Source organism: Neolewinella litorea (assembly GCF_004803465.1).
GTDB classification, from domain to species: Bacteria; Bacteroidota; Bacteroidia; order Chitinophagales; family Saprospiraceae; genus Neolewinella; species Neolewinella litorea.
Genome location: NZ_SRSF01000005.1, coordinates 115343 through 224164, shown reverse-complemented (window position 1 = coordinate 224164; position 108822 = coordinate 115343). Strand labels below are relative to the sequence as shown.

Here is a 108822-nt window from a genome sequence, read left to right as displayed (position 1 = left end):
CGATGTCTATCTCGCCCAGCGAGGTGCGTACCCGCTTCTTGCCGCGACCGTTTTTCCGATTTGGCGCATCTTCTTCGGCTAGGTGGGCGTCCAGCTCACCCTCCAGGGCCTGCTCCAGAAAAGACTTTAGCAGGGGCGTGAACGCTCCGTTCTCGCCCAGCAGCCCTTCACCGTCCTGCAGTTTCTTGATCGCTTCCTTGCGGAAGGCTTCCACATCAAACTCGTGGTTTTCCATTTGCTTGTAGTTGTGTTACGAAAAGTATTGGTTCTTATCGTGACACACTTTTTGCAACGGTCTCATAGGTTTGGACCCCGCCCAGTTCGGTCTTTTCGCCACACCGTTGGAGGCGATGATTCCGGCCGACGCCGAGGTGCGCGTCGTTGCCGCATTTGTGGATCAGCTCGACTTGCCTGCCCTCGGCTTTAAGCCCGTCCAGGCCGATGGCGCCAGTGCATATGGTCCGGATCTGTTGCTTAAGCTCTATCTCTATGGTTACCTGAACCGGATCCGCAGCAGCCGCCAACTGCAGCGGGCCTGCGAGGTCAACATCGAGGTAATGTGGCTCACGGGAAACCTGCGGCCGAAGTACCATACGATCGCCGACTTCCGTAAAAACCACCCCAAGGCACTCAAGGCCGTCTTTAAGGAATACGTGCTGCTACTCAAGGATTGGGACTTGATCGCCGGCCAGCGGCTGGCGGTGGACGGCACGAAGATCCACGCGCAGAACGCGCCGCGTCATCTGGGGTAGGGGCCCTAGATGTAAGCACTTTAACCGGGCCAAGCTGCAGCGCAACCTGGAGCGCATCGAATATGGCATCGCCGAGGCGCTGCAAGAGTTCGAAGACCGTGACGTCCAGGAAACCAGCGACAACCAGCAAGACCTGCAGCAGCAAGCGCTGGATAAGCTGACTGCCCTGCGCGAACGCAAAGAGCGCTACGAAGAAATGCAGGAGGAGCTTCATAAAAGTGGAGAAAATCAGCTCAGCGAGACGGATCCCGATGCCCGCAGTATGATGGTGAAGGGTACGGAGTCGCTGGTGGGCTACAACATCCAGTCGGTAGTGGACGACGAGCACAACCTCATCGTGCATACGGAGGCTACGAACGTTAATGACATCCAGGCCCTCGCGGGACTGGCTAAGTCAGCGAAGGAGATCCTGGACTTGCCCGATAATCCCGGGGAACCGATCGATATCCTGGCCGACAAGGGATACTATGACGCCACTAACCTGGCGGAGGTAGAGGCCCTGGGCATGGAGCCCTTCGTGGCCGAGCGCAAGTCGAAGCCCCGGCAGGCCGGGGGCTACGGCCCGCGGGAGTTCGAGTACGACGAAGAGGCGGACGTGTACGTGTGTCCCGAGGGGCAGGAGTTGACCAGCAACGGGCGGTGGTACCACCAGCGGGAGAGCCGTGGAGGACGGGCCCAGACCGACCGCCGCTTCCAGCGCTACCGGCTGTCGAACTCAATCTGCTCGCAGTGCCCCATCCGCGAGCAGTGCCTGAGCGAGGCGGCCCGCAGGAACCGCCACGGTAAGGTGATTTACCACCACGAGCACGCGGCGGCGCTGGCGCGCAACCACCAGCGACTGCAGGAGTGGCCGGAAGTCTACCCCAGCAGGCAAGCGATCGTCGAGCATCCGTTCGGCACGATTAAGCGAAGTTGGGGCGCTTACTTCACCCTAGTCCGGGGCCTGGATCAAGTCGACGGGGAGTTCAGTTTGCTGGCTTGCTGCTATAACCTGCGGCGGAGTGTGTCGATACTGGGCGTTCCAGAGCTAATCAGACGGTTGAAGGGGCGTACTTCACCCGCAAATGGCCCGCTTCCCGGTCTTGGAGGTTCGCTTGAGGACTTCGTAGCGACTTTTGGGGCTTATTTACTGCTGGTATCACAGATCAAGCCACCGCGGCCGATTTTTGCCTAGATTGGGCGTGAGCTTTTGCACGGCCTCCCGTTGAGCGACAGCCTGCCATCAAAGGCAGGCCGAAAAAACACTTGCCAGTTTATTGATCGATCCTCGAACCGGATCATAAGCGAATATTTACGAATCAAATCGTATCATTTATGCTTCTGGCTGTTTACCTTGTAGCCATGAAAAATACGATGAAGCTTTACAACTTTAAAGGGAAGCTTGACTGGAATCTGGTAAACCTAATCAGCGAGATAGATCGATTTGACGCTTCATGGGCCATCATAAGGCGACGGGAAGGAGCTAGTCTGACTCAGCTAAGAACAATGGCTACCATTCAAAGTGTAGGGGCCTCTACAAGGATCGAAGGCTCAAAAATGAGTGATTCTGAAGTCAAACGATTCCTATCAGCATTGGATATCAATAAACTTGAAAATAGAGATAAACAAGAAGTAGCGGGATACTACGCAGCTCTCGAAATCATCATAGAAAACAGCGATTCAATTCAAATAGAGAGAAAAGATATATTAGGTCTACATAAAATTCTAATGCAGTACAGCAGAAAAGATGAGTGGCACAGAGGCAATTACAAACAACACAGTAATGCAGTAGAGGCAAAATTACCCGATGGAAGCCGGCAAATAATCTTCGAAACCACACCGCCTGGTCACCCCACAGAAGATAAAATGAATGAAATCATAAAGTGGTACAATACGCCTACTGAAGTGCACCCCTTGGTGAAAACCGCAGTATTAGTATATGAATTTTTGACGATACATCCTTTCCAAGATGGTAATGGAAGAATGAGTCGATTATTGACCACTTTAAGTTTATTACAACAAGGATATGACTGGGTACAATACGTCAGTTTTGAACATCAGATTGAATCAACCAAAAAAGATTACTATCAAGTCCTTAGGCATTGCCAGGCTCAACGACCAAATGAGGACATAACTCAATGGATTCAATATTTTATGAATTCGCTGTTGACAATCAAAAGAAAGATTCAAAGTAAAATCGAGAGAACAAATATTCAATCAAAAATGTCGCCGAGAGAGAAAACGGTTTATGAATTTATTAGTAGCAATGCTGGGGCTCAATCAGGACAGATTGCAGAAGAGCTAGAAATACCAAGTCCAACAATTAAAAGGATACTTTCTACTATGGTTGATCGATCGATCATAGAGAAGCATGGGCAGGGACGGGCCACAAATTACACCATCAAATTATGAGATCGCCCAACACCGCCTACCACGTACAGCCGCCGGTTGAGCTTGTTGGTTGCGTATTCCGGAGTGTCTGACCCCCCTATTCCGGAGTATTGACCCCCCTGGATAACTCACGCTTATGAGGGATTACGAAGATAGGTGTTCGGATCTTTTGCGGAGGCTTTTGCCCTTCAGTTCGACCCGGTGCGCCTTAGGTACGATGCGGTCCAGGATGGCATCGGCTGACAGCAGCCATGCGGGGCGGTCGGGCCACTTCATCCCCATACTGTCCCGCCCCGCCCGGGTCAGGAACACCCAGGGCGTACACCACATGGCGACGAAAACCAGGGAGACCAGTCCGTACTGGCCCGTCACGTTGGCGGACAAGACGAAGGAGAACCGGGGGATTCCAAATGCGAAGATCAAAACGATACCGAGTGCCCAGGCCGATCCGAACAGACTACTCCAAGGCGGCCTGATGGTGGGATAGTCGTGATTCATGGCGGATGGGATGACGGGTAATACAAGTTACCGACTCAAAAACCAACCCCCGCTACCTTAGCCCCCCCAAGCGAAACGCCACTATCCACCGCTGAACGCCCGCCCAATAACTACATGGACCTTACCATCCGTCAAGAAATGCCCCAGGACCACCCAGCGGTCTTCGCCCTAATCCAGGAAGCCTTCGCGGCGGAGCCCCTGAGCGACCACCGGGAGCAGTTCCTGGTGGAGTGGTTGCGGCGCTCGGAGGCCTTCGTACCGGAGCTGTCGCTGGTGGCGGAGACGGACCACCGGATCGTTGGCCACATTCTGCTCACCCGGCTGAAAATCAGGAGCGGGCAAGACACCTCTGAGGCGCTGGCCCTGGCCCCGGTGTCCGTGCTGCCGGAATACCAGCGGCGGGGCGTTGGCAGGCGGCTGATCCGCGCGGCCCGCGAGCGAGCGAGGACCCTCGGGTACCTGGCCGTGGTCTTGGTCGGCCACGCCGATTACTACCCCAGGTTCGGGTACCAACCAGCATATCGGTTCGGTATTGAGCTGCCGTTTGAGGTGCCGCAGGAGAATTCAATGGTGGTAGCCCTCACCGAGGGCGGATTGAAGGGCGTCCACGGGAAGGTGGAATACCCACCGGAGTTTTATGAATAGCGGAGTACGTTGAGGCAGTTGGATCTTGTGGGTTTTCCCGGCACCTGCGCGCCGCCGCCGCCGGCTCCGGGGTACCGCGAGCAAAGCTCACAGATCAAACCCGCGAACCCACCCCGCCCACCCCACTGTTCAGTACCGACGGTAGCCGGGTAGCGTTGGCACCTGACGGATCGGGCTCCGCCCCCAAACCCCGAGCGCTCCCTTATGAACAGAACCATACTCGGTTTTCTCTGGCTGGCCCTTTACCTCTTCGTCGTGCTGGCGCCCATCGGGCTCATGCTGGTGCCGCCGGTGCCCAGCGGGCGGTCGTTCTGGGTGGAGCTGTCGGTGGCGCTGGGTTTCGTGGGAATTACCCAGATCGGCATCCAGTTCGTACTCATCGCCCGCTTCAAGCCGCTGACCTACCCCTTCGGCATCGACGTGGTGCTGAAGTACCACCGGCAGATCGCGGTAGTGGCCCTGCTGTTCGTGCTCATCCACCCGGTGCTGCTGCTCATGGAACACCCCGCGCGGGTGGCCCTCCTCAATCCGCTCGGCGGCACCTACGCCAGCAAGTTCGGACTCGGGGCGGTACTCCTGCTGCTGGCCCTGGTGGCCACCTCCATCTGGCGCGTGCGGCTGCGCATCCCCTACGAGACCTGGCGCGGCCTCCACACCGGACTCGGGGTGCTGGCCCTGGCCTTTTCGCAGGTGCACATCTCGCTGGCCGGACTCTACATCAATACCCTCTGGAAACAGGTGCTGTGGCTCGCCTCCAGCGGGATCCTGCTGTCGCTCATCGTCTACCTGCGCCTCGTCAAACCCTGGTTGCAGAAGCGCCGCCCCTGGCGCGTGGTCGGGGTACGGCCGGAGGGGGGCGGCACGGTCAACATCGACATTGAGGCGGTGGGCCACGACGGCTTTCGCTTCCACCCCGGACAGTTCGCCTGGATCAAGGTGGGCGGCTCGCCCTATACCCTGGAGGAGCACCCCTACTCCTTCGCTTCCAGCGCCGAGAATACCACGCGTCTCTCCTTCGGGGTGAAGGCGCTGGGCGACTTCTCCGAACGGCTGCAGCAACTCGATGCCGGCACCACGGTGTACCTCGACGGTCCGCACGGGGCCTTCACCATCGACCGCGCGCAGGCCCCGGGCTACGTCTTCATCGCCGGCGGCGTCGGGATCACCCCGATGATGAGCTTCCTCACCACCCTGGCCGACCGCGGCGACCCCCGCCCCATCCTACTCATCTACAGCACTAATACCGAACCAGAGCTGGCCTACAGCGACGAGATTGAGGCCCTGAAGGGCCGGCTCGACCTGGAGACTGTCTTTGTGCTCGACGAGCCGCCACACGACTGGGCCGCTGAGGAAGGACAGGTGACGGGCGCGCTGCTCGAACGCCGCCTGCCGAAGGAGCGCTTCGTACGCCGCTTCTTCGTGTGCGGCCCCACCCCCATGATGAAGGCCGTGGAGCGTGCCCTCCTCGACCACGGCGTACCCCAATCGCACATCTATCTGGAAGAGTTCGCCCTGGCCTGAAGCCATTCCTCAATCCCCCCGCCATGCGTCACATCCTCGCCCACATCTTCACTTACGCCCTCGCCATCGGCCTGGTGGTCGGTGCGGTGCTGTTCGCCTGGGTGCGCAGCGAGCAGCTGGTGATCGCGCGGGAAGCGGACGTGGAGCCGCGGGTCCTCGACCAGGATACGGACTTCACCTCCCCCGCCTGGCTGGCCTTCGGCGAGCGGACCTACCGCGTTAGCTGTCAGAACTGCCACACCGTCGACGGCTCCGGGCGCGGCATGTACCCACCGATCCAGCGCATGGCGGCCCACCTGCGGGCGGAAGGCGGGCGCGACTACCTCCTCAACGTGACCCTCCATGGCCTCTACACCGGCACCTACGGCGCTCCGATGCCTCCGATGCCGGAGCTCAGCGACGCCGAAGTGGCCGCCGTGAACAACTACATCCTGCTGCAATTTGCCGGCGGCGCGCAGGAGCCCGGGGCCGCCAATTTGTTCCGCCCCTCCGAGGTGTCCGCCCGGCGGGGACAGCACCTCAGCGAATGGGAGGTGGCCCGGATGCGGCCCCCCATCCCCACCGCGGAAGCCCTGGGGCGTGGCGTTCGGGTAAACATCACCACGGACGCCCCGGCCGTGCCAGAGGGAAAGGATGAGTGAGGTCCTGCCCCGGTTCCGGACCTCCAGTCCGGTTCACAGGCACCATGGCTCCGGACCTCCGGTCCGGCTCATTCCGCCTCACTGAGAACACAGCCAGCGGCAGCGCACCAACCACCGGCCATGGCTCCAGACCTCCGCTCCGGTTCACAGGCGACCACGGTTCCGGACCTCCGGTCCGGCTCATTCCGCCTCATTGCGGACCCAGCCAGCGGGAGCACACCAACCGGCGGCCATGGTTCCAGACCTCCGGTCCGGTTCATTCCGCCTCATTGCGGACCCAGCCAGCAGCAGCGCACCAACCACCGGCCATGGCTCCGGACCTCCGGTCCGGTTCACAACGCATCACTGAGAACACGGCTCCGGACCTCCGGTCCGGTTCATTCCGCCTCACTGCGGACACAGCCAGCGGAAACACACCAACCGGCAGCCATGGCTCCAGACCTCCGGTCCGGTTCACAACGCCTCACTGCGCCCACCCTACCGGTCTTGCTCCAGAATAATACTCAGGCGCGCCACCCAGTTGGCCAGCGACACCAGGCCACAGGCCTCAATGATCTCCTCCTTCTTCAGATCGGCTAAGAACCGGCGCGCCGTGTACTGGATATCGGGCACCTTGTAGTTCACCGTATCCCGGGCAAAGTGGATGAAGCGGGATTCAAAGGGCGTCAGCTGGTCGGAACTCAGGTACGTGAGCAGGTGGTCGATATCCTCCTGCCGCCAGCCCTCCAGCTCCATTAACTGCCGGCCCTCCAGGGTACACAGCGGGCAGTTGAGCGCCTGGGCCACGACCACGAAGGTCAGGGCTTTCGTGCGCCGCGAAAGGTGGGGGGATTGCCAGCAATCCTCGAGAATACGCGCCAGCATAGGGGCCGTGGGCGACTCCCGCAGGGCCTCAATCAATTTTCCACCCAGTTTGGGGGCGCAAGCTTGAATCGCCCCGGGCGGGAATCTCTTCCGGTTTCTTTGCTTAGCGCGGGCGTCAAGCGCGTTAAAAACAACCCTTATCACCGGCCGGAACAGCCGGGCCAGTGGGTTTTTCTCCAGGTCCTCAATATCGTCCGGAGGAATGGCGAGAATGGTGGCCAGGCGATTGCTGTAGCAGGCGCTGGTGGCTACGTATGCCACTTCGGCGATGGCCATCCGGCTGTATCCCACTTCCGCGAGTTCGGCCAGGTCACGAGCGTCCGGGCGCGGGTCGGAGCGGGCGCACTTGCGGGCGAAGGCCAGGGCCGTCAGGGTTCGTTCATCCAGATCCGACTGGTAGAGGTCCTCTTCCAGTTGACTTATCCGTTTTTCGGAGTAACCCGTCAGGCGCAGGATGGAACGCGTGGCCCCGTAACAGTGACGGCAGGAGTTTTCCATGCTGACGATCAGGCCGATCAGGTCCGTCAGGCGGTTGGAAATGTGCGCTACGGGCGGCATGTTGGTGGTCAACGTCCAGGCCACCCACGGAACGGGGGCCAAGTAGGCCGTACTGTTCTGCGAAACGCCCAGGTGCTTGCGAATCTCCCGCTCTACCTCGGTATTCCGCGTGGGCGCTACCAAAGGGGTGTCACACCAGTCGATTTCCGCCAAGGATGCCATAGCCCGTCAGGAATTGCATAATCAAATCCGGGATGTGCCACCGGCCCAATCCCGCCTGCACCCGAAACCAGCGCACGGTCCCGGCGCTCACCCCCCGGTTTGCCTATCCGTCCCGCGCTATCCTAAGTTAATCCCCCGAAGCTACATTTACCAGTACCGGCCACGGATACTGCGTACCGCTGAACATCCGGCCGCGCGTACCTTGATGTATCACAACTAACCCATTCCCCATGCCGGAATTCTGGGAACAACACTTCAGAAAAAAACAGGAGATGTGGGGACGCGAGCCCGCCAGGTCCGCCCTGCTGGCCCGGGACCTGTTTTTGAAACAGGGCGTAAAAAGCGTGCTGGTGCCCGGCTTCGGCTACGGGCGCAACGCCCGGGTCTTCACCGCCGCCGGAATGCACGTAACGGGCATCGAGATCTCCGCCACCGCCATCCAACTGGCTCGGGAGCACTTCGGGACCGACCTCGACGTATTCCACGGCTCAGTCACCGACATGCCCTTCGACGACAGGAAGTACGACGCCGTTTACTGCCACGCCCTCATCCACCTGCTGGACGCTCGGGAAAGGACGGACCTGATCCGCAACTGCTTCGCTCAGCTACGCACCGACGGACTGATGATCTTCACGGCCGTCACCCGGCAGCCTCCCGGCTACGGCCATGGAGACCGGGTGGGCCCGCATCGCTACGAACGCCACCGGGGTGCCCGGATATTCTACTACGACCCCGCGGCCGTGCAGGCCGAGTTCGGCGCATGCGGACTGGTCGATATCCGGAAAGTACAAGAGGATCAGCTCATGTTCCTGATCCAGTGCCGGAAGCCGTAAAGGGGCATTCCCCATCAGCCGGCGGAGCGCGGGTTCCGTATCAAGCCTCCAATGCCCCGCGGCCGACGCCGCTTTCCTCGTGGTCCGCATAACCCTCCACGGTGAACAGCGTCAGGGCTTCCCGTTTGCCTTTCACCGTAATCGGGGGCAGCTCCCGGACGCGGAACTTGTCATCCAGGTGCCGGCGTACCGCCTGGCTGATCAGGATGTCTACCTGGTGGACGCGCGTCTGCGCCTCGATGCGGGCGGCCGTATTTACCGCGTCGCCGATCACGGTGAACTCCATCAGTTGCTGGTTGCCGATCACGCCCGCCACCACCTGCCCGCAGTGGATGCCGATGCCGATCTCCAGGGGGGCCAGGTCACGCCTCCTGAGCGATTCGTTGTATTCTTTAAGCGCCGCGCGCATGGCCAGGGCGGCCCACACCGCGTCCAGGGCGTGCCAGCGGTTGGAGTGGGGGGTGCCAAACAGCGCCATGAGCCCGTCGCCGATGAATTTGGATACGTAGCCGCGGTGTTGGCTGATAGCCAGGCTCATGGACTCAAAGTACCCGTTGAGTACCTCCACCAGTTGTTCCGCTTCCATACTCTCGGCCAGGTTCGTGAATCCTACAATGTCGACGAATACGATGCTCACTTCCTGCCGTTCCCCGTGCACAGCCACGCCCTGCCGGATGATCTGTTCCACCACGCTGCGGGGCGCGAAGCGGTGGAACGCTTTCTGTACCTGCTGCAGTTCCAGGGAGGCCGAGTTGAGGGCCGCCCGCAAGCGGCCGATCCTGCGCCGGGCACGGAACAGGAAAAAGGCAAGCACCACGACCAGGGCAACGGCCAGCACCAGAGGGAACACCGCATTCATGCCGCCTCGTTTTGCTCCAGGATGATGCTCAGGCGGGCCACCCAGTTGGCCAGCGCCACCAGGCCGCAGATCTCAATGGTCTCTTCCTTGCTCAGCCCCTCCAGAAATCTTCGCGCCACGAACTGGATATCCGGCACCTGGTAATTGACCGTATCCCGGGCGAAATGGATGAACCTCGACTCAAATCCGCTCAAGGCATCCGAGCTCAGGTAGGTCTGCAGGTGGTCGATATCTTCCCGAAGCAATCCTTCGCATTCTAATAAGCGATTGGCTTCGGTCGTACACACCGAGCAGTTAAGGGTCCGGGCAATAATGGCGAAGGCCAGGGCCTTCGTCCGTTTGGAAGTGTGGGGAGAGTGCCAGCAATCGTTGAGTATGCTATGTAGCACGTCGGCCGTGGGGGACCCCCGCAGGGCATCGACCAGCCGGTTTCCGAACGGAGGGCCTTCCAAATTTTCGAGTTCGGACCGATACTTGCGGATGTTCCTCTTTTTGGTCCGGTTAAGCACCCCCCGGAACCCAATGGCTACAAGTGGGCGGAACAGGCGCGTAAGCAGCTTTTTATCCTGGTCTTCGATCGCGTCCGGGGGGATGGCGAGAATGGTGGCCAGACGATTGCTGTAGCAGGTGTTCGTGGCCACGTAAGCCACCTCCGCCACCTCCATCCGGCTCAACCCGACCCGCGCCAGGGCATCCAGGTCACCGGCGTCCGGGCGGGGATCGGCGCGGGCGCACTTCCGGGAAAAGTCGAGTACCGTTTTGTTTCTTTCGTCGAGCTTCGCGTGGAAAAAATCCTCCTCCAGTTCGCTGATGCGCTTTTGCGAATACCCCGTCAGCCGCAGGATGGAACGCGTGGCCCCGTAGCAGTGGCGGCAAGAGTTTTCCATACTGACCACCAGGGTGATCAAATCCGACAACCGGTTGGAAATATGGGCTACGGGCTGAATTTTAGTGGCCAGGGACCACGCCACCCAGGGCACGGGTGCCAGGTAAGCGAGACTGGTCAGCGGGAAGCCAAGGTGCCGGCTGATTTCCTCCTCCACTGGTGTACCCCGGGTGGGCAACACCAGGGGAGTCTCACACCAATCGATCTGATCTAATTTTACCATTGGCTAGCGGTGGGTAAATGGGACAATCAAAGCGGCATCACGGGCTCCGGTACGGTATAGTTCCGGCACTGTCGACGACGGCATTAGCACGGTTTTGCAGGCAGGAGGATAGACAGCGCATCAACCTCAGGTACTGGTAATATAACCACACCAGCCCAGACCCCGCCCCACTTGCCCCGGCACCCGCGCGCCGCCGCCCGGAATATTCTCAAGACGATTCAACCCAAGGGCGGTCAATGGCGAAAGCCCTTGTCACGCGGAACCGGTCTGCCCCGGCGACGTTACAAGGGAAGTGACGACCCAACCCCACGCCCCCCTGCTGCGCCGCGGCACCGACTGGTTCACCGCCCAGGGGTGGACGCCCTTCCCCTTCCAGCAGGAAGCGTGGGCCGCCTACCTCTCCGGCAAGAGCGGACTCGTGAACGCCCCCACCGGCAGCGGCAAGACCTACTCGCTGATCCTGCCCATCCTCCTGGAATTCCTGGCCGAGCACCCCGACGACCCGGGCCGGGTCAACAACGGGCTGCGGGCCCTGTGGATCACCCCGATCCGCGCCCTTACCCGCGAGATACAGTCGGCCGCCGAGCGCGCCATCGAAGACCTGGGCATGCGGTGGCGAGTGGGCATCCGCTCCGGCGACACCTCTACATCCGACCGCGGCAAGCAACGCCGCTCCCCGCCCGAGATCCTCATCACCACCCCCGAAAGCCTCCACCTGCTGATTGCCAGCGCGGGCTACGAGAAGTTCTTCGGCGACCTCCGCGTACTGGTAGCCGATGAATGGCATGAGCTGTTGGGCACCAAGCGCGGGGTGCTGGTCGAGTTGGCCCTGAGCCGGCTTCGTGGGCTCCGGGGCGATGCCTTCCGCACCTGGGGCATATCCGCCACCATCGGCAACATGGAAGAAGCTCTGGAAGTACTGGTGCCCGAGCATTCCGCGGCCCACCGCGTGATCGTCCGCTCCCGCCACGCCAAGGAAACGGAGATGATCACCGTGCTGCCCGACGAGATCGAGACCTTTCCCTGGGCCGGTCACCTGGGCATCAAGCTGCTCGAAAAGGTGATACCCATCATCTACTCTTCCGGCTCCACCCTGATCTTCACCAATACCCGCAGCCAGTGCGAAATCTGGTATCAGCGCCTGCTGGACGCCGACCCCGACCTGTCGGGCGCCATCGCCATGCACCACGGCAGCATCAGCCGGGAACTGCGCGACTGGGTAGAGGACGCCCTCCACGAAGGCACCCTGCAGGCGGTGGTGTGTACTTCCAGCCTTGATCTGGGAGTAGACTTCCGGCCGGTGGAGACCATCGTCCAGATCGGCAGTCCGAAAGGGGTGGCCCGCTTTCTCCAGCGCGCGGGCCGCAGCGGTCACCAGCCCGGGGCGAAGAGCGTGATCCACTTCGTGCCTACCCACAGCATGGAGCTGCTCGAGGCTTCGGCCCTGCGCCGGTGCATTGACGGCGGGGTGATCGAGAGCCGCATCCCCTACCTCCGCAGCTTTGACGTGCTGGTACAGTACCTGGTGACGCTCGCGGTCAGCGGCGGCTTCCGGCGGCAGGAGATTTTGCAGGAGATCCGGGGCACGTTCTGCTTCGCGTCGATCTCGGACGAGGAGTTCGCCTGGTGCCTCGACTTCATCACTACCGGCGGCAACAGTCTGGGCGCCTACGACGAATACCACAAGGTGATCCGCGACGAGGAGGGCGTCTACCGCGTGGAAAGCAAGCGGGTGGCCACCATGCACCGCATGAGCATCGGCGCCATCGTGAGCGAGACCACCCTGACGATCAAATATCTCACCGGCGGCTACATCGGCACCATCGAGGAGTACTTTATCTCGAGCCTGAAGCCCGGGGATACTTTCTGGTTTGCCGGCCGCAGCCTGAAGTTCGTCAAGGTTAAGGGCATGGAAGCACTCGTCAAGCGCAGCAACGCCAAAAAGGGTAAAGTGCCCAGCTGGAAAGGGGGGCGGATGCAGCTGTCGAGTCAGCTCTCGGAGTTCCTGCGCCTCTCCCTCGGCGACCTGAAGCGGGAGGACTACCACGACCGCGAGCTCGCCAAGCTGGCTCCCCTACGCGACATCCAGGTGCAGCGCAGCGCCGTCCCCGCGCCCGACGAACTGCTGATCGAATACTTCCACGACCGGGAGGGCTACCACCTGCTGGTGTACCCCTGCGAAGGACGCGGCATCCACGAGGGCCTGAGCTCCCTGATCGCCTACCGCATCAGCCAGTTCGCCCCCCTCACCTTCACGATCGCTATGAACGATTACGGATTCGAGCTCCTGAGCGACCAGCCCATTCCAATCGAGGAGGCCCTGGGCAGCGACCTCTTCAACACCACGGAACTCACCGCCGACCTCAACGCGGGCATCAACGCTACGGAGATGGCGCGCCGCCGCTTCCGGGACATCGCCGCCATCGCGGGGCTGATCTTCAAAGGCTACCCCGGCAAGCAGAAAAAGGAAAAGCACCTGCAGAGCGGCTCCCAGCTATTCTTCGACGTCTTCACCGATTATGAGCCCACTAATCTCCTCCTCCAGCAGGCCTACGACGAGATCATGACCTTCCAGCTCCAGGAGGCCCGCCTGCGCAGCGCACTGGAACGGATCAACTCCCAAAAGATCCTCTTCCAGACACCAGCAAAAGCAACCCCCTTCAGCTTCGCCCTCATCGTGGACCGGCTACGGGAACGCATCTCCTCCGAAAAGCTTGAGGACCGGATCAAGCGGATGAGATTGGCTTTGGTACGTTAGGCTATTAGTTCTTTAGGCTTTTAGTTCTTTAGTATTTTAGTTCTTTAGGCTATTAGTTCTTTAGGCATTTAGGCCCTAACGAACCAAAAGACTAAAAGCCTAAAGAACTAAAGAACTACCTTTCTACAACCCCCCCACAGCACCAATAGTCCATTCCAGGCGCGCATCGATGTTCTGGGTAGTGACGTCGAAGGGAGTAATCACCAGTTCCATTCGTACCTCTTCGTTTTCCAGGAATACGTTGCGGAAGTTCTTTTCTCCGGGATTGAGGTTGACCGTCTGCTGCCGCCGCCCGCCGAGGTCGTCGATGCTGAACATCAGGTCGATGAAGGTGCAGCCGTTCGGACTGGAGACCGGGCAGACCCGCAGTTCCATCCGCTCGATCTCCCGGAAGTCCTCGCCCGACAGGCTGGTCACCCGTGCGCGTACCCCGCCCACCAGGTCCACGTCGTCGGCGGTGAAGCCAGAGGCGTCCAGCTGATCCTGGAAGCGGGTATCCATCCGGGGTTGCGCCACCACGAAGGTCTGAAAGGAGGGCTGGCCGGCCGGTATCGTGAAGTCGATGACCGGGTAATTGATGTCGAACAGGCGATCTCCCACCGAACTGCGGGGACAGCCGGAAAGCAGGAGAACGGAAACGACGGCAATCAGCAAGAGGCGCATGGGATAAGATTTACCGGATCACGGCCACGTCGCCCCGGTAGCCTTCCCGCCGCCCGTTGATGTAGCTGACCTCGATGTAGTACACGTAGATCCCGCTGTTTACCGGTTGACCGTTGACGGTCCCATCCCAGCCGAGGGAAGATTCATTTGCGGGGAAGGGCTCGGGGGCCTCGTAGACCAGTCCGCCCCAGCGGTTATAAATACGCAGCCGCTCCACGTTGGCCATGGCGCGGTTGCCGAAGATGGTGAAGTTGTCGTTGTTCCCGTCGCCGTTCGGGGAGATGGCGTTGGGCAGAAAAGACCGCAAGTCCTCGATGATCGTAAAGGCCACGAAGGCGGTATCCACGCAGCCGCTTTCGTTGACGCCGGTGACGAAGATATCCTCCGAGCGCAGCGGCATCACCCTGACTTGCGAGCAGTCGGGCGTGAGGCACTGTACGCTGTCCGGCCCCCAACTGTAAGTCACGGGGAAGTAGTTGCTGGTCACGCGCAGGGTGGTATCCTCTCCCAGGAAGAGGCGTGCGCCTTGCCCGGCCTGCACGATGAACTCTTCGGGCTGAGTCAGGGAGCCCGTCAGACTGTCCTGGCAGCCGTTGCGGTCGCGCACGTACAGGGTGTAGTCGCCGGCCAGCAGGTCGGACAGCAGGGGATCGGCCTGGTACGTTTCACCGTCCGCGCTGAAGGTGTACTCCGGTATGCCCCCCGCCGCCGCCAGGGTAAAGGTGCCGGTGGAATCGCCGAAGCAGATCAGGTTCTCCCGGTCGACGATGCTGCCCACGATCTCGTCCGGGTTCGTCAGGGTCACGGATTCGGTGATGGTGCATCCCACGCTGTCGGTCAGCTCCAGGGTGTAGGTGCCCGCCCCGATCTGGTCGCGAAACTCTCCCTGGGCCCCGTCCCGCCAGTTGTAGGTGTACTGCGGCCGGCCGCCGGCAGCGAAGGCCAAAATGGCACCGTCGGTAGAGCCGAAGCAACTGATACTGTCCACCTGCAGGTCCGCCGTCAGCACCGGCGGTTCGGTGATGGTGATGGCGAAGTCGGCCGTACAGCCGTCCTGGTCTACCGTGCGCACGGGGTAGGTACCCGCGGTGAGCCCGTCTCTCTCATTCTCCGGCTGGAAACCGTCGCCAAAGTCGTACCGGTAGGGCGCCCGTCCGTTGGCCAGTTCGATGACGATCCGGCCGGTGGCCTCTCCGTTGCAGACGGGCTCGGTGAAGGTGGAAGCCCCGGCCAGGAGTTCCAGCTGGAGTTCATCGACGAAGATGTCCTGCTCCACCTCGCAACCCGCAGCGTCGCGGGCGCGTACGTTTACCGTGCTGACGGTGAGGTTGTCGATCCGGTTACCGGAAGAGAAGGGCCCACCGTTAAAACTGTACTCGTAAGGTGCGGCACCCCCCGAACGGATGGTGAATTCCAGCGCCCCGTTCGTACCCCCTGCGCAATCGGGCGGCGTGATGAGGGTGTCAAGCACGAAGGCCGCCGAACCCTCCACGAGGTAAGTATAGACCGCCTCGCATCCGGAGCCGTCGGTGAGGGTCACGCTGTATTCGCCCAGGTCGAGGTTGCTGATCGAGGGCGTGGTGGCCCCGGTGCTCCAGGCGTAGGCCAGGGAAACCCCCGGCAAGCTGCTGCTCCCCGTGAAGTCGATGGCCCCGTCCATGGCCCCGGCGCAGGTGACATTGGAAATAGTGGCCTGACCGGTGAACTGATCCGCGCAGCACACCACTTCGACCGCGCTCATGGTGAGGTACTCGATACAGTTACGGGTACTGGTGATGGCCAGCGTCACATTCGGACTGCCGGCCTCCGAAAAGCTGATGTCGTGGGGCCCGGCACCACTGGCGAAGCGGGGCGTGGCCGTGGGCCCGAAGTCCCAGTCCCACGATTCGATGCCGTCGACCGAGGTAGACTGGTCGAGGAAGGTCACCGCCTCCCCCACGCAGGCTTCGGTGGTGCTGTAGGTGAGGTTCGGTTCGGGACCCAGGAAGGTGCCGGTGCCGCCGAAGTCGATCTCGAAGCCCTCGCCGGATCCGGTGAAGTTCATGATCACCAGGGCGTAGGACTTACCGGCTTCCATATCGATGAAGCGGACGTAGTTGTTGTCGCCCGGCGAGCAGCCGCAATTCTCGGTCACGTCGGATTCCCGGTTGCCCAATCCGGTAGCCCCAAAGCAGGGGATGCTGCTGTTGGGGTCGCCGCCATTCTCGCCGGAGAACATCTGCCGCAGCACCTCGCGGCGGCCACAGTCTTCCAGCCCACCTTCCAGTTCGTACAGCACGAAGTCGATGTCCTCGTTAAAGGCCGAGCCCAGGGGGGTGATGTCGAAGGTCAGGGTACCCGGCTGGTCGCAGGTCCACTTGTACCAGGCGGAGTTGCTTTCGGCGGGGTTGCTCTGGCAGGTCACGTTGCCGGAGAGCAGGTCGTCGTTGCGGTTGCCCCGGCCCTGGAGGAAGTCTACGGCGAAGGAGGAAGTATCGCAGAGCACCACCGCCGTCTCGCAGTCGCCGCTCGGACTGGGCGGGGCGTCGAACTGTTCGGTGCAGAGCTCGAAGGTGCCGGCGCGTTCGCCGCGGGCCCCGACCAGAATGTAGTAGCGGGCGCCTCGCTGCAGTTCGTTGTAAATCAGGGAGCCGCTGTTGGGCGTGTTGTTGCCCGCCACGAAGGTGGAGCGACAGGCTACGCCGTTGGGATTGCTGCAGTCTCCCTCGAAGAGGGCAAACTGGGGAGCGGTGAGGCTACCGCGCCGGTTGCCGCTTTCGTTGCCGATCACCTGGATGGCTACGGAGTTGCGCTGCGCCACGAAGCTGAACCACACGTCCCGGATCTGGTCGCGCTCGTCAATGCAGATGGGGTAGGCATCCGGCTGCAGGGAGGGCGTGGCCCCTTCGGTGGTGAAGGCGTCCGGTCCCGAGCAGTAGCTCAGGGTCGCCGGCAGCACCACGGCCGAACCGCAGTCGTCGTTGGCCGGTTGCGCCACTACGGCGCCGGCGACGAAGAGTCCCAGCAGCAGGAGGTAAATACGATTCATAGTGTCAAAGCTAGCCTTATCATAACTTATTCAAGGACGCCCTAGGTACGCTCCGGCGCTGGTAAACTGTCCTTACCCTAACAAACCTTTAACTTGTAACTTGCCGGCCGTGAAAGCCTGGATCCCCAACTTCGTTACCCTGCTCAACCTCTTCTGCGGGTGCGCGGCCCTCATCTGCATCCTTGACCTGCGGTTCATTCCGGCCTTCTGGTTCCTCTTCGCGGCCGGCTGGTTCGACTTCGCCGACGGACTGGTGGCCCGCAGCCTCAACGTCAGTAGCGAGCACGGTAAGGAACTCGACAGCCTGGCCGATATGGTCAGCTTCGGGGTAGTGCCCGCCGTGATCTACTACGTATTATTGCAGTTACCGACGGACCCGGCACCCGCGCCCTCCGCAAACTGGCCCCTCGCCCTGCAAGCCCCCATCAGCTGGTCGTGGTACGCCGCCCCGGCCCTCATCGTGGCCCTGTTCAGCGCCCTGCGCCTGGCCAAGTTCAACCTGGATACCCGGCAAACGGAGAACTTCATCGGCGTGGCCACCCCCACCAGCACGGTCTACGCCGTAGGACTGATGCTCATCGTGGCCACCAACCAGAACTGGGCACCCTACGCGCTTCACCCCCTCGTCATTTACCCCTCCATCCTGCTGATGAGCTACCTGTTGGTGAGCGAGCACCCCATGTTTTCCTTCAAGCTGCACGGCTTCGGGTGGGCCGGGAATGAGACGCGGTATATCTTTGCCGCCCTGGCAATCTGCCTGCTTATTCTATTGTGGACCTCGGCCTTCCCCTTCATCGTCCTGGTCTACGTCATCCTTAACCTGGTGTACCCGCCTACTCCCGCCAAGTCGACTCTATGAAGTTCCTAGCCCACATTAACATCATGCCCAAAGCCGAACTCCTCGACCCGCAAGGCAAGGTGGTCGTCAAGAACCTTCCCAACCTGGGCCTGAAGGGCGTCAGCGACGTCCGCATCGGCAAGCACGTCACCATGGAACTGCACGCCGAAAACGAACAGGAAGCCCACGACAAGGTGGAACTCGCCTGCTCGAAACTGCTCGCTAATGTGATCATGGAGAGCTATGATTTTGTGGTGGAGGAAGTTTAGGGGTGGTTTTTTTGGTCTATTGGTAGTTTAGCCCGGTAGTCGCTGGCAGTTATTCCTCGCTTCATTGATGGGTAACGCGCTTGTGGTTGTTTGTCTGCCGTATTGCGGCGGCGCGCAGGTGCCGGGGTAATTCCGGGGAAGCCGCATTCCACTGCGCAGCCCGAGGCCGCATCCTGCTTTCGCGGCCTGAGGCCGCATTTTACTCTCGCGGCCTGAGGCCGCATCTTACCATCGCGGCCTGAGGCCGCATTTTGCTTTCGCGGCCTGAGGCCGCATTGTACCAGCGCGGCCTGAGGCCGCATCTTACCGGAGAACCCTATTCGGCCTGTACCTGTTTTGGCTGGTATGAAAGCTAAAGAGAACTGGAATACCCTGACCCCCGAGGAGGAGCGCGTGATCGCCCGCAAAGGCACCGAGATGCCTTTCACCGGTGAGTATAATAACTTCAAGCAGGATGGTGTCTTCGTCTGCCGCAGGTGCGAGGCCCCACTGTACGACAGCCACGATAAGTTCAGCAGCGGCTGCGGATGGCCGAGCTTCGACGACGAGGTCCCGAACGCCGTACAGCACCTCCGCGACGCCGACGGCCGGCGCATCGAGATCCTCTGCAACAACTGCGGCGGCCACCTGGGGCACGTGTTCCACGGCGAGCGCTTCACCGAGAAGAATACCCGCCACTGCGTGAACAGCCTGTCGATCAAATTCATCCCCCGCGAGAAGTACGAGGCCGAGCACGGCTCCCTCGACATCAACGAAGCCTGAAGGGCTACCCTTCTGCTCGGCAGCGGCTGCTTCTGGGGTCGGGAGTACCACCTGCGGCGCTTGCCCGGCGTGATCGCTACCCAGGTCGGCTTTGCCGGCGGACGGGTAGCCGAACCCACCTACATCCAGGTCTGTGAGCAGGACACCGGCCACGCCGAAGTGGTCGCCGTGACCTACGATACCCGGAAATTATCCACCCGGGCCCTCCTTACCGAGTTTTTCACTCTCCACAACTTCGAGTTCAACCGGGGCAGGGGAACGGGGCAATACCGCTCGGCCATCTTTTCCCTGCAGGACGACGAGCAGCTGGCCACCGCCCGCGCCATGCTGGAAACCCTGCGCGAAAACGGCTTCTCACCGGCTACCGACGTGGAACGCGTGACCGCCTTCTACCGGGCGGAGGCGCGGCACCAGCAGTACTGCAGCGCTCGCGGGATGACGCCTAAACGCCGCGACGACTACCGGATCCGGGAGCTTTTTGCCCCCGTTAAAAGCTGACGAAATTCCAACCTTTCCCCCGGCAACCAAACGAATGCCTAGGTGTTAGCATGGAGCGAATTGATCAAGATCTAAGATATATACCTATGGGCCAGCGCCTTATTTACCTCGACAACAATGCCACCACCCCCACCGATCCCCGGGTAGTGGATGCCATGATACCCTACTTCTACGAGAATCCCGGCAACGCCGCCAGCCGCAACCACCCCTTCGGCTGGGCCGCCGAGCAGGCCGTGGAAACCGCCCGCAAGCAGGTAGCCGACCTCATCAACGTAGATGAGCGGGAGATCATTTTCACCAGTGGCGCTACCGAATCCGACAACCTGGCCATCAAAGGCGTCTTCGAAATGTACAAGCGCAAGGGCGACCACATCATCACCGTCAAGACGGAGCACAAGGCCGTCCTCGACGCCTGCGGCAAGGTCGAAAAGATGGGCGGCAAGGTCACCTACCTCGACGTGAACCGCGAAGGCCTCATCGACCTCGGCGAACTCGAAGCGGCCATCACCGACAAGACCGTCCTGGTCTCCGTCATGTGGGCCAACAACGAAACCGGCGTCATCCAGGATATGAAAGCCATCGGCGACATCTGCGCCAAGCACGGTGTCCTGTTCATGTCCGACGCCACCCAGGCCGTCGGCAAGATCCCCGTCGACCCCAAGGAAGTAGGCGTTCACCTGATGGCCTTCACCAGCCACAAGATGTACGGTCCCAAAGGCGTCGGCGCCCTCTTCGTCAACCGCAAGAACCCCCGCGTGAAGGTCACCAGCCAGATGGACGGTGGCGGTCACGAGCGCGGCATGCGCTCCGGCACCCTCAACGTACCCGGCATCGTCGGCTTCGGCAAGGCCGCCGAGATCGCCAAGGCCGAAATGCAGCAGGACGCCGAACGCCTGAGCCGCCTCCGCGACAAACTGGAGCACGCCCTCACCAGCATGCTGGAAGAATCCTACGTCAACGGCAGCCGCGAAAGCCGCATGCCCCACGTGACCAACATCAGCTTCAAGCACGTCGAAGGCGAAGGTCTCATGATGACCTTCAACCAGAACATCGCCGTCTCCTCCGGATCGGCCTGTACCTCGGCCAGCCTCGAGCCCAGCTATGTACTGGTGGCCCTGGGCCTCGGCGACGACCTCGCCCACTCCAGCCTCCGCTTCAGCCTGGGTCGCTTCACCACCGAGGAAGACATCGACGAAACCATCGCCAAGGTGGCCGAAGGCGTCAACCACATGCGCGACCTCAGCCCCATCTGGGAAATGTACAAGGAAGGCATCGACATCGACGCCATCGAATGGTCGGAGCACTAGCGCCGGTACTTCCCCTACCCTCCCGCCGGCAGCGCGATCATCAACTATGCCGGCGGCTGGCCTGTTATACTAAGACCGACCACGGTCTAACCCTCAAATAATAAGAAAATGGCATACAGCGAAAAACTTCTCGACCACTTCAAGAATCCCCGCAACGTAGGCACGCTCGACAAGAACAAGACCAACGTAGGCACCGGCCTCGTAGGCGCTCCCGAGTGTGGCGACGTCATGCGGCTGCAAATTGAGGTCGACCCCGTAACCAAGAAAATCACCGAAGCCAAGTTCAAGACTTTCGGCTGCGGATCGGCCATCGCCAGCTCCAGCCTCGCTACCGAGTGGCTGAAAGGCAAGACCGTCGACGAAGCCCTGGCCATCGACAACATGGCCATCGTGGAAGAACTGGCCCTGCCCCCGGTGAAGATCCACTGCTCGGTACTCGCTGAAGACGCCATCAAGGGCGCCATCAAAGACTACCAGGCCAAGAACGGCGTCCAGACCGCCGAGTCCATCGTCGCCTCGCACTAAATTTCGATCCTATGCTTTTCGTTGCCGACAGCGCGAAGGAAAGGCTGCGCGAAATTCGTGAGGCCAAAAGCCTTCCCGATAACTATTTCCTGCGGGTGTCCATCACCAGCGGGGGGTGCTCCGGCCTGTCCTACCAACTCGACTTCGACGATGAATTGAAGCCGAAGGATCAGGTGTTCGAAGACAACGGGGAAACCGTCGTGTGCGACCTGAAGTCGTTCCTCTACCTCTGCAACTCCACCCTGGAGTTCAGCGGCGGCCTGAACGGCAAGGGCTTTGCCTTCAACAACCCCAACGCCACCCGCGAATGCGGCTGTGGCGAAAGTTTCGCTGTATAAGCTATCCCACGATAGAATTAGCAACGGCGCACCGGCAACCCCGGTGCGCCGTTCTTTTTTTGGCCTAGCGGGTGAGCACCGAAGCGGCTTCCCGCCGAATGGCCCCCTGCGCCAGGGCAATAGGATTTTCCTCCTGCTGCCCGCTGATCATCCGGAGCCGGTCGGCGATATGCCGGCTCGATTCCGCCTCCTCGGCGGCCCGGGCGATCTGCAGGCTGATGTTGTCGCGCGCGTGGGTGATGATCGACCACAGGCTGTCGCTTACGTATATCTGCTGGGTGATGTTGTACTCCACCTCCTGCCGGATGGCCAGCAGCAGTTCGGCCCGGTACTCCCGCGGCGGCGTCTCTTCGTGGGGCGGGAGGCGTAGCAGGAGGTTGGGCACCGATATCCGCTCCAGCATCAGCGTGAACCGCTCACACGCCTGCAACCGCAACGCCAGCGGATCGACCGGATCGGCTTCCTGTTGCGCGGGCGCGGGTGCCGTAACTTTCCGTTCCAATGCCGTGACCGCCTCCCGGAAGCGGGTCAGCACACCGCCCAGGAGCCACACCAGAACCACCGTCAGCACGACCGGCACCGTCCACAAAAGAATGTTAAGCATTACCACGGGCGTTCGTTGGCGGGCAACTATGCGGTAAATACCGTTGTTAACTGCCCAGTAAAGTAATTTATCGTTTATGAGCGCCGAAGTTAAGTCAACTACCAAAACCACCCCCATCTCCATTACGCCGTCCGCCATGGTACAGCTGAAGCGGCTGCGCAGTGAGCTCGGGGTCAACGAAGAGCACCACCTGCGCATCGGGGTGCGCGGCGGCGGTTGCTCCGGTTTTGAGTACCAGCTTGGCTTCGACCTCCCGGAAAGCGACGACCAAAAGTTTACCGTCGGCGACGAACTCGTCTTGATGAAGCCCGGCCACGCCCTTTACCTCCTCGGCATGGAGATCGACTGGGCCACCGGACTCGAAAACCGCGGATTTACCTTCAACAACCCCAATGCAAAGGAGACCTGCGGCTGTGGCACCTCCTTCAGTGCCTGACGCGTGTCCGCTTTCGGAAGCCTGTTACCCCCGCCGCTCGACGAACGACGCGGCATCCCCCTCTACTACCGCAAATCGGAAGAAGAAGTCCGGCAGGACGTCTACGAACGCTACGATGAACTCGTAGCCCGGCAGACCGCCCTCCACCTCGCCGATGAACTGCACGGCGGATATCCCCTGCAACCCCTCGCCGATTACCTCCAGCCCTGGATCCCCGCCGGCCCCGCTCGGGCCGTAGCCGACGTCGGCTGTAGCGTCGGCCGCCTCGTGGGCGATATCGCGCTGGCACACCCGGACTGGGACTGCTACGGCATCGACTTCAGCTACCAGATGCTTCGTCAGGGCCGCGACTACTGGACGGCCGGCAAAAGCGTTTCGGCTAACCTGCTCCGTTACGGCTACCCCCTGGAGTCCTTCACCGGCCACCAACTGCCCAACCTGCAGTTTGCGCTCGCCGACGCCGCCGCCCTGCCCTTCCCCGACCACAGCCTCGACTTGCTGATCAACACCTTTCTGATCGACCGGCTACCGGACGCGCGCCGGGCCTTTACCGAGTGGCAACGGGTGGTGAAGCCCGGCGGCCGGGTAGTGATGGTCTCCCCCCTCAACTTCCTTAAACAGAAGCAGTGGGAGCACTTTCACCCACCCATCAAAATCGTGGATCACCTGCTGCGCGAGGGCTGGCAACTGCTGGACCTCACCGACCCCCTGGACCTGGAAGAGCCCATGGACAAGCGCGGCAACGTAGTGCGCTGGCGCACCCTGGCCCTGGTACTGGAGCGGTAAGCCTCCCTGCCCGCCTCAACCAACTGCTTACCGGTAGTGTATTCCCTAATTCAACGCCCGAACCGTATGTCCGATACCCCCCGCATCCGCTTTTCCCACTTTGTAGAACAGTTCCCGGAACTGGCCCTCCCCATCACCCTGGGCGAGGACACGGTCCGCCGCATCAGTAAGGAAACACCGCCGCTGCCCTCGCGCATGGTGGACCAGTTCCTGATCCCTCTCGAGCCCACTCAGGTCAACGAGGAGTTTACGGAGTTCATCGCCTGCCTGCGGCTGCCGGAAGCGGACAATTACGTTGGCATCATCTACTGGCGGGCCGACCTGGCGCAGTACCACTATACCCTCGTTACGCTAAACCCGAAAACCGAGGAGGTCATCGACCGCTTGATCCTTGCCGGCACCAGCTACGACGGCGCGGAACTTACCCAGACCACCGCCGCCATCACCGAAGCGCTGATGATCTACCAGGTGAGCGGCCAGGGGCAGGGCGGACAAAAATTCGACTACCAGGCCAGCGCCAGCACGGCACGGCGGTTCCAGGTGGCCGACTCGGGCAAGATCATTGAGTTGTAAGGGTTCCTACTCCACCACCTCCACCCGCTCACCTCCCTCGGGCTGGTGGTTACCGTAGCCAATGACGCGGAAGTTTTCGGGCGCTATACCGGCATTGAGCAGGTAATTCCGAATAGTGACGGCGCGTTCCTCGCTGAGCAACTGGGCCGCCCGCGGGTCGGTGCCCGGAGCCGTGTGTACGCGAATCTCCATAACCCCTGCCCCGGCCCTCACCCGGCCCGCGAGCGCTTCCAGCGCCGCATACCCCGAGGAATTGGGATAGGCCGTGTTCGGAATGAAGGTCACCCCTAGGGCACTCCTCCGCGCCGCCGGATTGGTGGCAGTTGGGGTACCGGGCGACTTGCTGGTCAGCGCTTCCCGGCCGGTCGCCGGATACCGGGTAGCCGATGGATCAGGGGTGCCGTTCATTTCCCGCAGTTGGGCCCGCAGGGCTTCCAACTCCCGCAGCTGGCGGGCGTATTCCGCATCCAATTCCTGCGGAGGGTTCTGCGTGGCCGGACGGGCCACCTCGTTGCGGATGTTGTTCTCCCAGGGACGGCGGTCAGTGACGGCGGGCCGCTGATTGGGGTACAGGCCGGAGCGAACGGTGGAACGCAAAGCATCCGTATTTATATTCTCGGTGGTATCGGGTTCTTCACCGGGCCGGTCGCTCCAGCCCAGGTCCAGGTAGTTGTCGCGCTGTCGCGCGCGCAGGCGCTCCTCCTGTTGTTTCCGGAATTTGGCCTTCATCCGCTCCAACTCCGCCAGATCGCGGGCGTAACGGGCGCGGAAGCTCGCAGAGGTGTCGGCCGCCGGGGGCAGGGTGTCCAGAGCCGTCCATTCTTCCGTTGGCGTTCCCAGGTCGGTTTTTCCTACCGTGTATCGTTGTTGCCGCAGGCGGTCCAGGCGCGCCAGTTCCCGCTGCCGCTCCGCCAGCGATTGGTGCAGGTAGGCTTCGCGGTTGTCGGCGGAGATCTCCCGCAGGCTGGCCAGACTACCGGCCGGACGGACGTTGTCCATCGGCGGCATATCGCTTTCGGGGAAGGCGATCTCCCCGTCGCGAAGCACCACCGCGTAGCGGTGCAGGACGTCGGGCAGTACCCGCAATTCAATCCCCGAGCTCAGGGGCACCGCCACGGTCGGCGATCCCTTGGCGGGCGGGTTGCCCAGGGTACCGTAGCTGATGCGACCGGGCGGGCAAAACACCTTCAGGGGCAGGTCCGGCGTGACCAGGTGCTCATCCTTACCCAGGTCGTCGGTGGTGGCCACCAGCACCTCGTCGGTGGCGGCCAGTTGCAGGTAGCGACCGGGGATGGCTACGGCCTGTGGTGCCCGACCGCGGTCTTCCTGCCGGTACCACTGCCCCGCGCCGCGTCGGAAGTAGAGGGTGCGGCCGTCGGCGGCAAACTGGGGCTTACTTTCGTTTTCCGGGCCGTTGAGCCAGCTCAGGGGCTCCGGGGCGGACCACGCGCCGTCGGCCAGGGCCCGGCGCAGGTAAAGGTCTTCGGAGCCCTTGTCGGGGTTGCGGCGGGAGTAGATCAGTTCCTGACCCGTGGCGTTGAAGGTCGCCTCCGTCGGGTCTTCCACCTCCGCGGGCAGCGGCCAGTGGCCGATGATGCGCCAGCTGCGTCCTTCCCGCTCCAGCAGGTGGATCACGGCATTCTTTCCGGTGCGCAATACGGCCAGGCGTTTGCCGTCCACGCTGGCGTTAAGCAGTCGATCGTCGTCGAATGAGTTGACCGGGGACCCGGGGTTGAGGGCGCGCCCCCAACGGCCGTCGGCACCGCGCTGGCGGAACCAGATGTCGGCACGGTCTTCGGTTCCCTGGTTGCGGGGATGATCGGGTCGGGTGAAGTAGAGCTCCTTACCGGTAGCGGTGAGTACGGGGTCGCGTTCCCGGGTGCCATCCGGCCCGATACGCGTTTGCGCCGCCAGTTGCGTCGCGCAGAGCGCGAGGACTAGCAGAATGGGGAGCGGAACCGGTCGGAAGGTGAACATGGCCGTGGGCGAGAAACAATAAATATACGTCTCCCGCAGTCGTCAATGCGGAGCCGGACGGAATTGTTACCCGAATTTCGTGGATATTGGTCAAAAGGCCCGGCACCCGTGCGCCGGCGCCCCAGGATCACACGTTGAAATCGATGTCGACCTCCGGGGTGGTGGGGTGCGACTGGCAGGTGAGGATGTAGCCTTCCTCGACCTCGGAATCGTCGAGGGCGTAGCACACGTCCATCTTCACGCCGCCCTTGTCCACACGAGCCATGCAGGTGGAGCAGGCGCCCGCCAGACAGCTGTAGGGCGGGGTCTTGCCGGCCTGGAGGAGTCCGTCGAGGATGGACTGTCCGGGTTCCAGTTCGATGGTCAGCAGTTCCTTGTCGAGCTTCACGTTGACGGTACCGCCCACGCTTTTGGTCTTGGCGGCGCCGTTGTCGGTGCTGGCGGAGACGAAGCGTTCGACGTGGATCAGTTTGTCGTCGATGCCGTGGCCTAGCAGGGCGGCCTCAACGTTGTCGATCATTTCCCCGGGGCCGCAGACATAGTAGCGGCAGTTCATCCCGTCGGTGGGGTACTGCTGGAGGAACTTGACGATCGCGCGGCGGTCGATGCGGCCGGTGGCTCCTTCCCAGCGGGTATGGCTGCGCTTGAAGAGCCCTTTCAAGCCCTTGGTGGGGTACTTCTTGGGTTGCGACAGCGTGTGCTCCACGGTAAGCTGACCGGCGTAGCGGCGCTCCAGTTCGTCGAGTTGCTGCTTGAAGATGATGTTGTCCTCGTCGCGGTTGCCGTAGAAGAGGATGACTTCCGATTTGGGTTCCTTTTCGAGGACCGAGCGCAGGATGGACATCAGGGGCGTGATGCCGCTGCCCGCGCCGAAGAGGTAATAGCGGCGGCGGGCGGAGGGGTCCACGTCGGCCAGAAAGCGGCCCATGGGGGGCATGACGTCGACGGTGTCGCCGGCTTTCAGGTTCTGGGCGATGTGGTTGCTGACGATACCGTTGCGGACCTGCTTGACGGTCACCGCCAGCTCATCCTCGTGGGGGGCCGAGCACATGCTGTAGGCGCGCCGTTCCTCCTTGCCGTCGATGACGAAGCGGAGGGTGAGGTACTGGCCGGCCCGGTAGTTGAAGGCCGTCCGATCGTGCTCGGGGAGTTCAAAGTATACGCTTACCGCCTGGTCGGTTTCCGGCTGGAGGCGGTTGACGCGGAGGGGGTAGAATTGGGGAGTAGTCATTATCGCTGGTAAAATCGATTAGGTTCGGTAGGGCTGTGGACGGTCCGCAAGGGCTGCCGTATAACGGTACTACTGAAAGGCCCTTCTAGTTCAATTGGAAGCGCACGACCACGCCGCCGCTCGCGGCCGTCTGGGGGAAACCGAGGGGGTTGAAGGGGGTGGTCTTGCGGTAGTCGAAGAAGGCCCGCAGGCTGAGCCGCTGGTTGAGCTGGTACTCTACCGAGGGGGCCAGGGTGAAGATGCGCGCGCCCTCGATGATCTCGCGGGTGGGCGGCAGCAGGCGGCTGGCGTATGATTTTTCGTCGCGCAGGCTGAAGTTGAACTGGATGTCCATGTCGCTGACGTTGAGTCGGCCGCCGCTGCGGCTGTTGCCGCCGCCGGGGCGTCCGGTGTTGGTCGTGGGGGCGGGTTCGCGGGTGCGTTGCCGGCCCTGCAAGAAGCCGATCTGGATGTCCTGCAGCACGATCCCGAAGCCACCGATCACCTGCTTGCCCACGCTTTCGGAGAGCAGCTTGCTGACCACGTTGATGCTGCGGGTCTCGGAGCTGGTGTAGGCGAAGTTGACCGACAGCCCGTTCACCAGTTCGGCGTCGATGCTGAGGAGGGGCGCGAAGGACTTGGCCTCGGACAGGTTGGGGATCTCGATGCGGGGGAAGAAATTCAGGCTGACCGTATCGTAGCCGGCGATTTGGGGATTGGCCTGCCGCTCGAGCGCGTCCAGGTAATCGAGGCTGGTACCGTAACTGGCGATCGTGAAGGTTGACTGGAAGCCGTGGGTGATGTTGACCCGCCGGAAGATGTTGCTCAGGTCGCCGACCCGGTCGAGGCCGCTCCAGGTCAGTCGCCAGTTCGGGGCGCCGGTGACGTCGAAGGGATCGAGGCTCACCGTATTCGGGTCTTCATCGCGGTAGGCCGCCAGGAAGGCCGGCAGCAGGACTTCCTGCTGATTGGGGCCGTAGCCGAAGGAATAGCCCTGCGCCGCCAGGTCGGGATCGGCGTGCGGGGTGCTGCCTCCGCGGCGGCGGCTGATGATGCGCCGGTTGGCTTCAAAAGCGGCGAAGAGGTTATTCAGGTTGGTAGTATCCTGGTTGAAAAGGCTCAGGGCGCCGCCGTTGCTGAAGGTGAGCGATCCGTCGCGCACGGGAACGCTGTGGGTGAAGGGCTCGTTGGGGCCCTTCTCGAGCACCTTGAAGGTTTCGGTGTAATTCTCCGAGAAACTGCGGTCCATGGTAAGCTCCAGGCGGAAGTCGGCGAAGGGCTCCACGATGGCGTTGGCGTCCCACTGCTTCGTGTAGTTCTGGATCACGTCCTGGCTCAGGTAGGGACTGGTACTGATGTAGCCGCTGGTACCGAGCTCGTTGAGGTAATCCGCGTCGGTGGCCCGCTGGTCTTCGGCCAGGGTGCGGATCTCGGGCTGGAGGCCCGCGACGAATCCCCAGCCGGGGGTGGTGAAGCCGTCGCTGAGGCCGAACAGGTTCGGTTCGGGCAGGAAGCCGGGAATGACGGTCGTGAAGTCCTCACTGTAGGTGAACCGCGCCCGCCGGATGGCCAGCAGGGGCCGGAGGAAGGAACTGCCGCCCGCGGCCGTCTCATTGTTGTTGGACTGCCGACCGGTTTGCCGGGTCGGCCGGCGCTGCCGCCCCGCCTGGTTGGCGGCGCGCAGGAAGGGAATCTGGTCGTAAAAGCGCTCAAAGTTGAGGTCGGCCGTCACCTGCCGTTGCTGGCTGTTCTGGATGATGTTGCCCAGTCCGCGCTCCTGGATCAGCAGCGGCGCGGCGGCCCAGGTGTAATTGCCGAGATACTGGGCGCGCACGTCGACGAAGTCGAGGAAGGGCAGGTAGCGCAGCGGCAGCTGGTAGCTGGCGTTGATGGTGTGGTTGTACTGCTTGGGCCGACCGCCGTTGAGCAGGTTGCTCCAGATGCTGTCGCGGCGGATCTGCTGGGCTTCCTCCTCGGGCAGTACGACGATATCGTTCTCGTCGGGCTCGTCGATCGTCGTGTTCATGTTGGCGTTAAAGCCCAGGCGCAGACTTCGCGTGAGGTTCCACTGCACGTCGTAGCTGCGGTTCCAGATGAAGCGCTTGTTGAAGAAGGTATTGAACTTCTCGTCGACCCCGGCAAAGCGGTAGCTGGTGGTGGCGAAGCTGCGGTTGATCACGTTGGTGATGCTTACCGTATTCGGCAGCGGGTTCAGGTTGAACTCGCTGAGCAGGCGCAGGTACTTGCTCTCGATGCCTTTGAAGGGCTCAAAGCTCTTGGGTTGGGCGCGGCTGTAGGTATAGTCCAAAGCCCCGGTGTGGTCCCGCACGACTTCCGACTGGATGTAGGGGTCACTGTGTTCGTTCTTGGTGTAACCGTAGCTGACCGAGAAGTTGGCCGGATCGATCGGGCTGGGCTTGGTGCGCCGCGTCGAGGGGGCGATGCTGACGTTGTTGAGGTTGACGGCCGTGATCTTGTCGATCTCCTGGGCCTGCTCGCGGATGCTGTCGCGCACGACCGGGCTTTCGGCGGCCCGGAGCTTGTCCTGCAGCGGAATATCGTAGTCATAGGGGTCGTACTCGGGGGTACTCACCTGCTTGCTGTGTTGCAGGTAAACCGGCAAATTCACGCCCCAGCGGGTGGGTAGGAAGCGGTTGAAGCTCAGGGTAGTGGCCAGGTCGTAGCCGGCGGTCTTGAAGCGGTTGCGCTCCACGACGCTGTTGTCCAGGGCCCCGAATCCGATGCTGCTGTAGTTGACGGCGGCGGTGAGGTTACCCAGGTCGGCCAGCTGCACGTCGGCGCGGGCGATGGCGGCCACGCCGCCCCGCTCGTCGAGCCCCTCCAGGCGCAGTTCGTTCACCCACACCTCGGCGCTGATGCCGTCGTTGTCCAGGTCCTTTTCGTTGCGGACGCCGATCATGAAGACCTTCACGAAGCCCAGGTTGGGGTTACCCTTGATGCGCAGGGTATGGTTGATGCCGTCTCCCGGCGAGTAGCTCTGTTCGTAGGTGGCGTCGGAGGGTACGCTGCTGTTGTTGCGCTCCAACTTCAATTCGCGCAGGAGTTCCAGGGGCAGGTCGACCTCGTTCTCCGGCAGCCAGACGGAATCGGCGTAGGCCGTGCCGTTGGGGTTGAGCCCGTCCAGTCCGGTGGTGTCGGAGAGCGCCAGGGGCACTTCGTACTCGTAGTAGTTCTGCTCGAAGTCGGAGCCCAGGCGCATGAAGAGGCGCAGCTCGCCGTCCTTGGGCCGGTCGATGCGGCTCTCCCCGGTGGCTTCGGCGTGGACGAACATTTTCAGGCGCTCGTAGAGGCGCAGGTCGGTTTCCGTGTACTTGAACACGGCGCGGCTGTCGCTGGGCTGCAGGTTCTGCACTTTCAGGGCCAGCGACTGCTCGTTCTGCAGGGTGGTCACCAGGCCTAGGCTCTGCTCCCGACGGATGCCGTTGGGCAGCACGTAGTTGAAGGGTTGCCGGCGACTGTTCTCCTCGATGTTGACGGCGTCAATAAAGAATTCTGTGTCTTCCTCACCCCCGATGATCGGGCCGGTCTGGAAGGGACGGTTGTAGCGGCGCCAGCTGTTGCGCACCAGTTCGAATTCGGCGAAGCGCAGGGTCACCGGTGCCTCGAAATCCTTCATGAACATGCGCATGAAGCGGATCGACCGGAAGTCCTGGATGCCGCCCACGGAGGTCTTCTGGTCGGTATTCAGGGGGATGCGGAAGCGGTACCAGATGCGGCCCGTCCCGCCCACGTCCTCGATGCGGTCGGTGATGAAGGGGGTGGCCTCCACGTCCAGTTCCCGGGGGTTCACGGCCGACTGCACGAAGGGAATCTCGTACTGGAAGTAGCTCTCGGATTCGTTGAGGGTATTGTCCTGGTTGAGGTCCTCGTCGTCGGGCAGGTTGGTGGCCGACTGCCGCAGGTTGTTGTTGGTGTTGTCGTTGGCCGCGGAGTTGCCCTGGGTGTTGTTGAAGTTCTTGTAGCGCGTGAGCAGGCTCACGTCCTCGCCGAAGCGTTCCTGGTCGTTGAAGTAGTAGAAGTTGTCGTTCGACACGTCTTCGGCCAGCCGTTGCTGCACCTGGGGGTTGCCCGCGAAGGCGGCCAGGTAGTCGGCGAAGTGCTCCCGCTCACCGTCGTCATCGAATCCGTCCAGGCCGACGTCCTGCGCTTTCCGGCTCTCGGGGTCGTTGTCGAAGCCCTGGGTGATCTGCTGGGCCACGGGTACGCGCGACCAAACTGTCCGGTCCACGGGCCGCCGCGGGTTAAGGGGGGTGGGCAATCCGTTCTCGAAGAACTTGCGGCTGTCCTTGAGGATGTCCTCGCTTACGTTGCCGAGGTTAATGTAGAGCGTACCCTGCTTGTCGGCGGCGTCCGGAGCAGCCTGCCGACCGTTTTGGGGGTCGAGGAAGGGCGAGAGCATCCAGAATTCGATGAATTCGATGTTGGACGACTGGAAGTCGGTCGTCGTCATCTCCCGCATGATGCCGCCCCAGCGACTGGCGGGGTCGAGCAGTTTCACCGGGGTCAGGGGGTCGCCCTGGTCGGGCAGGGCACCGGCGGTCAGGCCGGGGTAGCCCGAGGGGGTGTCGAAGTTATAGGGCCCACGCTCGTTCGGGTAGAACGACATGTCGAAGGTGAAGAACTGGAACAGTCCGCGCCGCCCGGCCCCCGCGTCGAAGAAGGGGAAGACCTCCTGCTGCGGCACCACGCTGGTGTAGACGTTGTTGTTGTCAAGGGCGTTACGCGCGCTCTGGTCGATGCGGTACCAGCTCAGGTTGGCGCGGTTGGCGCCGCTGACGAGTCCGGGCAACTGCGCCTCCGGGAAGAGCGGGTTGTTGTTGCCGGCGTCGTTCTGCGGTACGGAGGCCAGGTACCACCGCTGCACGGGCGTCATCAGGTCGATGGGGCTGGCCGTGCCCTCGAAGTCGTCAAGGTAGACGATGCCGCCCTTCTCGCTGCGGCTCAGGTTGATGGCCCTGCTGTGGCCGGGGTCCAGGATGGCGGTCTCGGCGGTCAGGCTGACGTTGGAGGGGGCGTTGGTGCTGAAGAACGGCAGCTTGTCGAGGGTGCGCGTGAGCCAGCCGGAGGGTTGGTTGTAGGTGGCGTCAAAGCCGTATATCCGGTTGTTGATGGGGTCTTCGCCGAGGTTCACCTTCTGGGTGAAGGGGCGCTCGAAGAGCTGCATGAAGGTGCCACCGATGGCGAGGTTGTCGTTCACCTCGTAGTCGGCGCGCAGGCCCAGCATGGTTTTGGTCTGCAGGCTGAAGATCGTATTGTCCTCGAAGCTTACGTTGATGGGTACGCCGGAGCTGAGGATGGCGTCGTTGAGGATGCGCACCCGCCCGGTGCTGTAGTCGACCGTATAGTCGCGGCCCTCCACCAGCAGTGCGCCGCCGGCCGTCACCCGTACGGAGCCCGCCGGGATGTTGAAGGCGCCGAGGCTGATCTCGCTCTGAACGGTAGACTTGTAGGAGCCCCGGATGGCGAAGCGGTTCTTCTCGGGAAACTCGCGGGCCTGGAAGAGGGTGGAATCGTACAGTTCCTGGTAGGTAAAGCGCGGTGCCACCTCGGGTGGCAGGCGCTCGGCCAGGTCGCTGCCGAAGGGTTCGAGGACAGGGAAATAGATGCGTCCCGTAGAGGGGTTTATGGTGATGCCCGGCACGAAGTCGAACACCCCGTCGGGCTGCGGATCGCCCTGGGTATTCAGGCGGTCGAGGTTAAAGGCCCGGATCAGCGGCACGCCGGGGATCGGGTTGAAGGTACCGCCGGGCAGGTCGGTAGGTACGGGCAGGAAGCGCTGGAAGCCCTGTCCGGGGTTCTCGTACTGCACGTCGAGGCGGAAGTCCTCCTGGTTCACCTGGTAGGCACCGAGGGAGTAGACGTTCTTCATCATCAGGTCCCACGCCGGCTCGCTCACCCGCTGGGTGGAGCTCTTCAGCAGCTTGGTGATGAGCACCTGGTTGGCGAAGTTGCTGGTGTCGGAGCTGCTGTTGTCGGTGTTCACCGACAGTTCGCCCACCTTGAAGATCTCTCCGTTGTACTTGTAGCGGTAAGAGACGGCCACCACCTGGTCGGGCTGTACGTTGATATTGAGGGAGATGAAGCCGAGCTCCGGATTGACGGTGTACTCACGGGGGTCGAGCTTGCGGGCCGACACCTTCTCGAAGTCGCGGATCTGCTCGAGGCCGAACTGGGCCGATTGCAGCACCGCCACCGTGCGGTCGATGTCGCGCAGGTTCTCCTCCTGGGCCACGAGGCGGCCGTAGAGGTCGTTGGCCCCGTTCTCGGGCAGGGGGCGACCGTCGCAAATCTCCTGGTAGCGGGGCGTGGGGAACTGCCCGACGGCCCGGGGGTTCGTCAGACGGGTGGGCTCACCAAGATCGGCGAAGGCCACGATGTCGCGCACGTCCAGTACCTCATTGCGGTCGTTGGTGATCCAGACCTCGATATTTTCCAGGTGGAAGAGGGTCTGGATCTGCGGCAGGTTGCTCAGGGCTTCCTCGTACACCTCGCGGTTGTAGTGGCTGAGGAAGAAGTGGCGGTTTTCGTCGTACTCGTCGGCGTAGACCTCGAATTCCTGGAGCTGGCTGCCGCCCTCGATGGTCAGTTTTTCGCGCTGCGACCGCTGCTGGCTGGCGATGGCCGTCAGGCGCAGGTGGCCGAACTGCAGCTCGGTTTTGAGTCCGAACAGCGACTGGGCGCCCTCGATCAGGGTACCGCGCAGGGGCAGGCTCACGTCGCCGGCCTCGATCTTGCGGATGATGTCGTCCTCGCCGAAGGCCTCGCTGTTGTAGTCGAGCTTGATCTGGTTGTCGAAGTTGAAGTTGGCTCCGGTGTTGTAGTTGGTGTTGAGCTTGAGCTTGTCGCCGATCTGCCCGGTCACGTTCATCTGGATGTCCATATCGAAGTCGAAAATGGTATTGCGCCGGAAGCGCTCCACGATGAAGGGGTTGTCCTGGTACTGGTAGTTCAGGCCGAAGCTGAGGTCGACGCTGCCCTGCGGCTGGATGCTGATCTCGGTGCCGCCGAAGAGATTGTTGACCAGGTCGGGGTCCAGCTCGATGTCGGCCAGCGGGTCGCCCACACTGACGAAGTCCTCGGGGTTGCCCACCCCGGCCAGGTTGTTGAAGTAGCGGCGCTGGTCTTCCCGCTGCCGGTATTCAAAGTATTCCTCGAAGGTCAGGTAGGTGGGCGGGCGGAAGTCGATCTCCCCAAGGCGCTCGCGTACGATGTAGCGGCCGGTGGCGGGGTCGTACTCCACGGTCTTCTCCACGCCGGCGGGGTCGCGCAGGTCGACGGGGTTGCGGTTGGGGTCGGTGATGAAGTCGCGGCGGCGGTCGCGCAGGGGGGGCAGGGTGTCCGTCAGGACCGGTGAAAGAAAGGAAAGGGCAGCTTCGCGGCTGGCCACGGCGTCAGCCTCCGTGCGGTAGGGCACGATGGTGAAACTGAGGGAAACCAGGGCAACACAAAGAGAGAGTAGTGTCTTGTTCATACGATGCAATCCTTCCTGACCCCCGGGTATGAAGTAAGGGCGGCGGGCTTAAAGCGTTTTCCCGCTGGTAGTTACGGGAGGTAGTTAGACAGTCAACAGAGGGCCGGGACTAGGAAGACAGTTCACGCAACGCGAGCTTGATCAGGTCTTCCGGCGTAGCCGTCTGAGGATGGGCCGCAAGTACCCGATTTAACGCGCGTTGAACGGCGGGCCGGCCAAAGCCCAGGTTAACCAAGGCTGATAACGCCTCGCTCCTAAGCGTATTGCTTTGCGGCGATAGCATTGTCGGGGATTCGCCAGATTCCTTGATCATCTTGTCCTTGAGGTCCAGAATGATCCGCTGGGCCGTTTTCGGACCGATCCCCTTCACCTTGCGGATGGTGCTCACGTCCTCCCCGATCACCGCGGCGCGCAGCTCCTCGGCGTTCATGCTCGAGAGCACCACCAGGGCCGTGGCCGGTCCCACCCCGCTCACCGAGATAAGTAGCCGAAAGAGGTTGCGCTCCTGCTCTTCGTAGAAGCCGAACAGCGTCTGCTGGTCCTCCTTCACGTGGAAGTGGGTCAGCAGGGTCACGGTCTGGGCACCCTCGATGCGGGTATAGGTGTACAGACTGATGTTGATGTGGTAGCCGATGCCCCCGGCCTCCACCACTACGAAGGAAGGGTTCTTGTGGGCCACGGTGCCCTTTACGTACGCGATCATGCGCGCAAGGTAGCGTTTCGGCCCGTGCTTGCGGCCCTAGCGGATGATCTGACCGGTCACGCGCAGCAGCTCGGTCTCGGTATTCTTGAGGTTGAGCAGGGCGTTGAGCAACTGGAATTCCGCGTTCGCGTAATTGAGCTGGATCTGCCGGTAGTCGAAGCTGTTGATGGTCCCGCCCCGGAAGCGCTCCTCGGCGATCTCGAGGTTGCGCTCGGCGTTCGCGATCAGGTCCTGGGTGATGCCGATGATGCGGGCCTGGTTTTCGTATAGGGCCAGTGTATTCAGCAGGGCCGTGCGCAGTTGTTGGCGGGCCGACTGGTAGTCGAGCTGGGCGGTGATCTCCTGCAGGCGTGCTGATTGCTCGCGCACGCGCCGGTTACCGCCGTCGAACAGCAGGTAGCTGGCCGTGAAGCCCACGTTACCGGTAATCGTCCGGGCCGCCACGCCGGGCAGCTCCTGCTCGCGCCCCGGCTGGTCGCCACCGAATTCAAAGGTCTGGGTACCCGTCTGTACCGCCAAGTCGTAGCCGAAGCCGGCCCCGATGCCTACGGTGGGCTTGTATTCGCTTTCCACCAGCTGGGTCTGCAGGGCTGCCAGGTCGCGATTGATGAGCAGGTTCTGCAGGGTCCGGTTGGCGGCGATCAATTGATCTTCCAGGGCCGCGGCATCGTAGTCGGTGGGGTCGTACACCAGGTCATCGGCGAGCTCTACCTCCTGGTTCAGGTCGTCGCTGCCCATCGCCTGCAAGAGGTTGCGGACGGCGTTGCGGTAGCTCACGCGCTGAACTGTGAGGGCGGAGGAGTCGGAGAGGTAGGCATCCCGGGCCTGCAGTTCGTCAAAGGTGCCGCCCTGCCCGAATTCCTGGCGCACCTGCTGGTACTCGATCCGGTCGCGGCTCAGGGTCAGCACCCGCTCGCGCACCTCGATCTGCTCGCGCTGCACCACGGCGTTGTAGTAGGCGTTGATGATGTCCTGCACGGTATTTTCGATTTGCAGTTGCAGCTGGCCGGCGCTGAGGTCGGCCAGGGTTTCCAGGCGTTCCTTGTTTATGGCGATGCGGCCACCGTTGAAGATCACCCAGTTGAGGTTGGCGGAAGGGCCCAGGGTGTAGCTCGTGGTGGCGCTCTGCACCACGATGCTGGCGGGGTTGCTCTGGTTGCGGTAGGCTACGCCGGGGTTGATGCCCAGGGAAATGGTGGGGTACTTCTGCGTGAGGGCGTAGTCGTTATTGTTGCGGGCCACCTCGAGTTCGTTGGCGGCAATGCGGATCTGGTAGTTGTTTTCCAGTCCGCGCTGGATGGCATCGCTCAGCGTCAGGGTCTCCTGGGCGCGGACGCAGGTGCAAAGCAGGACCGCAAGGAGCAATAACATTTGGTTCATGCCGGGGGTAAGGTTGAAAAAGCCAAAAATACTACCTTTCGGTCGGTGATCCCTCGCAGCGCATCCGACCGGCCCACCATCGCTTGGGCTGCCGCCCCGTTGCTTCCCCCCGTGGCGGCGCTGGCTGCCGGTATCCTGGCGTCCGCGGTTCTGGATTACCGTTACACCGCGCCCTTCGCCGCCCTGTGCCTGACGGCCCTGCTGTTAGCCCTGGCCCTGCACCTGCGGCCGCGCCCAGATCCTCGTCGGGCTACGCTTGTCTCGCTCCTGCTGCTCGCGGCACTAACCGGATTTGGGGGCTGGTACGCCGCCGGGCGGCACCCCCTCAACCACGCGGATAACTTCGGGCATCAGTATGTAGCCGGCGACCTGCTGGCCGGATCGGTGGCGGCCGTGCGCCCCGGTGCCCGACGTACGGCCGTGGAAGTTGAGGTGGCAGGCATCATCCGCGCCCGGAGTACTCACCCCGTCAGCGGCAAACTGCTGGCGTACCTGGAAGGGGGCGACACGCTCGCCGTCGGGGAGGAAGTCCTGCTGAACGTGACGCCGGAAAGGGTGCCGCCCCCGCTGAATCCGGAGGTGTTCGATTACGGGGCCTACCTGGCCGGACAGTCGATCTACCACCGGGCCTACGCCGACGCGCACGAGTGGGAACGTCTGGTGCCCGCCCCGACTTCCTCGCTCGCGGTCCTGGCCGACCGCTCCCGCAATGCCTGGTTTGCGACCCTGACGCCCTACCTCGCGGGCGACAACCTGGCCGTGGCCGCCGCCCTGATCATGGGTAAACGCGACCTGCTGGGCGCGGAGGTGCGCTCGGCCTACGCCGATACCGGGGCCATCCACGTACTGGCCGTATCGGGACTCCACGTCGGCATCCTGGCCCTGGTCGTCATGCAGCTGCTCGGGTGGGTGCTGCCCGCGCGTCCGTTCTGGTCGGCGGTGCGCACGGCGGTCACCCTGCTGGCGGTCTGGTACTTTGCCCTGGTGACCGGCCTGAGCGCCTCGGTACAGCGGGCGGCCCTGATGGTGAGCATCGTACTGATCGGCCGCGCCGTGAACCGCAACAACAGCATCTTCAATCTGCTGGCCATCGCCGCCCTCCTGATGCTGGTCGTGCAGCCCAAGCAACTCTTCCAGGTCGGTTTCCAACTGTCCTTCGCCGCCGTGGCGGGCATCGCTCTCTTCGCCCGTCCGCTGCAGCGGTTGCTGTACCTGCCGGGGCCGCTGACGCGGGTCTGGGATGCCGTCAGCGTCTCTACGGCGGCTCAACTGGGCACCCTTCCGTTCGCCTTGTATTACTTCGGCCAGTTCCCGGTCTACTTTCTGTTCAGCGGCACCCTGGTGATCGTCTTTGCTTACCTCGTGCTGTCTTTGGGGCTGCTGCACGGACTACTGGCCGCGCTCGGGCTGGGGTTGTGGCCCACGGGCACCCTCCTGAACGGGGTGGTGGACCTGCAAAATGCCTTCATTTTCTTCTGCCGGTTCCTGCCGGGGGCTACGCTGGAGTTTGCCGACTTCAGCGGCTTTATGGCCCTCACTTTGGCGGTCTTGATTGGTTGTCTGGCCTACCTGGCCTTTCGCCCCAGTCATCGGGCCCGGTGGGCGGCCCTCCTACTGGCCGGCCTTTTGGGGCTTTACGGCTTGCTCATGCCCTGGCTCAACCCCACTCCGCCCCAGTTCACCATCTATCACCTGCCACGGGCCACGCTGATCGACGTATTCGACGGACGGGCGGGTACGGTGATCGGCGATTCGCTCGCGGAGGGCCAACTCGATTACCAGGTCGCTCCCCTCCGGCGCAAGCTTGGGGTGCCCTTCTCCGCTCCCCTGCCCTTCGATCGCCCGGAGAGCCGGGGGGCGGCGGCCGTGGCCTATCCGCTCCTGCGGCTGCTCGACCGGCGGGTGCTGGTGCTGGACGGGGATCGGACCTATCCGGACACGGCCGCCTGGCCCGATGCCGACCTGTTGTTGGTGCGCAACGGCTTCCGCCCCGGGGCTTTACCCGCCGCGCTGGCGGAGGTTCCGATCGTGGTTGACGGCTCCAACGCGCCCTACCGCGTGAACGATTGGCGGGAAGCCTATCCGGAAAAGTTACACGTGACGGCGGAGGACGGGGCCTTCCGCTACTACAATTACTAGAGCGTCATCACTTCGCGCTCCTTGTTCTCGACGATCTCCTCGATCTTCTTGATGTAGGAATCGGTCCAGCCCTGCACCTTCTCTTCCATACGCTTGCCGGCGTCTTCGGGGTAGCCATTCTTGACTTCCTTACGGATACTGTCCATGGCATCGCGGCGGGCGTTGCGGATCGAGACTTTGGCCTCTTCGCCTTCCGATTTGACGACCTTGGCGAGTTGGCGGCGGCGCTCCTCGGTCAGGGGGGGTATGTTGATGCGGATGAGCTGTCCGTCGTTCTGGGGCGTAACGCCCAGGTTGGCCTCGAAGATGGCCTTTTCGATGTTGGGCAGGTTCGACTTGTCGAAGGGCTGGATGGTCAGGGTGCGGGAGTCGGCGGTGCTGACGTTAGCGGTCTGACTGATCGGCGTGGGTACGCCGTAGTAGGAAACCATGATGCCGTGTAGCATGGCGGGGCTGGCCTTGCCGGTACGGACCTTGACGAGTTCGCGCTCTAGGTGCTCTACCCCTTCTTCCATGAGCATCTTCGTTTCTTCCAGCTGGTCGCTTAACAGGTCTTCCATTATTCAGGTAAATTTTTGCAAAAGTAAGCAATCGGTCCTTGCGGGCTAATCGCGCCGGCCCATATACCGGAGAATCAGCCAGAAAAGGATCGCCAGCGCCGAGAGTGCCGCGACCACGTAGGTCATCGCCGCCCACCACAGCGCGTCCTTGGCACCTTCGTGCAGGCTGCCCCGCGCAGTGCCGCTGCTTTCCAGCCAGGCCAGGGCGCGGCGGCTGGCGTCGAACTCGACGGGCAGGGTAAGGACGCTGAAGAGGGCCGTCACGCCGAACACGCCGATGGTGATCAGCAGCAGCGTTTCCCCGAAGCCGCCCGCGATGCCGGCCACGGCCAGCATCAGTAGGATGCTCTGCAGGCGGGAAGCGATCTGCACCACGGGCACCATCTTGCTGCGGAATTGCAGCCAGGCGTAACCTTTTGCGTGTTGCACTGCGTGCCCGCACTCGTGGCTGGCCACTGCGGCGGCGGCTACGCTGCGGCCGGCATAGACGTCGGGGCTCAGGCTGACGGTCTTGGTGGCCGGATTGTAGTGGTCGGTGAGCATACCTTGCCCGGGCACGATGCGCACGTCACGAATGTTGTAGTGATCGAGCATGCGCTGCGCCACCTCCGCCCCGCTCTGCCCATTGGGCATGGGCACCTGGCTGTAGTGGGCGAATTTGCTCTTGAGGCGATTGCTTACCAACCCGCCAATTCCCGCAAATATCAGGGTAATGATAATGTAAATGCCGTATCCGCCGGTAAACATGGTCGCGTTGCTTTAGGAGGCAAGGGGCGTCAGCCGATCCTTGCCGAAGTAGCCGTGCAGCACTTCGGGTAATAGAATCGCTCCATCGGTTTGGTTGTTCTCCAGCAGCGCCGCAATGATGCGCGGCAGGGCTAGGGCGCTGCCGTTTAGGGTGTGCAGCAGTTCGGTGCCGCGCTCCGTGCGGTAGCGGAGTTTGAGGCGGTTGCTCTGGTAGGTCTCGAAATTGGATACCGAGCTCACCTCCAGCCACCGTTCCTGGGCGGCGCTCCAGACCTCAAAGTCGTAGGTCATGGCCGAGGTGAATCCCATATCGCCCCCGCACAGCCGGAGGATGCGGAAGGGCAGTTCCAGTTCCCGAAGCAGGCCGGCGACGTGGTCGACCATTTCGTCCAGTTTGTCGTAGCTCTCCTCCGGGCGCGCCAGCTGTACGATCTCCACCTTATCGAACTGGTGGACGCGGTTCAGGCCCCGCACGTGGGCACCGTAGCTGCCGGCTTCGCGGCGAAAGCAGGGTGTATAGCCGGTCAGCCGTATCGGCAGGCGGTCGGCGTCGAGGAGTTCGCCGCGGTAGAGGTTGGTCAGGGGCACCTCGGCGGTGGGGATCAGGTAGAGGTCGTCGGCGGGTACGTAGTACATCTGCCCTTCCTTGTCGGGCAGCTGCCCAGTGGCGCGGGCGGTGTCTTCGTTGACCAGCAGCGGCGGGGCGTACTCGGTATAGCCGGCGGCGGTGTTGCGGTCCAGAAAGTAATTGACCAGCGACCGTTGCAGCCGGGCGCCCTGCCCGGTGAAGACCGGAAAGCCGCTGCCGGTGGTCCGTACGCCCAGTTCCAGGTCGAAAATGCCGTAGGTGGCGGCCAGTTCCCAGTGGGGGTGGGCATCGTTGCCGAGGGCGGGCAGTTCGCCTTCGTGGGGGCGGTAAACTTCATTGTCCTCCGCGCTGCTGCCGGCCGGGACGCGTGCGTGGGGTACGTTGGGCAGTTGGAGGAGCGCTTCTTCCAGCTCTTCCACCGCCCGGTTGAGTTCGTCTTCTAGGGGGCCGGTCTGCTCCTTTATGTCGTTCACCCGCTGTCGCTTTTCGTTGGCCTCGTCCTTGCGGCCGGACTTGAAGAGCTCGCCGATGGTTTTCGACAGGCTGTTGCGCTCGGCCAGGAGGTTATCGAGGCGGGCCTGCAGTTCCTTGCGGCGGTCGTCGAGTGACACGACGCGGTCGACGCTCTGCGCGGCATCGAGATTGCGTTTGTTCAATCCCGTCAGGACACGTTCGCGGTCGTCGCGCAGGGTGGATACGAGTAGCATACCATTATCTTTAAGTGGGGCCCAAAGGTAATTCACCGGCCCAGACATCCCGGCCGGCACCCGCCGGAGGGGGCCGTAAACCTTTATGTCCTGATTTTTGTATTAAGTTGCAAATCTATCACCGCCTTTCGTCTACGTTTCGAAATTTGGTTGTAGGTTTGCGCGGCAAGCGATTCCGCGTGCTGACTCTGGTAGTGGCATTTCTGCCCTCCCCGCCGGTCGACCTTCACTTTTTCCGAATCTCTGGCCCTCTGATCACGCTTCCGCTCGGGAAGCCGGCCCGTAACCATCGGTTCCACCAATTTCCCCTTTACGTACCATACCTATAGATGTTTAGCATAGCGCAATTACAGGGCATGCTGGTCCCCGAACTTCGGGACTACGCCGAAAAGTTAGGCCTCAAATCCTACAAGAAACTCAACAAGCAGGACCTTATCCTGACCCTGCTGGAGCAACAAGCCGTCAAAGGAACCGGCGCCGCCAGCGAACCGCCCGCCGCCTCGGATACCGACCGCGTGCCCAACCGCCGCGCCGCAGCCGCCGCTGCCGCCGCCCGCAACAGCGATGACGATACCGACGGTACCGACCAGAATGAAAAATCAGGCCGCGGACGTGGTCGCCGCAGCAACCGCTCTTCCGACGGCAACGACGATAACAAGCGCCCCGCCCGCGGTCGCGGACGCTCCGGCAATAACGGCACCGACAACGAGGACAACGACGACGCCGACAGCAAGGACGACGATAAGTCCAGCGGAGGAGGCCGTACCCGCCAGCGCGGACGCCGCAGCATGCGCGAAGAAACCAAGCAAAAGGACGATTCCGGCCGCAACCGCGGAGGCAATAAGCCCGATAACCGCGACGACAACAAGGATAAAGGCGACGACAACCGCAGCCGGGGACGGGGACGCGGCAATGAAGGCGACGACGAATCCGGCACCGAGCAGCAGCGCTTCGACCGCTACGAGCGCCGGGGCCGCACCGAAGAACGCGACGACAATCGCGGACGGGGCTCCAATAACGAGCGGGGCAACCGTGGAGGCTCACGCAACGACGGCGCCGACCGCGGTAACCGTGGCGATTCCCAGAACACCGACCGCGGCAATCGTGGTGACTCCAGCAACAACGAGCGCGGTAACCGCGGCGACTCCGGCGGCGGAAACGATCGCGGACGCAGCGACAACCGCCGCGGCCAGCCCGAATTCAAACTGGACGGCATCATCAGCTCCACCGGCATCCTGGAAATGATGCCCGACGGCTACGGCTTCATGCGCTCGCCGGACTACAACTATATGACGAGCCCGGACGACGTTTACGTCAGCCAGCAGCAGATCAAATCCTTCGGTCTTCGCACCGGCGATACCCTGCGCGGTCCCGTCAAGCCCCCCAAGGAAGGTGAGAAGTATTTCGCCCTCCTCGACGTAGAAAAGATCAACGGCTTCGACCCGAAGGACGTGCGTGACCGCGTACCCTTCGACTACCTCACCGCCCAGTTCCCCACCGAGAAGTTCACCCTCTCCGGTTCCGTGGGCGGCCGCGACTACGGCATGCGCCTGGTCGATCTCTTCGCCCCTATCGGTAAGGGTCAGCGCGGACTCATCGTCGCACAGCCCAAATCCGGTAAGACCTTCCTGCTCAAGGACGTCGCCAACGCCATCGCCAAGAACCACCCCGAGACCTACCTCATCGTGCTGCTCGTCGACGAGCGCCCGGAGGAAGTCACGGACATGAAGCGCAGCGTCAAGGCCGAAGTCATCAGCTCCACCTTCGACGAGCCCGCCGAAAACCACGTTCGCGTTGCCAACGTCGTACTCGAAAAGTCGAAGCGACTGGTGGAAAGCGGCCACGACGTATGTATCCTGCTCGACTCCATCACCCGCCTGGCCCGCGCCTACAACACCGTACAGCCCAGCAGCGGCAAGGTACTTTCCGGTGGTGTCGAGGCCAACGCCCTCCAGAAGCCCAAGAAGTTCTTCGGTGCCGCCCGTAACATCGACGGCGGCGGATCGCTGACCATCCTGGCCACCGCCCTCATCGATACCGGCTCCAAAATGGACCAGGTCATCTTCGAGGAATTCAAGGGTACCGGCAACATGGAACTGCAACTCGACCGCCAGCTGGCCAACAAGCGGATGTACCCCAGCATCGACTTCACCCGCTCCAGCACCCGCCGCGACGACCTGCTGCTCGACCGCGACGTACTCCAGCGGATGTTTATCCTGCGCAACCACCTGGCCGACATGAAGCCCGAGGAAGCCTTCCAGTTCCTCATGCGCCACATGAAGAACACCACCAGCAACGAGGAATTCCTGGCCACCATGAACTCCTAGCCGGCGCTAATTTCTCGGCCCACCGAACGGGGGATCCGGGTGGTCGTCTACCAAGACGGGCTTCCGGTTCCCCCGTTTTTTTGTGCGGCGGGGCGCGGGTGCATCGCCTGCAGTTCCTGTGGACACGGCTCCCGGTAGCACCTTCCTACTTCGTATTTCGTTCTTCAAACTTTGTACTTTCCAATGACCACCGTAAATACCCTGACCCAGAATCCCGTCCAGGAAAATACCTACCTAGTCTACGACAACGACACCAAGGAGGCCATCATCTTCGATCCGGGTGCCTTCACGCCGGCCGAGGAACGGGAACTGGCCGCGACGATCGACCGGTTGGGCCTGAAGCCCGTAAAGCTGATCAACACCCACTGCCATTTCGACCACATCTTCGGCAACGCGTTCGTTGTGGAGCGTTACGGTCTTCAATTGGGGATCCATCCCCTGGAGCAGCAGATCCTCGAAGCCGCGCCGATGATCGTTCAGGCCTATGGCTTGCCCCCTATGACGGCCTCTCCCGCCCCGGACTACTTCATCCATGATGGAGATACCGTGACCTTGGGTACGGCCACCTTTGAGGTGCTTTTCTGTCCGGGCCATTCTCCAGGCAGCATCTGCTTCTACAACCGCGCGGAAGATTACCTCATCGCGGGCGACGTCCTGTTTCAAAGATCTATCGGCCGCACCGACCTGCCCTTAGGCGATCACGATACCCTTATCGGTTCCATCCTCACCAAGCTGATGCCCCTCCCCGATCAAACGGTGGTTTACCCCGGGCACGGCCCCACCACCACCATCGGTGAGGAACGGCGGGAAAACCCCTTCCTGTAGCGACTTCAGCCCCGTAGCGACGGCTTTAGCAGTCATTCTGCCCCCATATATAGCAGCTTGCCGGCTCAAGCCGGCGCTACGAATGACAGAAAACGCCCCTTAGTGACGGCTTTAGCAGTCATGCTGCCTGTAAATCAGCTTTTGCTACGGCTTCGCCCGTCCTAATGCCCGCATTCCCAACAGCTTGCCGGCTCAAGCCGGCGCTACGAATAACAGAAAACGTCTCGTAGCGACGGCTTCAGCCATCATGTTGCTCGCATCCATTGCAGCTTGCCGGCTAAAGCCGGCGCTACGAATAACAGAAAAACGGCCTTAGCCCTCATGCTGCCCGTAAATCAGCGATTTGCGACGGCTTCGTCCGTCACACTGCCCGCATATAGAGCAGCTTGCCGGCTCAAGCCGGCGCTACGAATAACAGAAAACGCCCCGTAGCGACGGCTTCAGCCGTCATGCTGCCCGTAATTCAGCTTTTCGCGAGGGCTTCAGCTATCATGTTGCTCGCATCCATTGCAGCTTGCCGGCTCAAGCCGGCGCTACGAATGCCGACGGATATACACTGTAGCGGCGACTGTTAGTCGCCAGGCTGCCTGTATTCATAACAGCTTGGCGGCTCGCCCCGGCGCTACGCCGAATCATCCAGCCCATAAACCGCCTCGGTGGCCTCCAGTGGCACCTCATCGGTGAGGTCGCGGGCGAAGCGGCACCACTCACAGTCCGGTTTGCCGCAACCGGTGAACTGGTGGTCCTGAATGGCTTCCCAGGTATCGCGCAGGATCTTCCGCAGGGCGTCGGTGTCCTTCGTCATCAGTTCGATGCGCTCTTCGGTTTGCTGGCCGTCGGGGTTGGTGAGCAGGTAGCTGATGCGGCCCTCCTTGACACGGCGCAGGTTGCCGGGCCGGTTGTCGTACAAGAGCTTGTAAAAGGTCAGCTGCCGCCAGTAGTCTCCGCCGTAGGGGTTGGTCTTTGACGGCCGGCGGAGCTTACCGCTACCGGCGGTGCTCGTTTTGTAATCCACCACGCGAACGTAGGCGTCGCTCATCACATCGATACGGTCGATGATGCCCGTGAGGGGGATGCCATCCACTTCGGCGTTGCGGATCAGGTATTCAATTTCCACGTCGTTGACCCAGTCCTTTCGGAAAGTATCGTAGTAGGTGACCAACTCCCGGCGGCCGCGTTCCAGACGGCTTTCGTAGCCTTTGCGGGACAATAGCCCGCGCCGCTTGGCCAGGGCGATCTCGAAGTTGTACACCAACTCCTCCCGGCTGGGGAAGGCGTGGTCGGGGTCCCGCTTCATCCGCAGGAAGTAATCCTGCAGCGCCTCGTGCAGGGCAGAGCCGTAGACGGTACGTTCCCGCTCCCGGTCGGGCACGCGGAGCAGCTTTTCGTAGTAGAACCGCAGGGGGCAATCCAGGTAGGCATACAGTGCGCTCACACTCAACCGGAACTCGGACAGCAACTGATCGATCGCGCTGCGCTCCAGCAGGGGGAAGCGGGCGGGGTCTTTCGGACTCAGTTGCAGCAGCGCCAGTTCGTCGAGAATGGCGGCGTCGAGGTTGGTTTCCCGGTGCGCTACGTCGCCGCCATCCATCAGTTCGTCCACGAAGGCGACGTGCTGCTGAAGTTTGTCTTTGCTGCTGAACTCCGCGCAGGAAAGCACCACCTCGGAGCGCGCCCGCGTGAGGGCCACGAAGAACAACCGGCGCCGGGCCTCCTCCTCGTCCTCCGTACCGGCGTAGGTGAGGGTGTCGGGCAATTTGAAGCGGCTGCGGGAGCGGCCCCCGCCGGGGCCCCAGCTCTTTTCCGAGCAGTCGAGCATCCAGACCTTTTCGAACTCCAGGCCCTTGGCACTATGGGCCGTGACCAGCAGTACCGCGTCGGCCTGATCCAGGTGGGAACGCAGTGGCAGCTCGATGCGGTTGCCATCCATCTGGTCAAGGGTTTCCAGCAGGTCACGCAGGGTGAGGCGGGGCCGGCGCGACAGTTCGCGCAGTACAAAGTCGGTAAAGGTCGCCAGATGCTGCAGCAGTTCCGCCCGGTTGGGATCACGCAGTACGCCAGCCAGCAAACCGGAACCGTTGAGCACGTACTCCACCAGTTCCGCCAGGGGCAGGCTGCCAATCCGCCCGATTGCCTCCTCCAGCCAGCCGGCCACCCGGTGAAGGGCGGCTCCCTCCTCCACGCCGTAGGGGTACAGCTCCGCCTGTTGCAGGTACTCCCGCCAGCCGGGGAAGCGGCCGTGAACGTCAACGGCGTCGAGGCGCCCGAGATTGACGAGCGACAGATCGTGGGGCCGCAGGCCGAAGCAGCGGAAATGCAAAATGCGGAAAATCAGGTACTCCCCCGTTCCCGGGCGCTCGTACTCGGCGTGCAGGTAGCGCAGCAGATCGCGCAACTGGCGTACCGGTCGGCCGTCGAGCACGTTGGGGCGTCGCTTGCTACGGTAGGGAATCCCCGCCCGCTCGAGCAGGTGGCGGAGCAGGTCGGCCTGACTGTGTTTGGCGTAGATGACGGCCATTTCCGACCACGGAATGCCGGCTTCGTGCCAGTGCTTGAGCTGGCCTACGAGGTACCCGGTTTCCTGCCGGTGGTCGGGGAAGCTGCGGTAGGTGATGCCACGTGGCCCGGCCCCTTCTGCTGGTACGGCACCCGCGTCCGCGCCCGCTGAGTTGCTGTTGAGCCGCTTGTCGATGTCGCGGTGGGGCAGCCGGTCGCCGATGCGCAGGACATTGCGGTTGATGACGGCCTCCGCGCCGTTGAGGATGGGTTGTATACTGCGGTAATTCTCGGTGAGCGTGACCACGGTGAGGTCCCGCGCGTAGCGGTTGTGAAAGTCGACCATGGCGTTGAGGCGGGCGCCCTGGAACTCGTAGATGGCCTGGTCGTCGTCGCCGACGATGAAGATGTTGGGATTTTCCCAGTAGTCGGTCAGCAGGCGAATGATGCGTTCCTGGCTGCCGTTGGTGTCCTGGAACTCGTCTACCAGTAGGTACCGGAAGCGTTCCTGGTAACTGCGCAGCAGCGCCGGATGATCGTGGAAGGCCCGCAGTACCCAGCCGATCATGTCGCCGTAATCGTACCGCCGCTGCTGCCGCAGGGCTTCCTGGTAGCGGGGGAAGAGACTGACGGCCGAAGCGAGTTTGGCCATACGGCCGCGCTCCTCCTCGATCAGACCGGTCTTGGGGTCGCCGGCCTGCTTGTCCTTGTACTTGCGCTGGTAGGTGAAGTCGGGGTGGCGCTCCAGTCCGTCAACGTAGGTGGTGATGCGCTGCTGCATTTCGTCCTCGGTCCAGTTCTCAGCCTTCATCTGGGCGAAGAGGTCCTGCAGGTGGTCCTCGTAGTGGTAGGTTTCGTGGTAGCCGAGTCGCAGGGGGTCGGTTTGCGGCAGCCGGTCGAGCAGGTCGCGGATGATGCGGATGCGCTCGAGTTCCGAAAGCGGTTCGAGGCCGGGCCGGCCGAAGTAGTGCAGGTTGTGCTGGATGACCTGGCTGCAGAAACTGTGGAAAGTGAAGATGCTTACGCGGTGCGCTTCCGGACCGATGAAGCTCAGCAGCCGCTCGCGCATGGCCTTCACGCCGGCGTCGGTGAAGGTCAGGCAGAGGATATTCTGGGCGCCGGCGTCGGTGCGCAGCAGGATATTTCCGATCCGCGCGGCGAGCAGGTGGGTCTTGCCGGTGCCCGGACCGGCCAGTACCATCACCGGTCCTTCCACGGCCTCCACGGCGGCGCGCTGCCGGTCGTTGAGGCGCGCGAGCTCGGCCCGGAAAGAGGCGTTGTAATCGTAGAGCTTACGTGAGGGCATGAAGACAATTAACCGCCGGGCACCCGTCCTAGTTGACGAAGAGGGCCGAGATGCTCGCGTTGTCGTGCGTATTCCGAATGGCGGTGGCGAAGAGGTCTGCCGACCCCAGCACCTTGATCTTCGGGCTGTTCTGCTTCAGGGGGATGGTGTCCGAAACGATGAGCTCGGTGAGCTGGCTGTTGTTGATGTTCTCGTAAGCGTTGCCGCTCAACATGGGGTGGGTAGCGATGGCCCGCACGCTGAGAGCTCCCTTTTCCATGATGAGGTCGGCCGCCCGGCAGAGGGTCCCGGCGGTGTCCACGAGGTCGTCTACCAGGATGACGTCCGCGCCGCGCACGTCGCCGATCAGGGTCATGCCCGAAATTTCGTTGGCCCGCTTGCGGTACTTGTCGCAGATGACCATGTCGCGCTCAAAGTACTTGGCGTAGGCCCGGGCACGCTTTACCCCGCCCATGTCCGGACTGGCGAAGATGACGTTGCTCATGTCCTGCTCCTTGAAGTAGGGGATGAAGATGGCCTGACTCTGGAGGTGGTCGACGGGGATGTCGAAGAACCCCTGGATCTGGTCGGCGTGGAAATCCAGCGTCATGAGGCGGTCTACCCCGGCGGCTTCTAGCAGGTTGGCGATGAGCTTGGCGCTGATTGGCACGCGGGGACGGTCCTTGCGATCCTGCCGTGCGTAGCCGAAGTAGGGGATCACGGCGCAGACGTAGCCGGCCGAAGCCCGCCGGGCCGCGTCGATGGTCAGCAGCATCTCCATCAGGTTGTCGCTGGGCTGGAAGGTGCTGCCGATGATGAAGACGTACTCCCCGCGCACCGATTCCTCGATGATGGGTTGCATCTCACCGTCGCTGAAGCGCGCCACCCGGAACTGGCCGAGTTCGTGCCCGTAGGCTTCGGCGATCTGCTCGGAAAGGTACTGGCTGGTCGTGACGGACAGCAGGGTGACCTTCTCGTTCATAGGGGTCAGGCGGGGCTTGTGGGACATTAAGATTTACAATTTCTGATTTACGATTTTCGATGTTGCTGCCGCATGGCTCCCGCCCTTCCCGGCTGTTTACCTCCCCAAACGCAGCGATTAGTCAATTGCTCACCAGATGGGTCGGGGCAACAAGGTACAGCGGCATCTTCCCAATCGTTAATGAGAAGCCGAGAATCGCATTTCACACCTCACTTCCATTCGTCAGGCGACTAGGGGAAGGGTTTGAATTTAGGATTTACAATTTTCGATGTTGCTACCGCACGGCCCCGCACCTCCAGTGGTGTACCTCTTCAAAAGCAGTGATCGGTCAATTGCTACTCCCGGGTCTGTACCGACGAAGTACGGCGCGCCCCAATGGTAAATTAAGATTGTAAATCCTAAATCACTTGAGCCTCTCAATCAGTCGCCCAGCCACCCGCAGGAAGTCCATCTCAGTGATGATGCCCACCAGTTCGTCGTCCTTGACCACGGGCAGGCAGCCGAGTTTGCCGCCGCGCATGAGTTGCATGGCCTCCTTTATAGTGGTTTGCGGACTTACGGTGGTTGGGTTCTTGATCATAAGGTCGCCTACCGTCCGGTAGTCGTTCATGTTGTTGTTGATGCGGCCCTTCTGGATGTAGTAGCGCAGCAGCTTGCGAGTGGTGATCAGGCCGCAGAGGTGGCCGTTCTCGTCTTCCACGGGCAGGTAGCGGAGTTTGCGCCAGTCCATAAGATCACCTACCAGTTCCAGGAGGTCCGCCTCCCGTACGGTGAACAGGTCCGTCTCCATGAATTCTTCCACCCGCAGTCCTACCGGGCGGTAGTGCTTCAGGTCTTCCACCTTGGGGATGGGCCATTTGTGCACCGGGTCCTGCTCCAGTTGGCACTTGATCATCTGGGAAGTGAGGATGGTGACCGCCTCGTCGCGGTTGACCCGTTCGGTGAGGGAGGTGAAGGATTTCAGCAACCAGCGGGCACCGTTCTGGTGTACCTCCGCCCGTTCCTGGATCACCCTCAGGTACCGCTCGATATCGGGCTGATCGATGCCCCGGGCCTGCAGGCCTTTGTAAGCCAGTGGCAGCAGTTCGTTCAGGATCAGGTCGCGGCAGCTCACCTTGCGGTTGTTGAACCAGGTAAACTGAGTATCTATGCCGAATTTCGCAGCCTTGGAGAAGTTGTCCTTCACGTCCGCGAAGCTCAGGTGCTCGCGGATGTCCTTGTACTCGTGCGCCATACCCATCATCAGGCCGAGCCAGAAGGCGGCGTTGGCCGTCTGGTCCAGCACGGTGGGCCCGGAGGGCAGCACGCGGTTTTCAATGCGCAGGTGGGGCATTCCGTTCTCGCTGATGCCGTAGCAGGGTCGGTTCCAGCGGTATACCGTTCCGTTGTGCACCTGGAGGGCGCGCAGTTTGGGTATTTTTTTCTGGCCGACGAGATCCAGGCTGTCTTCGTCGATCTCGGTGCCCAGCAGCACCCGGAAGCGGGCGATGTCCTCCTTGTAGATCTCCATGATGCTCTGGTCCAGCCACCGCGTGCCGAAGCTTACGCGGGGTTCGGACTGCCGCATGTGTTCCTTGCTGGTCCTTACGTCGAGCGATTGCTGAAAGAGGGCGATGCGCGATTCGTGCCATAGCCGTTTGCCGAAGACTAGTGGGGAGTTGGCTGCCATGGCCAGGGTGGGCGCGGCGACGGCCTGGGCGATGTTGTACAGCGGCACGAAGGTATCGGGCGTCACCTGTAGGTGTACCTGGTAGCTGGTGTTGCAGGCTTCCAGCAGGGGACTGTCGTGGTGGATGTGCAACTCATCGATGCCCTGGAGGTTGAGTTCGAAGCCGCGCTCGTTCTTCTGTTGGGCCTTGATGGCCTCGATCAGCGCCAGGTAGCGGGGTTTGGGCGTGAGGTTATCGAGGGCCAGGTCGAATTTGCGCAGGGTAGGCAGGATGCCCGTGAGCACGATGTGGGCGTTGCTGGCCTTGGCGGCGATCTTGACGAGGCGCAGCTGCTCCATGTTTTCCTCCTCCATGCGCCGCAGGGCGTCGCCGCCGAAGGTGCGGGGCGTAAAGTTGGTCTCCAGATTGAAGCGTGCGATCTCCGTAGTGGCCCAGGGATATTCCTTGAGCCGCTTCAGCACGTTGATGTTTTTCGGGGTGGGCTTCAGGGTTTTGCGGTCCACCAGGCACATCTCCTGCTCGGCGCCGATGCGGATGGTGTCGGTCTCGAACCATTCGTGCTTGAGCATGTACTCGAGCGCCTGCACGTCCTGCAGCAGGTGGCGCGTGAAGGCCGAGTGGCTCTCCGCGGTCGGTACGTTTACTTTTTCTTCTCCCATAAGTACTTCCGGTTGGCTCTAAGGTACATCAGCCGAACATGGGGCCGGGGCCGCAGGTGCGAGGGTCGCTGCTCCCGACCTCCGGTCGGGCGGTACTTTATCTCGCAACCTGAGGGCACGAAGCGGTGGGGTCATGGTTCCCGACCTCCGGTCGGGCGGTACCGTATCTCGCGACCTGAGGGCACGAACCGGTGGGGGCACGGTTCCCGACCTCCGGTCGGGTGGTAATATATCCCGCGACTGGAGGTTACGAGCCGGTCAGGGGCACGGTTTCCGACCTCCGGTCGGGCAGCACCGTATCCCGCGACCTGAGGGCACGAACCGGTCGGGTAGCACGGTTCCCGACCTCCGGTCGGGCAACACTGCATCTCGCGACCGGAGGTCACGAACCGGTCGGGCAGCACTATATCTCGCGCCTAGAGGGCACGAACCGGTCGGGGCATGGTTCCCGACCTCCGGTCGGGCGGTAATATATCCCGCGACCGGAGGTCACGAGCCGGTCGGGCAGCACTGCATCCCGCGACCGGAGGTCACGAACCGGTCGGGCGCTACCGCATCCCGCGACCGGAGGGCACGAACCACGAACCGGTCGCTGGCCAACCCCCGCCCCTTTAGCTATCTTCGCGGCCTAAAATTAAATCCCCATGGCCACCGAGATAGACTTCAAAGCCCTTACCGCCCACGCCAAGGAAAACGGCTTCATTTACCAGAGCAGTGAAATCTACGACGGACTGGCCGCGGCCTACGACTACGGGCCCAACGGCGTACTGCTGAAGAACAACCTCAAAGAGTACTGGTGGCGCAGCATGGTGCAGCTGCACGACAACATCGTGGGTATCGACGCGGCCATCTTCATGCACCCCAAGACCTGGAAGGCCTCCGGACACGTCGACGCCTTTAACGACCCGCTGATCGACAACAAGGACTCCAAGAAGCGCTTCCGCGCCGACGTGCTGATCGAAGACTACATGGACAAGATCGAGGGCAAGATCAATAAGGAGATCGCCAAGGCCCAAAAGCGCTTCGGCGACGACTTCGACGAGGCCCAGTTCCGCGCCACCAATCCCAACGTACTGCGCTACGCCCGCGAGTACGACGAGGTAGCCAGCCGACTGGCCACCGCCATGACCGACGGCGACATGGCCGGCCTCCGGCAGATCATCGAAGACCTCGGCATCAGCGAGCCCGACACCGGCAGCAAGAACTGGACCGATGTGCGGCAGTTCAACCTCATGTTCTCCACCCAACTCGGCAACATCGCCGGCGAGGAAGGCAAGCTCTACCTCCGCCCCGAAACCGCCCAGGGCATTTTCGTCAACTTCACCAACGTCCAGAAGACCACCCGCCAGAAGCTGCCCTTCGGCATTGCCCAGATCGGCAAGGCCTTCCGCAACGAGATCGTCGCCCGCCAGTTCATCTTCCGCATGCGAGAGTTCGAGCAGATGGAAATGCAATTCTTCATCCAGCCCGGCACCCAGCAGGAGTGGTACGAAAAGTGGAAGGAGGCCCGCCTGAAGTGGCACCTAGCCCTCCACCCCCAGGAAAAACTGCGCTTCCACGACCACGACAACCTGGCCCACTACGCCGACGCGGCCGTGGACATCCAGTTCGCATTCCCCTTCGGCTTCAAAGAACTCGAAGGAATCCACAGCCGTACCGACTTCGACCTCGGTGCCCACCAGGAGCTCTCCGGCAAAAAGATGCAGTACTTCGACCCAGAAACGAAGGAAAGCTACGTGCCCTACGTGGTTGAGACCTCCATCGGCGCCGACCGCCTCTTCCTGGCCACCCTTACGCACGCCCTGCGCGACGAGCAGGTGCCCGGTCAGGACGATCCCAACAACACCCGTACCGTGCTGTCGCTCCACCCCGCCATCGCGCCCGTCAAGGCGGCCATTATGCCCCTCAAGCGCAACGACGACCGACTCGTAGGCATGGCGAAGGAGATCTTTGACGACCTCCGCTTTCGCTTCGAGGTGCAGTACGACGACACCGGCTCCATCGGCAAACTTTACCGCCGCCAGGACGCCGTGGGCACCCCCTTCTGTATCACCGTCGATTTCGACAGTCTGGAAGACGGCACCGTCACCGTTCGCGACCGCGACACCCTCGAACAGGTGCGGGTGAAGAAGGAAGAGCTGGCCGGTTTGATCGGACCGAAAGTGGATATGGGAAACCTGCTGCGCTCTGCTCAGTAACCAGCAACCAGCAACTCTCCCCTACAACGTCCCAGCCGCTTCCCGGAAAACGGTAGCCAGTACCACCTGACCCGCGGCCCGCAGGGTACGCTTGTCGATGACGTCCATATTGTCGTCGCCGGTGTGCCAGTGGGGCACGAAGCCGCTGTCGGTATCCTTGCGTTGATTGATGATGTCGATGGTGGGAATACCCGCCATGGTGTTCAGGAAGAAGTGGTCGTCGGTGATGGCGCCGCCGCGCTCGTTGACGAAGTAGCTGCCGTAGCCCATGCTGTTGGCGAGCCGCCACACCTTGCCCACAATTTCCGGGGCGTATTTTTCGGAGTAGCCCTCCACGGCGAAGTTGGCGTCGCGTGCCCCGACCATATCCAGCAGGATGCCGAAGCGGGGCTTGGGGGCGGGCACGTTCTTGGCGAAGTACTGGGCGCCGAGGCCCCAACTGTTGCGGTTGCCGCCGTTTGCTTGTCCGTAGTCTTCCGCGTCCAGCAGTACGATATCCACGCCGATGCCGGGATCGCTCATGCCGAGCTGGCGGGCGATTTCCAGCAGCACCCCTACCCCGCTGGCACCGTCGTCGGCCCCGTTCACTACGGCATTGGGATCGTCTTCCAGGGGGCTGTCGGCTACCGGTCGGGTATCCCAGTGGGCGGCCAGCAGGATGCGGTCTTCCCGCTCCGGAGCGTAGCGCCCGATGATGTTGGTGGCGTTGAGCGTGGTCCCGTCGTAAGCCTCGGCCGCGAAATCCTGGATGCGCACCTCCGCGCCGAATTCCTCGAGTTTCTTGATCAACCACTCCTTGGTCTGCCGGTGCGACTCGGTGTTGACTACGCGCGGACCGAAGTTCACCTGCTTTTCCACGTACGCGTAGGCACTGTCGCGGTCAAACTTGGGTACGGGCTTTGCTTCCCGGGGCGCGGGCGCGGGTGCAATGTCCTGCACCGGAGGGCCGGCGTCGTTGGTGCACGACGCAGTGATCAAACAGATGAATAAGCCGGAAAGGAAAAGGGAAAGCTTCAAAGGATCGGGGTTCAGTGGCCGGGTTCCAGGGTAATGCGTAGCCCGGCGGATAATAATAGCGACGGTGCCGTCTTCACCAATGGAATCCGGCGGGGCGATTACTTGGTCAATACCTGCTCGGCGTCTTCCAGGATGTACATCAGTTGGTTGATGTTGTCGTTGTTGAGCTTCAGCTTGCCGCGCAGGGTGATCCGCTCGGTGCGATACTTCACAGGCTCCTTGGCCGTGACTTCCATAACGGTCTCGGGACCTGCGCCCCCGCAAAAAAAGCACATGTTATACGGGTAGGCGCTGAAGACGAACTCGTTGTGGCTCTTGTAACCCTCCACGGGGACGATGTAACCGCTGATCTCAATGACCTTGCCCTCCAGGGCCTTGACGTCCTGGCCGAACACCGGCACGTCCACCTTGAAGCCCAGCAGCTCGTCGTATTTCTTTTCGTAGCTCACCTTCGCCAGGTCCTGCCACACGGATGCCGCGGCCGATTGCGCGGTGCCGGCGACCGAGAGGCCCAGCATACAGAGCAGAATGAGATAACGCATGGTCGGGAAATTTTGGCTAAGATAAACCTAACGCACGGCCGACCGCAATGGGTGTCAACGAAGCGTTAAGACCGCTACCAGCCGCCGCCCGCGCCTCCGCCGCCGAAGCCACCACCGCCAAAGCCGCCGAAGCCACCACCGCCGCCCCCGAAGCCGCCGCCTCCACCACCGCCGCCGCCAAAGCCGCCGGGCAGGATGAACCAGCCGCCGCCCCGCCGACCGCGCGGACTCCGGCGCCCGTCGTAGTGACCCCCGCGCCAGTAGCCGCCGTCGTCGTCGTCATCATCGTCGTGGCGATTGCCGAAGCGATTGAGCAGCATGAAGATGACGAATATGAAAATGAAGATGAATACCGGGGGGATGCCCGGCTGCTCTTCCGGCACCTCATCCGCGGTATACTCCCCGCGCCCGGCGTCCATGATGGCCTGCACGGCCCCGGATATGCCGGCGTAGTAATCGCCCTGGCGAAAGGCCGGCGTCATGATATTCCGGATGATACGACCCGCCCGGGCATCGTTGAGAAAGCCCTCCACGCCGTAGCCGGTCTGGATGTAGATTTTGCGGTCGTCGCGGGCTACGTAGATGAGCACCCCGTTGTCCTTGTCCTCCGAACCCCCGATGCCCCACCCTTCGGCAATGGCCAGACTGCGATCAAAGACCGGCTGCCCCTGCAGGGAAGCTTCGGTGACCACCGCGATCTGGGTGGAGGTTTCGCGGGCGTAGGCATTCAGCTGTTCGGTGAGCTGGGCCTGCTGGGCGGAGGTCATCAGGCCGGCAAAGTCGTTGACCAGCTGATTGGTGCTGCGCGGGATTTCCGGCTGGGCCCCCAGACCCCAGGCGGTGATCAGCAGAACGAACAACGCCGTCCAGCGGGGCAGACTAAACAGGGGGCGTTGGCGGTACTGATTCACGGTTGGGGTTTTGTGTACTCCCCCGAAGGGGAGGAGTACGCAGGATCTAGTTGTAGCTGATTTCGTCGGGCAATTCGTTCACGTCGTCGGTCTGGTAGGGGAAGAACTGCTTGAGGTTACGGCCAATCTGCTGCACGACCAGTTCAATACCGGTGGCGAAGTCGCCGCGGCGGAAGTGCTGTTGCATCAGGTCGCGCTCTTCGTCCCAGAAATCCTTGGGTACCACCTTATTGATCCCCTCGTCGCCCAGGATAGCGAACTCGCGCCGGTCAACGGCCAGCAGGATGAGAACACCATTGCGGTCCTGGGTCTGATCCATACCGAGTTCGTGGAAGAGGCGCTTGGCCACGTCCAGGGCGGGCTTGCGGGCACCGACCTCCACGTGTACGCGGATTTCGCCCGAGGTGGCCAGTTCAGCCTCCCGGATGGCCCCCACGATGCGGGCTTCTTCCTCTTTGGTGAAAAACCTGACCATTAAAACTCTACCGTCGGGGCGTTTTGGGCACCGGCTTCGGCCTGGAACTGGGGCTTTTCATCAAACCCGAATACGCTCGCGAAGAGGGCACCGGGGAAGCGGCGGATCTGTTTGTTGTATTCGGTAGCCTCCTCGTTGAAGCGGCTACGGGCTACGGCGATGCGGTTCTCCGTACCGGCCAGTTCGTCCTGCAGCGCCTGGAATTGCTGGTTCGACTGCAATTGGGGGTAAGCTTCGGCGGTAGCCAGCAGGCGACCCAATCCGGAAGAGATCTGGGCCTGAGCGGCCTGGAACTGCTCCAGCATTTCGGGCGTGAGGTTGTCGGCGTCGATGTTGATGGAAGTCGCCTTGGCGCGGGCCTCGGTGACGGCCTCCAGCGTACCCCGCTCAAACTCCGCGGCCCCCTTGACCGTATTGACCAGGTTCGGGATCAGGTCCGAGCGACGCTGGTACTGGGTCTCCACGTCGGACCATACCCGCTCGACATCTTCTTCGGCGTTCACGAATCCGTTGTAACTCGTGCATCCTCCGATAAGCAGGATGCCCAAAATACCCACGATCAGGGCGAGGGTGGTAAATGATCTCATGGTCTATTCGATTTTAGAAAGTCCGCCAGTATAACATCAGCGGCGGCGGGAATGGTGAGGTATTCGTCGAGATGGGTACGCAATTCGTCGTTTTCCCAGCCGCGCGATTTCAGGTAAACGTCCAGCCGGCGGAGCAGTTCGCGACGAAGTTGCTCCCGCAACCATTCGGTTCGCTGCTCCTGGCGGCGCCGGGCGATGGCCGCGGACAGCCGCTCCCGGTAGGTTTCCAGGCGGTTGGCCACTTCCGGAATCCCCTGCCCGGTCAGTGCACTGGCGGTGGCGACCTCTACCGTCCAGCCGTCGGGACGGGCGGGAGCCAAATGGAGCCCCCGGCGCAGTTCGGCAGCGGCCAGGCGCGCCTCCTTCGGCAGGGCATCGGCTTTGTTTACAACGAGGTGGTCGGCCAGCTCGAGGATGCCCCGCTTGATCCCCTGCAGGTCGTCGCCTGCGGCGGGCTGGGCCAGCAGCAGGAAGGCGTCGGTCATTGCGTGTACCTGCCACTCCGCCTGTCCCACCCCTACGGTTTCCACGATCAGGTAGTCGTACCCCGCGGCCTCGCACAGCAGGACGGCGGCGCGGCTGGCCGGCCCTACGCCACCGAGTTCTCCGGCGTTCGGGCTAGGGCGGATGTACACCGCCTCCTCCCGCGTCAGCAGTTCCATACGGGTCTTGTCGCCCAGGATGCTGCCACCGCTCAGGCTGCTGGTGGGATCGATGGCCAGTACCGCCAGACGGTGGCCGCGGCGCACCAGTTCCAGACCGAAGGCCTCGATGAAGGTCGACTTACCCACCCCGGGCGTCCCGCTGACGCCCACCCGGAAGGTGGGACGCGCCGGCGGGTGCCGCTCCGCCAGGGCGATGAGCCGGGCGGCGGCGGCCTGGTCCTCCGTGCGGTTGCTCTCTACCAGGGTGATGGCCCGGCCCAGGGCCCGCCGGTGGCGGGCCGACTGTAGATCGGCAAAGAGGGCATCAACGTCCATGGGGCCGGCAAGATAGTATTCCGAAGACCACCGCCGACGCCTAGCCCAGTCCGCAAAGCTTGCGCAGGGCCCCGATCTGCTGCGGATTGCCGACTACGATAAAACTGGCGTTGGGCTCCAGAATGGTCTCCGGCCCGGGGTTGACCGAGTATTTCCCGCCGCCCATCCGATGACCGATGATGTTTACACCCGTATTGGCCCGCAGGTGCAGGTCGGCGATCGGCTTGCCGCGGTAGCGTTCGGGTAACTGGTCGTAGCGGAGCTCCTCGAAGCCGATGTCGGCCGACAACTCGTTGGTGATGAAGCTAAAGAACTCAATGGCCCCGGGCTTGGAAATAAGGGTGGCCATGTAGAAGCCGCCGATCTGTTCCGGCATGATCACGTGCGTGGCCCCAGCCTTCATCATCTTCTGGCGCCCCCTGACTTCCTTGGCGCGGCTCACGATGCGCAGGCGCGGGTTGAGGTCCTTGGCGGACAACACGATGAAGAGATTATCGCTGTCGTCGTTCAGCGCCGTGATCAGGGCATTAGCCCGCTCAATGCCGGCCGCGAAAAGGGTATCGTCGTGGGTGGCGTCGTCGATGACGTATAGGGCATCGTTGTCGTCCTCCAGTAAGGACTGAAGTTTCTCCTCGTCCTGCTCGATGATGACGTACGGATGGTCGTGCAGTTGCAGGTGGCTGACGATCTCCTGACCGTACTTTCCGTAGCCACAAACGATGGTGTGGCCCTTCAATTTGCCAATCTTCGACTGAACCCGGTTGTACTGCATGGTCTCAAATAGTCTTCCGTCAAAAACGTAGTAAGAAAAGGCGGCCAACACGTAGCCCACCACGCCAATGTTGACGACCACCAGCGCGGATACGAATACCCGGCCGCCGTCCGACAACGGCCGCACCTCACCGAAACCCACCGTTGAGATGGTGATCACCGACATGTAGAAGGCCTCCAGCACGGTGTAGCCCTCGATCAGCATCAGTCCCCCCGTACCGATCGCAACGATGAGCAACAGCAGCAGCACCGCCAGCCGCAGGTCCAGCGCAGTGGTCGACAGGCTCAGGCGGGAAAGGGAACGGGAAGCCATACGGCCGCAATTTACACCGCCGGTGAGGAAGCCGGCTGCCGGAATAACCCTCGCCCGGAACGGTAGGAGTGCCAGATTAACGGGTAGGTCCGAAATCGTAAATCGTTACTAATCTACCGCAACTGCCCATTCCCCCGCACCAACCATTTATAGCTCGTGAGGGCTTCCAGGCCCATCGGCCCCCGGGCGTGCAACTTTTGGGTACTGATCCCGATCTCCGCCCCGAGCTCGAACTGCCCGCCATCCGTGAAGGCAGTGCTGCTGTTCACGTACACCACCGCGGAGTCCACCTCGCGCAGGTACCGTTCCTGATTCACTTCGTCTTCGCTGATGATGGTCTCGCTGTGCCGACTGCCGTAGTGCTCCACGTGCTCGATCGCCTCATCTATGCCGGGCACCGTCTTTACCGAAAGCGCCATCCGCAGAAACTCCGTACCGAAGGAATCCTCATTGGCGTGCTTGAGCAGGGCTGCGGGATAACGCCCCTCCAGCGCAGGGTAAGCTTCCGCATCCGCGTATACCTCACACCGGTGCTCGCGGCCCAAAATTTCCAATAGATCAGGCAGCCGATCCAGTTGCTGCTGGTGCACGAGCAGGCAGTCCAAAGCGTTACACACGCTCACGCGCCGCGCCTTGGCGTTGGTGATGATCTTCCGGGCCCAGTCAAGGTTGGCCGTGGCGTCTACGTAGGCGTGGCAGATTCCCGCCCCGGTTTCAATCACGGGCACGGTGGCGTTGGCCCGCACGTGGTCGATGAGTCCCTGGCTGCCGCGGGGAATGATGACGTCCACCAGTCCGTCGGCGGTCAGAATAGGCTGCAGCGCCTCCCGGTCGGCCGGGGCCAGGAAGCAGGCTGGGGGCAGACCGGTGTCCGCCAACGCCCGTTCGATGAGGTGCATGATGGCCCGGTTGCTGTCGGCGGCATCGCGGCTGCCCTTGAGCACGGTGGCGTTGCCGGCCTTCAGGTTCAGCGCGAATACATCGAAGGTCACGTTGGGCCGCGACTCAAACACGATGCCCACTACACCGATGGGTACACTCACCCGACTCAACTGCAATCCGTTGGCCAGCGTCCGCTCCTCCAGCATCCGGCCCAGGGGGGAGGGCAATTCCGCTACCCGGCGCAAATCTTGGGCGATTGCCAGCAATCGGTCTTCGTTCAGCAGCAGCCGGTCGTATTTGGGGTTGGCGGGATCCATACGGGCCAGGTCCCGCGCATTGGCGCCCAGCAGCTCCTCCGTATGGGCTTCGGTCAGATCGGCCAGCCGCAGGAGGCAGGTGTTGAGCTTTTCGGCGGGCAGGCGGTTGAGGCGGCCGGCGGCGGCGCGCAGGTCGCCGAGCGCATCCCGAATGGCAGTGGACTGGTCAGTGGCCGTCATGGCAATAGGGTGTTTGAGGAAAGATCAGGTGGCCGGGTGAACTTGGGTAGCCACCGACCAGCTTCCCCCGAACGGGTCGGAAAAAGCACCGCGGCGGTCGGGGTCGCCCGGTCGCTCCCGGGGTGCATCGATGGAGGTGCCTCCCGCCTCGACGGCCCGCTGATGAAGTTTGTCCACATCGGCAACATACAGGTGCGTCAGCGGTCGGTTGGGCGGAAACTGCTCCGTTGCCTCGGCGAGCATCAGCACGGTATCGTCGAGGCGCACCTCAGCGTGCACCACCCGGCCCTCGTGGGTGTAGCGCCGCAGCCGTTCCGCCCCGAACACCCGCTCCAGGAAGTCAATGTAGGCGTCCGCACCCTTCACTACGTGGTAGGGGGAAAGGCTGTTGTAGCCGGAGGGTTTGAAGGAAGTAGCCATGGCAACGGTGTTGTGCTCCCGCAAAATACGGCCGGCCGCAGGTTTGGCGGGGTTAAGCTTTGGTTTCCGGGGGCTGATTTACGATCTGCGGCGGCGGCTACCATGTGCTGGTCCGCGGATTATTGGTCGGACCACTACCCATCCACCCCTCCCTAACCTTCCCCCCCGCCGTGCGTTACTGCTGCATAACCCCGAAAAACATGCGACTAGAGCACATCGGTATCGCCGTAAGCAACCTGGAAGAGAGCGAAGCCCTGCTGAAAAAACTGCTCGGGCGCGGTTCCTACAAACGCGAAACCGTGGCGGAACAGTCGGTCACCACCAGTTTCTTCCGCGGCGGAGCGGGCGAGGCAAAACTCGAACTCGTCGCCCCCGAAGGCGCCACCGGGCCCATCCAGAAGTACCTCGATAAGCGCGGTCCCGGCATCCACCACCTCGCCTTCGAAGTGGATGATATCCACGCCGAAATGCACCGCCTGCGGGAAGACGGCTTCGAACTGCTGCAGGAGCTCCCCTCCGAGGGCGCCGACAACAAGCTCGTCTGCTTTCTCCACCCCAAAAGCACCAACGGCGTACTCGTGGAAATTTGCCAAAGCCGCCGCGAATGATCAACGAGAAACGGTTGCTCCTCATCCTGGCTACGGTCCAGTTTTGCCACATCATCGACTTCATGATCATCATGCCCCTGGGCAAGACGATCATGAATGCCTTTGCCATCTCCCCCGGCCAGTTCGCCTGGGTGGTGTCGGCCTACGCCCTGGCGGCCTTTACCGGCAACCTGGTGAGCACGGTGGTGATCGACCGCTTCGACCGCCGCACCGCCTTGCTGTTTCTCTTTACCTGCTTCACCGTCGGCACGCTCGCCTGCGCCTTTGCCCCTACCTACGGCTTTCTGCTGGCGGCGCGTTTCGGCACCGGTCTGTTCGGCGGCACCCTGGGCGCCCTGGTGCTGGCCATTGTGGGCGACGTCATTCCCCTGCAACGCCGCGCCTCGGCCATGGGCTGGGTGATGACGGCCTTCAGCGCCGCCTCCGTCGTGGGCGTGCCGGCCGGCATCTGGATTGCGGCGGAATACAGCTGGCAGGCCCCCTTCTACGCCACGGCGGCCCTGGCGGCCCTGTTCGTCACCGTGGCCTTCTTTTTCGTACCGCACATGCGCGGCCACCTGGTGGAGGAAACCATCGTGCCCGACGAATCCCTGGGCGAAGTGAGCCGCGACCCGGAAGCCCAGTTACTGCAACCGCGCTCGGTGGGCAGCAAGATCGCCGCGCCCTTCCGGGCCATCTTCTCCAATGCCAACCAGCGGGCGGCACTGCTCTTCACCCTCACCCTTATGCTGGGTCACTTCACCATCATTCCCTTCATCGCCCCCTACATGCAGATCAACGTGGGCTTTGCCGACAAGCAGGTGAGCCTTATCTACCTCATCGGCGGGGGCCTCACGGTAGTGCTGTTGCCCCTCTTTGGGCGGTTGGCCGACCGCTACGGGCGCATGCGGGTATTCACCATCGCCTCGTTCCTGGCGCTCTTCAGCATCTACGCCCTCACCAATCTCGACACCAATTCCATCCCCGTCGCGCTACTTGTCACCAGTTCCTTCTTCGTGGTCGCCAGCGGCCGCAACGTACCGGCCACGACCATGATCACCAGCGTGGTGCGCCCCGAGAACCGCGGCGGGTTCATGAGCATTCGGCAGTCGGTCAACGAAATGGCCCTCTTCTTCAGCAGCATGGTAGCTGGGTTCATCATCACCGAGGGACCCGACGGCAAGCTGCAGCACTACGAGTTGCTCGGCTACTTCACCATCGCCATGAGCATCGTAGCGGTATACACGGCCAGCCGTATCCGGGCGGTGGCTTGAGGCATATCCCTTATCTCCCGTTCAGATTTCCGTACTTGCACCCATGAGCACACGCATCGCCATTTTCGTCAGCGGCGGCGGATCCAACGCCCGGGTCATGATCGATCGCTTTCAGGCCCACCCGGAGGATGGCGTTGAGGTGGTCCTGCTGGTGAGCAACAAGGCTACCGCCGGGGCACTTACCGTTGCGGCGGAGCGCGGGCTGCCGAGTCTGGTCGTCAAGCGGAGCGAGTGGGCTTCCGGCACCGAACTCCTCGGCGCCCTGGAGCACTATGCCGTCGACCTGATCGTTCTGGCCGGCTTCCTCTGGCTCATCCCCGGTTACCTCGTCGCGGCCTTTCCCGACCGCATCGTCAACATCCACCCCGCCCTGCTCCCCCAATACGGCGGCAAGGGCATGTACGGCCGGCACGTCCACCAGGCCGTCAAGGCGGCGGGCGAGTCGGAAACCGGCATCACCGTACACTACGTCAACGAGAATTACGACGAGGGCGACATCATCTACCAGGCCGCCGTGCGCCTCGACCCCGACGACTCACCGGAAAAGATCGCCGAGCGCGTCCTCCGCCTGGAGCATGCCAACTACTGGCGGGTGGTGCGCCGGCTGGTACAAAGCGGCCTCCGGCCGCGGCAGTAGGAAGCGGTTTCAGACCGCGGCAGTACAAGGCGGTCTCCGACCGCGCAAGAACATTGCGGCCTCCGGCCGCGCTGGACCGGCTACCGCGGGAGCAACTCCATTGAGGTATAGTTCTGGAGATTCTCGGGACCTTTATCGAAAGCCAGTAGCATTGCTGCATCTGGAGCCCAACTCACTCGGCGGTCTATGCGGCGGTAAGAGAGTTCATTTTTAGCTTTATGCAGCGCTGCCGGAGGCAGCCTTTTGCTGGCGCTGCCGGGAGGCAGCGTTGTACTGGCGCTGCCGGGAGGCAGCATCGTACTACCGCCGGGGGGCAGCAGCGTACTGCCCGATGCCCATGTCAAGTAGGAGAAGGAGTACTGCTGGGGCCAGGAACCAGTAGAAGTAGCTGTCGTAGGTGCTGAACTCCTGGGTCTCGAATTCTTGCTTCTCGATGCGGTCGACCTGGGCGCGCAGGGCCTGGGCCAGGTTCTCGCTGTCACCGCTGAGAGCGAAGTAAGCGCCGCCGCCACTCTGCGCGATGCCCTTCAGGGTGGTCAGGTCGGCGCTGGTGGTGGCCGGTCCGCCGCCGGATTCCCGGATGTAGTCGCTGCGGCCGTTGTTGAGTTGCACGGGCATCAGGCTACCACTCGCCTGCCCCACCCCTACGGTATAGACCAGCAGGCCCTGATCGTGGGCCCGGGCCGCGGCCTCGGCGGCCTCCCCGGCGTGATCCTCGCCGTCGGAGACGATGATGAGGGCACGGTGATTGGCGCTCTCCGGATCGAAGGCGGCCTCAGCGGTGGTGATGGCCTCGGCCAGGTTGGTACCCTGCGCGCTAATTTGGTAAGGGGCGGCGGTGCTGACCACGCTCTTCACGAAGGCGTAGTCGGTCGTCAGGGGGGCGGCCAGGACGGCGGTGCAGGTGAACAGTTCCACGCCGATGTTATTCCCAGCCAGCTCGTCGATGAGCGTATTGGTGAAGAACCGCGCCCGCTCCATACGGCTTGGTTTTACGTCCTCGGCCCGCATGGAGTTACTGATGTCCAAGGCCACGATCAGGTCGATGCCCCGGCGCTGCACCTCCTCGCGCTGGGCCGACCACTGCGGATTCGCGAGGGCCAGCACGAGGAGGGGGAGGCTCAGGGCCACGAGTCCGAATTTCGTCCACGGCAACCGGCGGTTCACGCCTGGTGCCAGGAACGCAATCAATTCCCGGTCGGCAAAGCGATCCAGCGCCGCCCGCCGCTGCCGCCAGTACCAGACGAAGAGCACCAGCACCACGGGAACCAGGGCGAGCAGCCAGAAATAGTCGGGATGTTCTACGCGGAACATGGAACGGGGTTGATTGATAAATTACCGTGCCCGAAGGTAAGCCGCCCGAAGACGACGTCTCACTAGCGCAGTTTGATGTTCTTGATGATCTTCATGATGTCCGGCGTCATTTCCTTCGGCATTTCGAAGGTCTCGCGGCGGTAGTCGGACCAGGCCTTTTCCTCCTTGATCTGCGACTTAACCTCCTTGGCCAGGGGGCGCAGCAGGTGCTGCAGATCGGGAAAGCGCTCCATGAGCAGTTTGATCACCCGCTGGCTTTCGTCCATGCTGTTGCTGGGGAACAGGTCCACCTGGCAGGCGATCTCGATGCGACGGCGCTGCCGGCCGTAGAACCACTCCTGGATCTCCTCGGCGTCGATGGCGCCGCGGCTGTCGGCCGACCAGATCAATACATTGTACAGTTCCGCCACCTTCTGGGCGGGCACCCCCTCGCTGAGCCGGAAGAGCAGTTCCGTAACCCCCTCCGCGGGCAGGAGCTCCAGGAGATCCGACAGCGCCGAAAACATCCGCTCGTCGAAGGACACCTGCTCGTATCCGGGCTTTCCCTCGATGTACATCAGGTCGTAGACGGCGGCCAGTTGCCGACGGGCGGCGGCGCTGCGACCGCCGGAGGAGGAGGGAGGGATTGAGGTCATGGCGTAAGGCTTAGGGGATCGTCCTTAACACGGTATACCGCAGCAGGGTTTCGAGTAACAGCAGGCCGAAGCCCAACCAGAGGAAACGGGCAAACTGCTCCTCGTAGCGCCGGAAGACCGTCGTCTCAATTTCGGTCTTTTCCAGCTCATCGATGTAGTCGTAAATCGACTCCAGCTCCTCGGTATCGCGGGCCCGGAAGTAGCGACCGTTGGTCTCCTCGGCAATGTAGGCCAGCAGCTCGTCGTCCACCGTGCCCCGGGTGGGTTTGAAGCGATAGCGCCCGCCGCCAATGGGGGCCGAAGGCATCAGGGTCTCCTCCCCGCTGCCGACGCCGATGGTGTACACCCGGATACCGAACTGACGGGCGATCTCGGCGGCCACCTCGGGCTTGTGGCGGTCGCCGGCGTTGTTCTCGCCGTCGGTGAGGAGAATGATAATCTTGGAGGCGGCCTCGCTGTCCTTGAGGCGGTTGATTGCCGTTTCCAGCCCCAGTCCGATGGCCGTACCGTCGGTGATCTCACCCATCTCCAGTTCGCTGATGAAGCGGTCGATGATCTCCTTGTCCACCGTCAGGGGAGCCTTGGTGTAGGCTTCGCCGGCGTAGGCTACCAGTCCGATGCGGTCATACTCCCGTTGGCTCACGAAGTCGCGGGCCACCTGCTTGGCCACTTCCAGCCGGTTCGGGTCGAAGTCCTGCGCGCCCATACTAGTGGAGAGGTCCATGGTCAGTACGATGTCGATGCCCTCGGCCGTCACCGACTCTTCGCTCAGGTCCAGTCGCGGCCGGGCCAGGGCCACGATCATCAGCACCAGGGCGGCCACCCGCAGCAGGGGCAAAAAGGGCCGCAGGGTGCTGCGCCAGCTGCTCAGTCCGTCGACCGAGCGCGTGCTCGGCAGTCGCAAACTCACCAGGCGTTCCCCGCCCCGCTTCTGATTCCAGAGGTACAGCAGTACCGGCACCGCCGCGAAGGGCAGCAGCCAGGGATAAACGAAGGTAAATTGGTTCCACCAGCCCATTACGCCTGCGGTTTGGGGGGTGAAGCCATGGCTTCCTCCGTGCTTTCCGGCTCGGGGACGGGCCGGGTAGACAGGATGAAGGCCCGTACGCGGTCCAGGCTGCGGGGGTGGAGTTCCTCGGCGGGCGTGGCCTTTGCGAATTTGACCAGGTCAGACAACTGCAGCAGTTCGCTCAACTCTCCCGCGCGTTCCGGATCCAGCCCTTCGCGGCGGTCGAGGGCGGCGACGATCTGTCGGGTGGTCATTTCCAGGGCGGGCACGCCGAAGCGATCGCCGAGGTAGGTACGCAGGATGCGCGTGAGCTCGACGTAATACCGGTCGGTGTAGCCCCGCTGCCACAGTCTTTCTTGCTCCAGTTCGTCGAGGGCGGCGAGCGCCAGTTCGTGCGGGGGCGGGGGCGGCGGCGGCGCGGGTGCCACGGTAGGCTGCCGGCGGCGGTAGGCGGTGGCGGCGTAGTACAGCCCCACCACGCCCAGCAAGGCGAAGACCCACCAGTAGTCCCACAGGTTGCGTGGCTCCTCGATGATGGGCTTGATGGGCAGGATGTCGTCTTCAGCCGATACGATGGCCCCCCTTACGGTGAGCAGCAGGTCTTGGGTATAGACGGTATCGCGGCGGCCGGCCGGCGTCTCGAAGTAGACGGGCATGCGTGGAATCTCCACGTAGCCGGTATCGAAACTGGTGATGAGGATGCGCTGCTCGAGCAGCAATTCGGGAGCCTCGGCCAGGGTTTGCAGTCCGCCGTCGCGGATCACCTCCGCGGCGGGCAGCTCATCGATGAGGGTGGCGGAGATAGGGTATACGGTGGTGCCCGGCGGAGCCGAAACGTTGACCGTGAGGTTGATCTGGTCGCCGATGATAATCTCCTTGCGCGCCAATTCCGCCCGGACGTTCACGGTGCGGTTGGTGGACTGCTGGGCCACCGCCGGGAATACCGACAGCAGGACCAGGGTGCATAAGAGGATGCGGCGGAGGGGCATGGCGCGAAGGTACAATCCGGGTGCGAACCCACGGTTGGTTGTCCCTTACCTGCTTGCCGCTGTATTGCCCTTTTCCAGCAATTCCTCCAGGTAGTGGCGCCTGACCCCGAAGCGTTGCTTCAGGGTTTCCCATTGCTCCCGCGCGCCGCCGCCCGCCTGTTTGTCGGACTTCACGGCCGTGATCATGACGTTCTTGGCGGTGTGCTCGAGGGGGATGAACTCAAAGGTCTTGGTAGCGTAGCCCCGCCCCTGCAGATAGAGGGCCCGGAGCCCGTCGGTGAGCATGGCCGCCTGCCGTTCGAGCATGATGCCGCTGTCGAGCAGGGGGCGCAGGTCATCGGGTACTTCCATATCGCGCCTGACCTGCTTCTGGCAGCAGGGGGCCACGATCATGATCTCGGCCCCGGCGGCCAGGCCCTGGTAGAGGGCATCGTCGGTGGCCGTATCGCAGGCGTGCAGGGCGATGAGCACGTCGAGCCGTTCGGGGTGGTAGCTGTCGATGTAGCCCTCGACGAACTGCAGGTGGGTAAAGCCATTGTCCGCCGCGATCCCGCGGCATTTCTCCACCAGTTGCGGTCGCAGTTCGACGCCGGTCACGCGCACGTCGAGGCCCAGGGTATGGGTCAGGTGGTCGTAGAGGGCAAAGGTGAGGTAGCCGCTGCCCGACCCCATATCGACGATGTGGGCCCCGGCGGGGAGGGGGTGCTGTTGGACGAGCTTGTCGACGATCTCCACGAACTTGTTGATCTGCTTGTACTTGCGGCGGCCGGCCGCCGTGACCTGCGCGTCTTCGGTGGTAATCCCGAGCGCGTGCAGGTAGGGCCGGTCGGCGGGAATGTCGCGGTACTTCTGGCGGTTGTGGTCGACCGTCGTGGTTTCGTGGCGTGCGGGTTCGCCGCGCAGGCGGGCGTTGCCCTTTCGGCTCTGAAGCAGCGAGAGTTGCTCGTCGAGAGTAAATAGGTCGCCGTTGTAATAAGTGTCGGCGAGCTGGTCGGCTAGGTAGTCCAGACCGGTCTCCGGGGCGTAGTTTTTGACCTCCTCTCGGTCGGCGTAGCGGTGGGTGACCTGCAGGACCATCTCGCCCTTCACTTCCACGGGCCGGGCGTAGAGGTTGCGCGGGGTGGCGGGATCCTTGCGGCGGGGCTTGCTCAGGGTAAGCTTGGCGAGGCGGCCGGATCGCACGGCACGCCGGGCAGTGGACCAGAAGGTTTCAATTGCTTCGGACATGGGGCAAAGGTAAGGTTGCGGCCCGGCCGGGGATAAGCAAAATATTTGTGTTTAATTTTATTCTTTAAAATATTTGTTTGTAATTCTTCCGGGACCTATTTTGGGTGGTCTACACATCAACCAATCCCACCCATGACTATCCAAGAAATTGCCGACCGCCTGGTCGAGCTCAGTCGCAACCGCCAATCCACCCAGGCTTACCGGGAACTGTTCGCCCGGGATGCCCAAAGCCACGAAATGCCGGGGGTTCCGGACGGGACGGTGACCGGCCTTGACAACCTCATCGCCAAAAGCGAAGCCTTCGATGAAATGCACCGGGAAATACACGCACTTCCCGTGACCGATCCGCTGATCTACCAGAACTTCTTCACCGTGGGCATGGGCATCGACGTGACCAAGCAGGACGGCACCCGCAACCAGGCGCACGAGATCTGCGTGTACCAGGTGCGCGACGGCAAGATCGTCGACGAACGCTTCGTCTATTCCATGCCCGGCTGACCCGGCCGGCTCACGTGGAGCATCCCCCGCCCGCCGCCCCATTTGCAGGGGTGAGCGAAGGTATTTCGCGTCCTATTGCGCAATAAATATCAACTGCTTACCTTTGCGGTCGTTTTTGCGGGTGTGGTGAAATTGGTATACACGCTAGATTTAGGATCTAGTGCCGCAAGGCGTGAAGGTTCGAGTCCTTTCACCCGCACACCATTCCGCCCCCGGGCGCGATTGACGGCCTACCCCCCGGTAGGCCTTTCTTTTAAAGAATAAGCAAATGGCTGAAGTAACGTACGAAAAGACCGGGCCGGTCACGGGTCGCATCCAACTCTTTTTCCCCAAGGAAGAATTGAGTAAAAAACTCAACGAGGAGCTGAAAAAGGAGAGCAAGCGGGTCAACATCAAAGGATTCCGCCGGGGCAAGACGCCCCTATCGGCCCTGCGCAAGCTCATGGGTAACCAGGTCTTCGGCCCCCTGCTCGACCGCACCATCCAGGAGGAGCTCTTCGGCTACATCGAGGAGAAGGAACTGAAACTCATCTTCAGTCCGCTGCCCGACGAGAGCGAGGAGGTGGAGCAAATCAGCGCCACCAATATCAAGGACCTGCGCCTGTCGTACGACCTGGGCCTGGAGCCCGAGTTCGAGCTGAAAATGCCCGAGCAGTCGTTCACGAAGTACGTGCTCGACACCAGCGATGAATTCATCGACGAGCTGGTCGACAACCTCCGCAAGCAGCGCGGTGAGACCAAGGACATTGAGGAGGGGCCCATCCAGGAGGAAGACATCCTCGACGTCACCATCCAGGAAGTGGACGGTGAGCTCACCAACGATACCAAACTCTACGTCGACAACCTTCAGGACGAGGTGAAGGAGCAGCTCATCGGCCAGTCCGTGGGCGCCAGCATCAACGTCGACGACCTCGGCCAGGTCGAGGCCAACGCCAGCGACAGCCACGTGCGCAAGTACCTGCTGGAACTCAGCGAGGAGGAGCAGGACGTGGACCTGAACGGCAAATCCTTCACCATCACGGTCAACAAGATCAGCCGCCTGGTACCCGCCGAACTGAATGAGGAGTTCTTCATCCAGTTCGACCCCGAAGGCAACATCACCAACGAGGAGCAACTGCGCGAGCGGCTGGCCGAGGACAACGCCAAAGGATTCAACGCCCAGGGTGTATCGATGGCCAATTTCGAGATCCAGCGCGCCCTCGTGGAAGGCAACGACTTCGAAGTACCGGTTGAACTCATGAAGAAACTCAGCAAGGACGACGACGAGTCGAACTTCGAGTTCTTCGAGCGCGGCGTACGCTGGATGCTCATCCGCAACAAGGTGGCCGCCCAGAAAGAAATCGAACTGCAGTACGAGGACGTACGCGCCGAGGCCCTCGAGTCGCTGATGCGGATGCTCGGCGGACAGCGTCCGGCCTTCCTAAACGACGAGTTCCTGGACAACTACATCCAGAATATGCTCAAGGACGAGAAGCAGCGCGAGGAACTGAGCAGCAACGCCATGGAGAAAAAGGTGATGGCCGCCATTCGCGAAGACCTGACCCTGGTAGAGCAGCCGCTGTCGGTGGAGGAGTTCAACAAAACGATCAAGGCATTCAACGAAGCCAACACGCCACCGGCCGACGAGGAGGAGGAATAGGCCCTCAACCCTAGCGACCCTGGCACCGTTTACGGGGAGAAACAATCGTTAAAAAATAACAACTTATGACTCCCCAAGTCCCCCAGGATGAATTCATGAAGTACGCTACCCGCCATATGGGTATGAGTACCATGCACCTGGAGAAATACGCCCAGACCATAGGAAGCATGGCCACCCCCCAGGTGACCGGCTTTTCCCCCAACGTGATCGAGGAACGGCAGATGAATGTGGCCGCCCTCGACGTTTTCAGCCGCCTGATGATGGACCGCATCATCTTTATGGGCGTAGCCGTGACGGATTACGTTGCCAACGTCGTGCAGGCCCAGTTGCTGTTCCTCGAATCCGTGGATCCGAAGCGCGACGTGCAGATGTTCATCAATAGCCCCGGCGGCAGCGTCATCGCCGGCATGGGCATGTACGATACCATGCAGTACGTCACCCCCGACGTAGCCACCATCTGTACCGGTCTGGCCGCCTCGATGGGTTCCGTCCTGCTCGCCGCCGGTGAGAAGGGCAAGCGTTCCATCCTGCCCCACGCCCGGGTGATGATCCACCAGCCCAGCGGCGGCATGCAGGGTCAGTTCTCCGACATGGAGATCAACTACCGCCTGATCTCCAAACTGCGTGAGGAGCTTTATACTATCTTGGCCAAGCATACGGGCCGTACCTTTGAAGAGATCGAGAAGGACAGCGACCGCGACAACTGGATGACGGCCACCGAAGCGGTCAGCTACGGTCTGGTCGACGAAGTGCTGAACCGGGACAAGAGCGACGCCAAATAGCCCCTCGCCCTACCCTGTTCCCAATGATTCATCCGGCGGGCCGTACAGACTCCATGTCTTCCGGCCCGCCGTTTTTTACCGATACACCGATATATACACCCCCCTTACATGATGCGAGGTAAACGACAAGATTTCCGCTGTTCTTTCTGCGGTCGCGACAAGAGCGACGCCCTGGTCCTGGTGGCCGGGCTGGACGCTCACATCTGCGAAGTCTGCGTAGAGCAGGCCCAGGAGATCGTGGCCGAGGAGCTCTACGGCGGACTCAACCCGGAAGCACCGGAAACCCAGCCGAAGGTGAAGGCCCCGAAGTTTGAATTCAAACTTCCCAAGACCATCATCCCCAGCCAGATCAAGGAGCACCTGGACAAGTACGTGATCGGCCAGGAGGAAGCGAAGAAGATTCTCTCCGTAGCCGTCTACAATCACTACAAGCGGCTGTCGCATCCCGCCACCACCGACGACGAGGTCCAGATCGAGAAGAGCAACATCCTGCTCGTGGGCCGCACCGGTACCGGTAAAACCCTGCTCGCCAAGACCATCGCCAAATTGCTGCAGGTACCCTTCGCCATCGTTGACGCCACGGTATTCACCGAGGCCGGCTACGTAGGGGAGGACGTGGAAAGCATCCTGTCGCGCCTGCTGCAGGTCTGCGACTACAACGTGGCCGCCGCCGAACACGGCATCGTCTACATCGACGAAATGGACAAGGTGGCGCGCAAGAGCGACAACCCCAGCATCACCCGCGACGTAAGCGGCGAGGGCGTCCAGCAGGCCATGCTCAAGATGCTCGAGGGCACCGACGTGAACGTCCCCCCGCAGGGCGGCCGCAAGCACCCCGAGCAGAAGCTCGTAAAGGTCAACACCCAGAACATCCTCTTCATCTGCGGCGGTGCCTTCGACGGCATCGAAAAGATCATTGCCCGCCGGACCAACACCAAGGTCATCGGCTACGGCAACGCCAACAAGCGGCAGATCAAGGAGGAGGATATGCTGCAGTACATCACCCACCGCGACGTGAAGCGCTTCGGCATGATCCCCGAACTCATCGGTCGCCTGCCCATCATCTCCTTCCTGCGCCCGCTCGACCTTGACGCCATGAAGCGCATTCTGGTGGAGCCCCGTAACAGTCTGCTGCGGCAGTACCAGCACCTCTTCCGCCTGGAGGGCATCAACCTGACCTTCACGGACGACGTGATCCAGTACATCGCCGAAACGGCCCTCGAGTACGAACTCGGTGCCCGCGGCCTGCGCTCGATCTGCGAAGCCATCATGACGGACGCCATGTTCGACCTGCCCGGCCGCAAGGACGTCAAGCACTACGCCATCGACACCGTCTACGCCAAGTCCAAACTGGAGGGCGGCATGCTGGAGGTGCTGCGCGCCGCTGCGTAAATTTTTCCCGCAGATCGTGCGGATCCTGGGCACCAGCAGGACCTTGCTCCTGTTTCCCGGTTGGCGACCCGCGCGCCGCCGCCCGCATGATCTGCGGTAAAACCCTTCCCTATGGCCATTGACGCCAAGAACCTCCGCGTCGACTACCAAGCCGACGAACTGCTGGAAACGGACGCCCCCGACCAGCCCTTCCCCCTCTTCGACCGCTGGTTCAAGGAGGCGCAAGACAGCGATTGCCCCGAGCCCAACGCCATGATCGTGGCCACCGTCAACCGGGACGGCCACCCCGCCGCCCGCGTCGTGCTGCTGAAGGAGGTCAACGACCGGGGCTTCGTCTTCTACACCAACTACGACAGCCGCAAGGGTCGGGAGATCGATGCCCACCCCCACGTGGCCTTGGTCTTCAACTGGCTGGAACTGCAGCGGCAGGTACGCATCGAAGGCCGCGTGGAGCGACTGGACGAAGAAACCTCCACGGCCTACTTCCAGAGCCGGCCGAAAAAGAGCCAGATCGGTGCCTGGGCCAGTCCGCAAAGCGACGTGATCCCCGACCGGGAATTCCTGGAACAGCGCAAGGAAGCCCTGGAAGCCGAATACCGCGACGTCGAGGTGCTGCCCAAGCCCGACAACTGGGGCGGCTACGTCGTCGTCCCCGAAATGATTGAATTCTGGCAGGGCCGCAGCAGCCGCCTCCACGACCGCCTCGCCTACCTCCGCCCGGAGGGGGACGCCGCCGGACCATGGAAGCGCGAGCGCCTGGCCCCTTAAAAACCAACCCCATGCAGACGGACGCCCACTGGGTACAGCTACAGACCGACATTGCCCGCTACCACGCGCCCCTCCACGAGGCGGCCACCACAGTGGTGGATGAGAAAGTGAGCAACTACCCCATCTTCGTGGCCTACGCCGGCGACGACGTGGACAGCCTGCCCGGCATCTACGTGATGGAGGTTCCGACCAACCGCGAGCTTGTCTGGACCATCAACCTGACGACGCTGGAAGAACTGGTGGTCAAGCAGGTGGTAACCCAGGAGAAGATCGATCCCTTCCGCAATGTCTACAAGGATAAACCGGACAGCTTCTGCTTCCTCATCATTGACGAGGCCGGCGGTCGGTTCGGCTTCGTCAAGCAGCACGTCGACCAGGTCTGACCGCCCCACCCCCTTAATTTAACCCCTTACCCCGATCCATGATTTCCGAAGCCACCATCGACCGTACGCTCGACCGCCTCGAAGGCGCCGGGGAAGAATACGAACAGCAGATCCAGGATTTCGCCGAGAGCCAGCCGGAGCTGATGGAGTACCTCACCAACGAGGACGTGGAGGCCTTTACGGAGGGGGAGCGCGAGCTTCTGTTGTTTGCTGCCCTGGTCATCTTCCAGTCGGTCGACGATGAGCGCTCCGGCCTGGAGGAGGTGACCGGCGACGCGATCGCCACCGCCGAGGAACGCAACTATGAGATTATGGCCGCCAGCAAGGGGGCCAGCCTGCGCGACCGACTGACGCCCTTCTTCGAGCAGAGCGGAGAAGAGGAATTGCTGGCTTTCGTGGAAGACCTGACCCTGTCCGAGGACGAAGGCGACGCCATTTCGCCCGAGGCGCGGGAACCCTTCTTCGTGACCCTTAAGACGGTCATCGACACCCTCACCTAACGGCCAGTTCCCGGTTGCGGGCCTCGCGGGCCCGGTCGACCGTCAGCAGGATCAGCAGTCCCCCCACCCCCAGTCCGGAAATGGTATAGATCGAACTGGCGTAACCAAAGTATTCCGCCAACTGGAAACCCAGTACCGGCGTCAGCACGAAGGCCAGGGAGTAGCTCGCCGAGAGCAGACCGAGGTATTCACCGCGGCGGGAGGGCGGCGCGTGCCTGGCCACATAGGTCCCCGTGAATGGCATCAGCAGGATCTCCCCGAAGGTGATCAGGGCCATCCACACCAGCAGCAGGCTGTAACCCACTACCGCGGCCACGGGCAACAAAAAGTAACCCACCGTGATCAGCGCACTGCCGGTGAGCATCACGAAGAGCGGCCGGTAGCGGCGGTCGGCTAAGTACACCAGCGGCATCTCCACGAGTACGATCAGCACTCCACTTACCGTCAGCAGCAGCCCGAACTGCCCCTCCGTGTAGCCATTGGCGGTCAGGTGGACGGGCACCGTGCTGAAGAGCTGAAAGAAACACATGATCACCAGGGTATTGGCCAGCACCATTTGCACCAGCCACGGTTGGCGGTAGCCGGGTCGGGTTTCCGGGCGTGGTGCCTTTTCTGCCGCGGACGCGGGTGCCGTAGAAGGCAGGGGACGGGCCGTTTCGTCGGCCGGCAGGGCCACCAGGAAAAGGATTGCCGCCAGCCAGTAGGTAATCCCGTCCGCCCAGAACAGGCTTTCGTAGCCGTAGGTGGTGATCAGCAGTCCGCCCAGCGCCGGCCCTACCGAGAAGCCCAGGTTGGCGGCCAGCCGTTGCAGTCCGTACGACTGCGTCAGGTGCTCGGGCGGGGCGTAAACGGCAATGGCGGCCCGGTTGGCGGGCCGGAAAGCGTCGGCGGTGAGGGATGTAAGGAAGACCAAGATACACAGTGGCCAAAAGGAAGTGACCTGTCCTATCAAAATGTGCAGCAGGCCCGCGATCAGGAGGCTGAAAATCATGATGTGCCAGGATCCGTAGCGGTCGTTGAGCAATCCACCGAAGTAGTTGCCGGCGATGCCGCCGACCCCGAAGGCTCCCATCACCCAACCCGCGTCGGTGGCCGTATACCCCATGGAGTTGACCAGGTAGACGGACAGGAACGCAATAACCATGGCACCGCTCCGGTTGACTACCATGACCAGCGAAAGCAGCCACACTTTCCGGGGCAGTCCGGAGAACGACCGGACGTATAGCCGACGGATGCGGGGAAGGGTGGAAAGCATGGTCTGGGGTTGCGAGTGGAGATAACGACCCGTTTGATACACAAGTTCCCGGAATGGACTTTAAGTTTGTCCCCAAAAAGGTCCCAACCCTCAGCATGGCTGGCAGGAGAGAAAAGTTTGTCATCGGTAGCATCCGCCGGCTCCTGAACGGGACGGCGCGGATGTCGCGACGCCAGGCGGGAGCGATCGGCTACTACCTGCTGAGCAAACCCCGCCGGGCCGCCGAGGAGCCTCTGAGCACCGCCTTCATGCAGAAAGCGCGGCACTACACCGTGGAGGCCCAGGGGAATACCCTGCAATGTTACCACTGGCCGGGAAAGGGGCCAAGCATCTTGTTGCTCCACGGATGGGAGAGTCACACGGGCCGCTGGTTCGAATTTTTCGAGCCGTTGCAGAAAGCCGGCTATTCCATTTACGCCTTCGATGCCCCGGCGCACGGCAAGAGCCGCGGCCGCCGCTTCAGTGCCCTGATTTACGCCGAGGCCCTGGGTGCCTATTTGGAGCACCACGACTTTTCCCCCGACTACTGGATCGCCCATTCCGCCGGCGGGATGGCCGCCATCCTTTACCTCACGGAGATGAACCCCGCTTACCAGCCGCAGCAACTGGTCAGCCTGGCCGTACCCGGCGAGCTGGAGCACTTTATCGACAAGTTCTGTGATTTCGTGGGCGTACACGACAAGGTGAAGCAGGGCATCGACTACCAGTTCCGGCGCAAGCTGGACGTGAGTTTTACCGACATCTCCTTTGTCAAATACGTCAAGAATCTCCGGGTACCGGGCCTCATCGTCCACGACGAATGCGACGACCTGGCACCCATTAGCGGCGCCCACCAGATGCATAAAAACTGGGAAGGCTCCAGCCTGATTACTACCCGCGACTGCGGGCACAGTCTGATTGGCGAACTGGTACCCGCCATGGTACTGGAGTACCTGCGCCACTGTCGCGTACCTCAATAACGACCTAAACGCAAAAGGGATAAACCATGGGCGGGGGGTGGCCGTTGAATACCATAGCTACAAACCCAACACTATGGCCACTTCCTCTACCGTCGGAATCGATGACTTTTCCACCTATCTCCCCCAGCTCTACCTCCCCATAGAAAGGCTGGCGGAAAAACGGAACATCCCCTACAGTAAGTTGAAGGACGGCTTGGGTCTGGAGCAGATGGCCCTGGCCGATGCCCGCGAGGATACCGCCACCATGGCCGCCAATGCGGTGCTGGACCTCATGCACAAGAACGACCTGGACCCCTGCACCGTCGGTCGTATCTACCTGGGCACCGAAAGTGCCCTCGACGGTGCCAAGCCAACGGCTACCTACGTGCTGGATATGCTGACCGACCACTTCGCCGACGCCTACGGGCCGAACTGCTTTCTGCACTGCGACGTGGTGGACCTCACCTTCGCCTGCATCGGCGGCGTGGATGCCCTACAGAACTGCCTGGAATGGGCAGCCGCCAAGGACAATCGCGTGGGTATCGTAGTGACCAGCGACAGCGCCAAGTACGAAATGGGCAGTACGGGGGAGTACACCCAGGGGGCCGGTGCCGTCGCCATGCTGGTGCGGCAGTCGCCCCGCCTGCTGGCCATCGATGCTGATTTCGGGGTAGCTACCCGTCCGGCCCACGATTTTTTCAAGCCCAAGCGCAAGGTCAGCAAACGGGAGATCCTGCAGGAGGTGATCAACCTGCTTCCCGACCTCTCCGCCGAGGACTACCAGCTGGACGAACTGGAAGAAAAATTGACCAATGGCCTGACCACGAACGGCATCCTTGACTGCAATGAGAAATTCCTCACCCTGCACAAGGACACCCCGGTGTTCGATGGCCCCTACAGCAACGAAGCCTACCAGGCCCGCATCCGTGAAGCCCTGATCGACTATCGCCGCCGGCACGGACTGCAGGCCGGCACCCTGCAAACCGACTACGCCGCCCTGGCTTTCCACCTGCCTTACGCCTACCAGGCCCGGCGGATGTTTTCCGAGATCTTCATGGAGGAACTCAAGGCTACCCGGCAGTGGGAATCCTTCATTGACCAGAATGATCTCAACGTACCCTGCGCCGACGATTACAATGATCGGGAGCAGTACCTGACCAAGTGCAGCGAATTCCTGCGGGCGGTCACCAAAACCGAGGACTACCGCCGTTTCGTAGACTCTCACCTGGCCCCGGGCGACTGGGCCAGTTCGCGGGTCGGCAACCTGTATTCCGCCAGCGTCTTCCTCAGTTTGATGGCCATCCTGGAGGCCGGTTACCATTCGGATGAGGAGTTGGCGGGCAAGGATCTGCTGGTCTTTGCCTATGGCAGTGGCTCGAAGGCGAAGGTTTTCGGGGCTACGGTGCAGGAAGGCTGGCGGGAGGTCGTAGCCGGCTTCGATTTACAGCTTCGACTGAACAACCGGCAGGAAATCGACTACGATACCTACGAGCAGCTCCACCGCTGCAGCCTGCGCGATAACGTCACCGAGCACGAGCAGGGAACCTTCTTCCTGGCCGACGTCCACGATCGCCGCGACGGCACCGAGGGTGTGCGCCACTACGGTTACGCCGCCAACATCCTGGCATAAAAAAAGCCGGAGCGGGTCCGGCTTCGAAAAGGTTACAAAAATTCCTGAGTGTAGGCTACAGGTACCTTCATCAAATGAGAGGCGATTGCCTGTGATGCCGCAAATATATGCATTTGGAGGATATAAGGCAACAAATAGGTGACAAAATCACTTGCTTTTGCCTTCCTGTAAGTATATAAGTTACACTAAGCCAGTTCCGGCTAACCAATTGCCTATTATGGGTGCTCAACCCTTATTCCTGAGTGTTTAACCTGGGAAAGCCCAGGCGCAACAGGCTGTCCTGACGCAGGCTGTCCTGAAATAAACTGTCGCGCAACAGGGTGTCGAAGCGAATTTCGAAGGGGAAGAGTGGCCGCAGGGGCAGGGGTTTGGAGAGCTGGATGGGGGGTGGTTCGCCGGGTCGGCCGGGCCGTGGGGGTCGTCCCGCGATTCGGCGCATGCTGCGCGCCCTTTCCAGCAGGAGAGAGTCGGCGCGGGCGACGGCTGCCTCGAGCACCTTCCGCTCACAATCGCGCAACAGGTTGGCGCGGATGGCCGCCACCTGTTCGGCGGCCCGTTTCTCGACCAGCTGGCGGGGGTCAATGGCATCCTCGCGGCAGGCGGCGACCAGCAGACAGAGCAGGATCAGGTACCGGATCATTCGCCGGTCATTTGCTGCAAGCGCGTACGCAGACGGGTTTCCTCCTCCAGGCGACGTTGTACGATGCTGTCGGTGGCGATAGCCACGCGGTCGGCGAAGGAAGCCTGGCAGAGGCTGTCCAGTACGGGGCGCAAAGAATCGATTTGCGCCGCGGCGATCGCCTGGAAAGCATCCCGCTGGTCCGGGGTAAGTTGCACTCTAACGTTTTCCTCCGGGCCGCAGGCGGTGCCCACAACTGCGACGAACAGCAACAAAACGCTCAACGGCTTCACGCCACAAACTTACGGAGGCTTTACCGTTCCCGGAGCTGGAGGGCCTACCTTCGCGATACAAACAAGCCCTACCGCATGGATCCCCTTCGCATTGGAATTACGGTTGGCGATGTCAACGGCATCGGCCCCGAAGTGATCGTCAAGGCCCTTAGCCGGCGGGGTATCCTGGAACTGGTCACCCCGGTAATTTATGCCTCGGAGGCCGTCTTTGCGCCCTACTCCACCGACGGGGCGTTTACCCTGACTTTCATCACCAGGGCGGAAGAGGCCGGGGAGGGTGACATCAGCCTCATATCGTGCTGGGATCAGGAAGTGGAACTTACCCCCGGGCAGGCGACCGCCGCCGGCGGTCGCGCGGCGGCCCGGTCGCTGGAGAAGGCCGTAGCCGACCTCAAGGAGGGCCACCTCGATGCGCTGGTCACCGCGCCGATTAATAAGTCGGTCATGCCAAAGGACGACTTCCCCTACCCCGGCCACACCGAGATGCTGACCCAGCAGCTCGGAGCAGACGAAAGCCTGATGTTCCTGGTGAGCGATGATCTCCGCGTTGGGGTGGTCACCAACCACATCCCGGTTTCCCAGGTAGCCGGCCAGGTTACCCAGGCCAAAATCCTGGAAAAGATCAAGATCATGGACGCCAGCCTGCGGGCCGACTTCGGCATTGAAAAGCCGCTCATTGGTGTCCTGGCCCTCAATCCCCACGCCGGCGACGAAGGCCGCATCGGTACGGAAGACGAGAAGGTTGTCCGGCCCGCTGTAGAGCAGGCGAAGGAAGCCGGCATCATGGCGCTCGGGCCCTACCCGGCCGATGGTTTCTTTGGCAGCGGGAAGTTCAAGAAATTCGATGCGGTACTGGCCATGTACCACGATCAGGGGTTGATTCCCTTCAAGGCCCTCAGTTTTGGAAAGGGGGTCAATTTTACGGCCGGCTTGCCGGCCATTCGCACCTCGCCAGACCACGGGACCGCCTACGACCTGGTCGGCAAGAACCAGGCCAGCCCCGATTCCTTCCTGGCGGCGCTCTTCCTGGCCCGCGAGACCTACCTCAACCGCGAACGCTACGAGGAGGACACCGCCAACCCCCTGGAGAGCCGTATGCACCTCGTGTACAAGCGCAAGGCCCGGGCCGGAAAATCCGGCGGCGGAAAATCGGACCGCAAAGGCAGCCGCAGCGGGAAGCGGTAAAGATTACACGGGGGTGTCCAACAATCCCGAAGTAGCGCGATTTAGTACGGGAACCTCCAGCCCCCATGCGCCGCTACCGCCTTCCGGTCATCGTCTTCTTTGCCCTCTACGCGGCGGTAGCCGTTTACGGCTGCTTCCGCCTCAATTTCACGTTTGACTTTCAGCAGTTTTTTCCCCGGGGGGATGAGGACCTGGACTTTTTCCTGGAGTTCATCGACGAGTTTGAGGGCGACGATAACTTCCTGTTGGTAGCCCTGGAGCGGGAGCCGACCGTCTTTGACAGCAGTTTCCTGGCCCAGGTGCAGGACTTCTCGGTGGCCGCCCGTGACCTGCCCGGCGTGGAGGCCGCCCAGTCCCTGACTTCCTTCGGCTACCCCATTAAGACCCCCTTCGCCGTCACCACCATTCCGGCGATCCACCTCGACGACCCCGCCCGCTACGCCGCCGACAGTGCCCGCATCATGGCCGACGAGCGCTTCGTCGGCAACCTCATCAACCGGCGCGGCACCGCCCTAGTGACGGTGCTCAAAACACCCAGCCTGATCAACCTGGATCAGAGCCGGGCCCTCATTGAGGGGCTGGACAGCCTGGTGGCCACCTACAATTTTCCCGATTACCACTACCTCGGCCCCGCGTATTTTCAGAAGGAACTGGTGGCCATGCAGATACGTGAGGTTATCGTTTCGGCGGTGATCTCCGGTCTGCTGGTGTCGTTCGTCATGTTTCTCCTCTTCCGACGGCCGCTGGGGATCGCTGTGGCGCTGGTCAGCATCGCCCTGGGCCTGCTGCTTTTCATGGGTACCCTGGGCCTGCTGGGGCGAGAGCTCAACGCCATTGCCGCCCTGTACCCGGTGTTGATGATCATCGTGGGCACGTCGGACGTGATCCACATCATGTCGAAGTACATCGACGAACTGCGTAAGGGATTGCCGAAGGAAGCCGCCATACGCGTGGCCATCAAGGAAATCGGGTTGGCCACCCTGCTCACCAGCCTCACCACCGCCGTCGGCTTCGCCACCCTGTTGACCAGCCGGATCAATCCCATCCGCGACTTCGGCATCAACGCTGCGCTGGGCGTGATGATCGCCTTCCTTACCGTCATACTATTTACCACTTCCCTATTGAGCTACCTGTCGGTCGACCAGATCGTGAAGATCGGGCGGCAACAGGCTTTCTGGGATCGCCTGATGGAACGCACCTACCAGTTCACCCAGCGCCGGGCAACAGCCATCAAGGTCGGTGCCGTAGTAACCGTGGCACTCTGCTTCTGGGGCATCTCGATGATCACTACCAACTACCGCATTGAATCCACCCTGCCCAAGAACCGCAAGGTGACCGAAGACTTTCAATTTTTTGAGCGGGAGCTGAGTGGTTTCCGGCCCTTTGAACTGGCCATCACCAGCCGCGACAGTAGTCCGGTGACGGACTTTGCCGTGCTGCAGCAAATCGGAAAGATTGAGGACTACGTAAAGGAGTTTCCCTTCGTCCAGAGCACGGCCAGCATTACCGCGGTGTACCGCAGCATCAACCAGGCGTTTAACAACAACCGGGTTGACGCCTATGTATTACCCGCGACGGAAGATCGCTACCAACAGTACCGCAGGTTCGCCGAGCGCATCCCCGACGTCAACCTGAACCTGCTGGTGAGCCGCGACCGGCAGAAGGCCCGTATCACGAGTCGACTCGACGACATCGGTGCCGACAGTATCAAGGTCTTTCTCAACAATACCCACGACTGGATCAACGCCAACGTGGACACCTCCCTGGTCCAGGTACGCAGTACGGGCACGGGCCTCATCATCGACAAGAATGCCGAATACATCCGCCGCAACCTGCTACAGGGACTCGGCCTGGCCATTGTGATCGTCTGTCTGCTGATGGCCCTGTTGTTCCGCAACTGGCGGATGCTGATCATCAGTCTGGTTCCCAATATGTTGCCCTTGCTCATTGCCGGTGCCATGCTGGGTTTCCTGGGAATTGAGCTGGAGGCCGGTGTCAGCATCGTCTTTGCCGTCATTTTCGGCATCGCGGTGGACGACACCATTCACTTCCTCTCCAAATACAAGCTGGCGCGCCGGCGCGGCCTGCCGGTACAGGAAGCCATTCACCTGACCTTTCGCGAGACGGGCAAGGCCATCGTGCTCACTTCCGTGGTGCTATTTTTCGGTTTTTTGGTTATGCTCTTCAGCATCAGCCCGCCAAGCGTGACCATCGGACTGCTGATCAGTCTGACGCTGGCGAGCGCCCTGATCAGCGACCTGCTGCTGATCCCCCTGCTGTTGCGGTGGCTTGACCACAGCTGAGCCCCCGCACTGGCCCCCGGTTGGCGATCATTTCTTTTCGGCCACCATGATGTATTGATAGTCGAGAGTAGTATTGTCCGTAGAGACTACCTCAAATCCCGCCGTTTCCAGTATCCCGGCCAGGGCCGATAATCCGATCCGGTCGGCGGGGTCGGGGCCGAGGGCGGTGTCTTCTTTTTTCCAGTCTACGATCACCACGCGGCCGCCGGGGCGCAGGGCGGGTATGAGCTTGCGGAGGTAGTCCTCCTGGTTCTCAATCAGGTAAAGGGTATTAACGAAGAGTACGATATCCACTTCGTTTTCCGCCAGGAGGGGATCGTCGGGCAGGGCCAGCCGGGGTTCCAGGCGGGGCTGTAGGGCGGCGGGCAGTTCCGTCATGCGCACCGTATCGAGGTAATCGATCCAGCGCTGGTCGATCTCGATGGCGATCACCCGGTCGGCCAGCGGGGCAAGGCGGCGGGCGAAGAACCCCTCTCCCGCTCCGATATCGGCGATGACCTTTTCCTCGATATCGCCCAGTACCTCGATAACCACCCCGGGCTTTTGCCAGACGTGCCGCTCGCGGTCTGCTTCGACCATTCCCGGTGGGGCGTAGACGTCCTCGGTGGGTGGTGCAGGCCCATCCGTATTCTGGCAGGACACCAGCAAGCAGCACAGCAGAAGGAAGGTAAAGCGCATGTAGGCAGGGGTAGCGGCGGGCAAGATACGGACCCGCCGTTTACAGGCTCGCGGTGCAGAGGTCGCGCATCAGGTCGTAGATGAGGCGGTTCACCACGCTGGAGCGCAGGTCGTGGTTGTTGACGGCGATGCTGTAGGCTAATCTGCGGCCGTCCGGCCGGTCAACGTAGCCGGCGTAGGTACGCACGGCGTTCACCGTCCCGCTCTTGCCCCGCACGCGGCCCTCGGCGACCGTTCCACGCAGGACGTTGCGCAGGCTCCCGGTGCGTCCGGCCAATGGAATGCTCTCGATCCACCGCTCCGCCCCGGCCTGGCTCACCAGGAAAGCCGTCATGAAGGCCGGTGAGAAAAAATTGCGGGGGTCAAGTCCGCTCCCGTCGCGCAAATTGACCCCTTCGGTATCGAGGCCCTGGCTCCCGAGCCAATCTACGAGTACGTCGGTCGAGCTCAATTCCTCCACCGGCTGTCCGTTGACCTTGTTGATCTCCCGCAACAGGCTCTCGGCGTAGAGGTTGACGCTCTGCAGGTTGGTGCGGTCTACGATCTCACTCAGGTGAGGCGAGTACTGTTCGTCGAGCATCTCCCCAACGGTATAGCCGCCGAGGGTGAGGTGGGTGGCCGGCGGGCCGATGATCGATACCCCGTCCGTTTCCAGGCGCTGGTTAAGCAGTTGGGCGGCGAGCATGGCCGGGTCGGGCAATGATCCACGGATGCGGAAGCTGCCCGTTCCCGCCGGAATACTCCCGCGGATAAAGTGGTGATGGTTGAAGGGGGCGCCGTAGATGTAGGCCTGGTCGCCGCTGCCCCGTGGCCCGCTCCTCAGCTCATTCGTAAATTCCAGGCCGGGCACAACGGGCTCTGTGCGCAGTACCGGCGGCGTGCTGCCCACCTCGGGCCGTTGGGAAAAGGTGATTTCGTAGCTGTTTTCGTTGACGTTGAGGCCGTAGGCGCCGGCGCCGTAGTAGTTGCCCAGGTCGGCCCAGGGCCAGCCGCGCCCGGTGCCGTCGGTGCCGTAACGGCTGCCGTCGCCGACCACCGCGCCGGTTATCCGGGTAATGCCCCGCTTGCGCACGGCCGCGGCCCACTGCTCTACTACGGCCTCCAGTTCGTCGGCGCCGTCCATGCGTTCACTGCCCAGGGTGGGGTCGCCGCCGCCAACGATGTATAGATTGCCGCGGAGCGTACCCTCCGTGACGGGCCCGGAAGCGATGAGGCGGGTCTGAAAGCGGTAATCGGCTCCGAGGAGATCCATGGCCGCGGCCGTCGTGATGAGCTTCTGGGTAGATGCCGGAATGCAGGCGACCCCGGCATTATGGGAGGCAAGCTGGCGGCCATCGACGACCGACCGGATGTCCACGGCTACCAGGGCTTTGCCCAGCACCTGCGTCCCCGCAAAATCGGCAACGAGCTGTTGTACGGAACGCTGCGCGGAGAGTGTGCCGGTGAGCAACAGGCAAAACAGCGAGAGGCGCAGGACCATGATAAAAGGTGTTTTGGGGGCTACAAAAAATACCGGAGCATGTGCAATGATATCAACGCAACAGGAGGATTCGTTCGGTCAGTCCACCGAAGCGACCGTTCAAACGCAAAAAATAGACGCCGGCCGGCAAGGCCCCGAGCTCGAGGCGGTTCAGGGGGGGCTGCAGGTTATTCCAGTCCCGTACGCTGGTGCCCGCAGCGGTATAGAGCGCGGCGGTGACGCCCCCATCCGTCCAGTTCCCCTCCAGTTCGACCGTAAGGTGGTCGACGGCGGGATTGGGATATACGCTGATGCGGCGGTCGGCGCTGAAGTGGTGGGTGCTGCTGGTCGTGTCGAGCGCGATATCGCGGGCGGGCCCCGGAAAGCTGCCGCAGGGATTCACGGAAACGACCCGCCAGAAAAATTGAGCGGGCAGGGCCGCGCGGCCCACCGTCAACTGGCGACCGGCGGTGGTGGCCACGTAAACGGTATCACCAAATTCGGCATCGGTAGAGACCTGCAGACCATAGCTCTCGGCCGTGGCCGAAGGGCGCCAGCGAAAGGTCACGGTTTCCTCGTCCAGGCGGGCGGGCAAGGGCGTTACCGGCTCCGGCACCGGCAAAACCTGCAGCGTGTTTACGGCCCGGCGTTCCGTACCGTCGGCGGCGATCACCACAAAAGAGAGATCGGCGGTGCCGGGCCCCACGATGGTCCAGGCGCTGAAGCGTACTTCCAAGGTACCCGTGGCGGGGTCGAAGTTGAAGGTGTAATTGTCCAGTTCCAGCCCGTCGGCCTCCACTCTGAGGGAGACCTCCTCGTCAAAGTCGGCCCCCAGCTGCAAAAGCGCCGTACTGCCGAAGTTGGAGCAGGACCGGATGGGCGGGGAAAGCAATGCTACGCTGAGGTCGCGTGCGTCGACCCGGTCTTCACAGACGCGGAGGCGGAAATCGGTGATGGCTCCCCCGTCCTCGGCCGCTTCATCGTTCACCACCAGCTTCCAGGTGCCGCGGGACGAAGCTCCGGCCAGTTGGGAGAAGGCGTCTACGGGCCGTACGCGCCGGTAGCTGCCCTCGTCACCGTCTTCGCAGGCTTCGCTGAAGTCCGCGGCCGTCGTACCGGCGCCGTCGGCAAAGATGACATACAGGTTGGTGGCCGGGCAGGCCCCGCCGAGGGGGGGATCGAGGAGCGCTACCACCTTGCCGGCCGGGCTGACCAGCCGCAGCGACAGGTCACCGACGAAGGTGTGCTCCAGGCCCACGATCACCTCCATATGTTTGAGGTCCAGGTCTTCGCTGACCTCCAGGGAGGCCACTACTTCACCGGGTTGGGCCGCCGGAATGGGCACGGGCAGGGCGGTGGCGCCGCGGAGCAGGCAGCTCCGATCGGCGGTGGTGAAGATGCGCGGAGAAGACCAGGCGCCAGTACCGCAGTCGTTGCGACCGCGTACCCGCCAGTAGTATTGGGTACCGCCGGCCAGGGGGAATTCCGGGACAAAGTTGGGGACCACCAGGTCGCGGAGGTCGGCCGTGAGTCCCCCGAATTCGGGGTCGAGGGAGATCTGCAAGTCGTAGCTACTGACCCCGCCTACGGGACGCCAGCCGAGTTCCAGGAAGGGGTCCACCCCGCTACTCTGCTGTTCCGGGCGCAGCAGGTCGACCGCCGCTGGGGCGCTGTCTACCAGGGTGAGGGTCAATACCACCGTATCTGTGAGTCCACTGCCCCCGTCGGCCACGACCGTGATCGGGTAGGTCCCGGCCGCGGCGGCGGCGGGGTCCGCCAGTAAGGTGATGCTGTTTCCGCCCGAGGTGGTGGCGGGCAGGGTGATCGTCAGATCGGAATGGGCGGTAGCGGACAGTCGGGTCCCGACGGGGAAGGCCTCGCCCAGGAACAGGGTATACTCGGTAGTACTGCCCGTGCAGCTGCTTCGGCAGGCGGGGCTGGCCACCAGGGCGGTGCTGAGGGTGGCGGCGTCGAGTCCGTCCAGGGTAGTCGTACCGGTACCGCAGGGGTCGAGCCAGGCTTGCAAGCCGCTGGCGGGGGTACCGCCCCCGATAAAGCTGCGGGCGAAGGAGCCGAAGATGTCTTCGGCCTGGTTACCGCAGGAGGCCCGGCCGCCGAAAAGTTGGCCGCGTACCCGGCCGGCGGTATCGAACAGCGGGGCCCCCGAGGAGCCGGATTCCGTGGAGCCTACCTCCCAGTAGGGAACGCGGTAGAAGCTGCCGTCGGCGTCGGCTTCCCCAAGGATATTCGAGCGGGTGAGGGGTTGCTCGGTGAAACTGATGCGCTTCTCGTCCAGGTTCGGGTGGTGTACGATGGCTACCCGCCCGGTCGGGGGCCGGTTGATCGCCGACCAACCGGCAAAGTAGGCGCGTGCACGCGGGTTCACGGGTTCGTCGAGTTCGAGCAGGGTAACGTCGGTTGCCGAATAGCTGGCCAGGTGGCGGGCCCCGGTGTTGAATACCTCCAGGCGTCCATCGCCGGTGCTGCCGCTGTCGCCCGATCCCGGGAGCCGGCATTCATCGTTTTCGAAATTCCAGTAGGTGACCAGGGTGGGTGCAGTGGCCGGGTTTACTCCGCAGTGGTTGGCGGTGAGGAAGAGCGGCCGGCCGTCCTGGTTTGTGTTGTTGATGAGGAAACCGGTGCAGCGCTCCCGCCCTTCCACGGTATACGCCGCCACGCTGCGGATGACATCGCGGTAGGCATCCACCTGGGGGTAGCCGTCGGCCGCCCCGCAGGCCACGTCGAGGTGGCAATCGTCACTGATGAGGTCCATGACGCCCTCAAAATCGTGATTGACGGAAGAGATGATCAGGTCCACGTTCCCTGCCTCCCCGGCCGGCACGAGCAGTTCGACCATGAGTTCATCGCCGCGCAGGAGGGGCGACCAGAACTGGGCGTGCTCGGCGTTGTCGGCGGCGGTGAAGGGGCCAAAGCGGTCGGTGCGCGTGGTGAGGTAGAGGCGGGCGCCTTGGGGCAGCGCGAAGCGGGTGAAGCCCAGGTTGAGCGACTTGGCACCGGGACTGCGCACGCGCCACCGCCAGAGCAGGGAGTCCGACGTGGGGTTAGTCCATTTCCCGTCGCGATCGGGCTGTACATTTACCGGCAGGGTGAGGGCGAAGGTCTGCGGGCGGTCGGGCCGGCGGACGGCTAGTTCGGCCGCCAGCAGTCGATCGTTATCCTGCGCGGGCAGTTCAACCAGGGGTACTTCGGCGAGCGCCGCTGCGGCAAACCGTTGCTGGCCGGCCAGTTGCGGCAGGTAGAACAGGAGAGCCAGGGTAGCGATGAGGGCGCTGCGAAACATGCACGGGGGGTTGTCCTGCCAAGGTAAGGTGGAAATTCCGTGACAATAAATTGAAGCCACCCTTTGTAGGTTAAGCGCCAAACCCTTACCTTTGCCCGACTTTTGCAGAACCTCCGGCCCGGTAACGAGCGCCTAAAAAATAATTTAGCATGAAAAGGACTTTCCAACCCTCCAAGCGTAAGCGTGTCAACAAGCACGGATTCCGCTCGCGCATGTCTACCAAGAACGGCCGCAAGGTCCTGGCCCGCCGTCGCGCCAAAGGTCGCTACAAGCTGACCGTCAGCGACGATACCTACAAGAAGTAACTGATACCACCGGAGTAACTCCCGGAAGGTTGCAAAATTAATCAGCCCTGACTGCTCTCCGCGGTCAGGGCTTTTTGTCGATGCGGGAGGTCTATTGCTCCTGTTTATCTTGCCCCCATGCGCGTACTTATTCAGCGGGTGACCGAGGCTTCGGTGACCATTGACGGAAGCGTTTCCGGCCGGATCGGCCCCGGGCTTCTGATTTTACTGGGCGTGGAAGACGCCGACACGGACGAGGACATCGAATGGCTCTGCGGCAAGATCAGCCGGCTGCGCATCTTTTCCGACCCGGAGGGGAAGATGAACCTCAGCGTCACGGACATCGACGGCGGATTGCTGGTGGTATCTCAGTTCACGCTCTTCGCCAGCACCAAAAAGGGCAACCGCCCCGGCTTTACCCGCAGTGCCGATCCGGCGGTGGCCATTCCCCTGTACGAGCGATTTGTCGCCCGTCTGAGTGCCGTGGCCGGGCGGCCGGTGGCGACCGGGGAATTCGGGGGGGACATGCAGGTGGCCCTAGTAAACGACGGGCCGGTTACGATCTGGATCGATTCCCGGGACCGGGAGTAGGGAGTAGTTGGTCCGCCGGACCACCACCCTCTTGTACCCTCTCCGACTCAAGCGGAGCAATTCCTACACCAGCATACGGATCATCGAGAGGCCGTCCAACGCTCTACCCGTTGGACGGTGGGGGGACCGTCCAACGCTTACCCAAGCTGGTCCGCTATCCAGTGGTCCGACGACTAAATGGTCGGACCAGTATCCGCCGGACCACCACCCTCCAGCCCCTCCACGCGGCTCAGAAACAGGCCCTCGGGCGCGGCCTGCCCCACCGATATCCGCTCACCGCTTTCCAGGGCTACCTCCAGTTCGTCGGGTGGAATCTCACCTTTCCCCACGCGTAGCAACTGGTACACCAGGATACGGATCATCCCCCGCAAGAACCGGTCGGCCACGAAGCGGAAGCGGTACCTCCCCTCCCCCTCCTCGTGCAGGGAGGCCTCGCGCAGGTCGCAGGTGGTGGTGTTGTGGCGATCGGGCGTCAGGCAGAAGGCCCGGAAGTCGTATTGTCCGGTAAGGGGCCGCAGGGCCATTTCAATCGCCCAGGTATCCAGGTCGGGCAGGTCGAGGTAGCTGCTTACCGGAGCCAGAAAGGGATCGGCCCGGGTATGGAAGTAGTAGTCGTAGGTGCGGGAGGTGGCATCGTAGCGGACGTGGGCCCCGCTGTCCACCGGCCAGGCCCGGTAAAAGACGATGTCGTCGGGCAGCACCTTATTCAAGACGAACAGCCAGTCGTCGCGCAGCTCCCCCTCAGTATCGAAGTGCAGGTAATAATCCGAGGCGTGGACGCCTGCGTCGGTCCGGCCACAGCCTACGGCCTTGACGGGATGGCCTTGCACCCGCGACAGCGCCGCCTCAACGGTAGCCTGTACGGTGGGCACCTCTCCCGATTGCCGCTGCCAGCCCCGGTAATGGGTGCCGCGGTAGGCGAGGTGGACGAAGTAACGCTGTGACATTTGCCTTAAATGTAAGTCCGCGACAGCATCCGACCCGCCGGCAGCGCACTTTTGAGTTGTGACGTAGTTTGCACGACTACCCATCCCGCCCCCCTATGCACGTAGCCATCCTCGGCAACGGTATTGCCGGAATTACCGCCGCCCGCTGGTTGCGCAAGCTCAGCGACGACGTCCGCATCACCGTCATCTCCGCCGAATCCGATTATTTCTTCTCCCGCACGGCCCTCATGTACGTTTACATGGGCCACCAGCGCTGGGAAGACCTGATGCCCTACGAGCCCTTCTTCTGGCCCAAGAACCGCATCGACCTGCGACGCGGCTACGTGGAGGCCGTCGATACCGACGCGCATACCCTGCATTTCTCCGGCGGCGACACCCTGGCCTACGACAAACTCGTGCTGGCCACCGGCAGCGCCTGGAACACCTTCGACTGGCCCGGACAGGACCTCAAGCGCGTGGGCGGCATGGTGAGCGCCCAGGACCTGGAATACCTCGAGGAGATCACCCCCGAGATCCAGTCGGCGGTGATCGTAGGCGGCGGACTAATCGGCATAGAATTGGCCGAAATGCTCCACAGCCGCCACATCCCCGTGAAGCTGCTCGTGCGCGAAGGCAGCTACTGGAGCAACGCCCTACCCCCCGAGGAAAGCCAAATGGTGAGCCGCCACATCGCACGCCAGGGCATCGACCTGCGGCACGATACGGAGCTCCAGGAGATCCACGACGACGGAACCGGGGCCGCGGGTGCCATTACGACCAAGGCCGGCGAGCGCATCGAGTGCCAGTACGTGGGCCTGACCGCCGGCGTGCACCCTAATATCGCCTTTCTGCATGGCAACGAAACCGTGGAAACCGGCAAGGGCATTCTGGTGGACGAGTACCTGCAGACCTCAGCCCCCGACGTCTACGCCATCGGCGACTGCGCCGAACTGCGCCACCCCCGCCCCGGACGCAAGGCCATTGAGGCCGTCTGGTACACCGGCCGCATGATGGGCGAAACTGTAGCCTACACCCTGCTGGGGCGCCCGGTCAAGTACGACCCCGGAATCTGGTTCAACTCCGCCAAATTCATCGATATCGAGTACCAGGTATACGGGGAAGTGCCCGCCCACGGCCGCGACGGACTGGAAACCCTCTACTGGGAACACCCCGACGGCGAAAAATCGGTGCGCATCAACTACGAAGCTAGCGACGGCAGCGTGCGCGGCTTCAACCTGATGGGCATCCGCTACCGGCAGGAGGTCTGCGAAAAGTGGATCGCCCATGGCACCCCGGTAGAGGAGGTGCTGCAAAACCTGGGCATGGCCAATTTCGACCCCGAGCTCTACGCCGAATACGAATCCGACATCGTGGCCCTGTACAACCAACGGACCGGCCGTAACCTCCAGCTGAAACGCAAACGCGGCCTCGATGCCGTCCTCCGCTTCCTGAATTTCAAGACCCGCACCCCCCGCGCCATTTCCCACCCCGATGCCCAGTAAACGCACCCACAAGACCACCCTGCAGTACGTGGGCCTGGCCCTCTTCACCATTGCGCTGCTGGTGTTTACCGGTATGCTGGCGCTGGAGAATTACCGCATCAGCGAGGACGATTTTATCGCTACCGTCGCCCCCGCGCCGGAAGGGGTGGTCACCGGAGTTTCCGCCGGTTCCTCCAGCGGGGAAAGCTCCAACGACGCTCCGCCGGCCCCCGAAGCGGACCCCAAGGCCCAGTTAGTCTACCAGGTCAGGGGTTCCGCCTTCCAGGCCGCCGGCCGGGAGCTGGGATTGTTTGATCAGACCTTCGGCAGCAGTTTCAGCTTTCACGACAAGATCGAGGAAGTGTACGCGCTGGCCCGCCGGCAGGTCGACACGCGGGTCGACCAACTGATGGCGGAAGAAGCCCTTCCCGAAGGGGTATCGGAATGGGACGTACGGCTCTCCGACCCGATCTACTTCAAGGGCAATTTCCTTGCGGTGGCTACGGCCGCGGAACAAGGGCCGGTCAACGACAACCCCCTGCTTTTCCTCGGGCTTACCATCGGCCTGGGCCTGCTGGGCGGACTGCTTTATATACTCCCGAAATTCCGTGGGCACCCGGGCATCAAGCACGACCACATCTACCACTCCCAGCTCACCAAGGGGCTCAACCTGGGCTGGCGCAGCGCCTTCCTCGCCCTTTCGATCATCGGCATCATCGGATACGGGATCCGGTACATGGCCAGCGACTGGTTCTGGCCGGCGGTCACGGTGGCCGTGGCCCTGCTGATCATCGGACTGGTCCTGTTCGCGGAGCATTCCTGGCGCAACTCCCCGGCCCGCGCCGCGGATCCCGCCGGACTGTCCGCCTACCTGGGCATTCTGGCTGGCACCTACCTGATCGGTTTTTACATCTTCCTGTACTGGGCCCCGGAGCACGTCACCCCCTGGATCACCATGGTCAGCCCCGTGAAGCAGGGCTTGTTCGGCGGGATGGCCAGCCAGTGGTTCCTGTACGGACTGCTGTACACCCTCATCATCCTGGTCATGGGCGTCCGTATGCTGGCCAAATACCGCCACAACAAATATCAGATCGTGCGGACGTTCTCCGTCATGTTCTTCCAGCTGGCCTTCGCCTTCCTGATCCCGGAGATCCTCGGGGCCTTGAACAAGCCGCAGCAGGACCTCAAGAACATCTGGCCGCTGGACTACGACTTCTTCTTCAGCTGGCAGCTCGAGGAGTTCCAGAGTGCCGGGGCCCTGGGTACCTTCATGCTGGTGTGGGGCATCTTCCTGGTCATCGTCGGCGTCCCCCTGATGGTCCACCTGGTCGGCAAGCGGTGGTACTGCAGCTGGGTGTGCGGCTGCGGCGGCCTGGCCGAGACCCTGGGCGACCCCTGGCGGCAACTCAGCGACAAAAGCCTCCGCGCCTGGAAGTTTGAGCGGTGGATCATCCACGGCGTCTTGGTGGCGGCCATACTGATGACGGCCCTCACGCTCTATTCCTACTTTACCGGCGCTGACAGCCTGCTCGGTTTCCAGACCTGGAAGGTGCAGAAGTGGTACGGTTTCCTCATTGGCGCGGGCTTCGCCGGGGTGGTGGGTACCGGATTCTACCCCCTAATGGGCAACCGGGTGTGGTGCCGCTTCGGCTGCCCGCTGGCGGCCTATCTCGGACTGGTCCAGCGCTTCCAGAGCCGCTTCCGCATCACCACCAACGGCGGACAGTGCATCAGCTGCGGCAACTGCTCCACCTACTGCGAGATGGGCATCGACGTGCGCGCCTACGCCCAAAAGGGGCAGGACATCGTCCGGGCCAGCTGCGTCGGCTGTGGCGTCTGCGCGGCGGTGTGCCCCCGGGGCGTACTGCGCCTCGAGAACTCCAGCGTCGATGACGGCTACCGCACCGTGCCGGAGCGGGTGATTCACGTCTCCGAGGAAGAAGGGGCCTACTTGAAATTCTGATGGCCGACTGCCTACAGAAACAAAGCCCCCGCACCGGGATCGGTACGGGGGCTTTCGTTATTCAGCTGGCAACAGCTATTGCTGCTTCCAGGCGCGGCTGGCAAAGGCATCGTCCAGCGGGGTTTCGAAAACGTGGTTGTAGTAGTTACTCATCGTCTTTACGCCTGCAGCGGCCACTACTCCGGCAACGTGGCGCTCGTTGTAACCTGCGCTGAGGAAAGCCTCCACGTCCTCTTCCGAGGGGCGGCCCCGCTTGGCGATGAAGGCCTTGCTGAAGCGGCTCAAGGCACCCAGTTTCGCGTCGGGCACTTCGGTATTGTTGCGGATGGCGTCGGTCACTTCGGTGGGCACCTTGCTCATCCTGTCAGCGATGAAACTGTGGGCGGCCAGACAGTACTCACAGCCGTTCTCATAGCTGATGGACATGAAGATTACCTCCTGCTCCTGCGGCGTGAAGCCGGCGTGCTGGCGGAAGGAGTTGTAGGCGTGCGTGTAGGCATCCAGCAGGGCCGGATTGGTGGCCATGCCGGCGTACATATTGGGCACCATACCCATGCTCTTTTTCGCCTGCTCCAGGATGGGGCGGGCTACCGGGTCGGCCGATTCAATGGTCTGGGGCTGGTAGGTAAGATTTTGCAATGTATTCATGATAAAGGTTGTTAAAGGGTATACTAACTAAGCAACCGCTTAGTTATGGGGTAAAATTTTTTATAGCTTCTCGAAGGTCACTTCGATGTAGTCGTTCAATTGGGTGCGATCAAAAACCTTGCTGCCGGCCGTCAGGCCCTGCAAGGCGACCAGCAGGTAATTCACCCAGCGCTCCAGGGTGCCTTCGTCCGCCTGAGGTTTGGCATCGGACAGCTTATCCTTCAGCACCCGCCTGAGGTGGTCAACAAAAGGAGTGATCTCCGCCTGGATCGCCAGATCAGCTTCCCGGGACAGTTCCCCCAGGGTGTTGTGCAGGAGGCAACCGTTCGTTTGCTGGTGCGCGGCGGCAAAATCCAGGAAATCGTAAAAGTAGACCCGGATAGCATTCATCCCTTCCGGAGAGCTTTCGAGCTTGTCTACTAGACGCTCTACCTTGGCGCGGTAGGAGCGCAGGCTTTCCCGCAGAACACCACGCTTATTCTTGAAACTGGCGTAAATCGAAAACTGGTTGATGCCCATCTCCTTTTCCAGCATCCGCACTGAAGTGCCGCTGTAGCCGTGGCGCCAGAAGACGCCCATGGCTTTTTCAATCACTTCCTTCTCATCGTATTGTTTGCTCCGGGCCATTATGCGTAGATGTTGGATTATCCAAGCGTCTGCTTAGGTAACGAATGATGGAAGCATTGGTTCATAATCAGCTTCTTGCACTGGGCGAACTAATCAACCGCCCCACAAGCCTCCCAAGGCCCCAAACCCAGTCACTACTTGGTGTGTGTGCCTTTGGGACCGCTCATCAAAAAGAAAGAAAGAAGAACGGAGGTCATACGGATATGTCGTTTTTTCTCAAATATAAGGGCGGCGGTGCGCGGGTGCAAGAAAAAGGAGGTACCGCGTACGCACGTGGCACCTCCTCTTGTAACCCGGTCCGGGTAAAGCTGGGCCTTTAGCCGCTAGGCGGGAATCATCTTTGCCACTTCCATCCGATCGTAATTGCGGTGCTGGGCGATGGCCTTGATGAATTCCTTCGGCTTACCGTCTACGAAGACGGCCTTGTCGTCCTTGTGGTCACCGACGTGGGTAGCGTCCAACAGCTGTACCCCCTCGCCGTCGACCGCGATGGCCTTGCAGTGCATGAAGGCCTCGTTGACGAACTTCTTGAACTTCGCTTTCTTCAGGAGGGCGTCGAGGGATGGCTGACCGCCGGGAACGTAGATGGCGTCGAAGAGGACGCTTTCCGTCGTCATGATGGCCGCGAATACTTTATGTTCATCCCCCTTGCTGCACCGGATGGTGCCGCCGTGCGGGGCTACGATCTTCACCATGGCGTTCTCGGCCTGGAGGGCGTCATTCATGGCGGTGAAGGTTTCGGCGTCGAAACCGTCGGCGGCCAGTACCGCAATCTGCCGGGTGGCGATAGTGCTTGTTTTGATGAAGGTCTCGCTGAGGGCGGGGGATTTCTCCAAGTAGACCTCTTTCTTCGGGGGCTGCATCTTTTCTACATCGTCGTCCGGGCCAATGGCCTGGTTAACGGGCTCGTCGATGGAACCGGGCACTTCCAGTCCCAGTCCCTCGGCCACCTTTTGGGCCAGATTCTCGTCGATCTGGTTGATGTGGTACAGCATCCGCAGCTGGATGTGGGGGTAGTTGACCTTCCCCAGTTCGAAGGTGTAGGCGTCGGCCGTGTGGGCCTGCTCCCATTTCGTGAGGCTGCGGTAGAACAGGGCGGGCTGGGAATAGTAATCGACGAAGCTTTCGCTGCGGGCGCGGATCTTCTCTCCGTCGACGCGCTCGGTGAAGGATTCAAAGGCACCGTCGGCAATGCTTGTCAGGAACGGGCAGCCGCCACCGAGGGTATTGGGGAAGTAGGCCGTCTTGCCCTTCGGGATCTGCATCTGCATGTGCCCGTCGCGCTGGTTGTTGTGTACGGCACTGATCGACTGGTTGATGGGCAACTGCTCGAAGTTGACGCTGCCCAGGCGACTGAGCTGGGTGTCGCGGTAGGAGAAGAGCCGTCCCTGCAGCAGCGGGTCGTTGCTGAAGTCGATCCCCGGTACCATATGGGTGGGCAGGTAGGCTACCTGCTCGGTTTCGGCGAAGAAGTTGTCGGGATTCCGGTTGAGGGTCATCTTGCCCACGATCTTTACCGGGACCATCTCCTCGGGGATCAGTTTGGTGGCGTCAAGCAGGTCGAAGGGGAAATTGTGCTCGTCTTCCTCGGGGATGATCTGCAGGCCCAGTTCCCACTCGGGGTACTGGCCGGCTTCAATGGCATCCCACAAGTCGCGGCGGTGGAAGTCGGAATCGGCTCCGCTGATCTTGACGGCCTCATCCCAGGTCACGGAACGTACGCCCAGCTTCGGCTTCCAGTGGAAGCGCACGAAGTGGGCCACGCCCTCCGCGTTGATCAGGCGGAAGGTGTGAATGCCGAAGCCCTCCATCATGCGCAGGCTGCGGGGAATGCCGCGGTCGCTCATGACCCAGATGTGGTTGTGCAGGGTTTCAGGACTCAGGGAAACGAAGTCGTAGAACGTATCGTGGGCGGAGGCCGCCTGGGGGATCTCGCGGTCGGGCTCCGGCTTGACGGAGTGGATCAGGTCGGGAAACTTCATCGCGTCCTGGATGAAGAAGATGGGCATATTGTTGCCCACCAGATCCCAGACGCCCTCTTCGGTATAAAACTTGACCGCGAAGCCGTGAACGTCGCGCGCCAGGTCCGTAGAGCCCTTGGAGCCGGCGACGGTGGAGAAACGGGTAAAGACCGGCGTCTTGCGGGAAGTATCGTTGAAGATGCCCGCCTTAGTGAATTCCGGAATGGCCTCGTACAGTTCAAAGACCCCGTGTGCGGCACTGCCGCGGGCGTGGACGATCCGCTCGGGAATGCGCTCGTGGTCAAAGTGGTTGATCTTCTCCCGCAGCAGGAAGTCCTCCAGCAGGGTGCCGCCGCGGATTCCGGCCTTTAGGGAGTTATTGGTGTCGTTGACCTTAAGCCCCATATTGGTGGTCAGGGGCTGGTCGGTACCGTCTTTGCGGTACGGGGCCAGGGCCTCATCCTTGCTGCTTGATGGTGAGGTCTTGGGGGATGTTTTCTTTTGCATGAAGGGTCGGATTTCAGGTGGGCCGATAGTATCTCACAACCCCGGCCCGGGTCCCCCTGTTCGGCTGGGTTTTGCCATTAGGCATCGCCGCGCTTCCCGGTTTGCCGCTGGTAAGGCGGGCGAAGGGGCTTTCCGGAGGGACTAAGCCCCTGCACCCGCCGGCCCCGGCCCCCAGGTGTCTGAAAAGCCAGCCCGAAACGCGATTTTCAATTGTCGATACATTGAACCATCCGGGCCGAAATTCCCTTTTTACTAGTCTAACCATACCAGAAACGGCGGTCGGCCCATCGGCCCCCAAAACCTTATAGCAACCTACATGGAAAACTCCAAGCACCCCTACCCCCATTCGAGCGAAGAAGCCGAAGGCCAACGCCACGGCAAATCACAAAACCAGGACCACAATCAAGATAACGGCAAGGTCTGGGAAGTCAATGAATCGAGCAGAAGCTGCCCCTTCCTCAGCGGGGCCCACTCTACCGCCAGCGCCGGCACTTCGAACCGCGACTGGTGGCCCAACGCCCTGAATCTCCACATCCTGCGGCAGCACAGCGAGCTGGCTGACCCCATGGACCCCGATTTCGACTACGCCGAGGCCTTCCAGCAGCTCGACCTGGAGGCCGTGAAGCAGGACCTGCGCGACCTCATGACCGACTCCCAGGACTGGTGGCCCGCCGATTTCGGTCACTACGGACCCTTCTTCATCCGCATGGCGTGGCACAGCGCCGGCACCTACCGCATTGCCGACGGTCGCGGAGGTGCCAGCTCCGGCTCCCAGCGCTTCGCCCCGCTGAACAGCTGGCCCGATAACGCCAACCTCGACAAGGCCCGCCTGCTACTGTGGCCCATCAAGAAGAAGTACGGCAAGAAGATCAGCTGGGCCGACCTTATGGTCCTCACCGGCAACATCGCTCTGGAAACCATGGGCGTAGAGCCCTTCGGCTTTGCCGGCGGCCGCGAAGACGTATGGGAGCCCGAATCCGATATCTACTGGGGTAAGGAGTCCGAATGGCTCGGCGACGAACGCTACACCGGCAACCGCCAGCTGGAAAGCCCGCTGGCCGCCGTGCAGATGGGACTGATCTACGTCAACCCCGAAGGCCCCAACAGCGAGCCCGACCCCCTGAAGTCCGCCCACGACATCCGCGAAACTTTCGGCCGCATGGCCATGAACGACGAGGAAACTGTCGCCCTCATCGCCGGTGGCCACACCTTCGGCAAGACCCACGGCGCCGCAGATCCCGAGAAGTACGTCGCCGCCGAGCCCGCCGGAGCGCCCATCGAGGCCATGGGTACGGGCTGGCACAACAGCTACGAAAGTGGCCACGGCCCCCACACCATCACCAGTGGCCTGGAAGTGACCTGGACCCGCACGCCCACCCAGTGGAGCAACGATTACTTTGAATTCCTCTTCAAGTTCGACTGGGAGCTCCACAAGAGCCCGGCCGGTGCCTGGCAGTGGCGGCCGAAGAACGGCGAAGGTGACGACCTCGTTCCCGACGCCCACATCCCCGGCAAGAAGCACCACCCCTCGATGCTCACCTCGGATATCGCCCTGAAAGTCGACCCGAAGTACCGCGAAATCTCCGAGCGCTTCCGCAACGACAACGAAGCGTTCAAGGACGCCTTCTCCCGCGCCTGGTACAAACTCACCCACCGTGACATGGGACCCCTGAGCCGCTACCTCGGCCCCGACGTCCCCGGTGAGGAATTGCTGTGGCAGGACCCGCTGCCCGAGCGCGACTATGACCTGATCGACGACAACGACGTAGCCACCCTCAAAGGGAAGATCGCCGATACCGGCCTTTCGGTACAGGAACTCGCCTACACGGCCTGGTCGTCCGCCGCTACCTTCCGCGGCTCCGACAAGCGCGGCGGCGCCAACGGTGCCCGCATCCGCTTCGCCCCACAGCGCAACTGGGAAGTGAACAAGCCCAGCCAGCTCCGCAAGGTCCTCAGTGCGCTGGAAGGCGTACAAAAGGACTTCAATGATGGACAGTCCGGCAACAAGCAGGTCTCCCTGGCCGACCTCATCGTTCTGGGCGGTAACGTCGCCATCGAGAAAGCCGCCAAAGCTGCCGGTAAGGACATTACCGTACCCTTCACACCCGGCCGTGTGGATGCACTGGAAGAGCAGACCGACGTCGAGAGCTTCGAGGCACTCGAGCCCTACGCCGACGGATTCCGCAACTACATCAACCGCACCAACCCCATCAACGCCACCGGCGAGGAGCTGCTGGTTGACCGTGCCCAGTTGCTGACGCTCACCGCCCCCGAAATGACCGTCCTGCTAGGCGGTATGCGGGCCATCGGTCTGAACTACGACGATTCGAAGCACGGCGTATTCACCGATAACCCCGGTGCGCTCACGCAGGACTTCTTCAACAACGTCCTCGACCTGTCCACCAAATGGGCGGCCACCGACAACGAGGAGACCCTCTTCGAAGGCAAGGATCGCCGCACGGGCGAAACCCGCTTCACCGGCACCCGCGCCGACCTGATCTTCGGCTCCAACTCGGAACTCCGCGCCCTCGCCGAGGTCTACGCCGCCGACGATGCTACCGACAAGTTCGTCAACGACTTCGTAAAGGCCTGGACGAAGGTCATGGATGCCGACCGCTTCGACGTGAAGTAACCGGAATCCTTACCGCAAATACCAAGAGGCGATCCCCAGCGGGGTCGCCTCTTTTTTTGGTTGAGGCGCTGCGCGCCGAGTCATTTTCTCAACCCACGGCGTCAAGGTGGTATACTGAGGAAAACGCCATCGTCTCTCCGGAAAACTCTATGCTTCCGTGGTTACTACATAACAAGTCGGCGCTACTCGACCGCACGCCCGTAGGCCTCCAGGCAGTCATCCAGCGTCTCTCCACGGGTATGGACGCATTCACAGAATTCCAGACAGGCTCCCGGATCGGTACTCCCCGCACAGCGGGGCCGGCAGTCGGTGATCCGGTTCATCGGCATCAGGGCGTTGCGCATGACAAAAACAACCGAAGCGAAGACCACCACGACCGTAGCCACGACCCCCAGCACGAATTTCCAGGGAAAGCGCCAGGTCAATTCCTCCTTCGCCGGTAACAGTGCCTCAGCCAGGTCGTGGTTCCAGGGGAATACGAGCCGGAATTTGTGGCAATCCCAGCACAGCAGGTACAGGTTGGCCAGGATCATGAGCGGTGCCGTAAGCAATGATCCCTGAAACCGGACGGCGAAGGACAGGATACAAATGTTGACGATGATCGGCAGATAAAGGACGGCCCCCAGCGTAGCAGTGCGCGGGATCAGCAGGAGTACGGCCGCCGTTACCTGGGCCACCCCGATGAAAGTATAATAGTATCCCGTATGAAAGAGCGCCTCCAGGTAGCCACCCAGCGGGTGCAGGTTGTGCAGGTCGGTAAACCGCTCCCCGTTGATCTTCACGTAACCCGCGGGCAGGAACCCGGCCGCCAGCGCCACCCGGTTGAATACGGCAAAAAGGCCCAGCCAGCGATTTTGGCGGGCCTGCCGGTGCAGTCGATCGAGTCGGGCGGAAAAGGACATAAGGTGGATATCTACCCAAAATTAATCGAAGAACTTTATTTTTCAAAGTTTACTTTGAATTGAGTGGCCTGAGTGTCAGAAACGGGAGCCTAGCCGAACGACGTAAGCTTATTTCACCATTTGCCGACGGCGCGCGGGTGCCGGGTAGCCGGTCGGGGTTCCGTATTTTTTGGTTCTTGGCCTATTCCATTGGATCCCAGCCTCCCAGCAGGTGTTTCCGTGCATTGTAGGCGGCCGCTTGCTCATTGGTGAGTTGGTGCGCCCAGCTCACGGGCTGCGAGGGGCTGGCTCCGGGACCCCGGTTGTCATATCCGGCGTAGCGGGCGGTCTCTTCCTTTTCCGGACGGCCCCAGTTGTTCCCCCCATCCGGGTGAACAACCTCGCCCAGGCAGCGACGATAGATCGCCTGCTTTCAGTGCCATGCGTCTAGGTACCACCTGCTTCGCCCGTTCACTACCCATTTTGTAACTGGTGCGCGAGGGGGCTATGGGTAAGATTGAAAAAGCCGGAAGGTAGGAAAGGTGCCACGCGGCAATGGAGATGCCGGTAAAACCCATTGCCAGCTATTCAGGAATTGAGTGGCGCGGCCCTCTTACCCTCTTATCTATCCTTTATCACCATTCAATTGGGGAATGAAAGGAAAGCGAATCGCAGTCCGGTACGGCGATCTGAGGCCAAAACGTACGTCCCAAGAAGAACTATTGGATTTATTTGCTTTCGCTTATGCCCTGCAATCGCCAGGCACCGCTTTCGAGCAGATAGGCCAGGGTGGCCAGTCCGGGAGATCCATCGGCCAGGGAGCGGGTACTTTCTGCCAGCGAGAACAGGAGATCCGAAGTCTTGGCACCGTCGATGGTAGGGGCGCTGAGCTCCTGCTTGAGGGCTTCCAGGTCGCCGACGATCTCGTCGGTACCGTCCATACCGCGCAGTTCGGCGATCCAACCATCAACATTACCGATCGCCGCGTTGGCGGGCAAAGTGGTGATGTCGGCGGCGGCGGACTTTCCGGCCTGCAGGGTCTGGTCGAGCAGACTTTCACCCGCGAAGGCCGACGCGGTAAGTTTCTCTCCACCGGCCTGCAGGGCAGCGACGAGTGCCGATATTCCGGGCGTGGAACCGGCTACCTGCCGGGTATCTTCGGCCAGACTGATGAGTTGCATACCCGCCAGTTGTCCGTTGATGGGCGACTCACTGAGCGTTTCCCGCAGGGACTCCAGGTTGCTGGTCACCTTTTCCGCTCCATTCACGCCTTCCAGTTGCTCGGTCCAGGTATCAATGTTGGCTACGGCAGCCTCGCCGGGCAATGCCGTGATGTCTCCGCCATTGGCCTGTACCGCTTCAACGGTGGCTTGCAGTGTTCCTGCCGGATCGCTGGGCTCCATGGTCGTTTCAGGGGTTTCCACGGTATCATCCACCGTGGCTTCGGAAGTATCTCCACACGCAGTCAGGAAAGCGGCGAATAGAAAGAGGGATAGGTATTTCATGGTCTTGGGTTTGGGTTCGGGTGTTTAATGGCCTTTTGCATATTTGGTTCAAATCACTAATTACCAGTGGATTACCCTTTCCGTTCGCTTTCGCCTGTTTCGGGGAGTTTGTTGCTGATTTACATCGAACAGCTTCAGCTTTCAAGCTGCCCGTTAGCCTAGCAATGGCTTCAGCCGTCAAGCTGCCAGGATACACCGGACCCTTGCCTGCCCTTCGCGCCACCAGTCTTTTACGCCGGGCCACAGGCCCGACGGCCCGGGGGCGTTACTGTAGCGATGGCTTCAGCCGTCAAGCTGCCAGAAAACATCGGACGCTTGCCTGCCACTCTCATGGCATTCTATCCGCCGGGCCACAGGCCCGACGGCCCGGGGGGGCGCTACTGTAGCGATGGCTTCAGCCGTCAAGCTGCCAGGATACACCGGACCCTTGTCTATCCTTCTCGCCACCAGCCTTTCACGCCGGGCCATAGGCCCGACGGCCCGGTCGGCGACACGTAGCGATGGCTTCAGCCGTCAAGCTGCCGGTAATACAGCGGCATGCCGACTCAAGTCGGCGCTACCGCACCGTCCGCCGTCAGGATACCAGGAATACCCGACGCTTGACTGACCTCCCCTAACAGCACTGTATCCGTCAGGCCACAGGCCCGACGGCCCGGTCGGCGATAGGTAGCGATGGCTTCAGCCGTCAAGCTGCCAGGAAACACCGGATACATGCCTGCCCTTCTCGCTACCAGTCTTTTTACGTCAGGCCACAGGCCCGACGGCCCGGTCGGCGATAGGTAGCGATGGCTTCCGCCGTCAAGCTGCCAGGAAACACCGGAAACATGCCCGCCCTTCTCGCTACCAGTCTTTTTACGCCGGGCCACTGGCCCGACGGCCCGGTAGGCAGCATGCCGACCCAAATCGGCGCTACGGCAGTGCAACCCCCGGTCGATCCCCTCGTCATTCGGTACGACTTCGGTTATTATCTTTAATAGGCCTGTTTTTTGATCCCCTTGCGCGGGAATTTTGAAGCGTAACTACACTGCACTATGAAATTTCTACACCTCATCCTGTTGCTTGTTATATGGTCGGGCAGTCTGGCGGCGCAGATCGATCTGACCCCCGACGAATGGCGGCAGGACCTCCGCTTCCTCCAACGGACGATACACGAAGAGTACCCCTTCCTTTTCAAGAAGGTCAGCGCCGAAGACTTCGATGCCGCGGTAGAGGAACTTTACACCGACATACCCGAGCTGGAAGACCACGAAGTAGTCGTAGGACTGGCCAGAATAGTGGCGCTGTTCGGTTACGGACATACCAATATCTGGCTCTCGGGCTGGGGCCCCGATAATCCCTTTGGCTTCCGGGAGATGCCCTACCGGCTGTACTGGTTTTCCGACGGCATATTCGTGCAGGGAGCGCACCGCGAATACGCAGAAGCGGTAGGTGCCCGGGTAACGCACGTGGAAGGCATGCCAGTGGAAAAAGCGCTGGAAGCCATTCGACCCGTCGTATCCGTCGAAAATGAGCAGTTCTTTAAAAGTGCCGGACCTGTCCAGTTGGCCAATCCCGCCGTGCTGCACGCGCAAGGCATCACGCCGGAACTGAAGGACGAAATCACCCTCACGCTGGAAAAGGACGGCGAGCCCTTTGACGTGACCTTTGCGCCGGTAGACAGCACGGGGGACCACGTTCACTACGGACTGGTACAGGAAGACGAACAGTGGCTCGACGCCCGCGACAACGCCACCACTCCCCTGTGGCTCAAGCACCTCGATCGCCCCTATTTCTATGAGTACCTGCCCGACAGCAAAACCGTCTACGTGCGGCAGAGTAAAGTCCGGGACGACACCACTCAGATCCTGCCCGACTTCTACGCCGAGGTATTCCAGTTCGTCGAAGACAATGAAGTAGACCGCCTCGTGCTCGACCTGCGCCTCAACGGCGGCGGCAACAACTACAAGAACAAGGACGTGATCCGGGGCATCATCCAGACCGAGAAGATCGACCAGCCCGGCAAACTGTTCGTAATCATCGGCCGGCGCACCTTCTCCGCCGCCCAAAACCTGGTCAACGAACTGGACAACTACACGAACGCCATCTTCGTCGGTGAGCCCACCTCAGAAAACGTCAACTTCTACGGCGACAACCGCCCGGTGGAGTTGCCCAACAGCAAGATCGAGGCGCGCCTCTCCTTTGCCTGGTGGCAGGACAAACCCCAGTGGGAAAACGACGACTGGCAGGCTCCACACATTGCGGTGGATATGTCATCCGCAGATTACCGCGACAACCGCGACCCCAGCATCGAGGCCATCCTGAATTACCAGGGCGATATATCACTGGCCGACCCCATGGACCATCTTGAAAGACTGTACGCAGCCGGTAAAATCGAAGAAGTACGCTCCGAGGCCCACCGCCTGGTAAAGGACCCCCGCTACCGCTACTACCCCTTCGAGCGCAACCTGAACCGCGCCGGCTACCAACTCCTCGGACAGGGGCAAAAACTTCCCGCCCTGATGGTGTTCCAACTCAACGCCGAACTATTTCCCGAATCACCCAACGTCTGGGACAGCCTCGCCGAAGGCTACTGGAAAGCGGGAAACCACGAAAAGGCGGTAGAATACTACCAGAAGGCGATCGACATGGATCCCGAAGGGCCAACTGCAGTGAACGCCCGGGCTATGCTTGGGGAAATTCGGGGCGATGGGGCTAAAGAGTAAGGGATAAAGGGACTAAGGGCTGCATTCACCCCTTGCTTCACTTAGGCATGCATGCTCAGTTTTTCCGGCCTTCGCTCGGTGGGAAGTCTTCAGGAAGCGATGGCGCTTACCCGAATGGATTCAATCTTGCGCGAGTAGCCATTAATGTTGGTGTAGAGGGTCTGCTTACCCGCTTCAAGTTCCTTACGGGAGGTAAGTCTTACGGCCACACGATCCTCGTCGGATACCAACAGCAGGGCCGCACCTTCCGCGAAGTATAGGACGATAGATTCTACGCTCCGGATATCAAAAGCTTGCGGGTCACCCGCTGCCGGCTCGGCGTCTGGATCGATATTCAGCAGGGGGCGGTCTTCGTGGCCTTCGTTCACCTGTACTTCCTCGAGCGGGCCGTGGATGTCGAGGGCTGAGTAGCGCACCCCGAGGGGTTTGGTCACGCTTTCGTATTCGGCGCGGGCATCGCTGGGCGCGTCCTGCAGCATGACCTCCGCGGTGTGGTAGGTACGGAGCGTCAGGTTCAGGTGTCCGATACCCGGTAGTCCGGGCGGCGTAAACCAGCCGTTCGCCAGGTGCAGCAAGGCTATCTCCGTATCCGACTCCAGTTCAACCGCGAAGTCGGCAAAGGAGGATATTTCTTTGGCTTCTATGTGCGCCGCGCGCAGGTGCAGAGACCTGAAATTCAAGCCGAGTAGGGCCTTGAGGGCCTGCAGTTTCTGGTACGAATAGCCGTGGTCGGCCAGCTGGGTATCCATGGGTTCGAGGGTTGTTGCTAGCCAGAACAGCGGTGATCGGTAGTAATGGACAGGGGCGTGGCAAAAAATTGCCGAGAAGAACCGGGAAATGAGATCGGTATTACCGGTACGCGGCGAGGCAGCGCGAATATTTTTTCCAAAATATCCAAATTTTAACCGCTTGGCAGCAAAGTTTGTCAAACAAATCATCATTCGGGAAGATTCTACCCTTACAATTCACGGTTGACGGAATTCACCGTCGATCATAACACTATGTATCATGGCTAAGCAATCTGATGATTCCAAGAAGTCACCCGGCAAAACCGACAAACCCTCCACCGGAGGAAAAGGCGGTAGCGATAAAAGTGGCGGCAAGTCTGGAGGCAACAAAAGCTCCGACAAGAAGGACACCAAGAAGTAGTCCTTTCGACTAGTTCCACTAGCGGAATCGAAAAGAGACCGGAAGCGAACCATCGCTTTCGGTTTCTTTTTTTGGGGGTATTGCCTCCCGGGCTCGTCGCGGGACTGCTGGACTTCCCCGACTTGTATGGGGATCCTACAGTCTTGCACCCGGGGATAACTATTAGTATACACTCGCCCGCCGGCAAGCCGGCGAACCGCTATTTGGCCGGCTGGGAAAAGGTGACCTACCTTAAGTTCCACACCCGCCCCAAATGAAATTTCATTACCTGTTTACCCTTTTACCGCTGTTGGGAATAGTTTCCTGCGGACAACCAAATGCTGAACCGGAAAGCCCGGCGGCACTGACCCTATTGGACCTGCGTCTGCGCGATAGCCTGCAACTGGTGCGGGACGACTACGCGGATTTGCAATCCTGGCGGGCACTGGACCGTGTATATCGGCTGCGGGATGTGGCGGCCACCCAGGATGATTCAGTATCCGACAACACCAAAACGGAGATCTACCAGCACCTGGCCATCATGCACTACGAGCGGGGCTACGAAGATTCGGTGATCCACTACGCGGCCCTCGCCGATCGACATCTTGGAGAAGATCCGCCGCCCCTGCTGTTCGCCCGACAGCTGCTCTGTGAGGCTTACCTGAAGTATACGGAGTGGGAGTGGCTGGAAATGGACATGATAGCTGCCCTGGGGCTGGCGGTGCTGCGGGAGCACGGACTCGACCATGACGGCCTGCACTCCCAATTGCTGCTCACGCAAGCGTACGCCCGCTGGAAATACGCGAACGCCTGGCTGGAAGAGGAGGAATTCGATAAGGTAGCGGGCGAAGTGGAAAGCCTCGTTCAACAGGCTATCCGCCAATATCGGGCAGCGGGTGGGGCCCGCGAGCGACATGCCTGGGAAGACTGGGCCCTGTTGGCCGCCCGCTTACCCCACGTGTCGGAAGGCGACCTGCGGGCTGCCTTGGATACCCTGGCTGGCACGGGGAATCCGGAAGATCCCATATACGCTCATCCGCACCGGCTCATGGCCTACTGGCATTTCCGCCGGGGTGAACCAGACAGTATGCGCTACCACTACGAGCGCCTGCTGGAACAAACTCCCTTCTACCGCCTCGAGAACCCACGGGAAGCCAACTATATCCTCAAGCTCAACTCCCTCGAACGCGGAGACTACCGCCGCGCCCTTGCGTTATCTATCGATGATTTGCGCCTCTCGAACTGCGCCAGGCCCGCGGCTCGGCTCACCGTTGCCGTTGGTGATACGTCCTTTTCCGAACGTTACATCTGTCCTTACCTCGATCTGGAACTGGTCAAGGTGTACCTGGGACGCTACCGCGCGACGGCCGATACGGCCGACCTGCACCGCGCCTTTGCACTGGCGCAGGTTACCATGGACCGCTACGCCGTGTCCTTCCCCTCCCAACGGGACGAAGGGGTGATCAACAAGCTCGTCGAACTGGGCGACGTGCTGCTGGACGTATGCCTGGATGCGGCCCTGGAAATGCAACGGCAGCAGCCGGAGGAGGCTATGGATGCCGTATTCCGCGCCATGGAACTTAGCCAAAGTCTGCTCCTGCTCCGGGATCTGGCCACCATCGGGGAGGCCGATAACCAACAAAAATGGCGTTCCCTCCACGCGAGCCTGGAACGGTACAAACGGTCGTACCGCGCGGATTTCTCTCTACCGGTCGCCAATTTGCGGGAGTTCCGGCGACTGGATACCCGCTACCGGGAGGAAAAGAAACTGTCCCGGCCAGCCATGGCGGCCTCCGCCCACCTAACAGGGGCCACCAAGTTGGCGGCGGTGCGTGGGCGCCTCGAACCCCAACAGGCCCTGCTGATGTCTACCGAACTGCACGACCGGATATTGCTGCTTTGCATTGACCGGGATACCGCATTCACGTATCAGGTACCGACCGCCATCATTCCGCGCATCGACTCGCTCCGCCAAATGCTGACGGGCGGACGGGTCTGCTCTCCCGGCGAGTACGCCAACGTGGCCTACCAAATTTACGCTCCCCTGCTGGCCCCGCTGGAAGGCCTGTCGCGCAAGCCTTCGGAACTGCTGTTCGTACCCTCGCCCGCTTTATCGGAAGTTCCCCTGTCCGCGCTCACGGTAGCTCCCGGCC

At 61.8% G+C, this 108822-nt stretch carries 91 protein-coding genes, 1 tRNA gene and 1 pseudogene (1 of these 93 running past the window's edge); 46 read left to right on the top strand and 47 right to left on the bottom strand.

Annotation, left to right across the window (positions count from 1 at the left end; genetic code table 11):
- A pseudogene (locus E4021_RS13195) lies at positions 1-235 on the bottom strand (IS256 family transposase); the annotation flags it as partial.
- A gap of 70 nt (positions 236-305) precedes the next feature.
- Between E4021_RS13195 and E4021_RS13190 the strand changes: the two are divergent.
- From E4021_RS13190 to E4021_RS13180, 3 genes are all read left to right on the top strand, one after another.
- On the top strand, positions 306-752 hold the full coding sequence (locus E4021_RS13190) for a transposase (RefSeq protein ID WP_136459827.1): 447 nt from the start codon (positions 306-308) through the stop codon (positions 750-752).
- 196 nt (positions 753-948) lie between these two features.
- A complete protein-coding gene (locus E4021_RS13185) occupies positions 949-1926 on the top strand; it encodes a transposase (RefSeq protein WP_136459826.1) in 978 nt (325 codons plus the stop codon).
- A 167-nt stretch (positions 1927-2093) separates the two neighbouring features.
- Complete coding sequence (locus tag E4021_RS13180; RefSeq protein ID WP_211097019.1) at positions 2094-3143, top strand: Fic family protein; 1050 nt, start codon at positions 2094-2096, stop codon at positions 3141-3143.
- 123 nt (positions 3144-3266) lie between these two features.
- Here the strand turns inward: E4021_RS13180 and E4021_RS13175 are convergent, their stop codons facing one another.
- The gene (locus E4021_RS13175) at positions 3267-3620 is read right to left on the bottom strand and encodes a hypothetical protein (protein WP_136459825.1); all 354 of its coding nucleotides are present in this window, start codon (positions 3618-3620) and stop codon (positions 3267-3269) included.
- A 114-nt stretch (positions 3621-3734) separates the two neighbouring features.
- On the opposite strand from E4021_RS13175, the gene E4021_RS13170 reads away from it, so the two are divergent.
- From E4021_RS13170 to E4021_RS13160, 3 genes are all read left to right on the top strand, one after another.
- Complete coding sequence (locus E4021_RS13170; RefSeq protein WP_136459824.1) at positions 3735-4265, top strand: GNAT family N-acetyltransferase; 531 nt, start codon at positions 3735-3737, stop codon at positions 4263-4265.
- Positions 4266-4469: 204 nt separating this feature from the next.
- Complete coding sequence (locus E4021_RS13165; protein WP_136459823.1) at positions 4470-5786, top strand: ferredoxin reductase family protein; 1317 nt, start codon at positions 4470-4472, stop codon at positions 5784-5786.
- A gap of 23 nt (positions 5787-5809) precedes the next feature.
- The gene (locus tag E4021_RS13160) at positions 5810-6427 is read left to right on the top strand and encodes a c-type cytochrome (RefSeq protein ID WP_136459822.1); all 618 of its coding nucleotides are present in this window, start codon (positions 5810-5812) and stop codon (positions 6425-6427) included.
- Between the two features lie 477 nt (positions 6428-6904).
- Here E4021_RS13160 and E4021_RS13155 read toward each other — a convergent pair whose 3' ends face one another.
- Positions 6905-8011, bottom strand: coding sequence for a carboxymuconolactone decarboxylase family protein (locus tag E4021_RS13155; RefSeq protein WP_136459821.1), 1107 nt, complete (start codon positions 8009-8011; stop codon positions 6905-6907).
- A gap of 230 nt (positions 8012-8241) precedes the next feature.
- Between E4021_RS13155 and E4021_RS13150 the strand changes: the two genes are divergently transcribed.
- The gene (locus E4021_RS13150) at positions 8242-8844 is read left to right on the top strand and encodes a class I SAM-dependent methyltransferase (protein WP_136459820.1); all 603 of its coding nucleotides are present in this window, start codon (positions 8242-8244) and stop codon (positions 8842-8844) included.
- A gap of 40 nt (positions 8845-8884) precedes the next feature.
- On the opposite strand, the gene E4021_RS13145 is transcribed toward E4021_RS13150, so the two are convergent.
- Positions 8885-9703, bottom strand: a complete 819-nt coding sequence (locus tag E4021_RS13145) for an adenylate/guanylate cyclase domain-containing protein (protein WP_136459819.1) — start codon at positions 9701-9703, stop codon at positions 8885-8887.
- The gene (locus E4021_RS13140) at positions 9700-10812 is read right to left on the bottom strand and encodes a carboxymuconolactone decarboxylase family protein (RefSeq protein WP_136459818.1); all 1113 of its coding nucleotides are present in this window, start codon (positions 10810-10812) and stop codon (positions 9700-9702) included. Before E4021_RS13140 ends, E4021_RS13145 begins: the two co-directional genes overlap by 4 nt.
- A gap of 292 nt (positions 10813-11104) precedes the next feature.
- Here E4021_RS13140 and E4021_RS13135 point away from each other — a divergent pair, with 292 nt between their 5' ends.
- Complete coding sequence (locus E4021_RS13135) at positions 11105-13570, top strand: ligase-associated DNA damage response DEXH box helicase (RefSeq protein ID WP_246050299.1); 2466 nt, start codon at positions 11105-11107, stop codon at positions 13568-13570.
- 123 nt (positions 13571-13693) lie between these two features.
- Here E4021_RS13135 and E4021_RS13130 read toward each other — a convergent pair whose 3' ends face one another.
- Both E4021_RS13130 and E4021_RS13125 read right to left on the bottom strand, forming a co-directional pair.
- Positions 13694-14233: a hypothetical protein gene (locus E4021_RS13130; RefSeq protein WP_136459817.1), complete on the bottom strand. Its 540-nt coding sequence runs from the start codon at positions 14231-14233 to the stop codon at positions 13694-13696.
- A gap of 10 nt (positions 14234-14243) precedes the next feature.
- The gene (locus tag E4021_RS13125; RefSeq protein ID WP_136459816.1) at positions 14244-17261 is read right to left on the bottom strand and encodes a T9SS type B sorting domain-containing protein; all 3018 of its coding nucleotides are present in this window, start codon (positions 17259-17261) and stop codon (positions 14244-14246) included.
- Positions 17262-17370: 109 nt separating this feature from the next.
- On the opposite strand from E4021_RS13125, the gene E4021_RS13120 reads away from it, so the two are divergent.
- From E4021_RS13120 to E4021_RS13090, 7 genes are all read left to right on the top strand, one after another.
- On the top strand, positions 17371-18120 hold the full coding sequence (locus E4021_RS13120; protein WP_168797598.1) for a CDP-alcohol phosphatidyltransferase family protein: 750 nt from the start codon (positions 17371-17373) through the stop codon (positions 18118-18120).
- Positions 18117-18368 carry a phosphoribosylformylglycinamidine synthase subunit PurS gene (gene purS / locus E4021_RS13115; protein WP_136459814.1) on the top strand — a complete coding sequence of 84 codons (252 nt, stop codon included), beginning with the start codon at positions 18117-18119 and terminating at the stop codon, positions 18366-18368. The genes E4021_RS13120 and purS overlap by 4 nt, the downstream gene beginning before the upstream one ends.
- Before the next feature lie 345 nt (positions 18369-18713).
- A complete protein-coding gene (locus E4021_RS13110) occupies positions 18714-19130 on the top strand; it encodes a methionine-R-sulfoxide reductase (RefSeq protein WP_136459813.1) in 417 nt (138 codons plus the stop codon).
- Between the two features lie 12 nt (positions 19131-19142).
- Positions 19143-19628, top strand: coding sequence for a peptide-methionine (S)-S-oxide reductase MsrA (msrA, locus tag E4021_RS13105; protein ID WP_136459812.1), 486 nt, complete (start codon positions 19143-19145; stop codon positions 19626-19628).
- An 86-nt stretch (positions 19629-19714) separates the two neighbouring features.
- Positions 19715-20935, top strand: a complete 1221-nt coding sequence (locus E4021_RS13100; protein ID WP_136459811.1) for an IscS subfamily cysteine desulfurase — start codon at positions 19715-19717, stop codon at positions 20933-20935.
- Between the two features lie 108 nt (positions 20936-21043).
- Positions 21044-21460 (top strand): Fe-S cluster assembly scaffold IscU, encoded by a 417-nt coding sequence (gene iscU / locus E4021_RS13095; RefSeq protein WP_136459810.1) that lies wholly within the window; start codon positions 21044-21046, stop codon positions 21458-21460.
- A gap of 11 nt (positions 21461-21471) precedes the next feature.
- A complete protein-coding gene (locus E4021_RS13090; RefSeq protein WP_136459809.1) occupies positions 21472-21798 on the top strand; it encodes a HesB/IscA family protein in 327 nt (108 codons plus the stop codon).
- Between the two features lie 64 nt (positions 21799-21862).
- Here E4021_RS13090 and E4021_RS13085 read toward each other — a convergent pair whose 3' ends face one another.
- Complete coding sequence (locus E4021_RS13085) at positions 21863-22402, bottom strand: DUF7935 family protein (RefSeq protein WP_136459808.1); 540 nt, start codon at positions 22400-22402, stop codon at positions 21863-21865.
- Positions 22403-22478: 76 nt separating this feature from the next.
- Between E4021_RS13085 and E4021_RS13080 the strand changes: the two genes are divergently transcribed.
- The 3 genes from E4021_RS13080 (at position 22479) to E4021_RS13070 (ending at position 24197) form a co-directional block, all read left to right on the top strand.
- A complete protein-coding gene (locus E4021_RS13080) occupies positions 22479-22838 on the top strand; it encodes a HesB/IscA family protein (protein WP_136459807.1) in 360 nt (119 codons plus the stop codon).
- A gap of 3 nt (positions 22839-22841) precedes the next feature.
- Positions 22842-23624: a class I SAM-dependent methyltransferase gene (locus E4021_RS13075; RefSeq protein WP_136459806.1), complete on the top strand. Its 783-nt coding sequence runs from the start codon at positions 22842-22844 to the stop codon at positions 23622-23624.
- A 66-nt stretch (positions 23625-23690) separates the two neighbouring features.
- Positions 23691-24197 (top strand): hypothetical protein, encoded by a 507-nt coding sequence (locus E4021_RS13070; RefSeq protein ID WP_136459805.1) that lies wholly within the window; start codon positions 23691-23693, stop codon positions 24195-24197.
- Positions 24198-24203: 6 nt separating this feature from the next.
- Here the strand turns inward: E4021_RS13070 and E4021_RS13065 are convergent, their stop codons facing one another.
- The 5 genes from E4021_RS13065 to E4021_RS13045 form a co-directional block, all read right to left on the bottom strand.
- The gene (locus tag E4021_RS13065) at positions 24204-26174 is read right to left on the bottom strand and encodes an OmpA family protein (protein ID WP_136459804.1); all 1971 of its coding nucleotides are present in this window, start codon (positions 26172-26174) and stop codon (positions 24204-24206) included.
- Positions 26175-26301: 127 nt separating this feature from the next.
- Positions 26302-27405 (bottom strand): ferredoxin--NADP reductase, encoded by a 1104-nt coding sequence (locus E4021_RS13060; RefSeq protein ID WP_136459803.1) that lies wholly within the window; start codon positions 27403-27405, stop codon positions 26302-26304.
- A gap of 85 nt (positions 27406-27490) precedes the next feature.
- The gene (gene sov, locus E4021_RS13055; RefSeq protein ID WP_136459802.1) at positions 27491-34876 is read right to left on the bottom strand and encodes a T9SS outer membrane translocon Sov/SprA; all 7386 of its coding nucleotides are present in this window, start codon (positions 34874-34876) and stop codon (positions 27491-27493) included.
- Between the two features lie 109 nt (positions 34877-34985).
- A complete protein-coding gene (gene ruvA / locus E4021_RS13050) occupies positions 34986-35579 on the bottom strand; it encodes a Holliday junction branch migration protein RuvA (protein ID WP_136459801.1) in 594 nt (197 codons plus the stop codon).
- A gap of 36 nt (positions 35580-35615) precedes the next feature.
- Complete coding sequence (locus E4021_RS13045; protein ID WP_136459800.1) at positions 35616-36959, bottom strand: TolC family protein; 1344 nt, start codon at positions 36957-36959, stop codon at positions 35616-35618.
- Positions 36960-37004: 45 nt separating this feature from the next.
- Between E4021_RS13045 and E4021_RS13040 the strand changes: the two genes are divergently transcribed.
- Entirely contained in the window at positions 37005-39098 is a 2094-nt protein-coding gene (locus tag E4021_RS13040) for a ComEC/Rec2 family competence protein (protein ID WP_168797597.1), read from the top strand.
- On the opposite strand, the gene frr is transcribed toward E4021_RS13040, so the two are convergent.
- Genes frr through serS form a run of 3 tightly spaced genes read right to left on the bottom strand, consistent with a single transcriptional unit; the run spans position 39095 to position 41701 of the window.
- Positions 39095-39658, bottom strand: a complete 564-nt coding sequence (frr, locus tag E4021_RS13035) for a ribosome recycling factor (RefSeq protein ID WP_136459798.1) — start codon at positions 39656-39658, stop codon at positions 39095-39097. The two genes, E4021_RS13040 and frr, sit on opposite strands and share 4 nt — an antisense overlap.
- Positions 39659-39703: 45 nt before the next feature.
- Positions 39704-40405, bottom strand: coding sequence for a zinc metallopeptidase (locus tag E4021_RS13030; RefSeq protein WP_136459797.1), 702 nt, complete (start codon positions 40403-40405; stop codon positions 39704-39706).
- A 12-nt stretch (positions 40406-40417) separates the two neighbouring features.
- Complete coding sequence (gene serS / locus E4021_RS13025; protein WP_136459796.1) at positions 40418-41701, bottom strand: serine--tRNA ligase; 1284 nt, start codon at positions 41699-41701, stop codon at positions 40418-40420.
- A gap of 356 nt (positions 41702-42057) precedes the next feature.
- Between serS and rho the strand changes: the two genes are divergently transcribed.
- Both rho and E4021_RS13015 read left to right on the top strand, forming a co-directional pair.
- The gene (gene rho, locus E4021_RS13020) at positions 42058-44028 is read left to right on the top strand and encodes a transcription termination factor Rho (protein WP_246050298.1); all 1971 of its coding nucleotides are present in this window, start codon (positions 42058-42060) and stop codon (positions 44026-44028) included.
- Between the two features lie 183 nt (positions 44029-44211).
- Positions 44212-44853 carry an MBL fold metallo-hydrolase gene (locus E4021_RS13015; RefSeq protein WP_136459794.1) on the top strand — a complete coding sequence of 214 codons (642 nt, stop codon included), beginning with the start codon at positions 44212-44214 and terminating at the stop codon, positions 44851-44853.
- 622 nt (positions 44854-45475) lie between these two features.
- Here E4021_RS13015 and E4021_RS13010 read toward each other — a convergent pair.
- The 3 genes from E4021_RS13010 to E4021_RS13000 all read right to left on the bottom strand — a co-directional run bounded on the left by E4021_RS13010 (position 45476) and on the right by E4021_RS13000 (position 51945).
- Entirely contained in the window at positions 45476-48655 is a 3180-nt protein-coding gene (locus tag E4021_RS13010) for an ATP-dependent DNA helicase (protein ID WP_136459793.1), read from the bottom strand.
- A gap of 28 nt (positions 48656-48683) precedes the next feature.
- Positions 48684-49643 (bottom strand): ribose-phosphate pyrophosphokinase, encoded by a 960-nt coding sequence (locus E4021_RS13005; protein ID WP_246050297.1) that lies wholly within the window; start codon positions 49641-49643, stop codon positions 48684-48686.
- A gap of 376 nt (positions 49644-50019) precedes the next feature.
- Positions 50020-51945, bottom strand: coding sequence for a CBS domain-containing protein (locus tag E4021_RS13000; RefSeq protein ID WP_136459792.1), 1926 nt, complete (start codon positions 51943-51945; stop codon positions 50020-50022).
- Between the two features lie 644 nt (positions 51946-52589).
- Here E4021_RS13000 and E4021_RS12995 point away from each other — a divergent pair.
- Positions 52590-54143, top strand: a complete 1554-nt coding sequence (locus E4021_RS12995) for a glycine--tRNA ligase (RefSeq protein WP_136459791.1) — start codon at positions 52590-52592, stop codon at positions 54141-54143.
- A gap of 21 nt (positions 54144-54164) precedes the next feature.
- On the opposite strand, the gene E4021_RS12990 is transcribed toward E4021_RS12995, so the two are convergent.
- The 9 genes from E4021_RS12990 to E4021_RS12950 form a co-directional block, all read right to left on the bottom strand.
- Positions 54165-55160, bottom strand: a complete 996-nt coding sequence (locus tag E4021_RS12990) for a M28 family peptidase (RefSeq protein WP_136459790.1) — start codon at positions 55158-55160, stop codon at positions 54165-54167.
- Positions 55161-55258: 98 nt separating this feature from the next.
- A complete protein-coding gene (locus tag E4021_RS12985; protein WP_136459789.1) occupies positions 55259-55702 on the bottom strand; it encodes a DUF3299 domain-containing protein in 444 nt (147 codons plus the stop codon).
- Positions 55703-55776: 74 nt separating this feature from the next.
- On the bottom strand, positions 55777-56613 hold the full coding sequence (locus E4021_RS12980; RefSeq protein ID WP_211097018.1) for a TPM domain-containing protein: 837 nt from the start codon (positions 56611-56613) through the stop codon (positions 55777-55779).
- 46 nt (positions 56614-56659) lie between these two features.
- Complete coding sequence (locus E4021_RS12975; protein WP_136459788.1) at positions 56660-57088, bottom strand: TPM domain-containing protein; 429 nt, start codon at positions 57086-57088, stop codon at positions 56660-56662.
- Positions 57088-57675: a LemA family protein gene (locus E4021_RS12970; RefSeq protein ID WP_136459787.1), complete on the bottom strand. Its 588-nt coding sequence runs from the start codon at positions 57673-57675 to the stop codon at positions 57088-57090. The genes E4021_RS12975 and E4021_RS12970 overlap by 1 nt, the downstream gene beginning before the upstream one ends.
- Positions 57672-58655 carry a methylmalonyl Co-A mutase-associated GTPase MeaB gene (gene meaB, locus E4021_RS12965; protein WP_136459786.1) on the bottom strand — a complete coding sequence of 328 codons (984 nt, stop codon included), beginning with the start codon at positions 58653-58655 and terminating at the stop codon, positions 57672-57674. Before meaB ends, E4021_RS12970 begins: the two co-directional genes overlap by 4 nt.
- A 40-nt stretch (positions 58656-58695) precedes the next feature.
- Positions 58696-59739: a potassium channel family protein gene (locus tag E4021_RS12960; RefSeq protein WP_136459785.1), complete on the bottom strand. Its 1044-nt coding sequence runs from the start codon at positions 59737-59739 to the stop codon at positions 58696-58698.
- A 113-nt stretch (positions 59740-59852) separates the two neighbouring features.
- Positions 59853-61118: a glutamate-5-semialdehyde dehydrogenase gene (locus E4021_RS12955; protein ID WP_136459784.1), complete on the bottom strand. Its 1266-nt coding sequence runs from the start codon at positions 61116-61118 to the stop codon at positions 59853-59855.
- 24 nt (positions 61119-61142) lie between these two features.
- Entirely contained in the window at positions 61143-61538 is a 396-nt protein-coding gene (locus tag E4021_RS12950; RefSeq protein ID WP_136459783.1) for a VOC family protein, read from the bottom strand.
- 200 nt (positions 61539-61738) lie between these two features.
- Between E4021_RS12950 and mce the strand changes: the two genes are divergently transcribed.
- From mce to purN, 3 genes are read left to right on the top strand one after another with little or no spacing between them, the layout of a single operon-like run.
- The gene (gene mce / locus E4021_RS12945; RefSeq protein ID WP_136459782.1) at positions 61739-62146 is read left to right on the top strand and encodes a methylmalonyl-CoA epimerase; all 408 of its coding nucleotides are present in this window, start codon (positions 61739-61741) and stop codon (positions 62144-62146) included.
- Positions 62143-63399 carry an MFS transporter gene (locus E4021_RS12940; RefSeq protein WP_246050296.1) on the top strand — a complete coding sequence of 419 codons (1257 nt, stop codon included), beginning with the start codon at positions 62143-62145 and terminating at the stop codon, positions 63397-63399. The genes mce and E4021_RS12940 overlap by 4 nt, the downstream gene beginning before the upstream one ends.
- A gap of 43 nt (positions 63400-63442) precedes the next feature.
- Positions 63443-64036 carry a phosphoribosylglycinamide formyltransferase gene (gene purN / locus E4021_RS12935; RefSeq protein WP_136459781.1) on the top strand — a complete coding sequence of 198 codons (594 nt, stop codon included), beginning with the start codon at positions 63443-63445 and terminating at the stop codon, positions 64034-64036.
- Positions 64037-64336: 300 nt separating this feature from the next.
- On the opposite strand, the gene E4021_RS12930 is transcribed toward purN, so the two are convergent.
- The 5 genes from E4021_RS12930 to E4021_RS12910 all read right to left on the bottom strand — a co-directional run bounded on the left by E4021_RS12930 (position 64337) and on the right by E4021_RS12910 (position 69210).
- Positions 64337-65350 (bottom strand): VWA domain-containing protein, encoded by a 1014-nt coding sequence (locus E4021_RS12930; protein WP_136459780.1) that lies wholly within the window; start codon positions 65348-65350, stop codon positions 64337-64339.
- Between the two features lie 62 nt (positions 65351-65412).
- Entirely contained in the window at positions 65413-65985 is a 573-nt protein-coding gene (locus tag E4021_RS12925) for a hypothetical protein (RefSeq protein WP_136459779.1), read from the bottom strand.
- Between the two features lie 10 nt (positions 65986-65995).
- The gene (locus E4021_RS12920; protein ID WP_136459778.1) at positions 65996-67003 is read right to left on the bottom strand and encodes a vWA domain-containing protein; all 1008 of its coding nucleotides are present in this window, start codon (positions 67001-67003) and stop codon (positions 65996-65998) included.
- Positions 67003-67983, bottom strand: a complete 981-nt coding sequence (locus tag E4021_RS12915) for a hypothetical protein (protein ID WP_136459777.1) — start codon at positions 67981-67983, stop codon at positions 67003-67005. Before E4021_RS12915 ends, E4021_RS12920 begins: the two co-directional genes overlap by 1 nt.
- A gap of 45 nt (positions 67984-68028) precedes the next feature.
- Complete coding sequence (locus E4021_RS12910) at positions 68029-69210, bottom strand: class I SAM-dependent methyltransferase (RefSeq protein WP_136459776.1); 1182 nt, start codon at positions 69208-69210, stop codon at positions 68029-68031.
- Between the two features lie 132 nt (positions 69211-69342).
- Between E4021_RS12910 and E4021_RS12905 the strand changes: the two genes are divergently transcribed.
- The 8 genes from E4021_RS12905 to E4021_RS12870 all read left to right on the top strand — a co-directional run bounded on the left by E4021_RS12905 (position 69343) and on the right by E4021_RS12870 (position 75172).
- Positions 69343-69708: a SnoaL-like domain-containing protein gene (locus E4021_RS12905; protein WP_136459775.1), complete on the top strand. Its 366-nt coding sequence runs from the start codon at positions 69343-69345 to the stop codon at positions 69706-69708.
- Between the two features lie 117 nt (positions 69709-69825).
- A tRNA-Leu gene (locus E4021_RS12900) sits at positions 69826-69907 on the top strand.
- 69 nt (positions 69908-69976) lie between these two features.
- Positions 69977-71347, top strand: a complete 1371-nt coding sequence (locus E4021_RS12895; protein ID WP_136459774.1) for a trigger factor — start codon at positions 69977-69979, stop codon at positions 71345-71347.
- A 65-nt stretch (positions 71348-71412) separates the two neighbouring features.
- The gene (locus E4021_RS12890) at positions 71413-72129 is read left to right on the top strand and encodes a ClpP family protease (protein WP_136459773.1); all 717 of its coding nucleotides are present in this window, start codon (positions 71413-71415) and stop codon (positions 72127-72129) included.
- Positions 72130-72240: 111 nt separating this feature from the next.
- On the top strand, positions 72241-73521 hold the full coding sequence (gene clpX, locus E4021_RS12885) for an ATP-dependent Clp protease ATP-binding subunit ClpX (protein WP_136459833.1): 1281 nt from the start codon (positions 72241-72243) through the stop codon (positions 73519-73521).
- Between the two features lie 111 nt (positions 73522-73632).
- On the top strand, positions 73633-74289 hold the full coding sequence (pdxH, locus tag E4021_RS12880) for a pyridoxamine 5'-phosphate oxidase (protein ID WP_136459772.1): 657 nt from the start codon (positions 73633-73635) through the stop codon (positions 74287-74289).
- An 11-nt stretch (positions 74290-74300) separates the two neighbouring features.
- Positions 74301-74672: a hypothetical protein gene (locus E4021_RS12875; RefSeq protein WP_136459771.1), complete on the top strand. Its 372-nt coding sequence runs from the start codon at positions 74301-74303 to the stop codon at positions 74670-74672.
- 38 nt (positions 74673-74710) lie between these two features.
- A complete protein-coding gene (locus tag E4021_RS12870; protein WP_136459770.1) occupies positions 74711-75172 on the top strand; it encodes a hypothetical protein in 462 nt (153 codons plus the stop codon).
- Here E4021_RS12870 and E4021_RS12865 read toward each other — a convergent pair.
- Positions 75165-76427, bottom strand: a complete 1263-nt coding sequence (locus E4021_RS12865; protein WP_136459769.1) for an MFS transporter — start codon at positions 76425-76427, stop codon at positions 75165-75167. The two genes, E4021_RS12870 and E4021_RS12865, sit on opposite strands and share 8 nt — an antisense overlap.
- A 95-nt stretch (positions 76428-76522) precedes the next feature.
- Between E4021_RS12865 and E4021_RS12860 the strand changes: the two genes are divergently transcribed.
- Positions 76523-77386: an alpha/beta fold hydrolase gene (locus E4021_RS12860; RefSeq protein WP_168797596.1), complete on the top strand. Its 864-nt coding sequence runs from the start codon at positions 76523-76525 to the stop codon at positions 77384-77386.
- 73 nt (positions 77387-77459) lie between these two features.
- Positions 77460-78995 (top strand): hydroxymethylglutaryl-CoA synthase family protein, encoded by a 1536-nt coding sequence (locus E4021_RS12855; RefSeq protein WP_136459767.1) that lies wholly within the window; start codon positions 77460-77462, stop codon positions 78993-78995.
- Between the two features lie 232 nt (positions 78996-79227).
- Here E4021_RS12855 and E4021_RS12850 read toward each other — a convergent pair whose 3' ends face one another.
- Both E4021_RS12850 and E4021_RS12845 read right to left on the bottom strand, forming a co-directional pair.
- On the bottom strand, positions 79228-79635 hold the full coding sequence (locus E4021_RS12850) for a hypothetical protein (protein ID WP_136459766.1): 408 nt from the start codon (positions 79633-79635) through the stop codon (positions 79228-79230).
- The gene (locus E4021_RS12845) at positions 79632-79832 is read right to left on the bottom strand and encodes a hypothetical protein (RefSeq protein ID WP_136459765.1); all 201 of its coding nucleotides are present in this window, start codon (positions 79830-79832) and stop codon (positions 79632-79634) included. Before E4021_RS12845 ends, E4021_RS12850 begins: the two co-directional genes overlap by 4 nt.
- A gap of 150 nt (positions 79833-79982) precedes the next feature.
- Here E4021_RS12845 and pdxA point away from each other — a divergent pair, with 150 nt between their 5' ends.
- Positions 79983-81092 carry a 4-hydroxythreonine-4-phosphate dehydrogenase PdxA gene (gene pdxA, locus E4021_RS12840; protein ID WP_136459764.1) on the top strand — a complete coding sequence of 370 codons (1110 nt, stop codon included), beginning with the start codon at positions 79983-79985 and terminating at the stop codon, positions 81090-81092.
- 65 nt (positions 81093-81157) lie between these two features.
- A complete protein-coding gene (locus E4021_RS12835) occupies positions 81158-83395 on the top strand; it encodes an efflux RND transporter permease subunit (protein WP_136459763.1) in 2238 nt (745 codons plus the stop codon).
- Positions 83396-83422: 27 nt separating this feature from the next.
- Here E4021_RS12835 and E4021_RS12830 read toward each other — a convergent pair whose 3' ends face one another.
- The 3 genes from E4021_RS12830 to E4021_RS12820 are packed head-to-tail and all read right to left on the bottom strand — an operon-like array spanning position 83423 to position 88833.
- Entirely contained in the window at positions 83423-84073 is a 651-nt protein-coding gene (locus E4021_RS12830; protein WP_136459762.1) for a class I SAM-dependent methyltransferase, read from the bottom strand.
- A gap of 40 nt (positions 84074-84113) precedes the next feature.
- Positions 84114-85553, bottom strand: coding sequence for a D-alanyl-D-alanine carboxypeptidase/D-alanyl-D-alanine endopeptidase (gene dacB, locus E4021_RS12825; RefSeq protein ID WP_136459761.1), 1440 nt, complete (start codon positions 85551-85553; stop codon positions 84114-84116).
- 52 nt (positions 85554-85605) lie between these two features.
- Positions 85606-88833 (bottom strand): proprotein convertase P-domain-containing protein, encoded by a 3228-nt coding sequence (locus E4021_RS12820; protein WP_136459760.1) that lies wholly within the window; start codon positions 88831-88833, stop codon positions 85606-85608.
- A 149-nt stretch (positions 88834-88982) separates the two neighbouring features.
- Here E4021_RS12820 and rpmH point away from each other — a divergent pair, with 149 nt between their 5' ends.
- The gene (gene rpmH / locus E4021_RS12815) at positions 88983-89138 is read left to right on the top strand and encodes a 50S ribosomal protein L34 (protein WP_099106760.1); all 156 of its coding nucleotides are present in this window, start codon (positions 88983-88985) and stop codon (positions 89136-89138) included.
- Between the two features lie 117 nt (positions 89139-89255).
- Positions 89256-89708 (top strand): D-aminoacyl-tRNA deacylase, encoded by a 453-nt coding sequence (dtd, locus tag E4021_RS12810; RefSeq protein ID WP_136459759.1) that lies wholly within the window; start codon positions 89256-89258, stop codon positions 89706-89708.
- Positions 89709-89881: 173 nt separating this feature from the next.
- Here the strand turns inward: dtd and E4021_RS12805 are convergent, their stop codons facing one another.
- Positions 89882-90655, bottom strand: coding sequence for a tRNA pseudouridine synthase A (locus tag E4021_RS12805; RefSeq protein WP_168797595.1), 774 nt, complete (start codon positions 90653-90655; stop codon positions 89882-89884).
- A 95-nt stretch (positions 90656-90750) separates the two neighbouring features.
- On the opposite strand from E4021_RS12805, the gene E4021_RS12800 reads away from it, so the two are divergent.
- Entirely contained in the window at positions 90751-92136 is a 1386-nt protein-coding gene (locus E4021_RS12800) for an NAD(P)/FAD-dependent oxidoreductase (protein WP_136459757.1), read from the top strand.
- A 448-nt stretch (positions 92137-92584) separates the two neighbouring features.
- A complete protein-coding gene (locus E4021_RS18420; RefSeq protein ID WP_406603363.1) occupies positions 92585-94078 on the top strand; it encodes a 4Fe-4S binding protein in 1494 nt (497 codons plus the stop codon).
- Positions 94079-94153: 75 nt separating this feature from the next.
- Here E4021_RS18420 and E4021_RS12790 read toward each other — a convergent pair whose 3' ends face one another.
- The 3 genes from E4021_RS12790 to E4021_RS12780 form a co-directional block, all read right to left on the bottom strand.
- On the bottom strand, positions 94154-94726 hold the full coding sequence (locus E4021_RS12790) for a carboxymuconolactone decarboxylase family protein (protein WP_136459756.1): 573 nt from the start codon (positions 94724-94726) through the stop codon (positions 94154-94156).
- 60 nt (positions 94727-94786) lie between these two features.
- Positions 94787-95353 carry a TetR/AcrR family transcriptional regulator gene (locus E4021_RS12785; protein WP_136459755.1) on the bottom strand — a complete coding sequence of 189 codons (567 nt, stop codon included), beginning with the start codon at positions 95351-95353 and terminating at the stop codon, positions 94787-94789.
- Positions 95354-95676: 323 nt separating this feature from the next.
- Complete coding sequence (locus E4021_RS12780) at positions 95677-97821, bottom strand: catalase (RefSeq protein WP_136459754.1); 2145 nt, start codon at positions 97819-97821, stop codon at positions 95677-95679.
- Positions 97822-98137: 316 nt separating this feature from the next.
- Between E4021_RS12780 and katG the strand changes: the two genes are divergently transcribed.
- Positions 98138-100453 carry a catalase/peroxidase HPI gene (gene katG, locus E4021_RS12775; protein WP_136459753.1) on the top strand — a complete coding sequence of 772 codons (2316 nt, stop codon included), beginning with the start codon at positions 98138-98140 and terminating at the stop codon, positions 100451-100453.
- 182 nt (positions 100454-100635) lie between these two features.
- On the opposite strand, the gene E4021_RS12770 is transcribed toward katG, so the two are convergent.
- From E4021_RS12770 to E4021_RS12760, 3 genes are all read right to left on the bottom strand, one after another.
- Positions 100636-101355 (bottom strand): DoxX family protein, encoded by a 720-nt coding sequence (locus E4021_RS12770; RefSeq protein WP_136459752.1) that lies wholly within the window; start codon positions 101353-101355, stop codon positions 100636-100638.
- A gap of 181 nt (positions 101356-101536) precedes the next feature.
- Positions 101537-101743, bottom strand: a complete 207-nt coding sequence (locus E4021_RS18605) for a pectinesterase family protein (protein ID WP_406603362.1) — start codon at positions 101741-101743, stop codon at positions 101537-101539.
- A 319-nt stretch (positions 101744-102062) separates the two neighbouring features.
- The gene (locus E4021_RS12760) at positions 102063-102839 is read right to left on the bottom strand and encodes a hypothetical protein (RefSeq protein WP_136459751.1); all 777 of its coding nucleotides are present in this window, start codon (positions 102837-102839) and stop codon (positions 102063-102065) included.
- An 824-nt stretch (positions 102840-103663) separates the two neighbouring features.
- On the opposite strand from E4021_RS12760, the gene E4021_RS18135 reads away from it, so the two are divergent.
- Together E4021_RS18135 and E4021_RS12755 are read left to right on the top strand one after the other, a co-directional pair.
- Entirely contained in the window at positions 103664-103813 is a 150-nt protein-coding gene (locus E4021_RS18135; RefSeq protein WP_168797594.1) for a hypothetical protein, read from the top strand.
- A 57-nt stretch (positions 103814-103870) separates the two neighbouring features.
- The gene (locus E4021_RS12755; protein WP_136459750.1) at positions 103871-105541 is read left to right on the top strand and encodes a tetratricopeptide repeat protein; all 1671 of its coding nucleotides are present in this window, start codon (positions 103871-103873) and stop codon (positions 105539-105541) included.
- A gap of 89 nt (positions 105542-105630) precedes the next feature.
- On the opposite strand, the gene E4021_RS12750 is transcribed toward E4021_RS12755, so the two are convergent.
- A complete protein-coding gene (locus E4021_RS12750) occupies positions 105631-106290 on the bottom strand; it encodes a hypothetical protein (protein WP_136459749.1) in 660 nt (219 codons plus the stop codon).
- Between the two features lie 259 nt (positions 106291-106549).
- Here E4021_RS12750 and E4021_RS18130 point away from each other — a divergent pair, with 259 nt between their 5' ends.
- Both E4021_RS18130 and E4021_RS12745 read left to right on the top strand, forming a co-directional pair.
- Positions 106550-106690 carry a hypothetical protein gene (locus E4021_RS18130; protein ID WP_168797593.1) on the top strand — a complete coding sequence of 47 codons (141 nt, stop codon included), beginning with the start codon at positions 106550-106552 and terminating at the stop codon, positions 106688-106690.
- Between the two features lie 253 nt (positions 106691-106943).
- Positions 106944-108822: the 5' portion of a CHAT domain-containing protein gene (locus E4021_RS12745; RefSeq protein ID WP_136459748.1), read on the top strand. The gene runs 683 nt beyond the window's last position; the window shows 1879 of its 2562 coding nt (coding positions 1-1879); its start codon is at positions 106944-106946; the stop codon falls past the right edge of the window.

Excerpts from the sequence above, each read along its gene's own strand:
- E4021_RS12985 (WP_136459789.1), bottom strand. The coding sequence starts at position 55,702 with ATGCGTTATCTCATTCTGCTCTGTATGCTGGGCCTCTCGGTCGCCGGC.
- E4021_RS13145 (WP_136459819.1), bottom strand. The coding sequence starts at position 9,703 with ATGAATGCGGTGTTCCCTCTGGTGCTGGCCGTTGCCCTGGTCGTGGTG.
- E4021_RS12915 (WP_136459777.1), bottom strand. The coding sequence starts at position 67,983 with ATGCCCCTCCGCCGCATCCTCTTATGCACCCTGGTCCTGCTGTCGGTA.
- E4021_RS12910 (WP_136459776.1), bottom strand. The coding sequence starts at position 69,210 with ATGTCCGAAGCAATTGAAACCTTCTGGTCCACTGCCCGGCGTGCCGTG.
- E4021_RS12785 (WP_136459755.1), bottom strand. The coding sequence starts at position 95,353 with ATGGCCCGGAGCAAACAATACGATGAGAAGGAAGTGATTGAAAAAGCC.
- E4021_RS13110 (WP_136459813.1), top strand. The coding sequence starts at position 18,714 with ATGAAAGCTAAAGAGAACTGGAATACCCTGACCCCCGAGGAGGAGCGC.
- E4021_RS18130 (WP_168797593.1), top strand. The coding sequence starts at position 106,550 with ATGGCTAAGCAATCTGATGATTCCAAGAAGTCACCCGGCAAAACCGAC.
- E4021_RS12955 (WP_136459784.1), bottom strand. The coding sequence starts at position 61,118 with ATGACGGCCACTGACCAGTCCACTGCCATTCGGGATGCGCTCGGCGAC.
- frr (WP_136459798.1), bottom strand. The coding sequence starts at position 39,658 with ATGGAAGACCTGTTAAGCGACCAGCTGGAAGAAACGAAGATGCTCATG.
- E4021_RS13000 (WP_136459792.1), bottom strand. The coding sequence starts at position 51,945 with ATGGGAGAAGAAAAAGTAAACGTACCGACCGCGGAGAGCCACTCGGCC.
- E4021_RS12970 (WP_136459787.1), bottom strand. The coding sequence starts at position 57,675 with ATGAGATCATTTACCACCCTCGCCCTGATCGTGGGTATTTTGGGCATC.
- E4021_RS13010 (WP_136459793.1), bottom strand. The coding sequence starts at position 48,655 with ATGCCCTCACGTAAGCTCTACGATTACAACGCCTCTTTCCGGGCCGAG.
- E4021_RS18135 (WP_168797594.1), top strand. The coding sequence starts at position 103,664 with ATGCCCGCCCTTCTCGCTACCAGTCTTTTTACGCCGGGCCACTGGCCC.
- pdxH (WP_136459772.1), top strand. The coding sequence starts at position 73,633 with ATGGCCATTGACGCCAAGAACCTCCGCGTCGACTACCAAGCCGACGAA.
- purS (WP_136459814.1), top strand. The coding sequence starts at position 18,117 with ATGAAGTTCCTAGCCCACATTAACATCATGCCCAAAGCCGAACTCCTC.
- E4021_RS13185 (WP_136459826.1), top strand. The coding sequence starts at position 949 with ATGCAGGAGGAGCTTCATAAAAGTGGAGAAAATCAGCTCAGCGAGACG.
- E4021_RS12755 (WP_136459750.1), top strand. The coding sequence starts at position 103,871 with ATGAAATTTCTACACCTCATCCTGTTGCTTGTTATATGGTCGGGCAGT.
- E4021_RS12905 (WP_136459775.1), top strand. The coding sequence starts at position 69,343 with ATGACTATCCAAGAAATTGCCGACCGCCTGGTCGAGCTCAGTCGCAAC.
- E4021_RS13065 (WP_136459804.1), bottom strand. The coding sequence starts at position 26,174 with ATGTTCACCTTCCGACCGGTTCCGCTCCCCATTCTGCTAGTCCTCGCG.
- meaB (WP_136459786.1), bottom strand. The coding sequence starts at position 58,655 with ATGGACGTTGATGCCCTCTTTGCCGATCTACAGTCGGCCCGCCACCGG.
- E4021_RS12870 (WP_136459770.1), top strand. The coding sequence starts at position 74,711 with ATGATTTCCGAAGCCACCATCGACCGTACGCTCGACCGCCTCGAAGGC.
- E4021_RS12995 (WP_136459791.1), top strand. The coding sequence starts at position 52,590 with ATGGCCACCGAGATAGACTTCAAAGCCCTTACCGCCCACGCCAAGGAA.
- katG (WP_136459753.1), top strand. The coding sequence starts at position 98,138 with ATGGAAAACTCCAAGCACCCCTACCCCCATTCGAGCGAAGAAGCCGAA.
- E4021_RS13080 (WP_136459807.1), top strand. The coding sequence starts at position 22,479 with ATGAGCGCCGAAGTTAAGTCAACTACCAAAACCACCCCCATCTCCATT.
- E4021_RS12865 (WP_136459769.1), bottom strand. The coding sequence starts at position 76,427 with ATGCTTTCCACCCTTCCCCGCATCCGTCGGCTATACGTCCGGTCGTTC.
- dtd (WP_136459759.1), top strand. The coding sequence starts at position 89,256 with ATGCGCGTACTTATTCAGCGGGTGACCGAGGCTTCGGTGACCATTGAC.
- E4021_RS13170 (WP_136459824.1), top strand. The coding sequence starts at position 3,735 with ATGGACCTTACCATCCGTCAAGAAATGCCCCAGGACCACCCAGCGGTC.
- E4021_RS12800 (WP_136459757.1), top strand. The coding sequence starts at position 90,751 with ATGCACGTAGCCATCCTCGGCAACGGTATTGCCGGAATTACCGCCGCC.
- ruvA (WP_136459801.1), bottom strand. The coding sequence starts at position 35,579 with ATGATCGCGTACGTAAAGGGCACCGTGGCCCACAAGAACCCTTCCTTC.
- E4021_RS12950 (WP_136459783.1), bottom strand. The coding sequence starts at position 61,538 with ATGGCTACTTCCTTCAAACCCTCCGGCTACAACAGCCTTTCCCCCTAC.
- E4021_RS12830 (WP_136459762.1), bottom strand. The coding sequence starts at position 84,073 with ATGCGCTTTACCTTCCTTCTGCTGTGCTGCTTGCTGGTGTCCTGCCAG.
- E4021_RS12890 (WP_136459773.1), top strand. The coding sequence starts at position 71,413 with ATGACTCCCCAAGTCCCCCAGGATGAATTCATGAAGTACGCTACCCGC.
- E4021_RS12960 (WP_136459785.1), bottom strand. The coding sequence starts at position 59,739 with ATGGCTTCCCGTTCCCTTTCCCGCCTGAGCCTGTCGACCACTGCGCTG.
- E4021_RS12920 (WP_136459778.1), bottom strand. The coding sequence starts at position 67,003 with ATGGGCTGGTGGAACCAATTTACCTTCGTTTATCCCTGGCTGCTGCCC.
- E4021_RS13045 (WP_136459800.1), bottom strand. The coding sequence starts at position 36,959 with ATGAACCAAATGTTATTGCTCCTTGCGGTCCTGCTTTGCACCTGCGTC.
- serS (WP_136459796.1), bottom strand. The coding sequence starts at position 41,701 with ATGCTACTCGTATCCACCCTGCGCGACGACCGCGAACGTGTCCTGACG.
- E4021_RS12835 (WP_136459763.1), top strand. The coding sequence starts at position 81,158 with ATGCGCCGCTACCGCCTTCCGGTCATCGTCTTCTTTGCCCTCTACGCG.
- E4021_RS12875 (WP_136459771.1), top strand. The coding sequence starts at position 74,301 with ATGCAGACGGACGCCCACTGGGTACAGCTACAGACCGACATTGCCCGC.
- E4021_RS13070 (WP_136459805.1), top strand. The coding sequence starts at position 23,691 with ATGTCCGATACCCCCCGCATCCGCTTTTCCCACTTTGTAGAACAGTTC.
- E4021_RS13155 (WP_136459821.1), bottom strand. The coding sequence starts at position 8,011 with ATGGCATCCTTGGCGGAAATCGACTGGTGTGACACCCCTTTGGTAGCG.
- pdxA (WP_136459764.1), top strand. The coding sequence starts at position 79,983 with ATGGATCCCCTTCGCATTGGAATTACGGTTGGCGATGTCAACGGCATC.
- E4021_RS12780 (WP_136459754.1), bottom strand. The coding sequence starts at position 97,821 with ATGCAAAAGAAAACATCCCCCAAGACCTCACCATCAAGCAGCAAGGAT.
- E4021_RS13140 (WP_136459818.1), bottom strand. The coding sequence starts at position 10,812 with ATGGTAAAATTAGATCAGATCGATTGGTGTGAGACTCCCCTGGTGTTG.
- E4021_RS12925 (WP_136459779.1), bottom strand. The coding sequence starts at position 65,985 with ATGACCTCAATCCCTCCCTCCTCCTCCGGCGGTCGCAGCGCCGCCGCC.
- E4021_RS13090 (WP_136459809.1), top strand. The coding sequence starts at position 21,472 with ATGCTTTTCGTTGCCGACAGCGCGAAGGAAAGGCTGCGCGAAATTCGT.
- rpmH (WP_099106760.1), top strand. The coding sequence starts at position 88,983 with ATGAAAAGGACTTTCCAACCCTCCAAGCGTAAGCGTGTCAACAAGCAC.
- purN (WP_136459781.1), top strand. The coding sequence starts at position 63,443 with ATGAGCACACGCATCGCCATTTTCGTCAGCGGCGGCGGATCCAACGCC.
- E4021_RS12805 (WP_168797595.1), bottom strand. The coding sequence starts at position 90,655 with ATGTCACAGCGTTACTTCGTCCACCTCGCCTACCGCGGCACCCATTAC.
- mce (WP_136459782.1), top strand. The coding sequence starts at position 61,739 with ATGCGACTAGAGCACATCGGTATCGCCGTAAGCAACCTGGAAGAGAGC.
- E4021_RS13085 (WP_136459808.1), bottom strand. The coding sequence starts at position 22,402 with ATGCTTAACATTCTTTTGTGGACGGTGCCGGTCGTGCTGACGGTGGTT.
- E4021_RS12820 (WP_136459760.1), bottom strand. The coding sequence starts at position 88,833 with ATGTTTCGCAGCGCCCTCATCGCTACCCTGGCTCTCCTGTTCTACCTG.
- E4021_RS13175 (WP_136459825.1), bottom strand. The coding sequence starts at position 3,620 with ATGAATCACGACTATCCCACCATCAGGCCGCCTTGGAGTAGTCTGTTC.
- E4021_RS13015 (WP_136459794.1), top strand. The coding sequence starts at position 44,212 with ATGACCACCGTAAATACCCTGACCCAGAATCCCGTCCAGGAAAATACC.
- E4021_RS13100 (WP_136459811.1), top strand. The coding sequence starts at position 19,715 with ATGGGCCAGCGCCTTATTTACCTCGACAACAATGCCACCACCCCCACC.
- E4021_RS12975 (WP_136459788.1), bottom strand. The coding sequence starts at position 57,088 with ATGGTCAGGTTTTTCACCAAAGAGGAAGAAGCCCGCATCGTGGGGGCC.
- E4021_RS12860 (WP_168797596.1), top strand. The coding sequence starts at position 76,523 with ATGGCTGGCAGGAGAGAAAAGTTTGTCATCGGTAGCATCCGCCGGCTC.
- E4021_RS13160 (WP_136459822.1), top strand. The coding sequence starts at position 5,810 with ATGCGTCACATCCTCGCCCACATCTTCACTTACGCCCTCGCCATCGGC.
- E4021_RS12930 (WP_136459780.1), bottom strand. The coding sequence starts at position 65,350 with ATGTTCCGCGTAGAACATCCCGACTATTTCTGGCTGCTCGCCCTGGTT.
- dacB (WP_136459761.1), bottom strand. The coding sequence starts at position 85,553 with ATGGTCCTGCGCCTCTCGCTGTTTTGCCTGTTGCTCACCGGCACACTC.
- E4021_RS13165 (WP_136459823.1), top strand. The coding sequence starts at position 4,470 with ATGAACAGAACCATACTCGGTTTTCTCTGGCTGGCCCTTTACCTCTTC.
- rho (WP_246050298.1), top strand. The coding sequence starts at position 42,058 with ATGCTGGTCCCCGAACTTCGGGACTACGCCGAAAAGTTAGGCCTCAAA.
- E4021_RS12855 (WP_136459767.1), top strand. The coding sequence starts at position 77,460 with ATGGCCACTTCCTCTACCGTCGGAATCGATGACTTTTCCACCTATCTC.
- E4021_RS13060 (WP_136459803.1), bottom strand. The coding sequence starts at position 27,405 with ATGACTACTCCCCAATTCTACCCCCTCCGCGTCAACCGCCTCCAGCCG.
- sov (WP_136459802.1), bottom strand. The coding sequence starts at position 34,876 with ATGAACAAGACACTACTCTCTCTTTGTGTTGCCCTGGTTTCCCTCAGT.
- E4021_RS13125 (WP_136459816.1), bottom strand. The coding sequence starts at position 17,261 with ATGAATCGTATTTACCTCCTGCTGCTGGGACTCTTCGTCGCCGGCGCC.
- E4021_RS13005 (WP_246050297.1), bottom strand. The coding sequence starts at position 49,643 with ATGTCCCACAAGCCCCGCCTGACCCCTATGAACGAGAAGGTCACCCTG.
- E4021_RS13150 (WP_136459820.1), top strand. The coding sequence starts at position 8,242 with ATGCCGGAATTCTGGGAACAACACTTCAGAAAAAAACAGGAGATGTGG.
- E4021_RS12850 (WP_136459766.1), bottom strand. The coding sequence starts at position 79,635 with ATGATCCGGTACCTGATCCTGCTCTGTCTGCTGGTCGCCGCCTGCCGC.
- E4021_RS12940 (WP_246050296.1), top strand. The coding sequence starts at position 62,143 with ATGATCAACGAGAAACGGTTGCTCCTCATCCTGGCTACGGTCCAGTTT.
- E4021_RS12750 (WP_136459749.1), bottom strand. The coding sequence starts at position 106,290 with ATGGATACCCAGCTGGCCGACCACGGCTATTCGTACCAGAAACTGCAG.
- E4021_RS12895 (WP_136459774.1), top strand. The coding sequence starts at position 69,977 with ATGGCTGAAGTAACGTACGAAAAGACCGGGCCGGTCACGGGTCGCATC.
- E4021_RS13130 (WP_136459817.1), bottom strand. The coding sequence starts at position 14,233 with ATGCGCCTCTTGCTGATTGCCGTCGTTTCCGTTCTCCTGCTTTCCGGC.
- E4021_RS12760 (WP_136459751.1), bottom strand. The coding sequence starts at position 102,839 with ATGAAATACCTATCCCTCTTTCTATTCGCCGCTTTCCTGACTGCGTGT.
- E4021_RS13030 (WP_136459797.1), bottom strand. The coding sequence starts at position 40,405 with ATGTTTACCGGCGGATACGGCATTTACATTATCATTACCCTGATATTT.
- clpX (WP_136459833.1), top strand. The coding sequence starts at position 72,241 with ATGCGAGGTAAACGACAAGATTTCCGCTGTTCTTTCTGCGGTCGCGAC.
- iscU (WP_136459810.1), top strand. The coding sequence starts at position 21,044 with ATGGCATACAGCGAAAAACTTCTCGACCACTTCAAGAATCCCCGCAAC.
- E4021_RS13180 (WP_211097019.1), top strand. The coding sequence starts at position 2,094 with ATGAAAAATACGATGAAGCTTTACAACTTTAAAGGGAAGCTTGACTGG.
- E4021_RS12770 (WP_136459752.1), bottom strand. The coding sequence starts at position 101,355 with ATGTCCTTTTCCGCCCGACTCGATCGACTGCACCGGCAGGCCCGCCAA.
- E4021_RS12790 (WP_136459756.1), bottom strand. The coding sequence starts at position 94,726 with ATGAATACATTGCAAAATCTTACCTACCAGCCCCAGACCATTGAATCG.